Annotated in this window: 91 protein-coding genes, 1 tRNA gene and 1 pseudogene (2 of these 93 only partly in view); 21 read left to right on the forward strand and 72 right to left on the reverse strand. The window is 63.2% G+C overall.

Translation table 11 applies throughout. From position 1 onward, the window contains the following. From AC1AUD_RS05530 to AC1AUD_RS05580, 11 genes are all read right to left on the reverse strand, one after another. Positions 1–29, reverse strand: the beginning of a protein-coding gene (locus AC1AUD_RS05530) for an HAD family hydrolase (RefSeq protein WP_476572871.1). The gene continues 811 nt to the left of window position 1, outside the view; only the first 29 of its 840 coding nucleotides appear in the window; the start codon lies at positions 27–29; its stop codon lies off the left edge, out of view. Positions 30–163: 134 nt separating this feature from the next. Beyond that, the gene (gene secG / locus AC1AUD_RS05535; protein WP_476572873.1) at positions 164–412 is read right to left on the reverse strand and encodes a preprotein translocase subunit SecG; all 249 of its coding nucleotides are present in this window, start codon (positions 410–412) and stop codon (positions 164–166) included. 88 nt (positions 413–500) lie between these two features. Beyond that, complete coding sequence (gene tpiA / locus AC1AUD_RS05540; protein WP_476572875.1) at positions 501–1,307, reverse strand: triose-phosphate isomerase; 807 nt, start codon at positions 1,305–1,307, stop codon at positions 501–503. Positions 1,308–1,394: 87 nt separating this feature from the next. Then, a complete protein-coding gene (locus AC1AUD_RS05545; RefSeq protein ID WP_476572877.1) occupies positions 1,395–2,600 on the reverse strand; it encodes a phosphoglycerate kinase in 1,206 nt (401 codons plus the stop codon). A gap of 136 nt (positions 2,601–2,736) precedes the next feature. Then, positions 2,737–3,684, reverse strand: a complete 948-nt coding sequence (gene whiA, locus AC1AUD_RS05550) for a DNA-binding protein WhiA (protein WP_476572881.1) — start codon at positions 3,682–3,684, stop codon at positions 2,737–2,739. A gap of 157 nt (positions 3,685–3,841) precedes the next feature. Beyond that, positions 3,842–4,765 (reverse strand): RNase adapter RapZ, encoded by a 924-nt coding sequence (gene rapZ / locus AC1AUD_RS05555; RefSeq protein ID WP_476573179.1) that lies wholly within the window; start codon positions 4,763–4,765, stop codon positions 3,842–3,844. Next, positions 4,765–5,784: a shikimate dehydrogenase family protein gene (locus AC1AUD_RS05560; protein WP_476573181.1), complete on the reverse strand. Its 1,020-nt coding sequence runs from the start codon at positions 5,782–5,784 to the stop codon at positions 4,765–4,767. The genes rapZ and AC1AUD_RS05560 overlap by 1 nt, the downstream gene beginning before the upstream one ends. Positions 5,785–5,893: 109 nt before the next feature. Then, positions 5,894–8,419: an excinuclease ABC subunit UvrC gene (gene uvrC, locus AC1AUD_RS05565; RefSeq protein WP_476572883.1), complete on the reverse strand. Its 2,526-nt coding sequence runs from the start codon at positions 8,417–8,419 to the stop codon at positions 5,894–5,896. 146 nt (positions 8,420–8,565) lie between these two features. Then, on the reverse strand, positions 8,566–11,553 hold the full coding sequence (gene uvrA, locus AC1AUD_RS05570; RefSeq protein ID WP_476572885.1) for an excinuclease ABC subunit UvrA: 2,988 nt from the start codon (positions 11,551–11,553) through the stop codon (positions 8,566–8,568). Positions 11,554–11,662: 109 nt separating this feature from the next. Then, entirely contained in the window at positions 11,663–13,330 is a 1,668-nt protein-coding gene (locus AC1AUD_RS05575) for a serine/threonine protein kinase (RefSeq protein WP_476572887.1), read from the reverse strand. 74 nt (positions 13,331–13,404) lie between these two features. Next, positions 13,405–13,854 (reverse strand): helix-turn-helix domain-containing protein, encoded by a 450-nt coding sequence (locus AC1AUD_RS05580; protein ID WP_476572889.1) that lies wholly within the window; start codon positions 13,852–13,854, stop codon positions 13,405–13,407. A 120-nt stretch (positions 13,855–13,974) separates the two neighbouring features. Here AC1AUD_RS05580 and AC1AUD_RS05585 point away from each other — a divergent pair, with 120 nt between their 5' ends. The 4 genes from AC1AUD_RS05585 to AC1AUD_RS05600 all read left to right on the forward strand — a co-directional run bounded on the left by AC1AUD_RS05585 (position 13,975) and on the right by AC1AUD_RS05600 (position 18,309). Beyond that, positions 13,975–14,745, forward strand: coding sequence for a hypothetical protein (locus AC1AUD_RS05585; protein ID WP_476572892.1), 771 nt, complete (start codon positions 13,975–13,977; stop codon positions 14,743–14,745). A 154-nt stretch (positions 14,746–14,899) separates the two neighbouring features. Next, entirely contained in the window at positions 14,900–15,658 is a 759-nt protein-coding gene (locus AC1AUD_RS05590; protein WP_476572894.1) for a DUF4230 domain-containing protein, read from the forward strand. 252 nt (positions 15,659–15,910) lie between these two features. Further along, positions 15,911–17,188 carry a hypothetical protein gene (locus AC1AUD_RS05595; RefSeq protein ID WP_476572897.1) on the forward strand — a complete coding sequence of 426 codons (1,278 nt, stop codon included), beginning with the start codon at positions 15,911–15,913 and terminating at the stop codon, positions 17,186–17,188. Continuing rightward, positions 17,185–18,309 carry a hypothetical protein gene (locus AC1AUD_RS05600; protein WP_476572899.1) on the forward strand — a complete coding sequence of 375 codons (1,125 nt, stop codon included), beginning with the start codon at positions 17,185–17,187 and terminating at the stop codon, positions 18,307–18,309. Before AC1AUD_RS05595 ends, AC1AUD_RS05600 begins: the two co-directional genes overlap by 4 nt. A 93-nt stretch (positions 18,310–18,402) precedes the next feature. Here the strand turns inward: AC1AUD_RS05600 and AC1AUD_RS05605 are convergent, their stop codons facing one another. Continuing rightward, positions 18,403–19,557, reverse strand: a complete 1,155-nt coding sequence (locus tag AC1AUD_RS05605) for a hypothetical protein (RefSeq protein ID WP_476572900.1) — start codon at positions 19,555–19,557, stop codon at positions 18,403–18,405. Positions 19,558–20,093: 536 nt separating this feature from the next. On the opposite strand from AC1AUD_RS05605, the gene AC1AUD_RS05610 reads away from it, so the two are divergent. The 4 genes from AC1AUD_RS05610 (at position 20,094) to AC1AUD_RS05625 (ending at position 23,908) form a co-directional block, all read left to right on the forward strand. Continuing rightward, the gene (locus AC1AUD_RS05610; protein ID WP_476572901.1) at positions 20,094–20,495 is read left to right on the forward strand and encodes a hypothetical protein; all 402 of its coding nucleotides are present in this window, start codon (positions 20,094–20,096) and stop codon (positions 20,493–20,495) included. 51 nt (positions 20,496–20,546) lie between these two features. After that, on the forward strand, positions 20,547–21,152 hold the full coding sequence (locus tag AC1AUD_RS05615; protein WP_476572903.1) for a DUF1294 domain-containing protein: 606 nt from the start codon (positions 20,547–20,549) through the stop codon (positions 21,150–21,152). A 198-nt stretch (positions 21,153–21,350) separates the two neighbouring features. Then, positions 21,351–22,457, forward strand: coding sequence for a hypothetical protein (locus AC1AUD_RS05620; RefSeq protein WP_476572904.1), 1,107 nt, complete (start codon positions 21,351–21,353; stop codon positions 22,455–22,457). Then, a complete protein-coding gene (locus AC1AUD_RS05625) occupies positions 22,454–23,908 on the forward strand; it encodes a hypothetical protein (RefSeq protein ID WP_476572906.1) in 1,455 nt (484 codons plus the stop codon). Before AC1AUD_RS05620 ends, AC1AUD_RS05625 begins: the two co-directional genes overlap by 4 nt. Before the next feature lie 94 nt (positions 23,909–24,002). Here the strand turns inward: AC1AUD_RS05625 and AC1AUD_RS05630 are convergent, their stop codons facing one another. Together AC1AUD_RS05630 and AC1AUD_RS05635 are read right to left on the reverse strand one after the other, a co-directional pair. Next, positions 24,003–24,659 carry a hypothetical protein gene (locus AC1AUD_RS05630; RefSeq protein WP_476572908.1) on the reverse strand — a complete coding sequence of 219 codons (657 nt, stop codon included), beginning with the start codon at positions 24,657–24,659 and terminating at the stop codon, positions 24,003–24,005. A gap of 117 nt (positions 24,660–24,776) precedes the next feature. Next, the gene (locus tag AC1AUD_RS05635; RefSeq protein WP_476572910.1) at positions 24,777–25,337 is read right to left on the reverse strand and encodes a hypothetical protein; all 561 of its coding nucleotides are present in this window, start codon (positions 25,335–25,337) and stop codon (positions 24,777–24,779) included. Positions 25,338–25,527: 190 nt separating this feature from the next. Between AC1AUD_RS05635 and AC1AUD_RS05640 the strand changes: the two genes are divergently transcribed. The 3 genes from AC1AUD_RS05640 (at position 25,528) to AC1AUD_RS05650 (ending at position 28,959) form a co-directional block, all read left to right on the forward strand. Further along, positions 25,528–26,700 carry a HipA domain-containing protein gene (locus AC1AUD_RS05640; RefSeq protein ID WP_476572912.1) on the forward strand — a complete coding sequence of 391 codons (1,173 nt, stop codon included), beginning with the start codon at positions 25,528–25,530 and terminating at the stop codon, positions 26,698–26,700. A 61-nt stretch (positions 26,701–26,761) separates the two neighbouring features. Then, positions 26,762–27,427, forward strand: coding sequence for a response regulator transcription factor (locus tag AC1AUD_RS05645; RefSeq protein WP_476572914.1), 666 nt, complete (start codon positions 26,762–26,764; stop codon positions 27,425–27,427). Next, the gene (locus AC1AUD_RS05650; protein WP_476572916.1) at positions 27,424–28,959 is read left to right on the forward strand and encodes a sensor histidine kinase; all 1,536 of its coding nucleotides are present in this window, start codon (positions 27,424–27,426) and stop codon (positions 28,957–28,959) included. Before AC1AUD_RS05645 ends, AC1AUD_RS05650 begins: the two co-directional genes overlap by 4 nt. 3 nt (positions 28,960–28,962) lie before the next feature. Here the strand turns inward: AC1AUD_RS05650 and AC1AUD_RS05655 are convergent, their stop codons facing one another. The 6 genes from AC1AUD_RS05655 to AC1AUD_RS05680 form a co-directional block, all read right to left on the reverse strand. Further along, entirely contained in the window at positions 28,963–29,775 is an 813-nt protein-coding gene (locus tag AC1AUD_RS05655) for a hypothetical protein (RefSeq protein ID WP_476572918.1), read from the reverse strand. A 123-nt stretch (positions 29,776–29,898) separates the two neighbouring features. After that, on the reverse strand, positions 29,899–31,095 hold the full coding sequence (locus tag AC1AUD_RS05660) for an ABC transporter permease (RefSeq protein ID WP_476572920.1): 1,197 nt from the start codon (positions 31,093–31,095) through the stop codon (positions 29,899–29,901). Then, positions 31,092–31,898, reverse strand: coding sequence for an ABC transporter ATP-binding protein (locus tag AC1AUD_RS05665; protein ID WP_476572922.1), 807 nt, complete (start codon positions 31,896–31,898; stop codon positions 31,092–31,094). The genes AC1AUD_RS05660 and AC1AUD_RS05665 overlap by 4 nt, the downstream gene beginning before the upstream one ends. Continuing rightward, entirely contained in the window at positions 31,895–33,001 is a 1,107-nt protein-coding gene (locus AC1AUD_RS05670) for a peptidoglycan-binding protein (RefSeq protein WP_476572924.1), read from the reverse strand. Before AC1AUD_RS05670 ends, AC1AUD_RS05665 begins: the two co-directional genes overlap by 4 nt. A 118-nt stretch (positions 33,002–33,119) precedes the next feature. Then, positions 33,120–33,944: a hypothetical protein gene (locus AC1AUD_RS05675; protein ID WP_476572926.1), complete on the reverse strand. Its 825-nt coding sequence runs from the start codon at positions 33,942–33,944 to the stop codon at positions 33,120–33,122. Positions 33,945–34,372: 428 nt separating this feature from the next. Next, positions 34,373–35,974: an ABC-F family ATP-binding cassette domain-containing protein gene (locus AC1AUD_RS05680; protein ID WP_476572928.1), complete on the reverse strand. Its 1,602-nt coding sequence runs from the start codon at positions 35,972–35,974 to the stop codon at positions 34,373–34,375. Positions 35,975–35,995: 21 nt separating this feature from the next. Here AC1AUD_RS05680 and AC1AUD_RS05685 point away from each other — a divergent pair, with 21 nt between their 5' ends. Beyond that, positions 35,996–37,060, forward strand: coding sequence for a hypothetical protein (locus tag AC1AUD_RS05685; protein ID WP_476572930.1), 1,065 nt, complete (start codon positions 35,996–35,998; stop codon positions 37,058–37,060). A gap of 330 nt (positions 37,061–37,390) precedes the next feature. Here AC1AUD_RS05685 and AC1AUD_RS05690 read toward each other — a convergent pair whose 3' ends face one another. Continuing rightward, positions 37,391–38,137: a carboxymuconolactone decarboxylase family protein gene (locus AC1AUD_RS05690; RefSeq protein ID WP_476572932.1), complete on the reverse strand. Its 747-nt coding sequence runs from the start codon at positions 38,135–38,137 to the stop codon at positions 37,391–37,393. 224 nt (positions 38,138–38,361) lie between these two features. Next, a complete protein-coding gene (locus AC1AUD_RS05695) occupies positions 38,362–39,417 on the reverse strand; it encodes a zinc-binding dehydrogenase (RefSeq protein WP_476572934.1) in 1,056 nt (351 codons plus the stop codon). Between the two features lie 218 nt (positions 39,418–39,635). Here AC1AUD_RS05695 and AC1AUD_RS05700 point away from each other — a divergent pair, with 218 nt between their 5' ends. From AC1AUD_RS05700 to AC1AUD_RS05710, 3 genes are all read left to right on the forward strand, one after another. Continuing rightward, the gene (locus AC1AUD_RS05700) at positions 39,636–41,507 is read left to right on the forward strand and encodes a bifunctional ADP-dependent NAD(P)H-hydrate dehydratase/NAD(P)H-hydrate epimerase (RefSeq protein WP_476572936.1); all 1,872 of its coding nucleotides are present in this window, start codon (positions 39,636–39,638) and stop codon (positions 41,505–41,507) included. Between the two features lie 45 nt (positions 41,508–41,552). After that, a complete protein-coding gene (locus tag AC1AUD_RS05705; RefSeq protein WP_476572938.1) occupies positions 41,553–42,179 on the forward strand; it encodes an HAD family hydrolase in 627 nt (208 codons plus the stop codon). Between the two features lie 92 nt (positions 42,180–42,271). Beyond that, a complete protein-coding gene (locus AC1AUD_RS05710; RefSeq protein WP_476572940.1) occupies positions 42,272–43,195 on the forward strand; it encodes a LysR family transcriptional regulator in 924 nt (307 codons plus the stop codon). Positions 43,196–43,380: 185 nt separating this feature from the next. Here the strand turns inward: AC1AUD_RS05710 and pyrE are convergent, their stop codons facing one another. From pyrE to pyrB, 7 genes are all read right to left on the reverse strand, one after another. After that, entirely contained in the window at positions 43,381–44,079 is a 699-nt protein-coding gene (gene pyrE, locus AC1AUD_RS05715; protein ID WP_476572942.1) for an orotate phosphoribosyltransferase, read from the reverse strand. 28 nt (positions 44,080–44,107) lie between these two features. Next, positions 44,108–45,055 carry a dihydroorotate dehydrogenase gene (locus tag AC1AUD_RS05720; protein WP_476572944.1) on the reverse strand — a complete coding sequence of 316 codons (948 nt, stop codon included), beginning with the start codon at positions 45,053–45,055 and terminating at the stop codon, positions 44,108–44,110. Position 45,056: 1 nt separating this feature from the next. Next, entirely contained in the window at positions 45,057–45,866 is an 810-nt protein-coding gene (locus tag AC1AUD_RS05725; protein ID WP_476572946.1) for a dihydroorotate dehydrogenase electron transfer subunit, read from the reverse strand. Positions 45,867–45,898: 32 nt separating this feature from the next. Further along, positions 45,899–46,885, reverse strand: a complete 987-nt coding sequence (pyrF, locus tag AC1AUD_RS05730) for an orotidine-5'-phosphate decarboxylase (protein WP_476572948.1) — start codon at positions 46,883–46,885, stop codon at positions 45,899–45,901. A gap of 63 nt (positions 46,886–46,948) precedes the next feature. Beyond that, positions 46,949–48,427 carry a dihydroorotase gene (locus AC1AUD_RS05735; protein ID WP_476572950.1) on the reverse strand — a complete coding sequence of 493 codons (1,479 nt, stop codon included), beginning with the start codon at positions 48,425–48,427 and terminating at the stop codon, positions 46,949–46,951. Next, the gene (locus AC1AUD_RS05740; protein ID WP_476572952.1) at positions 48,424–48,843 is read right to left on the reverse strand and encodes an aspartate carbamoyltransferase regulatory subunit; all 420 of its coding nucleotides are present in this window, start codon (positions 48,841–48,843) and stop codon (positions 48,424–48,426) included. Before AC1AUD_RS05740 ends, AC1AUD_RS05735 begins: the two co-directional genes overlap by 4 nt. Positions 48,844–48,846: 3 nt before the next feature. Next, positions 48,847–49,884: an aspartate carbamoyltransferase gene (gene pyrB, locus AC1AUD_RS05745; RefSeq protein ID WP_476572954.1), complete on the reverse strand. Its 1,038-nt coding sequence runs from the start codon at positions 49,882–49,884 to the stop codon at positions 48,847–48,849. Positions 49,885–50,038: 154 nt separating this feature from the next. Here pyrB and AC1AUD_RS05750 point away from each other — a divergent pair, with 154 nt between their 5' ends. Further along, positions 50,039–52,246 carry a cation:proton antiporter gene (locus AC1AUD_RS05750; RefSeq protein WP_476572956.1) on the forward strand — a complete coding sequence of 736 codons (2,208 nt, stop codon included), beginning with the start codon at positions 50,039–50,041 and terminating at the stop codon, positions 52,244–52,246. A 296-nt stretch (positions 52,247–52,542) separates the two neighbouring features. Here the strand turns inward: AC1AUD_RS05750 and AC1AUD_RS05755 are convergent, their stop codons facing one another. From AC1AUD_RS05755 to AC1AUD_RS05860, 22 genes and pseudogenes are all read right to left on the reverse strand, one after another. Beyond that, positions 52,543–55,695, reverse strand: a complete 3,153-nt coding sequence (locus AC1AUD_RS05755) for a bifunctional [glutamine synthetase] adenylyltransferase/[glutamine synthetase]-adenylyl-L-tyrosine phosphorylase (RefSeq protein WP_476573183.1) — start codon at positions 55,693–55,695, stop codon at positions 52,543–52,545. 104 nt (positions 55,696–55,799) lie between these two features. Further along, complete coding sequence (metF, locus tag AC1AUD_RS05760; protein WP_476572958.1) at positions 55,800–56,642, reverse strand: methylenetetrahydrofolate reductase [NAD(P)H]; 843 nt, start codon at positions 56,640–56,642, stop codon at positions 55,800–55,802. Between the two features lie 183 nt (positions 56,643–56,825). Next, positions 56,826–59,129, reverse strand: a complete 2,304-nt coding sequence (gene metE, locus AC1AUD_RS05765) for a 5-methyltetrahydropteroyltriglutamate--homocysteine S-methyltransferase (RefSeq protein WP_476572960.1) — start codon at positions 59,127–59,129, stop codon at positions 56,826–56,828. Between the two features lie 126 nt (positions 59,130–59,255). Beyond that, the gene (locus tag AC1AUD_RS05770; protein WP_476572961.1) at positions 59,256–59,813 is read right to left on the reverse strand and encodes a SixA phosphatase family protein; all 558 of its coding nucleotides are present in this window, start codon (positions 59,811–59,813) and stop codon (positions 59,256–59,258) included. A gap of 135 nt (positions 59,814–59,948) precedes the next feature. Beyond that, positions 59,949–61,016, reverse strand: coding sequence for a tRNA (adenine-N1)-methyltransferase (locus AC1AUD_RS05775; protein WP_476572963.1), 1,068 nt, complete (start codon positions 61,014–61,016; stop codon positions 59,949–59,951). 242 nt (positions 61,017–61,258) lie between these two features. Further along, positions 61,259–63,196, reverse strand: coding sequence for an ABC transporter ATP-binding protein (locus AC1AUD_RS05780; protein ID WP_476572965.1), 1,938 nt, complete (start codon positions 63,194–63,196; stop codon positions 61,259–61,261). Next, positions 63,196–64,926, reverse strand: coding sequence for an ABC transporter ATP-binding protein (locus AC1AUD_RS05785; RefSeq protein ID WP_476572967.1), 1,731 nt, complete (start codon positions 64,924–64,926; stop codon positions 63,196–63,198). Before AC1AUD_RS05785 ends, AC1AUD_RS05780 begins: the two co-directional genes overlap by 1 nt. A gap of 74 nt (positions 64,927–65,000) precedes the next feature. Next, entirely contained in the window at positions 65,001–65,729 is a 729-nt protein-coding gene (locus tag AC1AUD_RS05790) for a TetR/AcrR family transcriptional regulator (RefSeq protein ID WP_476572969.1), read from the reverse strand. Between the two features lie 313 nt (positions 65,730–66,042). Next, complete coding sequence (locus AC1AUD_RS05795; RefSeq protein WP_476572971.1) at positions 66,043–66,891, reverse strand: ABC transporter ATP-binding protein; 849 nt, start codon at positions 66,889–66,891, stop codon at positions 66,043–66,045. Positions 66,892–66,982: 91 nt separating this feature from the next. Beyond that, on the reverse strand, positions 66,983–68,230 hold the full coding sequence (gene glgA, locus AC1AUD_RS05800; RefSeq protein WP_476572973.1) for a glycogen synthase: 1,248 nt from the start codon (positions 68,228–68,230) through the stop codon (positions 66,983–66,985). A 127-nt stretch (positions 68,231–68,357) separates the two neighbouring features. Continuing rightward, a complete protein-coding gene (locus tag AC1AUD_RS05805; protein ID WP_476572975.1) occupies positions 68,358–68,834 on the reverse strand; it encodes a tripartite tricarboxylate transporter TctB family protein in 477 nt (158 codons plus the stop codon). A 105-nt stretch (positions 68,835–68,939) separates the two neighbouring features. Next, entirely contained in the window at positions 68,940–70,475 is a 1,536-nt protein-coding gene (locus AC1AUD_RS05810) for a glutamate synthase subunit beta (RefSeq protein ID WP_476572977.1), read from the reverse strand. Position 70,476: 1 nt separating this feature from the next. Beyond that, complete coding sequence (gene gltB, locus AC1AUD_RS05815; RefSeq protein ID WP_476572979.1) at positions 70,477–75,057, reverse strand: glutamate synthase large subunit; 4,581 nt, start codon at positions 75,055–75,057, stop codon at positions 70,477–70,479. A gap of 155 nt (positions 75,058–75,212) precedes the next feature. Then, positions 75,213–76,520, reverse strand: a complete 1,308-nt coding sequence (hemW, locus tag AC1AUD_RS05820) for a radical SAM family heme chaperone HemW (protein ID WP_476572981.1) — start codon at positions 76,518–76,520, stop codon at positions 75,213–75,215. A gap of 310 nt (positions 76,521–76,830) precedes the next feature. Beyond that, entirely contained in the window at positions 76,831–78,780 is a 1,950-nt protein-coding gene (gene lepA, locus AC1AUD_RS05825) for a translation elongation factor 4 (RefSeq protein WP_476572983.1), read from the reverse strand. Between the two features lie 99 nt (positions 78,781–78,879). Continuing rightward, entirely contained in the window at positions 78,880–79,140 is a 261-nt protein-coding gene (rpsT, locus tag AC1AUD_RS05830; RefSeq protein WP_476572985.1) for a 30S ribosomal protein S20, read from the reverse strand. A gap of 114 nt (positions 79,141–79,254) precedes the next feature. Beyond that, positions 79,255–80,041, reverse strand: a pseudogene (locus AC1AUD_RS05835) (trimeric intracellular cation channel family protein). A 292-nt stretch (positions 80,042–80,333) separates the two neighbouring features. Further along, positions 80,334–81,461, reverse strand: coding sequence for a branched-chain amino acid aminotransferase (locus tag AC1AUD_RS05840; protein ID WP_476572987.1), 1,128 nt, complete (start codon positions 81,459–81,461; stop codon positions 80,334–80,336). Between the two features lie 215 nt (positions 81,462–81,676). Next, positions 81,677–82,297 carry a 50S ribosomal protein L25/general stress protein Ctc gene (locus AC1AUD_RS05845; protein WP_476572989.1) on the reverse strand — a complete coding sequence of 207 codons (621 nt, stop codon included), beginning with the start codon at positions 82,295–82,297 and terminating at the stop codon, positions 81,677–81,679. 377 nt (positions 82,298–82,674) lie between these two features. After that, positions 82,675–84,120: an NAD(P)(+) transhydrogenase (Re/Si-specific) subunit beta gene (locus AC1AUD_RS05850; protein WP_476572991.1), complete on the reverse strand. Its 1,446-nt coding sequence runs from the start codon at positions 84,118–84,120 to the stop codon at positions 82,675–82,677. Beyond that, the gene (locus tag AC1AUD_RS05855) at positions 84,120–84,425 is read right to left on the reverse strand and encodes an NAD(P) transhydrogenase subunit alpha part 2 (RefSeq protein WP_476572993.1); all 306 of its coding nucleotides are present in this window, start codon (positions 84,423–84,425) and stop codon (positions 84,120–84,122) included. The genes AC1AUD_RS05850 and AC1AUD_RS05855 overlap by 1 nt, the downstream gene beginning before the upstream one ends. After that, a complete protein-coding gene (locus AC1AUD_RS05860) occupies positions 84,425–85,567 on the reverse strand; it encodes an NAD(P) transhydrogenase subunit alpha (RefSeq protein ID WP_476572995.1) in 1,143 nt (380 codons plus the stop codon). The genes AC1AUD_RS05855 and AC1AUD_RS05860 overlap by 1 nt, the downstream gene beginning before the upstream one ends. Positions 85,568–85,773: 206 nt before the next feature. Between AC1AUD_RS05860 and AC1AUD_RS05865 the strand changes: the two genes are divergently transcribed. Beyond that, the gene (locus AC1AUD_RS05865; protein ID WP_476572997.1) at positions 85,774–87,798 is read left to right on the forward strand and encodes an AMP-dependent synthetase/ligase; all 2,025 of its coding nucleotides are present in this window, start codon (positions 85,774–85,776) and stop codon (positions 87,796–87,798) included. Between the two features lie 107 nt (positions 87,799–87,905). Here AC1AUD_RS05865 and era read toward each other — a convergent pair whose 3' ends face one another. From era to AC1AUD_RS05895, 6 genes are all read right to left on the reverse strand, one after another. Further along, the gene (gene era / locus AC1AUD_RS05870) at positions 87,906–88,904 is read right to left on the reverse strand and encodes a GTPase Era (protein WP_476572999.1); all 999 of its coding nucleotides are present in this window, start codon (positions 88,902–88,904) and stop codon (positions 87,906–87,908) included. Next, entirely contained in the window at positions 88,901–90,310 is a 1,410-nt protein-coding gene (locus AC1AUD_RS05875; protein WP_476573001.1) for a hemolysin family protein, read from the reverse strand. The genes era and AC1AUD_RS05875 overlap by 4 nt, the downstream gene beginning before the upstream one ends. 70 nt (positions 90,311–90,380) lie before the next feature. Beyond that, on the reverse strand, positions 90,381–90,926 hold the full coding sequence (ybeY, locus tag AC1AUD_RS05880; protein WP_476573002.1) for an rRNA maturation RNase YbeY: 546 nt from the start codon (positions 90,924–90,926) through the stop codon (positions 90,381–90,383). Next, a complete protein-coding gene (locus AC1AUD_RS05885) occupies positions 90,923–91,996 on the reverse strand; it encodes a PhoH family protein (RefSeq protein WP_476573003.1) in 1,074 nt (357 codons plus the stop codon). The genes ybeY and AC1AUD_RS05885 overlap by 4 nt, the downstream gene beginning before the upstream one ends. Positions 91,997–92,042: 46 nt before the next feature. Then, positions 92,043–92,381, reverse strand: a complete 339-nt coding sequence (locus tag AC1AUD_RS05890; protein WP_476573006.1) for a histidine triad nucleotide-binding protein — start codon at positions 92,379–92,381, stop codon at positions 92,043–92,045. A 70-nt stretch (positions 92,382–92,451) separates the two neighbouring features. Beyond that, a complete protein-coding gene (locus AC1AUD_RS05895; RefSeq protein ID WP_476573008.1) occupies positions 92,452–93,249 on the reverse strand; it encodes a 16S rRNA (uracil(1498)-N(3))-methyltransferase in 798 nt (265 codons plus the stop codon). Between the two features lie 128 nt (positions 93,250–93,377). Between AC1AUD_RS05895 and AC1AUD_RS05900 the strand changes: the two genes are divergently transcribed. The 3 genes from AC1AUD_RS05900 to glgC all read left to right on the forward strand — a co-directional run bounded on the left by AC1AUD_RS05900 (position 93,378) and on the right by glgC (position 95,802). Beyond that, positions 93,378–93,465, forward strand: a tRNA-Leu gene (locus AC1AUD_RS05900). A gap of 62 nt (positions 93,466–93,527) precedes the next feature. Continuing rightward, entirely contained in the window at positions 93,528–94,412 is an 885-nt protein-coding gene (locus AC1AUD_RS05905) for a TrmH family RNA methyltransferase (RefSeq protein ID WP_476573010.1), read from the forward strand. Positions 94,413–94,554: 142 nt separating this feature from the next. Continuing rightward, a complete protein-coding gene (gene glgC / locus AC1AUD_RS05910; protein WP_476573012.1) occupies positions 94,555–95,802 on the forward strand; it encodes a glucose-1-phosphate adenylyltransferase in 1,248 nt (415 codons plus the stop codon). A 153-nt stretch (positions 95,803–95,955) separates the two neighbouring features. On the opposite strand, the gene AC1AUD_RS05915 is transcribed toward glgC, so the two are convergent. From AC1AUD_RS05915 to hisC, 13 genes are all read right to left on the reverse strand, one after another. Continuing rightward, positions 95,956–96,549 carry a metal-sulfur cluster assembly factor gene (locus AC1AUD_RS05915; RefSeq protein WP_476573014.1) on the reverse strand — a complete coding sequence of 198 codons (594 nt, stop codon included), beginning with the start codon at positions 96,547–96,549 and terminating at the stop codon, positions 95,956–95,958. A 168-nt stretch (positions 96,550–96,717) separates the two neighbouring features. Continuing rightward, positions 96,718–97,269 (reverse strand): Fe-S cluster assembly sulfur transfer protein SufU, encoded by a 552-nt coding sequence (gene sufU, locus AC1AUD_RS05920; RefSeq protein WP_476573185.1) that lies wholly within the window; start codon positions 97,267–97,269, stop codon positions 96,718–96,720. 182 nt (positions 97,270–97,451) lie between these two features. Then, the gene (locus AC1AUD_RS05925) at positions 97,452–98,723 is read right to left on the reverse strand and encodes a cysteine desulfurase (RefSeq protein ID WP_476573016.1); all 1,272 of its coding nucleotides are present in this window, start codon (positions 98,721–98,723) and stop codon (positions 97,452–97,454) included. A 312-nt stretch (positions 98,724–99,035) separates the two neighbouring features. Then, positions 99,036–99,815 (reverse strand): Fe-S cluster assembly ATPase SufC, encoded by a 780-nt coding sequence (gene sufC / locus AC1AUD_RS05930; protein WP_476573018.1) that lies wholly within the window; start codon positions 99,813–99,815, stop codon positions 99,036–99,038. Between the two features lie 30 nt (positions 99,816–99,845). Then, positions 99,846–101,066, reverse strand: a complete 1,221-nt coding sequence (gene sufD, locus AC1AUD_RS05935) for a Fe-S cluster assembly protein SufD (RefSeq protein ID WP_476573020.1) — start codon at positions 101,064–101,066, stop codon at positions 99,846–99,848. A 1-nt stretch (position 101,067) separates the two neighbouring features. Further along, positions 101,068–102,567 (reverse strand): Fe-S cluster assembly protein SufB, encoded by a 1,500-nt coding sequence (sufB, locus tag AC1AUD_RS05940; protein ID WP_476573022.1) that lies wholly within the window; start codon positions 102,565–102,567, stop codon positions 101,068–101,070. Positions 102,568–102,744: 177 nt separating this feature from the next. Further along, the gene (locus AC1AUD_RS05945; RefSeq protein ID WP_476573024.1) at positions 102,745–104,487 is read right to left on the reverse strand and encodes a L,D-transpeptidase family protein; all 1,743 of its coding nucleotides are present in this window, start codon (positions 104,485–104,487) and stop codon (positions 102,745–102,747) included. Positions 104,488–104,701: 214 nt separating this feature from the next. Further along, positions 104,702–106,363 (reverse strand): CTP synthase, encoded by a 1,662-nt coding sequence (locus AC1AUD_RS05950; RefSeq protein ID WP_476573026.1) that lies wholly within the window; start codon positions 106,361–106,363, stop codon positions 104,702–104,704. Positions 106,364–106,439: 76 nt separating this feature from the next. Then, positions 106,440–108,026 carry an ABC transporter permease/substrate-binding protein gene (locus AC1AUD_RS05955; protein WP_476573028.1) on the reverse strand — a complete coding sequence of 529 codons (1,587 nt, stop codon included), beginning with the start codon at positions 108,024–108,026 and terminating at the stop codon, positions 106,440–106,442. Continuing rightward, positions 108,023–108,835, reverse strand: a complete 813-nt coding sequence (locus tag AC1AUD_RS05960) for an ATP-binding cassette domain-containing protein (protein ID WP_476573030.1) — start codon at positions 108,833–108,835, stop codon at positions 108,023–108,025. The genes AC1AUD_RS05955 and AC1AUD_RS05960 overlap by 4 nt, the downstream gene beginning before the upstream one ends. A 29-nt stretch (positions 108,836–108,864) precedes the next feature. Continuing rightward, on the reverse strand, positions 108,865–109,878 hold the full coding sequence (locus AC1AUD_RS05965) for an NAD(P)-dependent oxidoreductase (protein ID WP_476573032.1): 1,014 nt from the start codon (positions 109,876–109,878) through the stop codon (positions 108,865–108,867). Positions 109,879–109,964: 86 nt separating this feature from the next. Then, entirely contained in the window at positions 109,965–111,242 is a 1,278-nt protein-coding gene (locus AC1AUD_RS05970; RefSeq protein ID WP_476573034.1) for an MFS transporter, read from the reverse strand. A gap of 16 nt (positions 111,243–111,258) precedes the next feature. After that, the gene (gene hisC, locus AC1AUD_RS05975) at positions 111,259–112,371 is read right to left on the reverse strand and encodes a histidinol-phosphate transaminase (RefSeq protein ID WP_476573036.1); all 1,113 of its coding nucleotides are present in this window, start codon (positions 112,369–112,371) and stop codon (positions 111,259–111,261) included. A gap of 216 nt (positions 112,372–112,587) precedes the next feature. On the opposite strand from hisC, the gene AC1AUD_RS05980 reads away from it, so the two are divergent. Next, positions 112,588–113,553, forward strand: coding sequence for a hypothetical protein (locus AC1AUD_RS05980; RefSeq protein ID WP_476573038.1), 966 nt, complete (start codon positions 112,588–112,590; stop codon positions 113,551–113,553). 198 nt (positions 113,554–113,751) lie between these two features. On the opposite strand, the gene AC1AUD_RS05985 is transcribed toward AC1AUD_RS05980, so the two are convergent. After that, positions 113,752–114,207, reverse strand: a complete 456-nt coding sequence (locus AC1AUD_RS05985) for a type II 3-dehydroquinate dehydratase (protein ID WP_476573040.1) — start codon at positions 114,205–114,207, stop codon at positions 113,752–113,754. Between the two features lie 11 nt (positions 114,208–114,218). Beyond that, positions 114,219–115,343 carry the 3' portion of a bifunctional shikimate kinase/3-dehydroquinate synthase gene (locus tag AC1AUD_RS05990; RefSeq protein WP_476573042.1) on the reverse strand. It continues 480 nt past the right edge of the window, so 1,125 of the gene's 1,605 nt are visible here — the last part of the coding sequence; its start codon lies beyond the right edge, outside the window — the gene reads right to left on this strand; it ends in the stop codon at positions 114,219–114,221.

Below are 115,343 nucleotides of genomic sequence, written 5' to 3' on the forward strand. Positions count from 1 at the left end.
ACGATGAGTCCGGGCTTGGAATCGGTCATGGCGTTCCTTCCGCGTTGTGCCGGGAAACCGTCCGGCGAACGGCGATCCCCGGACGGCACGGGCCTATGAGAAGACCCATGGACCTTGATGCCAAGGCCATGGGTCCTTTTCAAAAGTATGCGAGTTTGCTTCGTCAGATGAGATCGAACTTGGTCATCAGGCCAAGGCCGATGATGATCGCGACCCAGACGAGGGCGATGATGACGGTCCAGCGGTTCAGGTTCTTCTCGGCGACGCCGGAGGTGCCGGCGTTTTGGGTGAGGCCACCGCCGAACATGTCGGACAGGCCGCCGCCCTTGCCCTTGTGCATGAGGATGAGCAGGGTGAGCAGGCAGCTGAGGATGATGACGATGATCTCCAGCGCGATCTTGAGAGCGGTCACGGATTTACCTCCACGATTCTTGACACTGCGTTTCAGCATAGCGCAAGGCCAAGAAGAGACAGGCATTTCGCCCCGGTGTGGCGTGATTTCAGCGACGGGTGGCCACGGCCTTGAGCGTGAGTCGGCAGATGCGGGCCATTTCCTCGACGTCGAGCGCGGCGCCGCCGATCAGGAAGCCGTCGACGTCGCTTTCGCCGATGAGCTCGGCGGCGTTCTTCGAGGTGACCGAGCCGCCGTAGAGGATGCGCACGGCCTGCGAGACCTTGTCGCCGAAGCCGGCCCTCAGATCCTCGCGTATGGCCTTGGCCGCGTCCTGCGCCGTGTCCGGGGTGGCGACCATGCCGGTGCCGATGGCCCAGACGGGTTCGTATGCGATGATGAGGCGGGCCGCCTGCTCCTCGTTGAGGTCGCGGGTCACGTCATGCACCTGGCCGACGGCGTAGTCGAGCTCGATGCCCTGGCGGCGCTCCTCGAAGCTTTCGCCGACGCACAGGATCGGCTGCATGTCGGCGGCGAGCACGGCACGCACTTGGTCGACGATGTTGGCATCGTCCTCGGGATGGTATTTGCGGCGTTCGGAATGTCCGACGATGACATAGCTGCAGCCCAGGTGGGCGAGCATATCGGCGGAGATGTCGCCGGTGAACGCGCCCTGGTTGGTCACGGAGACGGTCTGGGCGCCGTATCGGATCTTGAGCCCGTCGGCCTCGACCAGCACCTCGACGCTGCGCAGCGAGGTGAAGGAGGGGAAGAGCGCGACTTCGCAGGCGCGGTGATCGAAATGCGCGTCGCGCAGCAGCCATGCGAGCTTCTGCACGAAATACGTCGCCTCGAGATGGTCGAGGTTCATCTTCCAATTGCCCGCCACCAGCGGGATGCGTTTCGTCGCCGCCATGCCGTTCCTCCTTCGTCTTCCTCTTCGCCGCCAAGACAGCAGGGCTCCCCTCGCGTTGAGGGGAGCCCTGTCACATCATGCCTGCGCTCAGTCGAGCACCTTCAGGCCCGGCAGTTCCTTGCCCTCGAGGAACTCGAGGGAGGCGCCGCCGCCGGTGGAGATGTGCGAGAAACCATCCTCCGGGAAGCCGAGGTTGCGCACCGCGGAGGCGGAGTCGCCGCCACCGACGATGGTGAAGGCGCCGGCCTTGGTGGCATCCACGAGGCCCTGGGCCACGGCGCGGGTGCCGTCCGCGAACTCGGCGATCTCGAAGACGCCCATCGGGCCGTTCCAGACGACCGTCTTGGAGTCGACGATCTTGTCATGGAAGAGCTTCTGGGAGTCGGGGCCGATGTCGAGGCCCATCTTGTCGGCCGGGATGGTGTCGGCGGAGACGACCTCGGGGTTGACCGGGGTGTCGCCGGCCGGGAAGCCGGCGTTCACGACGATGTCGGTGGGCAGCACGAGCTCCACGCCGTTCTTCTCGGCGGTGGCGATGTAGCCCTTGACCTTCTCCAGCTGGTCCTCCTCGAGCAGGGAGGTGCCGACCTCGAGGCCCTTGGCCTTGAGGAAGGTGAAGACCATGCCGCCGCCGATGACGAGGCGGTTGGCCTTGTCGAGCAGGTTCTCGATGACGCCGAGCTTGTCGGAGACCTTGGAGCCGCCGAGCACGACGGTGAGCGGACGCTCCGGGTTCACGGTGGCGCGGGAGAGGGCGGTGACCTCCTTCTCGACGAGCTTGCCGGCGGCGGCCGGCAGATCGGCGGCCACGTCGTAGTTGGAGCCCTGGGCGCGGTGGACCACGCCGAAGCCGTCGGAGACGAACGCCTCGCCGAGGGCGGCGATCTTCTTGGCGTAGGCGGAACGCTCGGCGGCGTCCTTGCTGGTCTCCTCGGGGTTGAAGCGCACGTTCTCGAGCAGCACCACGTCGCCGTCGTTCATCGCGGCGACCTTGGCCTGCGCGTCCTCGCCGTAGGTGTCGGCGGCCAGCGGCACGTCCACGCCCAGCAGTTCGGCCAGGCGGGCGGCCACGGGGGCCAGGGACAGCTCCGGGACGACCTTGCCCTTCGGGCGGCCGAGGTGGGCCATGAGGATGACCTTGGCGCCCTCTTCGCGCAGCGCCGTGATGGTCGGCAGGGCGGCCTTGATGCGGCCGTCGTCAGTGATCGTCGTGCCATCCAGCGGCACGTTGAAGTCGGCGCGGACCAGCACGCGCTTGCCCTTGAGATCTCCCAGATCCTTGAGTGTCTTCATGAATATCCTTTCATAGCCGCTTGCGCGGGAAAGTGGCGTGATTATGCCATGTCACAGCTTACAACACGACCCTGCCGTTGCGGTGGCAGGGTCGTGTTGTGTTGCGCTTGCAGCGTGACTTCGTTCGCTTCCGGGGTCACGCCTCCTTGGCGCGGCTTTTCTCGGTCTTGTCGGCGAGCTGGAGCAGCCGGCGGATGCGCCCGGCGATGGCGTCCTTGGTGATCGGCGGATCGGCCAGACGGCCCAGCTCCTCGAGGCTGGCGTCGCCGTGTTCGAGGCGCAGCTGGCCCGCGGCCTTGAGGTTGTCGGGGATGTCGTCTCCGAGGATCTCGAAGGCGTGGCGCACCTTGTCGCTGGCCTCGGCCGCCGCCTTGGCGGAACGGCGCATGTTCGCGTCGTCGAAGTTGGCCAGGCGGTTCGCCTTGCCCCGCGCCTCGCCGTCGGAGCGCTTGCCGGTCCATTCACGGGCGGACTGCGGCGCGCCGATCAGGTTGAGCATGCGTTCGATGGAGTCGGGATCCTTGAGCGTAACGCGTTCGGAGCTGCGCAGCTGGCGCGGCTTGGCGCTGATGCCGAGGCGACGGGCCGCGCCCACCAGGGCAAGGGCCGCCTCGTTGCACGGGCAGGTGATCTCCAGATAGCTGGCCTTGCCCGGGTCAGACAGTCCGCCGTGCGCAAGGAAGGCGCCGCGCCACGCGGCCTTGATCTGGGCGATGTTGCCGGAGACGATGTTGGCGGGAAGCCCCCTCACGAGCTGCTTGCGACGGTCGAGCAGACCGGTCTGCATCGCGAGGGCCGCTCCCCCGCGCTCCACTTGGACGACATAGCGTTGCACGACGCCGTTGGGGGTCTGGCGGGCGACCTGCGTCAATGTCGCCTCATGGCCGTAGAGGTCCCGGATGGCGTTGCGCAGCCATTGCGCGGCGTCGGGGGAATCGAACTGGGCCTGCGCCACGATCTGGCGCTGCACGAGCCTCAGACCTCCGCCGAAGCGGATCATGGCCGTGACCTGCGCTTTCTGCGCGGCAGGCAGCTCGTCATCTATCGCGGCAAGTTCGCTTTTGACGTCATCCAGAAGAGCCAAGAGCCAACCTCCTCATGTCCCGTTCTTCCTCAAAATATACCGGTCGGCAAGGGCGGAGCCCGTAGACACCGGCTATCTGTGATACCGAACAAGTTGGACAACAAGCGGGCGAAAATCCACCTTTCGGACGGATATGCCCGCCATATGGGATGGTTGCCTACTTGCGCTGTTCGCGCGCGGAGACCGTCACGGACAGTCCTCTGGCGCGCAGGCGGGTGGCCAGCGCCTCGGACATCGCCACCGAGCGGTGCTGTCCGCCGGTGCAGCCGATCGCCACGGTCACGAAGTGCTTGTCCTCCTGCGCATAGCCGTTGATCGCGGTCATCAGCGCGGTCTCATAGGCGTCGAGGAACCGCGTGGCCCCGTCGCTGGAGAGCACGTAGTCGCTCACCGGTTTGTCGAGGCCCGTCAGGTCCCTGAGGCTGGGCACCCAGAAGGGGTTGGGCAGGAAACGCACGTCCGCCACGAAGTCGGCGTCGGTGGGGGCGCCGTATTTGAAGCCGAAGCTGAAGATATGCACGGCGACGGTCGAGGGGCCGGAGCCGAGCATCGCCTCGTAGAGCTTGGTCGACAGCTGGTGGATGTTGAGATGCGAGGTGTCGACCACCATGTCGGCCCGCTCCTTGAGGTTCGCGAGCAGATCGCGTTCCTCGCGGATGCCGTCGATGAGGCTGTTGCCCCGCTGCAGCGGATGCGGGCGGCGCACGGATTCGTATCGCTTGATGAGCACCGGATCAGAGGCGTCGAGGAAGAGGATGCGGGTTTTGACGCCGAGATCGTCGAGATGCCCGAGCACGGCCGACAGATCGTCGAAATAGGCGCGGGAACGCACGTCGATGACGGCCGCGAGCTGATGCACGCCGCCGTCCGCGCCGGCGTTGGTCATCATATCGACCAGCGGCACCAGCAACTTGGGCGGGAGGTTGTCGACCACATACCAGCCCATGTCCTCGAGCGCATCCGCGGCGTGGGAACGGCCTGCGCCGGACATGCCGGTGATGAGCATGACCTCGAAGCCGTCGGCCGGCGCGGGCCTGTCTGATGCGGGATCGGCGTCGGGAGCGAATTGCTGGCGTCGCATCACAGTGCCTCCTCCAATGCTTGTCGCATGGCTATCTCGAGTTTGTCGTCGTCGGTGGTGACGTCCTGCAGCCGCTGGTCGGCGTCGGAGGGAGGCATGCCGTCCCATTCGCCGGTCATCAGCAGGACCTGCACCAAGGCTTGGTAGAGCAGCATCTCCTCGCCGCCGATGGCGCTGCCGCCGCGCTGCCGCCATGCCTGCATGAGCTTGGTGGGACGCGGATCGTAGACGACATCGAGGAGCAGACCCGTCAGAGGCGCGTCTTGGTTCTGATGCGCGTTTGCGATGAGATCGGCCGTCGCGTCTGCCGCATGGCCGGGGATGGTGCTGATGACATACGAGGCCTCGGCGGCCGCGGCAAGCAGGGCCGCTTGGTCGTTGAGGTCGATTTCGCGGTAGGGCGTGGGAGCGGATATGAACCGCTCGGCCACCGGCTTGAGGCTGGTGTTCCGCCCGGGATGGCGGGCTGCGACGATGACATGCCCCACGTCGTGCATCATGGTCGTTGCGGCCATGGCGGAGGCCGCGGTGTTGCCGTTGCCGATCACCAAGGCCGTGCGTTCGCGCTTTGCGTTGGTGCCGTCGACGACGTTCCTTTCGCGTTTGGCATGTTCGAAGGCAAGTTGGATGCCGATGACATCGGTGTTGAACAGTCGCAGCCTGGCGCGGTGACCGTCTGCGGTGGTCAGCATCGGAGCGTCGCTGGAATCGCCGCTGACGTTGTCGTCATTGTCGATCCAGTCGAAGACGACGGTGTTGGCCACCTCGAGCTCCTTCGCCCACAGATTGCGGGGGGTACCGTATGGCTGAATCGTCCGCTTGAGCGGCATGGTCAGGCTCAGGCCGGCCCAAGTGGGGTCAAGCCCTTTGAGAAAGGCATCGAGTCCGTCCTCGCCCACTTCGTGCCGTCCGTAGGTCCATCCGGTCAGGTCAAGCGCACGATACGCCGCGTTGTGCAGCACTGGCGACAGCGAGTGCGCGATGGGCTGTCCGAGAACCGCGCACCGGTGTTCGTTCACCACCATATCCCCTCCTTGGATCCGCTATCCCCTACTCTACCGCCTACCCTCCTAACGAAATGCCATCCGGAAGGTCGTCGGTCATGGAGGGGCGTCTCGTCCTGCTTTCCTAACGCCATGCCGTTTCCACCTTAGAATCCCTCTGCTCTTGCGCGGAGCCTCCCTGGTGAAGAGCATCAAAGAGCGCCTGCGCCTTGGCATGGCCGATGCCCTTGACCTTTTCGAAGTCCGCGACGCTCGCCGAGCGCATGGCCTTGACCGAGCTGAAGGCCTTGAGCAAGTTCTTCTGGTGTGTTTCGCCGATGCCAGGGATATCGTCGAGCGCGCTCCTCAGCGCGCCCTTGCGGCGCGACTGCCGGTGATAGGTGATGGCGAAGCGGTGGGATTCGTCGCGCACCCGCTGGAGCAGATACATGCCCTCGGATTGGCGTTTGAGGATGATCGGATAGTCGTCGTCGGGCAGCCACACCTCCTCGAGCCGCTTGGCCAGGCCGCATACGGCCACATCGTCCACGCCGCAATCGGCGAGGGCCTTCGCTGCGGCCTCGGCCTGCGGCTTGCCGCCGTCGACCACCACCAGATTCGGCTTATACGCAAAATGCCGCCGATTCGTGTTCTGCTGCACCACCGCACTGTTGACATCCGGCGCCGCGCCCACACCATCCCGAGCGGAGCCCGGCACTTCATGCCCGTCATCCTGAGCGGACCGCAGCGCCCCGTTACTGTCATCCTGACCGGAGTACAGCGCTGCGCTTTTGTCATCCTGAACGGAGGGGCGCAGCCCCGCAGTCGAAGGATCTCCCTGCGCACCGAGATGCTTCGCGTCGCTCAGCATGACACTTGTCGCGCGCTTTTCGGACTCCATGTCCTCGCCGGAGTCGCCGGCGATGTTGCCATGGCGGAATCGGCGCGTCAGGGTCTCGTAGAGCGCGCTCAGATCGTCGAGCGCGCCTTTGCCGTCCGTGCCGCGTATGGCGAAGCGGCGGTATTCGGACTTCTTGGCGATCGCATCCTCGAACACCACCATGGACGCCACCTGATAGGCTCCTCCGACGGTGTTCGAGATGTCATAGCATTCGATGCGCAACGGCGCCTCGCTAAGCCCCAGCGCGTCGGTCACATCGTTCATCGCCTGCGTGCGCGCGCCCATGTCGGAGATGCGGCTCATCTTGGAGCGTTGTAATGCCTGCGCGGCGTTCTCGTTGGCCCGGTCCATGAGTTGGCGCTTGTCGCCGCGGCTGGGCACGCGGATCGACACCGCTCCCCCGCGAAGTCCGGTGAGCCAGCCTTCGAGTTCCTCCCGACGCGACGGTTCGATCGGTACGATGACCTCGCGCGGCACGGGGGCGACGGGCGCCAGCAGGTCGGCGCGGCCGGTCATCTCTTTGCGGCTGTTGCGCTCGCGGGTCGCCTGGGCTCGGGCGAGGGCGTCCGTGGCCGTCATGGACTGCGTGGAACCTATCGCATCGCGGGCCGTTTCGATCAGCGCGCTGGATCGCTCCGTTGCCTGACCTGGTCCGTCGGTCTCTTCGACGGCGATTCCGGCGGCGGCATCCGCATATACCCGCACCAGCAGATCGGCCATGAGATCGGCGTCATCGATGTCCTCGACGCGCTCCACGCTCCAATTGCGCTCTCCGCGGATGGAACCGGCACGCACATGGAAGGCATGCACCGAGGCTTCGAGTTCGTCGGTGTCGAACCCGAACACATCGGCATCCACCTGGTCGTCGAAGACGACGGCGTTCTGTTCGACGACGGTGGAGAGCATCTGGATCTCGTCGCGCAGCCGCGCCGCCCTCTCGAACTCGAGGTCGGCGCTGGCGGCCTTCATGTCACGGGTGAGTTGGGCGATATAGGACTTGCCGAGTCGCCCGGTCATCACGCCGACAAGTCGCTCGACCATGCGCCGGTGCTCCCTTGGGGTGATTCTTCCCACGCAGGGGGCGGAGCATTTGCCGATCGAGGCGAACAGACAGGGGCGTCCGGTCAGCTCTGCCTTGCGATAGACGCCGGACGAACATGTGCGCACCGGGAAGGTGCGCAGCAGTTTGTCGAGTCCGTGCCGCAAGTCCCAGACCTTGGCATAGGGGCCGAAATACCGGGTGTCGCGGCGCTTGCGGCTTCGAGTCACCCAGACACGTGGCACTTCCTCGCCGACGGACACCGCGAGATAGGGATAGGTTTTGTCGTCGCGGAACTGCACGTTGAACCGGGGATCGAATTCCTTGATCCACGTGTACTCAAGCGTCAAGGATTCGAGTTCCGTGCCTACGACGGTCCATTCGAGGCTGCGGGCCGTGAGCACCATCGTCTGCGTGCGCGGGTGCAGGAGATACAACGGCTGGAAGTAGTTGGTCAGACGGTTCCGAAGGTTCTTCGCCTTGCCGACGTAGATGACGCGCCCCTCGCCATCGCGCCATTTGTATACGCCCGGCTTGGCGGGAATATCGGAAGTTTTGGGGCGGAACAAGTCGCGGGTGTCGCCCAGCAGCGGCGCGCCGTTTTTGTTTACCTTGGCCTGTGCGTTCGTGTCTGCCGCTGCATGTTCAGACGTTGACGAGGAGGTTGATGTGGACGTCATCAATGATTCGGCGGTTTTGCGCCATACATCGGGGCTGTGGCGTTCTAGCATTGGTCCTCCTTTCGCTGGGGTTCCTTGGCTTCCTGAGTGGGCGGTGGGGAGATCCTTCGACTCGCTGCGCTCGCTCAGGATGACTATAAAACCTGCGCTCGTTCAGGATGACAAAAGGCGTCTCGCTCAGCGTTGACGTCGCTGGCTTAGAGCATGTCTTTGAGGAATTTGCCGGTCCAGCTTGCTTCGCACTGGGCGACTTGCTCGGGGGTGCCTTCGGTGACGATGGTGCCGCCGCCATCACCTCCTTCGGGGCCTAGGTCGATGATCCAGTCGGCCGTCTTGATCACATCGAGGTTATGTTCGATGACGATGACAGTGTTGCCTTTGTCGACGAGGCTTTGCAGCACGTTGAGCAGTTTGCGCACATCCTCGAAATGCAAGCCGGTAGTCGGCTCGTCGAGGATGTAGACCGTCTTGCCGTCGGAGCGTTTCTGCAATTCCGTGGCGAGCTTGACACGCTGTGACTCGCCGCCGGACAGCGTCGGCGCGGGCTGGCCGAGGCGGATGTATCCCAGACCAACATCGACAAGTGTGTCGAGGTACCGTGCGATCGACGGATAGGCCTTGAAGAACTGCGCCGCCTCCTCGATGGGCATGTCAAGGATGTCGGAGACGGTTTTGCCGTTGTATTTGACCTCAAGCGTCTCGCGGTTGTATCGCTTGCCGTGGCAGGTCTCGCATTCGACGTAGACATCGGGCAGGAAATTCATCTCGATCTTCAGCGTGCCGTCGCCGTGGCAGGCCTCGCAGCGCCCGCCCTTGACGTTGAAGGAGAAGCGCCCGGGGCCGTAGCCGCGCACCTGCGCCTCCGGGGTCTTGGCGAAGAGCTGTCGGATCTTGTCCCACACGCCCGTGTAGGTGGCGGGATTCGAACGCGGGGTGCGGCCGATCGGGTTCTGGTCGACGTGGATGACCTTCTTCAGCTGGTCGACGCCCTCGACCCGGCGATGCTTGCCGGGCACGATGCGTGCGCCATTGAGCTTGTCCGCGAGCACCGGGTAGAGGATCGAGTTGACCAGCGTGGACTTGCCGGAGCCCGAGACGCCGGTGACCACGGTCATCACGCCCAGGGGGAATGCCACGTCGATGTCCTTGAGGTTGTGCTCCCGCGCGCCGACGACCTTGAGCTGCTTGGTTTTGCGCACTTTGCGCCGCTGCTCCGGCACGACGATCTGCCGACGCCCGGCAAGGTAATCGCCGGTGACGGAACGCTCCGCCTCGATCAGATGCTTGGCCGGCCCGGAATAGATGACCTCGCCGCCATGCTCGCCGGCGCCCGGCCCGATGTCCACCAGCCAATCGGCCTCGCGGATCGTCTCCTCGTCATGTTCGACGACGATCAGCGTGTTGCCCAGATCGCGCAGGTGATGCAAAGTTTCGATGAGTCTCTCGTTGTCGCGCTGGTGCAGGCCGATGGAAGGCTCGTCAAGCACATACATCACGCCGACCAGCCCGGAGCCAATCTGCGTGGCCAGTCTGATGCGCTGCGCCTCGCCGCCTGACAGCGTCGCCGCCGCGCGCGACAGCGTCAGATAGTCCAATCCCACATCGTTGAGGAAACCAAGACGCGCCTTGATTTCCTTGAGCACCTCGCCGGCGATCTGGGCGGCCGCTCCCTCCAGCTTCAATCCGTTGACCCATTCGAGTTCTCGCACGACGGGCATGTCGCACACGTCGAAGATCGACAGCCCGTCGACCGTGACGGACAGCACCTCGGGCTTCAATCTGCGTCCCTGGCACTCCTGACAGGGAACCTCGCGCATATAGGACTCGTAATACTGCCTCATCGCCTCGGAGTCGGTCTCCTCGTGCTTGCGCATCAGCGTGCGCACCACGCCCTCGAAACCGGTGGAGTATTCACGCAGACGCCCCCATCGGTTTCGGTAGGAGACATTGACCTTGAAGTCACGGCCGTAGAGGATGGCCTGGCGCACATCTTCCGGCAGGTCCTTCCATGGCGTGCTCATGGAGAAGCCCATCTCGTCTGCCAGTCCCTCGAGCACATGCCCGTAGTACTGTGAGGTCGTCTTGGTGTTCGACCATGGCTCGATGACGCCCTCGGCCAGCGATTTGTCGGGATCGGCGATGACAAGCTCCGGGTCGATCTCAAGCTTGAATCCAAGACCTGTGCACACGGGGCACGCGCCATAAGGAGCGTTGAAGGAGAAGGTGCGCGGCTCGATTTCATCGAGTTCGAGCGTGTGACCGTTCGGGCAGCTGCGATGTTCGGAGAACGGGCGTCGGCGGTCGGGCGAGCTCTCCTCCTCGTCCACGAAATCGGCGACGACGGTGCCGTTCGCCAGACGCAGCGCCGTCTCGACCGAATCGGTCAGGCGCTGGCGGATGCCGTCCTTGACGACAAGACGGTCGATGACGACCTCGATGGTGTGCTTCTTCTGCTTGGCGAGCGTGATGTCGTCGGAGAGCTGATGCATCTCGCCGTCGATCAGAGCGCGCGCATAACCATCGGAACGTAGCACCTCGAGCATATCCACGAACTCGCCCTTGCGACCCTTGACCACAGGGGCAAGGATCTGGAAACGCGTGCGCTCCGGATAGGCCATCAGCGCGTCGACGATCTGCTGCGGAGTCTGCGAGGAAACCGGTTCGCCGCATTCCGGGCAATGCGGCACGCCAGTGCGGGCGAAGAGCAGACGCAGATAGTCATACACCTCGGTGATGGTGCCCACGGTTGAACGCGGGTTGCGGTTCGTGGTCTTCTGATCGATCGAGACCGCGGGCGACAATCCCTCGATGAAGTCCACGTCCGGCTTGTCCATCTGCCCGAGGAATTGGCGGGCGTATGCCGACAACGATTCGACATAGCGCCGCTGCCCTTCGGCGAACAGCGTGTCGAAGGCCAATGACGATTTGCCCGAGCCGGACAGGCCGGTGAACACCACCATCCGGTTGCGTGGAATCGCCAGGTCCACGTTCTTGAGATTGTGCTCGCGAGCGCCCTGGATCGTCACCTTGAGATCGGCCGGGATATGCGAGATGTCGGCGACGAGCCCACCGTCGGCGGTGCGCTTGAGCGGCGCCTTCGCGATCTCGCGCGAAAGAAACGAGTCGCTGGTCATCACCCGCTCGACCACGACCTCGCCGTTCCTGTCCGCCGCACGCCGTGCCATCGCAACCTCCGCTCATCCATATCCGCGTATCCGAATGGGTCCACCTTAGGATACCGTATCCGACGCGAAGAGTCGAACAACTGTTCGACTGCGTGTCGCGGGGCGCGGACTATAGCCAAGCCATTGCGTAGGCTTCGTATGTTTCGTATTCGGGAATATCAGACATTATGTTGATCGAGAAGGGTACGGACTGCCCATCCCGGGGCATGTCCACAAAACCCATCTCGCCGTATACGATGCGACCTTTGCCGTCTCTCAGGACAATCGAGACCTTCACCTGGCTGGCTCCGCCGAACACCTTTGGATCGCCAGCCGTCTCGCCTGTGATTTCTCCGGTGAACGTCGTGTCGCCGAAGTCGTTGGTGTTGATGGATAGATTCTTCGTTTGGAAGGAATACGCTCCTGTGGATTGCACCATGTCAGCGTCGTCCGGTTCGGAAAGACGGAACTCCACATCATCGGGCGCGGTGCCGTTGCCGGCCAGACCCGCGTCATAGATCGTCTGTCCAGGGAAGGCGACCGACAGCACCGTGTCGTAGGTGAACACCACCGAGCCATCCTTGGCGCGGCCCACAATCGTCACCTTCGGGAAATTCACTTGATGCGTTTCGCTGGTGTTTTTCAGCCCGAGGGCATATTGAACGTAGCCGTCTTCCGCGGACCATCCGGATTCGACGAGTTCCAACGGGCCGGCCGTGTCGACGGCATTGTTCCCCGTCTTCGGGGCCGACGTGCCGCCACCGTTGTCCGTTCCGGGCGTTTTGTCTTCGCTGCGGGGCGACGCGGAGCGTGACGAGCCTGCGTCGCTTCCGGCTCCCTGCGTGTTATGGAACGTCCCTTTGACGGCGGCGAAGCCCCAGATCAGTCCTGCGATAAGCACGAGCGACAGCACGGCGGCGGCCACTGCGATGATGGCCTTGCGCTTGCGGGAAACCGCGCCGCCGGAAGTGCGCCTCGTCCTCATATGGGGCGCATTTCCGCGGCCAGCGTCACTTGGTTGTTCCGGAGGCAACCCGCCTTGCCTCCACGCCGCGAGCTCGCATCCCAGCCTGTTCGCCGAGGACTGGCGCGCGCTCGGCTCGAACGCACAGGCGCGGGCGATGATGTCGCGCAGAACCGGCGGCACGACGCGCGCGTCGGCGATCGCGCGTTCATACGCCGTCTCGTCCGGATACAGGCCGGCGAGCATGAAGCCGAGGAGACGCCCGATCGAATACACGTCGGAGCGCGCGTCGGTCTGTGCGAATCCGAATTGCTCTGGAGAGGCGAAGCCCCAGGTGCCCAGCGCGGTGGTGTCGCGCGAGGCCGCGTCGTCCCTCATGCGGGCGATGCCGAAGTCGATCAGATGTGCGCCGTCTGCGGCGAGGATGACGTTCTTCGGAGTGATATCGCGGTGCACGACGCCATGGGCATGCAGTTCGCTGACGGCGTCGCACAGCTGCATGGCGATGGCGACGGCCGCGTCCGGGCCCATGCGTCCTTGCGTCTCGACCCGTTGCGCCAGCGTGGCGCCTTCGACGTAATCGAATACGACGACGAAGCGGTCGGGCAGCTCGTATGACGCCACGACATGCGGCAGCCGTGGGTTGCGGCACTCCCCCAATGCCGCCCATACGTCGCGGCGGACGAGCCCCAGCGGGATCTTCTTGCGTACGAATGGGCCCGCGCCGTCGAGGCTGACGAGTTCGGTGACGCCGTATGCTCCGCGCGCGAGTGTGCGCTCGACATGATAGGCGTCGTCAAGACCCATGGCGTGCATGGTCTGCGTTTCGTTCACCGGTGCTCCTTGTTGCCCCTGCGGCCGCGGCATGAGTCGCGGGCTTCCCGTGCGCGCGGGCATACGCCGCGTCGTCAGGCCTCGTCGAGTAGGGGCCTTTCGCCGAACCGGATCAGTTCGTTGTCCACGGCGACGCGGTCGTAGCCGTTGTTCACGCACCATATGATAATCACGTCGCGGCGCTGCTTGCTCCACAGCTCCGCCACGCCGGCGAGCCGCAGCAGGCGCTGGGTCTCGATCAAGTCGCAGTTGAGCCCCAGCGACAGTGCGATCGCATGGTCGCGCCCGGGCTTGCTTTTGCCGGAGAAGATGTCGTAGACATAGGTCGCGTTCATGCCAGCGGAGCGCGCGACGGCGTTGCGGTTGAGTCCGCGCTTGGCCCTGAGTTCATGGAGGTATTCGGGCAGATCGCGCTCGATGACGTTGTCTTCCTTGAGATATTCGTCGAGATTATTGCGTTCCAGCAATCGTTTCAGCAGATCCGACGTCAAACGCTCCGTACTGCGTTCCTTCTCTTCAGCCATAGGGGTCAGATTATCGCCGCCCATGCCCGCCAAGGTTCAGTTGCCGACTGAAGTCTTAGTTTTCGAAGGCACCGAGAATTATCGTGACGCATTTCCGCACACGTATAGAAGGACAATGAGATGAAGACGACGAGAAAGGTCATGGCGGCGTTCCTGGCCGCCGCAACCGCGCTGACGCTGGCCGCCTGCGGCGGTGCGACATCCACCGGTAACGCATCTGATTCTGTCACTGCGAAAAGCAGTCCTAAAACCGCTGCACCGCAGACGGACCGTAAAATCCTGACTCTTGACGAATTGCAGGCAACCGTAGATAAGGAGGCGACGGACGGCGTTGCTTCCATCAAAGCGGAATATGACGCGCTGATGCCGAAGATCAGCGACTATGCGGCATATACGGCCAATGTGGGTGAAGTTGACGCTTTCTACGGCAAGGTTCTGCAGCAGGTCGACGAGCTTGGAGTGACGATGCGTGAACGCGCCGTAGATTATGCCGCCACGGTGCTGTCCTCCGGTAAGTCCGCCTCCGAACAATACGATGACATCGATGAGATGTACGACCGCATCTATGAGGACGCCGGCGACACCATCTATGATGGGGTTTACGACGGCATTCTTCAGGACGCCTATTCCGGAATCTACGATGGCGTCGTGCAATCTGGGTATGACATCGTCGCATATCAGGAATGGTCCGATGCCAGCTCTCAGGCGTACAAGCGCTGGTCCGACACCAGTTCTGACGTCTACAAGTCCATATCCGACTTCCGCTCCGATGTCTACGGTTTCTATTCCGACATCAAGGGCGAGATTTTCGCGAAGGACACCGAGCGGGCGCAGGAGAAGATGGAGCGCTTCCAAAAGAAGATTGATGCGATCAAGGCCGAGCAGAAATAGACATTAATCCGGTATCTGCTTGCTGCCATGTAGGCCGGTCTCCATGATGAGGCCGGCCTATTTGCCTCCTACCGGAATGTAATCAGATATACATATTGCTAATTTGCGTACATAATCACATCGCCATACACTTGCATGTTGCAATAAGCAGTCCGTGAGCGTGAGAAGAAAGAACTATGCCGACAGATTCCGGCTGTCCGTGACCATCGGACTGTCCGTGGCCTTCTCTGTCCTAGCTGGGTCCGTACTCATGCTTCTTGCTTCTGGAAGGGAAGAAAGATCGATGAGAAGGACCGAGAGCGGCAAAGGTAACCAGTGGACAAAGCCGCGGATGATCATCATTTACTTGGTGTCGGCCATTCTGATTGTGGTGGGAACATTTGGCGGCATGACTGTGGGCAAGTGGATCGAACAACGTAGACAAGCAACCGTGGACACGGAGTACGTCAAGGCGTTGATTACAAAGTCGAGTGAATTAACTGCCGCGAAATTCAATTACACCGGAATGACGGAATACGAAGACTCCGGCATCGCGGTGCTCAGCAAGTCGAACTTCATCATGGTGTACAAAGCCACCGCCAGAGCAGGCATTGATGTGCAGAAGGTCAAAGTGAAGGTGGACGACGCAAAGAAGACTGTTCTCCTGACAATTCCGAGGGCTGAGATACAAGACGTCAAAGTCGACACCTCTTCCATCCAGTATTTCGACGAGGGCTTTGCCCTCGCCAACACCAATCAGAAAGAGGACAGCAACGAAGCTATAAACATGGCCGAGAAAGATGCCAGAGAGGAAATCAAGACCTCCGGCGTACTAGAAATGGCCGATACACAATCCGAAGCATTGATCAAAGGCATTCTGCAGGGTGCCGTCCCCTCTGATTACGAGTTCAAGGTCACCAAGTCCGCGGAATAACTAGCAATGCAATGCATAGCTTGTGCTGTCCCAAGCTCAGTGTGTACCTGAACCAAGAGAAGTGAGCATTCTTCTGCCTGAAAGAAGCATGGATCGGACCCGTTGTGACGGGCCCGACCTTGTTTTTTTTTTAATTTGCAATAGCCTGTTGGAATGGTCCGTTGGCATCGGTTTAAACATGCATATGCTTGTATTCTGGACATTTCCGAATGCCCTATGGCGTAGTCACCACAGAAAGAAAAACGGGGAGAGATGAAGAGAAAGCGCATAGGCAAACTCCTGAGCGGCCTACTGGCAGCGGCTTTACTGGTTGGATTACCCGCTCCTGCAATGGCTTCCGAGGACAGCTCCTATACCTTGGGCGAGCAGTCGTTAGTCAATGCCGGCAAAGACGGCTATTCGGCGGAGAAACCTTTGGATAAGGATGATCCGCATTGGGGCTGGTCGCTAGGAAAGTTCTATGTGAAAGGCTATACGCGGCAGACAACAGTCAAGGGGAAGCCTTTGTTCCTGAAGAATGCCGGAGACAAAGTTGGCCTATGGTTCTCCCTGACACAAGATATCGATCGTCTCAATGGGAACGATAAGCTTTCCATCGCCTCCGATAGCGATGGTTGGGACAAGACCTTGGGAATTCCCCAACAGAACTTTGGACGAGGCATGCTTATCGTTAAGCAGACCGACTATCAAAACGATTCAAAGACGAACACATACGTGGATTTCCTTGCCGCCGGCAAATCAAAGACCGCTGACACCAAGGTGCAGTTGTTTGAGGAAGGCGATTACGAAGTCGCGCTGGACTACGCAGTCAAAAAGAACAATGTGAGTCTTCTTGGATGGAAGCCCTTCTCCTCCACCTCCTACTACAGGGTCTCCTTCGCTTTCTCCATCAGAAACGGCAACAGCATGGTGTTTCCCAAGGACGTCAAAACAGGAAGCGAACTCACCAATACTGCATTCACGGAAAATGGGTTCTCCATTGATTTGGCCGAGTCTCATTATCTAGATGTCAATGTCCGGAAATCTGTTCTCAACAAAGGCGCCGATGGTCTCGTCGAGGACACACGGTTCAACCGGCCTGCTGCCGATGGACAGACATATACCGAGGAAGGCGTGTACACCATAACCGTCACCAACCGCTATACGGATGAACAAACCACCAAGATCATCTACGTGGGAACGGATGATGTGCTCAAAGCCTACGCGACCACAGGTATGACGATTAAAGCCATCAAAAAACAGATTTCCGAGGGAGCCACGGTGAGCAAAGATGGTTCCCTCCTCCAGCCAGGAGAGAGTCAGACGACGAACGCTGAATCGAGCGCAAAAGATTCTGTAGACGCCCCAGACTCTTGGTTCTCCCGCGGCATTCGGTATCTTATCGTTGCCTCAATTATTCTGGTCATTTTCCTGATTATTGCTTTTGCCTCAATCCACCGTCATCGCAAGCGCAGCAAGATGATGAAACTCCTCGCAAAGAGCGAGGAAAGGCCTCAACTTGAAACCGGGATTGCGGAGGAACAAGAATGAAGAAGCTTAGGTTACTTGCGTTTTCATTAAGCTGTATTTTGGCTCTCTCCGGATGCGGATCGACATCCGCTTCCTCCGCGAACTCTTCGGAGAAAGTCGAGACTTCATCGCAAGCAAAGCAGCTGCCCGAGTTCTCCGGTCTGGATGATTCGAATCTTTTGCTGTATGTCGAGGATTCCGTGGGCGCGAAGCTTGACCAGAACATGGTGGCAAAGGGCTATCAGATTGAATCGGTGAATGCCTCATACGTTTCCAAAGAATATCTCGAAGAGTTGTCCTACAACTCCCAAGAGAATATGTACTTTGGATACGCTCTGTCGGACATTGACGCTCAATTCCAAGGCGAACGATATGTGTTCACATTGGGTGACAACGGGGAAACAACCGTCAAAGCATACGAGGCCTATGACGATACGTTCGAGAAAATCACCAAGAACCTTGCCGTCGGAACAGGAGTGATGCTTCTTACAGTGACGGCATCGGCCCTTGCCGGAGGCACTGCGACCAGCGTGGTCCTTGCGGTATCTGCCAAAAGCGCTGCAACCGCCGCGCTTTCATCAGGTGCATTGGCGGGGTTGTCATCAGGACTTATTGAATACATCGGGAACGGAGACGCCAAGAAGTCCTTGAAAACAGCTGCCGCATCCGGAGCTGAGGCATTCAAGTGGGGCGCATTCGGTGGCGCGATCGCCGGTGGCATATCCAAGGCTCTCACCTTCCCGCGGGCAAAGCCCGATGTCCCGACATGGCGGCAATCCGAGCAAATCGCGCAGTGGAAGTACGGCGGTAAGGAACAGGCGACCTTCTTAAAAGGTAAAGAGGTGCCATTTGGAACAGAAGGGGGCACGCGCCCAGATGTCATCCGAACTGTAAAGGGACATCTTGAAGCGATTGAAGTCAAAAACTATGACCTCGAAACCGACTTCGATGGTCTTCGTTGGATACTATCCAAAGAAATCAGCGATAGAGTGAAAAACCTTCCTAAAGGGTCAACTCAACGGGTAATGCTGGATGTTAGAGGGCGAGGCTACAGCAAGAAATTCTTAAACTCAAGGATTAATATCTTGAAGGACGATCTCAAAGAGATCTATCCCGACATCCCCATTGAGCTTATACGATGAATTAGGACAAGCCTCTAACAAGCTGATTTTTAGAGGGGGGTGTGAGTGATTGTAGATGCGCCAACAATCTACAATCACTCACACCCCTCCCGTTTAAGGCTCCATGATGTCAAATCCCTGTTGAGTAGATGCTAGGTCGAGAACAATCCGATCTGATTCATCAAGGATCGGCAAAGCCTCTGGCTCCGAATGAAGTGCACGTGCTAGACGGAAGAAGCGTGTACGCATCTCCTGTGTCTTTTTGCCAGAGATTTCCACGGGGAGCTTCGTCAGGCCAACCGGCATCACACTTATTTCATCAACTACGCTCATAAGCTGTTCCTGAGCAGAAGCGAACATTTTTAGTTCTTGGTGCAGTGCAGCTTCGACATGTGAGAGAGATTGTCCTTCATTGTCTTGTTCTGCGGCAATTTTTTCGAGGACGACGGTTCGTGCACGAAGAGCAAGTGTTCGATAGATCTGAGTTGATTGAATCTCGAATTCGCTTAGAGGATCATTGCCTTGTCCGACAAGTTCGTTCAAAAGTTCCGCGCCATTTACATGTGTCGACTGGCTATACCGGTCGACTGCATGGCTCCACTGATTGAGCTTCTCAATGCTTTGGTTGGCAAGTATGGCCAACTCCCCAAATGCGTGGGAAGCCGCGGAGATATTCGGTATGTGCGCTTGGTCAAGCAAATAGCCCAAGACTGTTTGTATCTGTTGTTCGGCAGTATTTACTACTGCACGATCTTTTAGCTCTAGGTGTTCGCGGACAGCAGCCACTCCGCTGCTTATAGCATCAAGTTTCTTCTGCATCTGTTGCTGCGCCAACATATCCGCGGCCATCGCCAATGCGATGGTAGCGATCATTGGTCCGGCTGCGATTGTGGCGCCAGTTGCAGGAATCAGTCGAACATGCCCGGAAACCCGTGTGGAACCAGCCGCACGCGTCATACCTCGGAATCCGCCTCCAACTGCTGGAACAAGATCCTTGGCAGTCGCGCCCGCCGGCAAGATTACACGGCACATATCTTCACCGGGTACCATCCCCATTTGTTGCGTGACTTGGCTCATGGCCTTGGCAAAGAGTCCAGGAGTTTGCGCAGCGATTCTTGTTGTAGTTCCTCCCGCTGGTGCTTGATCGCGCTTAATTAACAGACCTTCATGATTCAGCAGCATCCGAAGCATGGTTTCCGTGTCAGGTGTAGCATCGATTGCTTTCAACGGAACAAAGACAGCATCCTCAGTCTTCTGATCGTTATTCATGGTTCCCTCTGCGGATTGAGTAGATTACGCTAAAATTATATTCCAGCAGCTCCCAAATATGCTGAATCCGGGATGTCTGGAGTAGCATCAAGAGATAAGTTTGAAATTCCCTTTGAGGCCTTGTTCTACAAGGGCTCGGATGATTTCAAAAGTGGTTATCTGAGCGGTTATGAGGATCTCCTCGTCCTAGATGCGGCAGTACGACGAAGAAGAACAGCAAGCCTCTGCAGGCGGGACGCGTTGACGGTGCGGAAGCTAGTTGAGGCCTCTCCTCGACCAGATCGTACGATTTGTCGGACAGTTGATTTGGAGGTGCTTAGAGGCTGTCGTGAAGTCATTGCAAAATGCTCGAGAAGAAACGAGTTGCCTGAGAGAACAGACGGAAAATCAGAGGACAAATCGTTTCAAAAAGTTTCTCTTGACACTACCGAAGAGACATACCTTCCGAAAGCTGGGGAAAATCACAAATGATTGGGGATTCAAGAACAAGACCCATTTGGTTCGCCATAATAGCGATATACGTTCCGATGACGGTTATGGCATTTGCCTTCCCGTACAGTATGCCGACGGGTGTATTCGTTGTGCTGGTGGCGCCGATACTGATGGTCGTCACCTCAGCCGCATGGATGTGGCGTGTTGATAATCTCTATGTTGCTCCTACTCCGCTTCTCGCGGGATTGATTGTCCAACTGATATCGGCACTGTGGATGCAGGTGGCGATATACGCGCCCTGCGGTTCCCTGCCGGAAAGCGCACAGCCGAATTGCATCGCGATGCCAGGGAACTGGGGCATCATGTTCGCACGTATCGATGCCTACGGGATGAATGCCCTTTTCGCTACCGCCCTAGCCGGTGCCTGCGCTGGCTATTTCCTCGGCGCAGTGGCCCGGCAGATGCATTACAATGCGCACACCATGTACGGCACCCACTGCAATTAAGTCTTTTTTATGAAATCGTCTTAGCTGTCACATTCCGACGAAAGAACGACCGTGAATCCTCTCATCATCTACCTCATCGCCATCAACCTCATCACATTCGTCCTCTTCACCATCGATTTCTTCATCATGGCGAAGAACGACTACAACTCTGATACCGGGCTTATGGACGGCAGGCTGCTGTCGCTTTTCGCAGTCGCAGGTGGTGGCGTGGGCATGCTCATCGCGCTCTTCGTCTGGACCAAATGTCGAATCAACAAGCACAACGTGGCCTGGTGGTTCACATCCATACTCTGCATCATCATCTGGGCGCTCATCTGCGCATGGCGGTGGAGACTGGTGCAATTGGATTTCGGACTGCTGCTCGGGCAATTTGACATGCTCAAGCTGAAAGTACTCGGTATCTACCTAGCGATTATAAATATCGTGACTTTTATCATTTTCTGCTACGACAAGACGATGGCGGAGCATGGCCGCCGACGCATTCGGGAGTTCGTCCTGATCGGCATATCGCTCCTAGGCGGATCTTTGGGAGGGATTCTCGCCATACGCCTGAGACGACATAAAATCAACGACTGGTATTTCGTATGGGGACTGCCCTTCTTCATCTTCGTCCATATCGCGCTGCTTGTTTATGCGCACGCAGCGGGATCCATCTAGCTTGAGACTTCTTGACATATTCGGCATGAAGGCCAGCACGGCAAGTCACGTCATACATCTTCGCTTTGAAGCGCATGATGATCTATCCTCATTGGGCAACGTTTCAACGAGATTCCCGGGCCACTCAGGTTCCGACTAAGCAATATGGTTCTTGACGAGAAACACCTTTATAGTAAAACCTGTAAGAAAGGTTGAAATATGGGGTTCAATATCGATATCGGCGCAATAGCGAACACGGCCGCAAAAGCGGCTGAACAGGCAGCCAAAGGTGTTGGCGACGTGGCAGGCAAAACCGTTCAAGAAGTTGGTCGATTCGCCAACAATGTGGGAGAAGTCGCTTCCCACGCTGCTTCGGATGCTGGCTCTGCCATCATGCATACGGCTGGAGATGTTGGTAATGCAGTACAGAAAACCGCTTCGGACGTCGGAGTTTTTGTGGCCCAGAACAATCCTTGGGCACAGAAGGAAGAAATCGACGAATACGATCAAGCGATCATTGATTACAACAATGCATACAGCAAAATGAACGATGCCGGATTGACGCTGTATCGCCAGCGCGAGCGCTCTGGCGACTTGCTTGACAATGTCGAGTTCATCATCAACAGCATCGCTAACAAGCCCAAATCGTTCGACGTCGAACTTGGGGACATTGCGTCCGAGCGAAAGAAGTTCAAGCAATCCGAGGAATTCGCCATGGAGCAGCTGCAGGCTGCGCGCACCTCCGCCATGAGTGCGGGTGCTGGGGCGGCTGCTGGCATTGCCGTGGCAAGCATGATGCCGACTGCGGCGATGTGGGCGGCCACGACGTTCGGCACTGCATCAACGGGAGCCGCGATTGCGACGCTATCAGGAGCTGCTGCAAACAGCGCGGCCATTGCATGGTTGGGAGGCGGCGCGCTTGCTGCTGGTGGCGGCGGTATGGCTGCCGGCAATGCCCTGCTCGCTATGGCTGGGCCGATTGGCTGGGGCATCGCCGGAGCGACATTGCTGACATCCATCGTGCTGTTCACGAAGAAGAAGATCGATCTTCAGAACGAAAAGCATCAGCAGCTTCTTGCTTTGAAGCGCAATACGGAACAAGCGCGCGAAAATGGATCACTCATTTCTGCGTTGCTTGAACAATCCGAGGAACTTCGATGCCATTTGACCGAATCTTATCGTGCGTCCATTGATCTTTACGGCGCGGATTACGTTCAACTACCTGAAGAACGTCGACTGGAGCTGGGAGCGTTGGTGAACAACGCGAAATCGTTGGCTGCGTTGATGAATAAATCAATCGGCCATGAGGAGAACTCTGAGCAATGATTTCAGATGACGGTGTCAAAAAGACCCCGGAGATTCTTGCCTCTGCATGGGTTGAGTACCTTAATCAATTGCGAATCAGCGCGTTGCTGGATTCGTTGCACGCGCAGGATGTGAATCTTGATAGTGCGCTGCACTCATTGGATGAGGCTATGCGCACAATCAACGTTGAAATCATCCAGCGTAACCGCGGCGGCGAAAAAGGCATGCATGGATTCATCGCTGAGGTGGCCGAAGTAGGTATTGAGAATGCCAAGAACCTGGTGCAAGGCAAGGAAGGCGCGGCGCAATGGGTCAACGATAATGGTGTGGATGATCTGCGGCGCGGTGCACTTCATATCCAACAGAAGTTCGTTAACTCAGGCGGGCATTACTCGCTGACGGCTGTGCTCGACCACCTCGATAAGTATCCTGATTTCCTCGAGAAAAACGGCGTCTACCAAATACCCAAGGATCATTATGAGATGGTCAGGGCGCTTCTTGCTTTAAGTCCTGAGGATGCGGGAAAGCTTGCAAAGAGCAATGGGCAACCTACGTATGGGGACTGGAAACTCGTTCATTCGGTGTTCGACGATAAAAACATCACTATCGATGATCTCGAACCCGCGAACATCACGTACGGACAGGCACAGAGGAATGCCATCGATAAAACCATGCAGGATGAGCGTCGGCGTATCGAGGATACGGATAAGCGCCGCCGTGCTGCAATGCGTGACCAGGCAAAACCCTCCATGCGGGAAGGAATGAAGGCCACCGGCGTTGCGGCCATAATGGAGGGCGGAACCGAAACGGTTCTGGCAATTCGTTCCAAGACCAGAGATGGGCGCGAGCTTAGCGACTTCAATGCGAACGATTGGATGGAGATCGCACAATCCGGCGGTCTGGGCATGGTTAAAGGCGGTGTTCGTGGCGCAGGCGTGTATTTGCTCTCCAACATGGCGAAAACTCCTGCGGCGACGGCAAGCGCTATGGTCACTGCTGCATTCGGCATCGCAGAACAGGCCAATCTTCTGCGCAACGGAGAGATATCCGAGATCGACTTCTACGAGAATTCGACGTCGCTAAGCCTTGATGTGGCGGTGAGCACATTGTCTTCGACCTTGGGACAGACGATCATCCCGGTTCCAGTATTGGGCGCGTTGATTGGGAATGCCGCCGGTACGTTCATGTGGAAAGTGGCGAAGGATAGTCTGAATAAGTATGAGCAGGATTTGATTGCACGCTACGCCGCAGAACGTAAGAAACTTGATGCAAAGCTCTCGCAGAAGTATCAGATATATGTGGAAAATCTGAATGCTTCACTATCGGTGTACTACGGTTTGTTGGACGTGGCCTTTGATCCCGACGTGGAGAAGGCGTTCACAGGGTCAATTGAACTTGCCCGTTCTGTGGGAGTTGCCGAGCATGAGATTTTGAAGTCTTCCGCTGAAATTGATTCGTACTTTCTGGAGTGATATTTCAATTATTCGGCTATTGAAATTCTCGCCTTCAGCAAATTCGGGTGGCTTGATCCTTATGGTCACAAGCCACCCATCACGGGGAATCGATTCACCCAATCTGCTGAATGATGACATCGCCGGCATTGCCCGAGCGCTGCCAAATGGCTCGGTAGCCGTCCCAGCCGGCGGACTGCCATTGGCCGTCGGTGTCTTGGCCGAGCTGGCTCAGGACATCCGCGGGCATGCCGAGCGCCTGCGCGGGGCAGTTCACCACCGTCGGCGTTCCCGACTGCCATAGGGTGTCGGATGCGGCACGGATGTAGTCGTAGTCCTTGCCGATGACGTAGGTCGTTCCGGTGATGGCCTGCTGCGGGGAGCACTGCTTCCACACGCCGCCCATGCCGTCGTCTGGCACGAGCGCGTAGGTGTCACTGCGTCCGTCGCTGCCGACTACCAAGCCGTCCACGATGGCTTGCAAATCATCCGCCGGCGACTGCTGGCTTTGATTCTGCGTGGCCTGCTCGCTTCCCGAGTCCGCTGTGCCGCTGCTTTGATTCTGCGTCGTCTGGGTACTATCAGTGCCTTTGTCCTCGGCTTTCTTGTCTGTTTTCTTCGCGTCGTCCGCATCCTTGCGCTTCGTTGTGCTGCTCGTCGTCTGCTTCGTGTCATCCGCCTTCTGCGCGTCCGGTTGTCCGACGCAGGACGCAAGCGGAATAAGCATCATGACGGTGAGTGCGATTGCGGACACTCTCACTGCCTTGTCCATGGTCGTCTCCAATTCATATGGTCGACGGCGGCCTCGTTGCCTCCGCTTATTCTCATTATCGACCATAGAGAACAATTTCCCTGCGCAACGGCACTGTTTCTGCCCCGAAATTTCTTATCACGCGCCGCGTCGTTGCACGGTTTCCCCATGTTGCTCGGCTTCGGCGAGTTCTTTGCGCACGCGTCGTTTGTCCAACGCAAACCAGATGCCGCCGCTCATCGTCACCAGCACCGCCGCAAACAGCAGATGATGGCCGATCCCCCATGCGTATGTGTCGGAGGGCACGATGCCGCGGTCGGAGAAGTCGTATTCCTGCAGACGGTGCGCCATGCATAGAAGCACGCTGAGCACGGCCACGGGTATCGCTTTCCTAAACGCGGCGAACAGCAGGGCCACCATCGCGATCGCGGCGATGGCACCCGTCAGTCCGACGGTCAGATATGCCTGCGCAGTCGGGACCTCGTTGCCTGCATGCGCCAGATAGATACGCGCGAAACCCACCATGGAGGGATGCGCGGCGTCGTCTCCGAGCAACTGTGAGAGCGCGGCGCCTTGGTCGGCGTCCTTGGCGCTCGCATATGGCAGAAACAGGGATACGAGGGTCATCACCGGCCCCACGAACGTCAGAACCCACGGTGTTTTCATCGTTTGATATTGCAGATCCATGATGTTGCGCATATGCATCCCTTTCCATGTGCCGTCGTTGTGCAATCGCTGGATGAATATTGTCGCGCAGACAACCCCAAGCTGGTTCAGTTGCCGGCTGAAATAACGTCTGCCAACATGGGACCATCACAGACGATATGACCGTAGATTCCGTTCCATTTGCTTGACTAGAATCGTGAAGGAGCGCTCAGGGAGGTCCCGCATGGAAATGAACCGGATGCTGATGTGCCGGGAACGCCCGGTGATGGAGTTCCGGTATTTCCCCACCGGCGGCTATGCGCTGATGGCCGGCGAGATATTCGACCGGGAGCGGGTGCCGTTCGGCATGTGGGTGGACGGCCATCCGGAACCGACCGGCGAATCGATCACCCGATGGTGGAGGTCTCGTGGCGTGCCGATGACCCGCGACGGCATCCGCACGGCGCTGGCCGGCATGGGCATTCCGCTTGCCTCGGACCTGTTGGACCGCAGCCTGGGACTGAGCCTGTCGGACCAGTATTGGGCCAGACCGCTGGACCGCGATGACGTGCAGTGGGCCGACCTCAATTTCTTCCATAACGATTTCGACGAGCAACTTGGCCGGGCGTTGTTCTACGGCAATTCCTCGCGGGTTGCGGATGTGAACACGCCCGACGTCACCAGCGCCGGCGATCTGCCCAAGCGATGGGTGATCACACCGGACGGGACGCGCGAGCTCATCAAGGCGGGCCGTTCCGGACAGGAACCAGATAATGAGGTCATTGCCTCGCGCGTGGCCGACCTCCTGGGCATGGCGCATGTCGAATACCGCGTCGGCCATGCGCAGGGCAAACGCGTGTGCATCTGCCCCGACATGGTGACCGACCGCGAGGAACTGATACCCGGCGGCCAGCTCATGCCGCTGTTCCGCAAGGCTTCGGACGAGGAGCGCAAGGCGGCGTGGATTGACGCCTGCGAGCGCGCGGGGGCGGACCGGGATGCCATCGTCGGTGCGACCGACGACTTTCTGCTGCTGGATTACCTATTGCGCAACACAGACCGCCATTACAACAACTTCGGCCTGATCCGCGACGTGGAGACGTTGGCGGTCTCCCCCGCACCCATCTTCGATACCGGCGAGAGCCTGTTCAACGGCATGGATCTGGAGATGATGGACAACGACGATTATCCGGCCAAGCCGTTCTGGCTGGACGACGCCGGGGAGAAGCCGAACGCCCGCTGGCAGTTGTCGCTGATCGAGGACTGGGACCGTTGGGATCTGACCGTTCTGGACGCGGTGCCGGACATCGTGCGCGACCAGTTGTCGACCAACAGCCGTCTTCCCGAACGCATCGTCGGCCGCGTGGCGGAACTGGTGTGCCAGCGGGCGGATGAGGTGCGGCGCATGCTTCGTTGAACGGTTGACGGGCGTATTCCACTTCACCTTGGCTTCACCTTGGGCGGGCAGAATGGGTGGCATGAGATTGCTCATCGTGGAGGACGAGGCCGGCATGCGCGACGCGTTGGACGACGCGCTGAGGCATGAGGGATACGCGACGTTGACCGCTTCGAACGGCATGGAGGCGCTGGCCACGCTTGCCCACCAGTCCGTGGACATCGTGCTGCTCGACCGCGATCTGCCGGTGCTGTCCGGCGACGCGGTGATGCGCACGATCGCGGCCAACCGCATGCCGGTGCGTGTGCTGATGCTCACCGCCGCCGGTCAGGTCGAGGATATGGTCTCCGGGCTTGATCTGGGCGCCGACGACTATCTGGCCAAGCCCTTCGCATGGCCGGTGCTGATGGCGCGATTGCGCGCGCTTGCCCGCCGTGGCGAGGTCGGGGAACGGCCGACGATGCTCCGGCGCGGCGGCCTGTTGGTCGATACGTCGCGTCGTCTCGCCTATCGGGACGATGGTCGCGAGCCGCTGCGTCTCACGCCGAAGGAATACGGGGTGCTGGCCGCGCTGATGCGCGCCGACGGCGGCTTCGTGACCTTGGAGGCGCTTTACCGCGACGTGTGGCCGGATGGCGGCGGCGACCCCGGCGAGGTCATCAAGGCGGCCGTGTATTCGCTGCGCCGCAAGATCGGCGACAGGGAGGCCATCATATCGGTGCGAGGGGAAGGATATCGGTTGCGATGAGTGGAAACACGGGGAATGGGAGCGAGCTGCATGCGAACGCAGGCACGGATAGGGGCGCATCCGACGATATGCGCGGACGACGCGGATCGCGTGGATTGCGTGGCGTCTGTTCGAGGATGATGACGCGCCTGTGGCCGCGCACCTTCGCCACGAAACTCACCATCGTCATCCTGCTGCTGCTCGCCGTGCTCGCCGCCGGCGCGGTCGCCCTGCAGCAGGTGATATCGACGAAACTGTTCGAAGCGAGCCTGACCATCGAGAACGACGGCGCGACCGTGGCCCAGGGGTGGTGGAACTCTCCCGAAGACAGCGGATCGATGATGTTCTCGACCAACGATATGGCCGACGGCAGCAGCACTCTCCGCGACATCGGCGGCATGTACACGCTCACCACGCCCGATGGAATAACGGTATGGACCACGAGCGCCGCAGTAGGCGCGATGCGTGTGGGCATGGTGGCGTCGTTCCTGCTGTTCGGACTGCTGGGCGCCGTATGCGTGTGGCTCGTATGCCGGCGCATGTCGCGTCGTCTCGTCTCCGTGAGCGCGCAGGCCGACGCCTTGGACGCGGAATCGCTTGCCGACGCGCATATCGACGTGGGTTCCGCGTCTCGGCATCCCGACGAAGTGGATCGGCTCGCCGCCTCGCTCAACGATCTGCTCGTGCGCATCGATGCCGCATACGCGGCGCAACGACGCTTCGTCTCCAATGCCTCGCATGAGCTGCGCACGCCCATCGCGATGATCGAAACCAATCTCGACGCGCCGCTGGCCCAGGGGCGTTTCCCCGAGGACGTGACGCCTTCGGTCGAACGCGCGCTCGCCGCCAACCACAGGGCGGCCGCGCTGGTGGACGCGCTGCTTCAGCTCTCGCGCATCGAATCCGGCGCCTATGGGAGCGCGACAGCCGGCAAGGGAGCGTTGCATCAAACCGTGGGCGCAAGGACGATGGATGACCCGGATCAATCCGATGTGAGGCCATTTGCTACGCCAGAGCGAACCGATGTGCGCGGATGCGTGGACGCCGCGCTCGCCGACGATGCGTTGCGTGAGGAAATCACGCGACGCGGATTGTCGGTGGATGTCATGGGACTGAGGTCATGCTTCGTATGCGGCGGACGGACCTTGCTGGATCTGGCCGTGGGCAATCTCGCGCGCAACGCGGTGCTGCATAACGTCGCCGGCGGACGCGTCGTCATATCGATCGTCCCCGTTCCGACGGCCGGCCTCATCGATGGGAACACCGACGAAGCCTACGCCAACGCGGCACGGCGGAACTCTCGGGAAACGGAGAACAGGACGGATGGAGCCGCGTTGATCGTCACCAACACCACCGACGAACGCTTCGACGGCAATATGGACGATCTGACGCAGCCATTCCATCGCGGGGCACAATCCCGCCTCGCAGGCACCAATGGCGTCGGACTCGGCCTGTCGATCGCCAAGGCCGCATGCGAAGCGCTCGGAGCTGATCTGCGGCTCAGTCAGACGCCGGAGGGCATGTTCGAGGCATGCATCATATTCGCGCAATAGCGATTACCGCCCATTGCTCGCCGCTTGGCGGGCTTCTTCGAGCAACTCGCCGACGCTATAGGGGAAATCGCCGTTGAAACTCGTGTACACGGGCGTGCCTTCGACAGGACACTCCGTCAGCAATCGTTTGATTTCCTCGCGAGGCACGTCGGGCGTGAACACAATGCTTAAGGGTTGCTCGGCGGTCGGATCGGCCACCCATGTGAATCCCAATTCCCTCGCATGGCGCGCATAATCCAACACGGCCTGCTTGTCCTCGGCGCTCGCATCCTTCTGCTCATCCGCGGGATTGATGCCGGGCGACTGAGAGAAGTCGGGATTCTCGCGTTCGCAGGCCGCGTATTCATCCTGCTTGTCGTCATAGGGAGATCCGGCAAGTCCGCTGGCGTCGTTGACCTGCACATAGTCGAAACTGGTGCCGTCGGCATATCCCTCGCTACCGAACACCGCCACGTTCGGATATAGCTCGGGGTCGGCGACCATGCTCATCACGGGTTCCCCGTCCGGCCCATCGACCAATTCTTCTTGGGCGGGATTGCCGGCCGCATCCACCCAACGCAGCCCCACGTTGTCACCACCGACGACCCGGGCATCGATGCCCTTGGACACCAGACAGGCGACGAAGCGTTTGGCCACCGGATCCTCCTCCGGACCTCCGGAATACTTCGTTTGCGACGACGTATCACTCGTCTGCGTCGCGTCGTCTCCGCCTTTCCCCGTGGCTCCGCTCGTCGAGCAGGCGGTCATCGTTGTCGCCATCGCACTCACCGCCAGCAAGGCGACGGCATCGCGTGTCAGTTTCGATATCGTGGTCATGGTTCGTCCCTCCTTCGTCGGCCGCGACGATGCGGCCGGCCTATGGTTCCATTTCACGCCGCGCATGGTGGGGTGGGGTGAAGGATCGTTTCACTTCCATCTCACCCGGCCGTTTCTCATCCGCTACTCGCCACGCAGGGCTTCGACGGGAGTCATCCGGGCGGCGCGGGATGCCGGGTAAAGTCCTGCGAGCACGCCGACGAGCATGGCCGCGCCGCAAGCCAGGGGCAGCGAAGACCAGGCCAGCGCCGGTGGCTGCTTCTGCCAGAGAGCCGCGGCCATGGCGCCGCCCATGCCCAGCAACGCGCCCACCACCGCACCCAATGCCGACAGCAGCGCCGCCTCGGAAACGAACTGGATGCGCACCGCTCCCGGCGTCGCACCCAATGCGCGTCGCAGGCCAATCTCGCCGCGTCGCTCCATCACCGTGACCACCATCATGTTGGCAATCGACATGCCGCCGATGAACAGGGCGATCACGCCGATCAACGCGCCCAGCGTCGTCATCGAATCATCCGTCGCCGCCCTCGCCTTGGACAGGTCGGCGGCCGCATCCACGGTGAGCAGGCCACCGCCCGGATTGGCCGCATGCGACAGAAGGCGGCGGATTCTCTGCACGTCGCCCGGTGCGGTGCGCACGTAGAGCACGCTGATGTCGCCCACATGCTCGTCCGAAGCGTAGTGTTGCTTCGCCCATGCGCCGCCGATCAGCGCGGTGGTGTCGAAGGACGGGGCCTGCGGGGTGGGCTCCAGGATGCCGATGACGCCGTACCACGTGTTGTCGATGAGCACGCGGTCGCCGGGCGAGGTCACCGCGAGACGGTAGGCGGCCTCGGAACCAAGCACCGTCACCGGCAGATCCTCGTTCGCCGATGTGATGCCTCGCCCTTGTGCGATATGCGTGCCAAGAGCCGTGAGTGCGCCGGGCTCCATCACCGTCACGCCGATGCCGTTGCCATTCGATGCGGGAATGAACTCGTTCTTGGTGACGATGGCCGGATTGGACAGCGCGTGGAACACGCCGACGTTTTCCACTTCGGACTGACGACGCAGCGTGTCCGGTGCGTATTCGGGGATGGTGATTTTCCCGCTTGCACCGTCCGCGGGAGTCACGACGGAGAGGTTGGCGCCGAGTCTGTCGAGTCGGGCGAGCAGCGCGGCCTGGTTGGAGGCGGCCACACCGGACAGCGCGACGTATGCCGCCACACCCAACGCGATGCCCAACGCCGATAACAACGTGCGTGAGACGCGTCCCGACACCCCGAGCCAAGCGTTATGCGCAAGGTCGAGGATACGGGTGGAAAGGGGACGGCGGCTCATGATGCGTTCCTTGTCTCCGATCCGACGGGAGCGACGGAATGTGATGAAACAGCATCCACGCCGAAGCCAAAGGATTTGACGGAGCCAATCGCATCCAACGAATCGGCGTATCTCTCATTGACCTGACCATCTTGGATATGCAGGATGCGGTCGAAACGCGCGGCGACGGACGGGTCATGGGTGACGACGACCAGCGCAGCGCCCGTCGTCCCAGTGACATCGAGCAGCAGATCCACGATCGCGTGTCCGGTGCCGGTGTCGAGCGCGCCCGTGGGCTCGTCGGCGAAGATCACATCCGGTTCCTTGACCAGCGCGCGTGCGATGGCGACGCGCTGCTGCTCGCCGCCCGACAATTGCGGCGGCCTGTGCCCCATTCGCTCCGCCAGACCGACCCGCTCCAATGCGTCGGCTGCGCGGTCGCGCCGTTCACGCCGCGGCACACGCGTGTATTGCAGCGCCATCGTCACATTCTCCAAAGCGCTGACGGTATCGATCAAGTGGAACTGCTGGAAGACGAAGCCGATGGCATCCGCCCGCAATGCGGAGCGGCGCCGCTCCCCCATTGTCGTCACGGATGCGCCGTCGTATCGCAGTTCGCCAGCTGTGGGCATGGACAGGGTGCCGAGAATCGACAGCAACGTGGACTTGCCGGAGCCGGAGGGGCCGACGATGGCGACGCGCTCGCCACTGCGTATGCCAAGCGTCGTGGGATGCAGGATTTCCAGCGGAAACGCGCCCCTGCGGGGAAATGATTTCGTGGCTTCGTCGAGTTCGATTAGACAATGCGATGGCGCTCGGCTCATGAGACCACCACCTTGTCTCCAACCTTGAGACCCGGGGCCTTGGTGAGCTGGATGCGCGCGTTGGCGACGCGGCCGACTTCGACCCCGATGCGTTCTAGTTGCTTGCCGCGCACGACTTCGACGGCATAGTCGTTATTGGCGGAGGCGATAAGCGCGGTCACCGGCACGATAAGCGTTTCCGTCATGTCCGGTGCGGCCGATGGCACGCTGATGCGCACCGAGGTGGCACCGTATGAAGAGACCTGCGTTTGGTCGGGGAAGTCGATGCGAATCGAAGGTTGCGTGGTCTGTCCCTGACTGCCCACGGGCTGCCCGCCTTGGTCGACGGCCGATATCGTCGTGTCAACGGTTGTGTTGTCGGGCAGAATCACACTCGCTTTGTCACCGGGTTTGAACTGGCTCGCCTGTGCGGCGGTGACGGTGGCCGTGGCATGCAGCATGGTGCCGGTGTAAGTGGCCGGGCTGACGTTGGTGTCGCCGAGCTTGGCCGTGATCTGTGTGATGCGCACGGGAGCCTGGGCGGCGAGCGCCACCTGCGAGGGTTGGAACACGCCATCGATGGCTTGGCCGGTCAGACCGCGCCCGGCCTGCCAACGTCGGATGGCATCGGTGGTGTACCAGTCGAAGTGGTCGTCGGGCAAGCCGAAGAACCATCCCAATTCGGCAAGGTTCTCCTCGAGCTGCATGATGTCAGGGCTATCTTCAACGCCCTGCTGGAGCGTGCGCCAAAACGGGCGCGACCCATGGAACAAGGGCACGGCGCGGCCATCCATCTCATAAGCCTGTTCGCCGGTGTTGACGACCGTGCCGACCGCCGGCAGCTGGGTGATGACGCCGGAGGCCGCGGGCAACGCCGCCGCCGCGTCGTATCCAAGACTGCCGCCGAGCATGGTCTCGGCGTTGAGCGTGCCCCGCGTCACCTCGGCGGTTTTGAGGGTGCTGATGTCCACGGTGTCGGAGGCGTCGGTTGCGTCGTTGAAGTGCGTCCATGGACGCCATATGACGCATGCCGTCGCCAATGCCACGACAAGAGCGATTGTCGTCAGGACGGCTGCCATGGTCCTGCCGCGACGCCGCGTCGTTTCCTTGTTTCTCTGCCTCATGACCGCATCCCCTTTCCGCGGCTGTTCGCACGATTGATGTTCAGTCCCCATGGATTGCGTGTAAGCCGCACACGCTCTTCTGGAAGCGCCTGCAGTGCCCGCCGCATATCCGCCCAGGTTACTGCCGTTGCGTCGTTCCCTGAGCCCGCTCGGCCTGCGCTTCGGCGTTGAGCTCGTTGATGTCGTAGGGGTAGTCGCCGTTCCATGCGATCGTTACCGGCGTGTCATCGGTCGGACAATCGACGAGGAAACGCTTGACCTCCTCACGCGGCACGTCGGTCGGGATGACGATGCTCAGCGGCGAGTCCGCCGACGGATCGGCCACCCATGCGAATCCCTTGACCCGCGCTTCTTTCGCAAAGGCAAGCACCGCCTTACGGTCCTCTTCGCTCGCCTTGGATTGATCGGGAACGGATTGTGGCGGCGCCTGCGTGAACGCTGGGTATTTCGCCTCGCAGACGGCGTAATCCTGCTGCTTGTCCGCGTAAGGCGAGTCGGCGAGTTCGGAGGAACTCTGCGCAAGAACGTAGGGAAAATATTCTCCGGTGATGACATCGCCATCGATGCCGCTCAACATGATGTGCGGATACATCGTGAGGTCGCCGCTCCAATCGCGGTTCACCGTGCCGTCTGGATCGGTGGAGACGACGGGCTGGACAGCCTGGCCGTTCCAGTCGATCTCCAAGAGGGCGACCTGATCATGTTTCTCGCCCTCGACGCGGGCATCAAAGCCCTTCGACACCAGACAGGCGACGAACTGCTTGGCCAGTGTGGCGGTCGGACTCTGTTGCGTCGATGAATCGGCGGATGCTTCCTGTTTCGGACCACCCGTCGTATTCGCACTGTCTTGCTGTTCTCCGGCGTTCGTCATCGAACATCCCGCCGATGCCAAGACCAATGTCAGCACCGCGGCTGCGAATACATCACGGAACCATGCACGCATAAACTCCCCCTTGCGTCATTCGCCGCATCGCGGCGGGATGCCTCCATCCCACCGCATCGGCGGTTGCGCAGGGTAAACGTGCGCTTCACTCTCGCTTCACCAAAAGAACAATGTGGCGAACGCTCCGCTTATTCTTCGGCGACGAAGTTGCTGGAGAATAAACGCGTGCGGTGTCAAGGCGTACCGAAGGAAGGCGTACAAAAGTACGTCGACTGAGGAACAACGAAGACAACGCTCCGCTGATTCTTCGGCAACGAAGTTGCCGTGGAATAGATGTGTGCGGCCGCGAGGCGCGGCGGATGAAGGCGTACAAAGGTACGTCGATTCCGCCGTAACGCGGGAAAACGGATGGCTCCGCCGGCACGAACGTCCACTGGACGTTCTCTGCGGCCGGCTCGCGCGGCGACCTGCCAAGCGGGTCGCCGCATCTATTCCTCGGCAACCAGCTCCAGGTAGGAGTCGTTCCATAGATCCTCGTCGCCGTCGGGCATGAGGAGCACGCGCTCGGGGTTCAATGCCTCGACGGCGCCCTCATCGTGGGTGACGAGCACGATCGCGCCCTCGTATTTGGCGATGGCCTTCAGAATCTCGTCGCGCGAGGCCGGATCGAGGTTGTTGGTGGGCTCGTCGAGCAGCAGCACGTTCGCGCGCGACGTGACCAGCGTGGCCAGGGCCAGACGGGTCTTCTCGCCGCCGGAGAGCACGCGCGTGGGCTTCATCGCATCGTCGCCGGAGAAAAGGAACGAACCGAGGATCGAGCGGGCCTGCGTGTCGTTCAATTCCGGAGCGACATGCGTGAGGTTCTCAAGCACCGTGGCGTCGAGGTCGAGCGTGTCGTGCTCCTGGGCGAAGTAGCCGATCTTGCAGCCGTGCCCGTAGTCGACCGAACCGGTGTCCGGATCCTCCAGATGGGCGAGCAGGCGCAGCGTCGTGGTCTTGCCGGCGCCGTTGTATCCCAGGATCACCACGCGCGAACCCTTGTCGATCGCAAGGTTGACACCGGCGAACACGATGTTCGAACCATAGGCCTTCGAGATGTCCTTGGCCATGATCGGCGTGCGGCCGCAGGGCGCGGGCTCCGGGAAGCGGATGTCGGCGACCTTCTCGGCCTTCTGCGCCTCGCTGGTCTCGGAAAGCAGTCGCTCCGCGCGGCGCATCATGTTCTGCGCGGCGACGGCCTTCGTGGCCTTGGCGTGCAGGCGGATGCCCTGCTTCATCAGGCGCTCGGCCTTCTTCTCGGCGACCTCGCGCTCGCGGCGGCGGCGCTCCTCGTCGACGACTCGCTGATGCAGGTAGGCCTTCCAGCCAAGCGAATACATGTCGATCTGGCCGAGTTGGGCGTCGAGATGCCAGACCTTGTTGACGACCTCGTCGAGCAGCTCCGTGGAGTGAGAGATAACGAGGAAGCCGCCCTCGTATTTCTTGAGGTAGCCGCGAAGCCATTCGATCGAGTCGGCGTCCAAGTGGTTCGTCGGCTCGTCGAGGATCAGCGTGTCCGCGTCGGAGAAGAGGATGCGCGCCAGCTCGATGCGACGGCGCTGGCCGCCGGAAAGCGTGCCGAGCTGCTGCTCCATGACCTCCTGCGGAAGCCCCAGCGAGGAGGCCATGGCCGTCGCCTCGGATTGGGCCGCATAGCCGCCGGCCTTCTCGAAGTCCTGCATGGCCTTGTCATAGCGGTTCATCGCCTTGGTCATCACATCCGGATCCGGGTCGGTCATCTCCTTCTCGGCCTTGCGGATGCGGCTGATGATCTGCGCGATGTCGCGGGCGCTCATCATGCGGTCGAGCGCGGTCTGCTCCGGATCGGCGGCATGCGTGTCCTGCGGCAGATAGCCGAGCTTGCCGGAGACACGCACCTTGCCCGAGGTAGGCAGCATGTCACCGGTGATGACACGGGTCAGCGTGGTCTTGCCGGCGCCATTGCGGCCGACCAAACCGATCTTGTCGCCCTTGGAGACATGAAAGTCGGTCGGATTGAGCAGCGTGCGCGCGCCGATCTGAATCTCCAATCCCTGCGCCTCGATGGCCATACCTTCAAATCCTTTGCCTACGTGACCACGTTCGCCGGCCGCCGGTTCTCGGTCAAGAGCGGCGGCAGACGCGAAAAACCAAAGGAACACTATAGCAAAGGCGAGCGCCACCTCGAACGAGGCGCCAATCGCTCGGCCGCGCAAGCAGTTATCCACAAAGGTCCGATGGGCTTGCGTCCGGCAACCCGACCCCTCTACCGTGGCAATAATCAATGGGCCGGGCAAGGAGGACGGAATATGGAACAGCACGGATACCTGGGTTTCTTCACCTTGGACGAAGCGCGCGAACGAGCGGCATCCATGCATGAACGTTGCCGCGAAGCTGGGATGCGCACGCGCAACACACTGAGCTTCAGCCACGGCACGCGTCTTGAGCTCGGCGGAATAACGGCTCGTCTCAACTACAACCATCGCTATGACGAGAACATGCTTCACGCCACGGTTGACAGTAAAGGCCGACTCACGCAGCTGGCCGGAGTCAAACACCACTATTGCGCTAGCACCATGGAACGGACCATGCTCGACGATCTTATCGGCGTAGTCAGCGTTGAGCATGCTCTGTGCCAGATCGCCCAATATGTCGATGACGAGAGCATGGTGGTGGCGCTTGACTGGGCCACATGCCGTAACAAAGCGCTTCGGCTGAGTTCCAAGGAACGTCTGCTCGCATATGCCGACGAGCTAGGGAGGTTCCAAGGTTGTGCTCGTTTTCGCCGGGCGCTGGAACTATGCAGAGAAAACACCGACTCGCCGCAAGAGACTCTACTGCGTTTGGAATCCCAGCGCAGAGGTCTACCGGAGCTCGCAGTCAACCTGCCGATCGCGCTGCCTCTAAGCGGCCGGGTAGTTCACGTCGACATGGCCTACCCGGAGGACCATGTCATCCTCGAATACGACGGCCGCTACCACTACGACATGAGCCGCTGGGAAGCAGACATCGAAAAGCGCAACAACCTCGACTACGCGGGCTGGCGGACGTTCCCCGCCACACGTCTGACATTCGCCACCAAACGAAATCTCGACGAGTACTTCACCATCGTCGGATCAGCCATTGCCGAATATCGCAATAACGGTCGTTTCCTATGACTCGAGGTCAAACAGTTGGCGGATTGGGCGAACAGTTGGCGGCCTATCCTAGGTATGACGCCTCGAAACCATTGATTTTTGACAGTGGTTTCGCGATAAGGCCGCCAACTGTTCGCCCAATCCGCCAACTGTTCATGTGGGAGCCGTTTTCGCATTGGCGCTTGGCTCCCGAGGGGCCATGCTTAATCCGTTGATTGTCTCACAGAGCTCGTTACTCACGCCGTATGGGTGCAATACACATGTAATACAGGGCGGTCCATGATGTCTGCGGCGCGTGATGCTCGGCGTAAAGCCGTCAATGGCACACCGGTTCCTCGCGTTTTCGAATAATCAGGCCGCGGCCTTGTCGATGCAGTTGAGCGCGTTGAGCGTGCGCGGATAGCCGATGTAGGGCATGGCCTGGGAGATGACGGCGATGAGGAATGTCTTGTCATTGCCCACATGCATGTTCGCCTTGGCGTGGCTGGTCAGCTGTGGCTCGCAGCCGCCCTGCGCCGCGATGTAGCACAGCGTGACCATCTCGCGCTCGCGGCCGTTGAGCCCCTTGCGCGTGTAATAGTCGCCGAAGCAGTTGCCGACGAGCCACCGGTGGATATGCCGGGTCTCCTCCGGGCCGGCGTCGGCGAAGCCGCGCATGTGCTCGCCGATCAGCTCGATCTGCTTGCGCTCGCCCTCCGCCATGCGCGTGTCGGCGGTGACGGTCGCCTGCGGCTCGAGCGGCAGAGCGACGTCACGGTCGGCCAGCACCTCGTTGGTTGCCTTGAGGAAAGGCAGCACACGCCCGAAGCCCAGATAGGCCGTGGCCTGGTAGACGATTTCCTTGGCCTCGACCGGTGTGATGCCCGCGTCAAGCGCGGCCGGCAGCATCGTGCGGTAGGCATCGATGCCCTGGCAGCCGATCAGGGTCGCGAGCACGACCATCGAGCGGATGCGCTCGTCCATGTCCGGATGATTCGCGGCGGGCTCATGCACGACCTCGTCGTAGGCGAAGCGCGAGAAAAGCTCGACGAATTCGGGGTCGGTCTCGCCCAGGGGACGGGCGGGATCGGAGAACAGGGAGCGAAGACTGACGGACATGAATGATCTCGTTTCTGGAAATTGAGGAATATGAGGATTGAGGAGCGGACGGGAGGGAATCATTGTGCGGAGGGCCGGCGGATCGGTCTTAGACACATAGACACGGTCCGCCCAGCTTGGTGCATGCTGAACCACGACGCACGGCTGCTCCGGTTCATGCCACCCGCGCGTCGGGCGCATGACATGAACCGAAGTGAGCGCGGATTCACGTCGGCGAGCCGGCGTCAGGCCACGTCGCTTATGCGCAGCAGGGACTTGATCGTGCGGCGCTGGTCCATCGCATCGTATGCGGCCTGGATGTCGTCAAGCGTGAACTCGCTGGTGAACACGCGACCGGGGTGGATCTCGCCGGCCAGCACACGGTCGAGCAGATGGTCGACCGCCGTGTCGTAATGACGCACGGGAGCCGGGCCGCCGCGCAGGCCGACATTGCGATAGAACAGGCCGGGGATGTCGGCCTCGACGCCGTGGGGCAAGCCGACGCGTCCGACGATGGCGCCGGCGCGCGCCACCTTCATGGCCGTGTCATTGGACTGGGCCGAGCCGACGCATTCGAGCACCGCGTCCGCGCCATAGCCGCCGGTCATATCGAGCACGCGGGCGACCGCCTCGTCGCCGCGCTCGGCCACGATGTCGGTGGCGCCGAACTCGCTGGCCAAGGCGGCCCGGTCCTCATGCCGGCTCATCGCGATGATGCGTTCGGCGCCGCGCAGCTTCGCGCTCAGCACGCCGCACAGGCCGACCGCGCCGTCGCCGAACACGACGGCCGTGTCGCCGGGCTTGACTTCGGCGGAGGCCGCGGCATGGTATCCGGTCGGCATCACATCGGACAGGGCCAGCAGATCGGCGAGCATCTCGTCGGAGAACGACGCGGCGTCGCCGGACACGACGACCAATGTGCCGTCGGCCTCGGGCACGCGCAGGTATTCGGCCTGGCAGCCCATGCCTTCCGCGGAGCCGAAGTAGCCGCCGTGGGGGCAGCTGGATTCGAAGCCGGCCTTGCACACCGGGCACACGCCGCAGGAATATGGGAAGGGCACGACGACGAAATCGCCGGGCTTGGCGCCCGTCACCGATGCGCCGGTCTCTTCGACGACGCCGATGGCCTCATGGCCGGTCTGCGTGTCCGCGTCGCGCCCGTCGCGGAAGAACCACAGATCGGAGCCGCACACGCATGCGCGCACGACGCGGACGATCGCATCGCCGGCTTCCTCGATTTCGGGGCGGGGACGTTCCTCGCAGGCCATGGTCTTGATGTCCTTATAGATCGCGGCTTTCATTCCGATCCTTTCATAGGTGCCGTCTTGCTACTGGTAACGCTAGAAAGTCCGCCGGCGCAAGTCAAATGCGCATGCCGTCGGCGTATCCATACGCCGCAGGCATGAAGATGCGCGAGGTAGTCGCGCATGGACATGAGCCGCGCCGCGTTCACGCTCGACGCAACGGCCTTGCCGCGGGTAGAGTGAAGGAAACGTCAGCCATCCGGAAAGGGGTTGCCATGCACGCCGAGCGCACGGGGGAACGTCGGGATCTACTGCTGCATGCCGCGTGGAGGGCGGCGGATGTCAGGGCGATGGAACGTCCGTTGCTGCAACGCGGCGTGCCGTTGATGCGCATGGCCGCCGAAGCTGCGGCGCATGTCGCCGCGCAGATGCTGGACGACGAGGGGATCGATCTCGACGAGGCCTCGGTGGTGCTGCTCGCCGGCGGCGGGGACAATGGCGGCGACGGACTGTATGCGGCCGCCGCTTTGGCGGAGGAAGGCGCGCGCGTGACCTGCGTGGCCGTCGGCCGCACGCTGCATGCCGAGGCCTTCGCGGCGTTCGTTCGCACAGGCGGCAAGGTGCTGGTGCTTGACCCGGCGGGTGATATCCCCGGCTGCCCGTCCGGCTTCTCCGCGGGCGAGGCGGGCAAGCGACTGGGGGCCGCGGTCGAGCTGGCCCGTTCCGCCGATCTGCTGATCGACGCGATGACCGGCATCGGGCTTGACGGCGCGCTGCGCGGTCTGCCAGGCACGGTCGCGTCCCTGCTCGGACTGCGCCCCGACGAGGACGGGCATATGGCTCTTCCCGATGCGCCGGCTCTGCCGGATCGCGAACCGGCCGGCGGACTGCCGTTGGTGATGGCGATCGACACGCCCTCCGGCATCGGCGTCGACGACGGCACGCTGCCCGGCCCGGTGATCCCGGCCGATGTGACCGTGACCTTTGGCGCGATGAAACCGTGCGCGATGCTGCCGCCGGCCACCTTCGCGTGCGGGCGCCTGGTGCTGGTGGACTTCGATTTCGATCTGACCGCCGCCGCTCCCGCCGCGCTCGCCGTCGACGACGCGACCGCCGCGGACGTGGTGCGGCTGCCCCATGCGGACGATTCCAAGTATTCGCGCGGCGTGGTCGGATTGATCACCGGTTCGGCGCGCTATCCCGGGGCGGCTGTGCTCACCGTCACGGCCGCGGCGCGTTCGAATGCCGGCATGGTGCGTTATCTCGGCCCCGAACGCGCGCAGGACATGGTGCTCGCCGCCTTGCCCGAGGCGGTTATGGGCAAGGGGCATGTGCAGGCATGGGTGGTCGGCTCCGGCGTGCCCGATGCGGCGGGCGACCCCGAGGAGCGGGATGCGCAGCGTGCGACCATCGCCCGTCTGCTGGCCCATTATTCGTTGGACGATGCCGACGAGCTGGACGAAGACCCCTACGATATGCCGCCGATCGTCGTGGACGCCGGCGCGCTCGACCTGCTGCCGGATCATGTGCCGCCGCAGGTGGTGCTTACGCCGCATGCCGGGGAGCTGGCGCGTCTGGTCGAGCGCATCGGCGTCGAGACGGCCGGTTCCGCCGCGCATGCCTCGCATGACGCGCCGGTCCGATCCGAATCGGTCGCAGCGGATGACGTTCTCGACGAGCCGCTGCGATACGCGCGGTTCGCGGCCGACGCCACTGGCGCGACGGTGCTGCTCAAAGGCGCCGCCACCCTGATTGTCACGCCCAATGACGCCGCCCAACCCGCAGGCGATGACGATGATGCTCGTCCGGCGCCGGCTCCTGTGCTGGTGTGCGGCAAGGCTCCGGCATGGCTGGCCACGGCTGGCGCGGGCGATGTGCTGGCCGGCGCGCTCGGTGCGCTGCTGGCCCAGAACGCCGACGACATGGATGAATTCGAGTCCTCGGCCATCGCACGCATCGCCGCTTCCGGCGCGCTGCTGCATGGCTCAGCCGCCGCGTTGGCCTCCCAATCCGACCAGCGGGGATGGGATGCGCCGCGTCTTTTCGGGCAGCCCGTCCAGCGGCGGATCCCCTCGTCGGGACATCCCATCGTCGCCTCCGATGTGATCCGCGCGATTCCCGAGGCGATCGCCGACCTCATATCCTGATATCCTCGGCATCGACGCAAACACACCCAAACCCAAGGGGGAACCATGGCCGACGGCTCCATCAGCGACGTGATCTTCGACTTCTGCGGGGTGCTGCTCGACTGGCAGACGCGCGCCTGCCTCGAAGGCCACTTCGACCCCGCGCTGGTGGACCGGATCTGCGCCGACGACGACCCCTGCGGCTTCTTCCGTTACGAGGACCGGATGGACGCCGGCGAGGATCTCAAGGACATCCTGCCCGACATCCGACGCGAGCAGGGCGAGGAGCTGGCGGGAATCTTCGAATATTACATCGCGCATTACGACGACGCGTTGCCCCGCGTCATGCCGGGCATGGACGCGCTGGTGCGCGACCTCAGGTCGGCCGGCTACGGCGTGTGGGGACTGACCAACTGGTCGCATGAGACCATCCGCCTCGCCTTCGAGAAGTTCCCGCTGCTCGGCGAGCTGAACGACACCGTCGTTTCCGGAATCGAGAAGATGCACAAACCGAATGCGGACATCTTCGAGCTGGCGCTCACCCGCTTCGGGCTCAAGCCCGGAAGCTGCGTCTTCATCGACGACACGGCGAAGAACGTCGCGGGCGCCGAGGCCGTCGGTATCCATGGCATCCATTTCCAGGACTCGGCGCAGGTGCGTGCGGACCTGACGGCGCTCGGTATCGTCTGCTGACGGCATGGTACCTTCCCGATACATGCTCCTACGAACCGCATCGTGGATATAACCCGACATTGCGTAACTGCCCGAGAGTATAAACGGGTCTTATGACCCTGCTCCAACTCAAATACATCGTCAAAATCGTCGAATGCGGCTCGATGAACGAGGCCTCGCGCGAGCTCTATGTCTCGCAGCCGGCCCTGAGCTCCTCGGTCAAGGAGCTCGAGAAGGAGCTCGGCATCGAGATCTTCACCCGCTCCTCGCAAGGCATCGCCCTGACCGTGGACGGCGCGGAATTCCTCACCTACGCCCGGCAGGTGCTCGACCAGGCCTCGCTGCTCGAGGAGCGATACAAGAACGCCAAGCCGCGCAAGCAGCTATGCACCGTTTCCACGCAGCACTATATGTTCGCGGTCGAGGCCTTCGTGGAGATGATCAACTCGATCCGTTCCGATGAATACGAGTTCACGATCCGCGAGACCCGCACGCGCGACATCATCAACTCGGTCGCCAATATGCGCTCGGATGTGGGCATCCTCTACCTGTCGGATTTCAACAAGGATGTGATCGGCAAGCTGTTGCGCGAGAAGCACCTCGAGTTCCATCCGCTGTTCCGAGCGCCGCTGCATGTCTTCATCTCCCGCGACAACCCGCTGGCCATGAAGAAGGTCGTCACGATGAAGGATCTGAGGCCCTTCCCGTTCATCCAATACGAGCAGGGCGAGAGCGGCAGTTTCTACTTCGCCGAGGAGGCGGTCTGGCCCGACTACTCCCCCAAGCAGATCAACGTGACCGACCGCGCCACGATCCTGAACTTCATCATCGGGCTCAACGGCTACACGGTGTGCACCGGCATCGACAACGGCGACCTCAACAACGAGAAGATCGTCACTGTGCCGCTTGACTCAGACGAGACGATGCTCGTCGGCTGGATCTCCAACGAGCGGGCCAAGCTTTCCTCGGCGGCCGAGAACTATCTCGAGAAGCTGCGAGCCGTGCTCGTCAAGCACGGCTACGAGCTGATCGAATAACGGCCGAACGAAGCGCACATCGTAAAGAATTGTGTACTTGGACCAAGTTTTGTGTATCTCCTTTCCGAGCTATGCCCTAAGATTCCCATGTTCTCGGCGGAGTCTTTCACTCTGAGGTACACAAAACTTAGGCCAAGTACACAATTCTTCGAAAGGACGGATGCCGCTCGCCTCGTCGTGATGGCTCAGGCGCCGTATTGGGCCAGATAAGCGTCGGCGGCAGAGGCGATGGCGTCGGTGACGTAGGGAGTGCCGTCGGCGGTTTCGATGGTGCGACCGGCGGCAAAGATCTCGCACACATTCGCGATGGCGAACACCGGGAATCCGAACTCGGCTTCGACGGCCTTCACCGCGGAAAGGTCGGAGTCCTTGGTCTTCTCCATGCGGTCGACCGACAGCACCAGTCCCACGACCTCGACGTTCGCCTCGGCCTTGAGCTTGGGGATGACCTCGCGCACGGCGGTGCCGGCGGTCATCACATCGTCGACGAGCAGCACTTTCATGCCGTCCCTCAACTGCGTGCCGACCATCATGCCGCCGTCGCCGTGATCCTTCTTCTCCTTGCGGTCGAAGGTGTAGCCGATGCGCGTGCCGGCCGCGTTGAGCGCGATCGCCGTGGAAACGGCCAGCGGGATGCCTTTGTACGCCGGGCCGAACACGGTGTCGATGTCCGCGGGCAGGTTGCCGGCCTCGATCTCGGCGGCGATCTTCTCGGCATAGAACGCGCCGAGCGTGGCGATCTTCGTGCCGTCGTCGAAGGCGCCCGCATTGATGAAATACGGGGACTTGCGACCGGATTTGAGGGTGAAGTCGCCGAACTTCAGGGCTTGGGATTCCAGCAGGAAGCGGGTGAAGCGGATATCGAGCGGGGCTGCGTCGGTCATGGGTTTCCTTTCGTTGGGTGGGGGGGCTTCAGCGCCAGGTCTGGCCGGCGGCGAGCTTGGCGGCGAGTTCGGGGCGATCGTCGAGAAGGTCATCGAGTTCGCGGGCGACGCGCAGGGGCGCCACGGGGTCGAACAGCGCGGCAGCGCCGACCTCGACGGCATTCGCGCCGGCGTAAAGGTATTCAAGGGCCTTCTCGCCCGAGTCGATGCCACCGATGCCGATGATCGGGATATCGGGCAGCGCGCCTCGCACCTGCCACACGCGGGCCAGGCCGATCGGCAGCACGGCGGGGCCGGAGACGCCGCCGGTGACGTTGGCGATGACCGGCTTGCCGGTGCGGATGTCGATGCGCATGCCGACCATCGTGTTGATGAGGCTCAGGCAATCCGCGCCCCCCTCGACGGCGGCGCGCGCCGGCACGGTGATGTCGGTGACATTGGGCGTGAGCTTGACGATCATCGGCTTGTCGGTCATCGGGCGCAGCTTGTCCATCAGCCGCGACAGCGCCACCGGGTCTGCGCCGATGGACATGCCGCCGGCCTTGAGGTTGGGGCAGCTCACGTTGATCTCAAGCATGTCGGCCGGCGAATCGGCGAGTTTGGCGACGACCTCGATGAAGTCCTCGTCGCAATGCCCTGCCACATTGGATATGACGGTGGCGCCGGCGGCCTTGAGCTTGGGCAGGTCGTCGACTAGATAATGGTCGACGCCCGGATTCTGCAAGCCGACGGCATTGATATTCGAGGCCGGTCCCTCCGCGGTGCGCGGGCTGGGATTGCCTTCCCACGGCACCGGCGAGACGCCCTTCGTGGACACGGCGCCAAGCTGGGAAACGTCATAGAACCAGCGGACGGCGGCATATTGGAAGGTGCCGGAGGCGGTGCCGACCGGGTTCTTCCACGACACGCCGGCGACGATGGTCGGGTGCTTCCATTCGTGGGCTTCGTAAAGGTTCATCGAGTTCTTGTCACTCATATCACTGCCATCCCAACTGTTCGCGCGTGAACACCGGTCCGTCGGAGCAAACCTTGAGCCGGCCTTCGACCGTGTCGATCGTGCAGAGCACGCAGGTGCCGTAGCCGCAGCCCATGCGCTGCTCCATGCTCAGCTGGCAGGGGATGTCGCGCGCGGCCGCCCACGAGGCGACGGCCTTCATCATCGGCAGCGGCCCGCAGGCGATGATCACCGGATCAAGCCCATCCCGGACGAGTCCGCCCTCGGCCTCCAATTGGTCGAGCAGGGTCACGACATTGCCGTGCTCGTTGTCGATGCTCATCGTGCGATCGGCGAAATTCGAGACATACTGGTCGGCGAAACGCTCGTTGCGATAGCCGAACAGTGCGGTGCAACGGGATTCCAGACCGGCCTGGAGCGTCTGCGCGGTGTAGATCAGCGGAGGCACGCCGAGTCCGCCGGCGACCAGCAGGTAATGCGCCTTGCGCTTGATGTCGAAGCCGCGGCCGAGGGGCCCGAGCAGATCGATGCTCTCCCCCGGCTTCATGTCGGCGAATTCGGCGGTGCCCTTGCCGACAATCGCGTACATGACGCTGACTTCGTCGCCATGCACCTCGCCGACGCCGAGGGGGCGCGGCATGGGCTTCATCGGGTCATGCGGAAACAGGTCGACGAACTGCGAGGGCTTGGCGTGCTTGGCGACATAGGGGTCGCGGAAGGTCATGCGCATCACGCCCGGCGCGATGCGCTCGTTGGCGATGATTTCGGCCGGATGCCGCGGCGGGAAGAATCCGGCTTGGCTGGCCTGTTGAACGATGTCGTCCGTTGCCATGGTTCTCCTTTTGATGTAGAGCGCGGCTTGGTTTACAGCACGGCCCTCAGATTATCGCGCATGGCCAACGCGGCCGCGCGCGCCGTGTCGGCGACCAGTTTGAGCGCGTCATCGGCGCTCATATCGGCGCTGTAGCGTTCGTCCTTGCGCCAGGCGCCGATGATGCCGCGCGAGGAGTTGACGATCGCGCCGGAGCCGTCGGCATCGAACATGCCGCGCACGTCGGCGGCGGTGCCGCCCTGCGCGCCATAGCCGGGCACGAGGAAGAAGGTGTGCGGCATGCGCGCGCGCAGCGCCTTCCCCTCCTCGGGATGCGTGGCGCCGACGACCGCGCCGACGCGCGAATAGCCATCCTTGCCGATGCTGCCGGAGCCCCAGCCCTCGACCAGATCGGCGACGTGCTCGTAGACCTTCTTGCCATTGGCAAGGTCGAGCATCTGCAGTTCGCTGCTCGATGGATTCGAGGTGCGCACGAGGACGAAAAGGTCCTTGTCGCTCCGTTCGGCCGCGTCGACGAAGGGCGTGATGCCGTCGGTGCCGAGATAGGGGTTGACGGTGACGGCGTCGATGTTCCACGGGTCATATGCCGCGGTGGAATCCGTCTTAGCCGAGGAACCGACGTTGGCATCGACGCCGGAAAGCATATGCGCGTAGGCGGCCGCGGTCGAGCCGATGTCGCCGCGCTTGACGTCGGCGAGCACGTAGAGCCCCTGCTGCCTGGCATATTCGCAGGTCATCGCGTAGACGTCGATGCCGGCCGGTCCCAGCGCCTCGTACATGGCGATCTGCGGTTTGACGGCGGGCACGATGTCGGCCACCGCGTCGATGATCGTGCGGTTGAATTCGAAATAGGCGACGGCCAGCTGGGCGGCGGGAATCTCCGCCGGGTCCTCCACGCTGTCGCGCACCTCCTCGGCGAAGGATGCGACGACCTGCGGCGGTACCAGGGCCTCGGTCGGGTCGAGTCCGACGACGCTGGGGTTCTGGGTCGCGTTGATGGCGGCGATGAGTCGATCCATGGTTGCTCCTTGTCGTTTGCCGGGGCGTCGTTCCAGCGTGCCCCGTTGGCGTCGATGTGACGGTCAGATGCGGGTGAAGGTCAGTCGGCCGTCGAGGATCGTGGCCAAGGGGCGACCGGTGACCTGCCATCCGCCGAAGGGCGTGTTGCGGGCCGCCGAATGGAAGCGCTCCGGGTCCACGGTCCATTGGGCCGCCGTGTCAAGCACGACGAGGTCGATGCCCTTCGCGTCGTCGCCGTCGATCCGGTCCAGATCAAGCAGACGATTCACGCCGGTCGGATGGCCGGTGGCATCCGCGGCATCGTCGCCAGTGGGCGCCGGCTCGGCATACGCCTCGACCAACGCGGCGACGTCGGTGGGCTCGTGGCCCATGAGGCGTGCCGGGGCGAGGGACATGAGCTCGATCAGGCGTTCGTCGCTGATATGCCCGCCGTCGACAAGCACCTTGTGACACACGCCGTAAGCGCATTCCAGGCCGATGATGCCGTTGGGCGCCTCGAGGAAGCCCAGTTCCTTCTCGGCCAGCGTGTGGGGCGCGTGATCGGTGGCCAGCAGGTCCACGGTGCCGTCGGCGATGGCCTCGACGGTGGCGCGGCGGTCGGCCTCGCTGCGCAGGGGCGGGTTCATCTTGGCCAGCGTGCCGTATTCAAGCAGCGCCTCGTCGCACAGCGCCAGATAGTGCGGAGCGGTTTCGCAGGTGATCGGCAGTCCCTCGGCCTTGGCACGGCGGATCGCGTCGAAGGAGATCGCGGTCGAGACATGCTGGAAGTGCACATGCACGCCTGTGCGGCGCGCGGCCTCGATGTCACGCTCGACGATCTTCAGTTCCGTGTCCTCGGGGATGCCGGGCACGCCGAGTTTGCGCGAGACCGGGCCGTCGTTGACGGCACCGGTGTCATGGTGCTCGCAATGCTCGATGAGGTAGAGTCCGGCTTCCTTCACATTCGCCAGCACCTGGTCGAGGATTGCCTCGGGCACGGCCGCGCCGTCGTCGGAGACCGCGGTGACCGGATGCACGAGCTGGGCGTCATCCTTGGCCGTATCGTCCAAGCCGGGGATATGGCGTCGCCACTTGGCGACGTCGCTGGCCTCGTGCCCCGCGCGGTCCTTGGAGGCGCACACGCACAGGTCGTATTTAACCGGCAGGCTCACGCCGTGCACGGCCTCGTAATGCTGCAGATAATCGATGACATCGTCACATCCCGCCTCCAGCACCTCGCGCGCACCGGTGGCGTCAGGGTCAGTCACAGGCTCGCCGTCCATGGCCGGCAGCGTGTTCGGCATGACCAGCACATGCGTGTATCCGCCCGATGCCGCGGCCGCGCAGCCGGAGACCATCGACTCCTTGTAGGTCTGGCCCGGGTCGCGGTAGTGAACATGCGGGTCCTCGAAACCGGGGGCGAGGGTGAGCCCGGTGGCGTCGATGGAACCGTCGGCGCCGCGGGCGTAAGCTCCTTCCTCACTCAGAATGACGGCATCGTCGGGAACCTTGAGGTCGATGATTTCGTCAGTGTTCCAGACGCGGATGTTGCGCAGAATCACAGCCGCGCCTCCTCATCGCAGTAATCGCAACGGTATTCCTGGCGCTCGGTGTGGGCGAGGTGGAACATCTGCTTGATGCCGCGCTCGGTGGTGGTCACGCAGCGCGGGTTGCGGCATTTGATGACGTCGACGATATGCTCGGGCAACCGGGGGCGGCGCTTCTCGACGATCGTGCCGTCACGCACGATGCCGACGGTGGCGGTGCGGGCGACCAGCCCCAGCACGTCGAGGTTCACGTCGACCGCGTCCTCGATCTTGATGATGTCCTTCGATCCCAGGGTCGGGCTCGTCGCGTTCATGATGAGCGCGAGTTTGGTCTTCGCCGGGTCGATATGCAGGTATTCGAGCACCTTGAGCGCGGTGCCGGCCGGCACATGGTCGATGATGATGCCGTTGCGGACGGAAGTGACCTCCATGCCTCACGCCTCCTTGATTGCGTTGTCGTTCGTGCCGGACTCGTATCCGGGCAGCGGATCGCCGAGCACGGCGCTGATCAGCGACATGCGCATCAGCATGCCGCGCTTGGTCTGCTCGAAATACGCGGCGCGCGGATCGTCGTCGACCTCGACGGCGATCTCGTTGACGCGCGGCAGCGGGTGGAGCACGGCCATATCCGGCTTGGCGGCGGCCAGCTTCGCCTCGTCGAGGATGTAGGTGTCGCGCAGGCGCAGGTAGTCGTCCTCGTTGAAGAAGCGTTCCTTCTGCACTCGCGTCATATAGAGCACGTCGAGCTCGCCGATCACCGAAGCCAGATCACGTACCTCGCGGTACGAGCACGAGGGCGTCGCCTTGATGCGGTCGATCACATACTGCGGCGTCTTGAGCTCGTCGGGGCTGATGAGCACGAATTCGACGTCGCCGAAGCGGCACAGCGTCTCGATCAGCGAGTGCACGGTGCGTCCGAAGGTCAGATCGCCGCACAGGCCGACGGTCAGATGGGTGATGCGTCCGAAACGCGCTTGGATGGTCGACAGATCGGCCAGCGTCTGCGTGGGGTGCATATGCCCGCCGTCGCCGGCGTTGATCACCGGGATCGAGGCGGCGTGTGAGGCGACGAGCGCCGCGCCCTCCTTGGGATGACGCATCGCCACGACGTCGACGTAATTCGACACGACCTTCAGGGTGTCGGCGATGGACTCGCCCTTGGTGGCCGAGCTCAGTTGCGCGCCCGCGAAGCCGATGACCTTGCCGCCGAGGCGCAGCATGGCCGTCTCGAAGCTCAGCCTCGTGCGGGTGGAGGGTTCGTAGAATAGCGTCGCCAGCACGCGTCCGTCGCATGCGTGGGCGACCTCACGTCGATGGGAATCGATGTAATCCGCACGACGCAGCAGTTCTCGAATCTGTCCGGTCGTCAGGTCGTCAAGTGTGACGACGCTGCGCCCGACGAAGGAGGCATTGGAGACGGTGCCGTCGTTGGCGAGGATGTTCTCTTCAGCAGACAAGGGCTCACCTTTCATGGGGTTCAGGTGGCCACCGTGAGTGACCTAATCAAATATACGAAGCTCAGCCGACACCGACACGACGCGCGTCTTCACATATCGGTGATGGGGAATGGATACCATATTGCATTGGTTTTCGTCCCATATTCCGGAATAGAGAGAAGGCAACGGCATGGATGTCCTTGTGCTCGCATTATTGGTGTTGATCGCGGTGCTCGTGTCATCCGTTCTGAGCCAGTTCCTGCCCAAGATCTCGACGCCACTGGTGCAGATCGCGCTCGGCGTGGTCTGGTATTTCACGCCGTTCCTGCCGAATATCCAGCTCAACCCCGAGCTGTTCATGACCTTGTTCATCGCGCCTCTGTTCTATATGGAGTCGCGCAATATGAACCGCGCCGTGCTGGCGCGCGACGTGAAGCTGTCGATGTCGCTGGCCGTGGGACTGGTCATGGTCTCGATGTTCCTCTCCGGCTTCGCTCTGCACGCGTTGTGGCCCGCGGTGACGCTGGTCATCGCCTTCGCCGTGGGCGCTGTGCTCTCGCCCACCGACGCGGTGTCGGTCGCCCAGCTCGGCGAGCAGGTGGATCTGACCGAGCGCCAGCGTTCGATCCTGCAATCCGAAAGCCTGCTCAACGACCCGGTGTCCATCGTCGGCTTCCAGACGGCTCTGCTGGCCGTCGCCTCGGGCGAGTTCTCCCCCGTCGATTTCACGGGCGGCGTGCTGTTCAACTTCGTGATGGGATCGCTGATCGGCGCGCTGATCGGCTGGCTGTTCGACAAGCTCGTCTTCCTGATGCGCAGGCATGGGCTCGAGAACACGACCACGCGCATCATGATGGAGATCTTCCTGCCGTTCGGCGCCTACGTGGTCGCCGAGCATTTCGAGGTCTCCGGCCTGCTTGCCGTCGTCGCGGCGGGCCTGGTCATCACGTTCCCGAACAAGGGCGTGGGCGGCGACATCGCTCGCACCAACCTCGTGTCGAACTCGGTGTGGGAATTCCTTGACTTCACGCTCAACGGCTCCGTGTTCGTGCTGCTGGGCATCGAGCTGCCGATCGCGATGATGGACAGCTACAACCATCATCAGGTGTCGATCTGGCTGTTGGTGGGCGCGGTCGCGATGCTCACGGCGCTGATGATGCTGCTGCGCTTCATCTGGTGCTGGCTGATGCTCAAATACACCCGCGACGAGAAGACCCACGAGCGTCGTCAGATGACGCGCCAGCGGTGGCATTCGGTGTGGGTGATGACCTTCGGTGGGCCGAAGGGCGCGATTTCGCTGGCCATGGCGCTGACGATCCCCTATTCGATCGACGAGGCGTCGGGACTGCCGATCCGTTCCTCGCTGCTGTTCATCGTCTCCGGCTTCATCATCATCTCCCTGTTGATGACCAATATCGCGCTGCCGCTGCTTTCCCCCAAATCGGAGGCGTCGACCGGCGCCGAGTTCGCGGCGCGTAATGTGGAGATGCTGCGGCGCACGATTACGAAGATCTCCGAACTGGACAATCCGGCGAACCATGCCGCCGTGGGTGCCGTGCTCCATTCCTATAACGATCGCATCGAGCGCCAGCGTCGTGCGGTGCCGGAAAACGAGTTGCGCGAACGCCATGAGCTGCGCTTGCTCACACTTGACTGGGAGCGCGAGTGGCTGATTCGGCATCTTCAGGAACTTGAGGATCGGCAGTCGTCCGGAGAGGGCTTGACGGCAGCCGCCAATGCAATCACTGGAGTCAGGACCAGCGTCAAAACGTCAGCTACGGATGGCGGCGCCGTCTCCTCGCCGAGCGCGAAGAACACGAAGGAATGGCCAATCGCAGGTCTTGGCCGGGGCATGTCCGACGCCGATTCCCTGCAAGGGCAGATCGATGCGACGAAGGCGATACTCGAACATGTGGAAGGCGCGTTGGACAAGCTCGACGCCGAGGAAAGCCGTGGGCATGGCCTGCGGTTCCGCTGGGCCAGCATCCGCCGCCGTTTCATGCCGACGGTGCGCCGCGCTTGGTCGGGCATCGCGCATCGCACTCCCCTGCTTGAGTCGAATCGTTCGGATGCGATGCGCCGCGTGCAGGTGCCGCTCTACACGGAGATGATCGCACGACTCAACAAGGAGATGCAGCGCGACGAGTTCAACGCGGAGACCGTTTCCGGGCTGATGGTCGAATACCGCGCCGCGCTGCGCATGATGCGCGCCAAGGTGGGTGTGCTGCTCACGCCGCGCGACCACACGAACCAAAGCGTGCAGGAGGTGCGCATGGAGGCGCTGCGCATCGAGCTCGCCACCGTGCGCGAGATGTTCGACGCCCACGAGATCACCAAGGACGACGCCCGCATCATGCGCTCCAACGTCTACGTCATCCAGGCTGACGCGGTCATGTAAAGGAAGCCCGGTGGGCTTCCGAATGACCGCGTGCCGAGAGACGGCAGTCTCGAGGCCAGATTGAGGCTGCCGAAGGCAGTCCATAATTGCAGGACCGCGGTCATGTGACCGGCCGCAATTCCTACGGAATTGCACAAGCCGGTCACGCGAGGAGGAAGACAGCCCAGTGGGCTGTCTGACGACGGAGCTCTCCTTGTGACAGAACGTGAGCACAATTGTTGCGTTCTGTTATAAGGAGAGCTCCGCCGGCACGGAAGCCCACTGGGCTTCCTCTTCGGCCGGCTCGCGCGCCCGGCTTATGCGATTCCTTCGGAATCGCGGCCGGTCGCATAAAACACCCGCTCCACGACCTCGCGGCACCGCCGCATGGCCGAAAGCAATTCGTTCTCGACATACTGCCCGCGATGCGCCTCGTGCCCGAGGTAGACGCCGACGCCGCCGAGCGAATAGATGTCGTCGGGGATGATGTCGGCCTGGTTCACGCGCCCGTTCCACAGGTAGTTGCCGTTGCGCGCGGCGGTACACAGCGTCCACGCCTGGCGCAGGGTCTCGGCATCGGAGGTGTCGATCAGCGACAACGCCTCAAGCTTCCCCAACGCATCCAGCGTGGAGTTGACGCGCAGCTCCGGATACGCGCCCGCATGCTCGAGCTGCAGCAGCTGCACGGTCCATTCCACATCGCTCAAGCCGCCTTTGCCGAGTTTCAAATGCCGGTCACGGCGCACGCCGCGCGGCAGCCGCTCGGCCTCCATACGCGCCTTGAGACGGCGTATCTCCCCCAGCTCCGTTTCGGTGAGCGGCGAAAGCGGATATCGCAACGGATCGGCGATCTCGCCGAGGAAATCGCCAGCCAGCGTGGCGTCACCCGCCGCATAGCGAGCGCGCAGCAGCGCCTGATGCTCCCATGTCGAGCACCACGAGGCGTAATATTCCCGGCAGGATTCGAGGGAACGCACCAACGGGCCGTTCTTGCCCTCGGGGCGCAGGTCGAGATCGAGTTCGATCTTCGGTTCGAGACTGGTCGGGCCGTGCAATATCGCGCGCATATCGTCGATGCAGGCCTTGGCGAAGCGCCCGGCCGCCGCGTCATCGGCGCCATCTGTGGGCCGATAGATGAGGATCACATCGGCGTCGGAGCTGAAGTTGACCTCACGCCCGCCATATCGTCCCATGCCGATGACGGCGATGTCGGCGGGCGGCGTCGCCAGTCCCGCCTCGTCGAGGCGATGGCGCATGGCCCACGACAATGACGCGTCGATGATTGCGTCGTAGACATCGGTCATGGCCGCGAGGGATCCGGCGTCGTCCATGACGCCGCTCATCCAGGCCAGGCCGATGCGTTCGATCTCATGGCGTCGCAACGCGCGCATCGAGGTGGCAAAGTCATTGATCGATCCCGCGGCGCGATCCAAGGTCGCGCGGCACTGAACGTCGAGGCTGTCGCGGCCGCGGGCCTGCAACTGTTCGTCGTCGCCGAGCCAGGTCACGGATTCGGCCGATTTGGCCAAGGCATCCGACAGGAAGCGCGAGTTGGACAGCACATGGCACAGACGCTGCGCGGCCGAGGGCGAGTCCCTGAGGAATCCAAGGTAGTTGCTGTGCGAGCCGAACTGCTCCTCGAGACGCCGCCATCCCAGCAGACCCATGTCGGGGTTCTGGCCTTCGCCGAGCCATTGGAGCACGGCGGGCAGGATGATGCGATTGATCTTGGCGGCGCGCGACACTCCGTCGGTCAGCGCCTCGACATGGCGCATGGCCGCGTCGGTGTCTTCGAAGCCGATCGAGGCGAAGCGTTCGTGCATGGCCTGCGGGCTCAGGGCGATCTGGTCGGTGTCAAGTCCCGCGGCGATCGGCAGCATGGGCCTGTAATAGATGTCGAGATGCAGATGGCGCACCTCGCGGCGTGTGGCGTCGTATCGATCCACCAGCTCCTCGGGATGCAGTCCGAAGGCGCGGGCGAGACGCCGCAGCTCGGTGTTGCGACTCAGTTCGTCCACATCCATCTCGCGCTTGCGGTCGAGTCCTCCCAGCGACGCGACGGGGCCCAGATCGGGGAACAGATGCGTGCGCTTCAATCCCCACATCTGCTGGCGGTGCTCGAGCACGCGTTCGAAACGATAATCCTCGGCCAGACGCGCGGCCTGCGGGCGCGAGACATAGCCGCCGTCGGAGAGGCGTTGCAGAGATTCGAGCGTGGAGCGTGTGCGCAGTGTCTCGTCGGCGCGTCCGTGGACAAGCTGCAGCATCTGCACGGTGAACTCGACGTCGCGCAGGCCGCCCTTGCCGAGCTTGATCTCGCGGTCCTTCAAGGGGGCGGCGATGAGGTCCTCGACGCGTCGGCGCATGCGCTGGCAGTCGTTGACGAAATTCTCGCGGCCGGCCGCCGACCAGACGAAGGGACGCGTCATCTCCATGTAGGCCTGTCCGAGGGCAGGGTCGCCTGCGACTGGGCGGGCCTTGAGCAACGCCTGGAACTCCCAGCTCTCGGCCCACTGCTCGTAATAGCCCTTGTGCGAATCGAGGCGTCGCACCAGGGGACCGTCCTTGCCCTCGGGCCGCAGTCCCCCGTCGATCTGCCAGAGCGCGGGTTCGGCGCAGCCCATGATGACGGACTGGCACACGCGCTGCAGCATCGTTCCCATCTTGGTGCCGATGCGTGTGAGCGTGGCGCCGTCAATCGTTGCATCCTCCGGGTCATCATCGCCGCTTGCCGCAGGCTCGACGACATAGATGAGGTCGACGTCGGAGACGTAGTTCAGTTCCTGCGCGCCGAGTTTTCCCATGCCGATGACGGCGAAACGCACCCGCTCGGAGCCCTCGACCTCATGCCGCGCGATGGCCAGCGCGCCTTCGAGGGCCGCGTCGGCCAGGTCGGACAGCGCGAGGCTGATGGTGGGCTGCAGTGCGCAGGGATCGTCGGCGAGGGCGTCCTGCGCCATGATGGCGGCAAGTTGGCGCCGATAGGTGCCTCGCAGCGCGGTGGTGGCCTCCGCCAAGTCCTTGGTGGCGGTCGGGGCGGTCGTATCGAGGGGGTTCGCGCCGACCGCGCGCAGCACATGGGCGCGGCGCTGGTCATGATCATAGCGGTGGCTATTGCAATGGTCGACGGCCGCGGCCTCGACGAGCTCGGGGCGGAACCGCATCAGCTTGCCGAGCGCGTCGGACACGCCGAGCACGCTGATCAGGCGCCGCAACGCCGCCTCGTCGGGCAGCACCTGGGTCAGGTCCCGGCCCTGCGTGGTGAGCGTGCGCACGATGTCGACCACATTGACCAACGCGATATCGGGATCGTCGGCACGCCCCAAGGCATCCAGCAGAAGCCGCAGGCGTTCGTCGGGCACATCCTCGTCCGCCAACGTGGCGAATTGCGCGCGTGCCGCGTCAAGATCCTGCAATCCGGCGCGAATCAGGTCCATGGAGGTCGGTGCGAAGCGCTGCGAAGGTCCCATGGACAACAATCTACTCCTTGGCCGTATCGCCCGCCGACAGCATCGCCCGCGTGTCCGATATCGAGGACACGCGGGCGATATAGCGCAAAAGCAGCGCGGCCGGTTCAGCCGAAGAGCTCGCCGACGTTACGCCAGATATGGCGCGTGACGGCGGGATGGTTCATCGTGTACAGATGCACTCCGTCGACGCCGTTCGCCACAAGATCGGCCACTTGCTGGGAGGCGTAGATGACGCCGGCCTGCCTGAGGCTCGCGGCGTCGTCTCCCCAGCGTTCGAGCATCCGCTCGACGGACCCGGGCACGCGCGCCTCGCATTGGGCGCTCATGCGACGCACCGATTTGGCGTTGGTCACCGGCATGATGCCCGCCTCGATCGGCACCTCGATGCCGGCGGCGCGCGCCTTGTCGAGGAAACGCAGGAAATCGGCGTCGTCATAGAACAGCTGCGAGATCAGATGGGTGACGCCCGCGTCGACCTTGCGCTTCAGATTGTCGATGTCCTCGTCGAGCGTGGCGGCCTGCGGGTGCTTCTCCGGATAGCAGGCGCCGTAGAGCTTGAGGGACGGGTGGGAATCGCGGATATAGGCGGCGAGGTCGCTGGCGTGATGGAAGACGCCCGCGGGCTCCTGCCCCTCGACCGTGTCGCCGCGCAGGGCGAGCACGCCTTCGACGCCGGCCGCCTCGAACATGGCGAGGGCCTCGTCGACGGCGTCCTTGTCAAGGTATTGCGCCGTCAGATGCGCGACGGCGGGAATGCCGTATTCTGCGCGGATCGTGTGCGCGATGCGCGCGGTGGCGGTGCGGTCCTTGAGCTTGCCGGTGCCGTAGGTGACGGAGATGAACGCGGGGCTCAGGCCCTGCAGGCCGTCGAGTGTGTCATAGATGGTGCCCACCGGCGCATTGCGCCGCGGCGGAAACACCTCCAACGAAAACAAAGGAGTCATCATAACGCTTTCAATAAATCCTCCCTCTGACGAGGGAGGATTAGGGGATGCCATTCTGCTGTCTCGAGCCCATTTGTCATCCTGAGCGGAGCGCAGCGGAGTCGAAGGATCTCGCGGAATTGTCCTCGAGATCCTTCGACTCCGGCCTGCGGCCTCCGCTCAGGATGACGCAGGCCGTGCCATCCGTCACTTGGCGAGGCGGGCGCGGACGGCCTTGGCGGCGGCGACCATATGCTCGAGGCTCGGCCAGGTTTCGGCGTCGCCACGGGTCTTCAGACCGCAGTCGGGGTTGATCCACACCTTGTTCAGGTCCATCTTCTTCAAAATCTCGTCGATGCGCGCCTCGATCTCGGCCTCGGAGGGGATGCGCGGCGAGTGGATGTCATAGACGCCCGGGCCGGCCTCGGTCTCGAAGTTCGCGTCGTGGATGGCGTCGAGCACCACGAGGTCGCCACGGGACGCCTCGAAGGAGATGACGTCGGCGTCCATCGCATCGATGTCGCGGATGATGTCGTTGAACTCCGAATAGCACATATGCGTGTGGATCTGCGTGGTCGGGGCGACGGCGGAGTGCACCAGACGGAAGGCCGGGATGGCCCAGTCGAGGTACTTCTTGTGCCAGTCGGTCTTGCGCAGCGGCAGCTTCTCGCGCAGGGCGGCCTCGTCGATCTGGATGACCTTGATGCCGGCGGCCTCGAGGTCGAGCACCTCGTCGCGGATGGCGAGGGCGAGCTGCTGGGTCTGCTCCTCGTGGGTGATGTCCTCGCGCGGCCAGGACCAGTTGAGGATCGTGACCGGGCCGGTGAGCATGCCCTTCATGATATGGCTGGTGCGGCTCTGCGCGTAGGAGGACCACTTGACGGTGATCGGGTTGGCGCGGGAGACGTCGCCCCAGACGATCGGAGGCTTGACGCAGCGGGTGCCGTAGGACTGCACCCACGCGTTCTTGGTGAACAGGAAGCCGTTGAGGTTCTGGCCGAAGTATTCGACCATGTCGTTGCGCTCGAATTCGCCATGCACGAGCACATCGAGGCCGATCTCCTCCTGGTGCTTGATGCAGGCGTCGATCTGGGCGGCAATGAACTGGTCGTATTCGGCCTGGCTGATCTCACCCTTGCGCAGGCGGGCGCGCTCGGCGCGGATCTCACGGGTCTGGGGGAAGGAGCCGATCGTGGTGGTCGGCAGCTCGGGCAGGCCGAGGGCTTCGCGCTGCTGGCGCTGGCGCTCGGCGCGGGCCGGCTGGCGCACGAAATCGGCATCCGACAGCGCCGCAAGACGCTCGTGCACGGCCGGGTCGGCGGCCACACGGGTGCCGTCGAACAGCGTCTGGTTGGCCTTGAGCGCGTCGGAGGCTTTGCGATCCTCGTCGGAGGCGTCGGCCAAAACAGCCAGATCGGACAGTTCGCCGAGCTTTTCGACGGCGAAGGCGAAGTGCTTGAGGTCGTCGGCCGGGATGCCGGTCTCGCCCTCGGTGCTGAACGGGACATGAAGCAGCGAGGAGGCGGTGGAGACGGCCACTGCGCTGGTCTTGGTCTTGAGCGCGTCGACCAGGCCGAGGCTGACGGCATAGTTGTTGCGCCAGATGTTGCGGCCGTTGACGACGCCGGCGAAGATCGTGGTGCCGGAGGCCACGCCGAACCTGTCGACGGCGGCGAGGTTCTCCTCGCGTCCTTCGTTGAGGTCGAGGCCGATGCCGTCGAAGCCGAGCAGATTCACGGTCTCGTAGACGTCGGCGATGTGGCCGAAGTAGGTGTTGAGCAGCACCTTGACGCCGGCCTTGGCGGGCAGGATCTTGGTGTAGAGCGTCTTGAACAGCTCGACGTCGCCGGGCTGCTTGTCGAGCACGAGATACGGCTCGTCGATCTGCACCCACTGGGCGCCGAGCTCGTTGAACTTGGCGAGCACCTCGGCATAGACGGCGGCGACGGCGTTGACCAATCCCTTGTCGAACTCGAGTTCCTCGGACTGCGGGTCGCGGGTGAGCTTGAGGAAGGTGTAGGGGCCGATGAGCACGGGCTTGGTGATGATGCCGAGCGCCTTGGCCTCGTTGAACTCGTCGAAGGGCTTGGTGGAGTTGAGCTTGATCTCCTCGCTGGACTCCAGCTCGGGCACCAGATAGTGATAGTTGGTGGTGAACCACTTCTTCATCGGCAGGGCGGTCACATCGCCCTTGTCGCCCTGATATCCGCGAGCCATCGAGAACAGCGTGTCCTCCGGCTCGGCGAAGGCAAGGCGTTCGTAGCGCTTCGGGATCACGTTGAGCATGATCGCGGTGTCGAGCATCTGATCGTAATAGCTGAAATCATTGCTCGGAATCAGGTCGATGCCCGCAGCCTGCTGCAGCTTCCAGTGCTTCGCACGCAGCTCCTTCGCCGTGGCGCGCACCTCGTCGAGGCTCGCGTTGCCCTTCCAGTAGGCCTCGATGATCTTCTTCAGTTCGCGGTTCTGTCCGATGCGCGGAAACCCGGACACGGAAGTGAGAGCAGGCATTAGTCCTCCAAATGATGACGGGATGACGTTCTTTGACCACGACAGCCTATCAAAACGAAGCCAAATCGCCCTTATCAATCACCTGGGCATGTCGTCATAATTCGAATTTATACCCCCGCGTTTGGTTCAGTCGAAATCCTTGACGTTCACCACGGCGAGCAGATCACCATCATGGGTCGACCAGTCCTTGAACGGCTTGTTGGATCCGAAGACGACGACGGCCGCGGTGGACAGGCCGAGGTTGAGCAGATCCAGCATGGCGGGGTCGGATCGATCGGAGGCGAGCCATTGGCTGGCGATGGAGACGGTCGGCTCATGGCCGAGGACCATCATCACGTGCGTTTTGCCCTTGGCATGCGCCAGTTCGTCGAAGACGGATTGCACGCCGCCCTCGTAGAGGCTCTGATGATAGTCGACGTTGGGCTTGTCTCCGAAGGTTTTGAGCAGGCGCGCGCAGGTCTGCTGGGCGCGTTCTGCGCCGGAGCAGGCGATGAGATCGGGCACCAGTTTCATGGATTTGAGCCCTTTGGCGACGATCTTGGCTTGCTTGACGCCTTTGTCGGTGAGTTCGCGCATACGGTCGCCGCCGGCGGCGAAGGGCTCGGCCTTCGCATGGCGCATCACCAGCAGGATGTGCTCGTATTCCTTGGCCTGCTTCGCGACCTTGTCCAGGTTCACGCCCATATGCCCTCCATATGTCCGTATATCCGTGGGGACCGGCTCGCCGCCGGCGGTTTCCGCCTGCTCCGGACTGGCCCGGAACACCATATGCGATTATATGGCCGTCCCCGGAGCGGGCGCGACGGCGCCTCGGTCCGTTCAGTTCGCCGCGTTTCCTTCGAGCTGGGCGACCTGCCGGTCGAGGTCTCGCAGCACCTTGCGCAGCTTGCGGTCGGAGATATCGCGCAGCTCCAGATTCTCAAGCGCGGCGGCGCGTTCCTCGGCGCTCAGATCATCCACATCGGTGACGGTGTCCTTGGTGGCCCTGTCGCGCTTCTTCAATGCTTCGAATCCGTCGGCCATCGCGCGCGAGACCACGAGGAATCCCGTGTGCCCAATCATCTGATGGTCCGGGCGCACCGCGAGCCCCTGCGCCTTCCAACTGCGTTCAAGCGTCTCCTGGATCTCTGGCTCGGTCCACTGCCCGCTGTCGCGCAGCGCCTCGACCAGACGGCTCATCTGCGTGGTGGTCGTGATGTAGCACACAAGCACGCCACCGGGCGCGATGACGCGATGTGCCTGTTCGAGGCGGTTCCACGGGTCGAGCATATCGAGCATGATGCGGTCATACTGATTGGCCTCGAGGCGGGCGGCGACCGTGTCGAAATCACCGACCTCAAGACGCCACCATGCGGGGCGTCGGCCGTAGTAGACGGTCGCGTTGGCCTCGGCGACGCGGGCGAAATCGGGGCGTAGCTCGATGGTGGTCAACTCGCCCTCCTGCCCCACGGCGTCGAGCAGATTGAGGCTCATCGCGCCGGAGCCGGCGCCGGATTCGAGCACGCGGTGGCCGCGGCGGATGTCGCCCAGTTGGATGACCTGCGCGATGTCCTTGGGATACATGATCTGCGCGCCGCGGGGCATGGAGAGCACGTAGTCGGCGAGGCGCGGGCGCATGACCGCGTATTGCCAGCCGCCGATGGCGCGGACCGCCTTCCATGGCTTGGCGGCGTCGCGTTCGGGGTGCGCCTGGTTGACCTGCGCCTCACGTTTGGCGGTGACGGTGGTCACGACGGTGCCCTCGGTCTGGCCAATCACCTCATCGTGCAGGATGAGGCCGTGTTCGGTCTGCGTGGAGCCGCCCGGCACCAGTTGGTCGGTGATCCTCTTGCCCCTCCGGTCGGAGAACTGAACCTTCTCCCCCGCCGTCAATGGTCCGCGCCGCATATGGTTCCTCCCACATTCGCTTTCGCTCCGCTCGTAGTGCTTTCGCTATCGTTTATTATGCCAGTCATGCCGCGCAGTGCGACAAATCGCGCATAGTGCTACATGACGTAGTGCGACAACCGCCGTTTTCCAACGATTCTGATTGTCACACCGCGCGGGATTCGTCGCACTACGCGAAGTTTGCCGCACTACGCGGGGTTTGTGCGCAAGCGCTCCCGGAGGGGCGCGTGGATCAGGGATCGTCAGTCCTCGGCGGGCACGCCGCCGGCGAACTGGGCGTTGTAGAGGTCGGCGTAGGCGCCGCCTCGGGCAAGCAGCTCGTCATGCGTGCCCTGCTCGACGATCGAGCCGTGGTTGACCACGAGGATGAGGTCGGCGTCGCGGATCGTCGAGAGGCGGTGCGCGATGACGAAGCTCGTGCGTCCACGGCGCAGCTGGTTCATCGCCTGCTGCACCAGCACCTCGGTGCGGGTATCGACAGACGAGGTCGCCTCGTCGAGGATCAGGATATCCGGATCCGAAAGGAACGCGCGGCAGATCGTCATCAGCTGGCGCTCACCCTGCGAAAGCTCGGAGCTTTCGTCGGAGAGCACCGTGTCGTATCCCTCGGGCAGGCGACGCACGAATTCGTCGACATGCGTGGCGCGGGCTCCCTCGAGCATCCGCTCCTCGCTGATCGACTGCCCTTCGCGCACGCCATAGACGAGGTTGTCTCGTATCGTGCCGTCGAACAGCCAGGTGTCCTGCAGCACCATGCCGAAGTGGCCGCGCAGATCGTGGCGGGACATGTCGCGCGTCGACACGCCATCGATGGTGATCGAACCGCCGTCGATCTCATAGAAGCGCATCAGCAGGTTGACCAGCGTGGTCTTGCCGGCGCCGGTCGGGCCGACGATCGCGACGGTCTGCCCGGGCTTGGCGGTCAGCGACAGGTCCTCGATCAGCGGCTTGTCCGGCTGATAGCTGAAGCGCACATGGTCGAACTTCACCAAGCCCTGCATATCCTTCACATCGCGGGTATCGGCGCCGTCCGGCTCCTCCTCGTTCTCGTCAAGGAATTCGAAGATGCGCTCGGCGGAGGCAAGCGAGCTCTGCAGGATCGTGGCCATCGAACTCAGCTGGCCCAACGGCTGGGACAGCTGGCGCGAATACTGGGTGAAGGCCTGTAGGTCACCGAGGCTCATCGTGCCGGCGAGCACCTTGAGGCCGCCGACCACCACGATGATCACGAAATTGAGGTTCGAGAAGAACATCGTGACCGGCTGGTTGAGACCGGCGAGGAACTGCGCGTTGAACGCGGAGTGGTAGAGCTCCCCGTTGCGCTTCTCGAACTCCTCCTTGGCCGCGGACTCCTGCCCGTAGGCGCGCACGACCATATGCCCGGTGAACATCTCCTCGACATGGCTGTTCACGGCACCGGTGGCGGTCCACTGGCGGAAGAAGAACGGCTGCGATTTGCGGATGATCAGATATGCGGTGAGCAACATCACAGGGATCACGATCAGCGAAACCAGCGTGAGGAACGGGGAGATCGTGAGCATCATCACGATCACGCCGACGATGGTGAACACGGCGAACACGAATTCGCCGAGCACCTGCTGCAGGGTCTGGCCGATGTTGTCGACGTCGTTGGTGGTGCGGCTCATCACCTCGCCGCGCGGCACGCGGTCGAAGTAATTCAGAGGCAGGCGGTCGATCTTCTCCTCGATCTGCTTGCGCATGCGGTAGACGGCGTTCGTGACCAACCGGGTCATCGTCCAGCCCTGCAGCCAGCGCAGCAGCACCGTGCACAGGAACACGCAGGCGGTGATGCCAAGGATCATCGCGACGCGGCCGAAGTCGACGCCGGAGCCGGGATGGATGTCCATCGACTGCACCATGTCGACCATGGAGCCCATGCCGTTGGCCTTCATCATCTCGATGGCCTGCGCCTTGCTCATGCCGGCCGGCAGCATCTTGGAGATGACGCCTTCGAACAGCACGTTGGTGGCCTGGCCCATGATCTTGGGGCCGAGCACCATCGTCGTGGTGGCCAGCGCGGCGGCGAGCAGCACGAGCGCGCAGCGCAGCTTGTCGGCCAGAATATACCTGACGAGTCGCATCAGCGTGTGGCGACGCGGCTTCTTGGTCATCGGGGTCATCGGCGCATTGGCGGCGCCGGATTTCATATTCCTGGGCATCAGTCCACCTCCTCGTTCTTGAGCTGGGAATCGGCGATCTGCCGATAGGTCGGGCAATCGCGCATCAGTTCGGCATGCGTTCCCTTGCCGACGACGCGCCCCTTGTCGAGGACGAGGATCTGGTCGGCATCCATGACGGTGGAGATGCGCTGGGCCACGATGATGACGGCCGATTGACGTGTGATCGGCTTCAGCGCGTCACGCAGCTTGCGGTCGGTGGCAAAGTCCAGCGCGGAGAAGGAGTCGTCGAAGGTGAAGATCTGCGGGCGACGCATGATGGCGCGCGCGATGCACAGACGCTGACGTTGGCCACCGGAGAAGTTCGTGCCGCCTTGGGCGACGGTCGCATTGAGCCCGTCCGGATTCTCACGGATGAAGCCATCGGATTGCGCGATCTCAAGCGCCTTCCACATCGCCGTCTCGTCCGCATCGGCATCGCCGAAGCGCAGGTTGGAGGCGACGGTGCCGGAGAACAGCAGCGCCTTCTGCGGCACGGTGCCGAATATCGCGGCGAGCTGATGCGGATCGTATTCGCGCACGTCGTGCCCGTCGACCAGCACGCGCCCCTCGGTCACGTCGAACATGCGTTGGGCGAGTCGGATGATCGTGGACTTGCCCGAGCCGGTCGCGCCGATGATGGCGGTGGTCTGGCCGGGGCGCACGGTGAAGTTCACGTCGTCGAGCACCGGATCGTCGGCGCCCGGATAGCGGAAGCCCACATGCTCGAAGGTGATCTCGCCCTTCGGATCGGCGGGGATGTACGGCGAGGCGGGCGCGGCGATCGACGCGGTGGTATCGCGCACTTCGTTGATACGACGCGCGGAGACCATGGCGCGCGGCAGCATGACAGACATCATCGCGGCCATCATCAACGAGGTCAGGATCATCATCAGATACTGGATGAAGGCCTGCAGCGAGCCGATCTCCATGCCGCCGGCGTCGATGCGCTTGCCGCCGAACCACATGATGGCGATGTTCGACAGATTGATGACGAACATCATCAGCGGCATCATCAGGCTCATGAGCCGGCCCACGGACAGCATCGTGGCGTAGAGGCGGTCATTGCCGCCCCTGAAGCGCTCAGCCTCGGTCTTCTCACGGGTGAAGGCGCGAATGACGCGCACGCCGGTGATCTGCTCGCGCACAATCTTGTTGAGCGCGTCGAGGCGCTTCTGCAGCTGGCTGAACAGCGGACCCATGCGCCCCATCAGCAGCGCTCCGATGATCGCGATCACCGGCAGAATCACCACCAGCGAACCGGTCAGCGGCACATCTTGCTTCAGGGCGAGCACGATGCCGCCCAGGAACATGATCGGCGCCTGCAGGATGATCATGAAGCCCTGGAAGAACATCATCTGCACCTGCTGCGCGTCGTTGGTGGCGCGGGTGATGAGCGAGCCCGCGGAGAAGCGCTCGACCTCGGCCAGCGAGAAGCCCTCGACGGCGTTGAAATAGTCGCGGCGCAGCTCATAGCCGATGCGCATGGCCAGCCGGGCGGCGAAATAGGTCGCGACGATGGCCGCGACGACCTGCATCAGCGAGAAGCCGAGCATGATGGCGCCGTAGCGGTAGATCTCGTCCTTGCTGCCCGAGGCGACGCCTTTGTTGATGATGTCGGCGTTGAGATTCGGCAGATACAGGCTCAGACAGGCCTGGACGATCTGGAAGACAACCAAGGCGGCGAGTTGCGCCTTGTATGGCTTCAGGTATTCCTTCATGATGCGGAACATCGAAGTGCCATGCTCCTTTCGGTGTGGTGAGGGGATATGGATAACAGATGGGAATATGCGATGCCGCGGCGGCGCTATGCGCGCGGTTCCGCGGATGTCGAGGTGCCTCCGTCCGCGGAAGTGGGATTGGCGTCGACGAGACCGTGGACCACCAAATCGGCGGCCATGGCCGGCGTGATGCCGAAGTCATGGAATTGGCGTGCCATGGCCAGCGAGGTCGCGGTGCTTTGGATGAAGGCGACCGCCTGGTCGACGCCCACGCGCAGCTGCCCGGCATGCGGAGCGAGGATCGCCGCGCAGCTGTCGGCGAAATCCTTCAGCGTGCCGATATAGAGGTCCTTGATGCGGCGCACCTCGCCATGGCTTGCCTCGCGCAGGGAATGTGCCTTGGAGGCCTCCGCCCCGCGCAGGAAACGGTGCAGGATGGACATCAGGCGCGTCCAGTCGACGATGCGCTCGGTGACGACCTCGATATAGCGCTCGAGCTGCGCCTCAAGGTCCTTGCCGTCGACTCGGACGAGGTCGCGTTTCCAGGAATCGTCGCGCGCCACCTGTTCGAGCCGGTGCGCGAAGGCGGCGACGAGCAGCTCCTCCTTCGAGCCGAAGACGCGGAACAGCGTGCCCTCGGCCACGCCGGCGAGCTGAGCCAGTTCCTTGGTGGTCAGGTCCATCTCCCGTTCGACGACCTCGGCGCCCACGGCGTCGAGTATCGCCTCGCGCCTCCGTTCGCTGGGCATGGCCGAGGCACGCTGGCGGCGCGGCTTATCCCCCGAAGCGCTGTCGGCAGATGATTCGGTATTCACGGAACGCCACTATACCACGAATGAGTGAGCACTCACTCATTCACTGTGGGCATATTGTATCCCCGATACACGTGTCAACATGCACTTCCCCCATGCTCGGCTACGTACGTTTTCACGCACTCCGACGAAGCATATGCGCAAAAACGTACGCTTAGCCGCCCTCAGCATACGAAAATGCGCAGGGATGCCATATGCCTGCGCATAAACGTACGGATGCAACGGTTCAGCGTACGTTTATGCGCAGCCGTTCCGTGGGACTGCTCATAAACGTACGCCAAGCAGCGTGTCCCGCGGCGAAGTCAATCCCCCGCTGCTACCGCGCGAAGGCGGCCCAGCGGCCGTGGTCGTGGGTGACGGTCAGGTCGAGGCCGAATATCGAGCCGAGCCGTTCCTCGGTGAAGCCGTGCTCGAGGTCGCCGGCGTAGATGATCGTACCGGGGGCGGGATCGTTCCCCGCCACATTGTCGGCGTAGGCGTCGGCCTCGGAGCCGGTGATGCGCCCCATGATCGCCACATGATCGAAGCCGGCGGGGATCTCCTCGAGACGATGGGTGACGAGGATGACGGTGCGGTCGGGGTCCTCTCGCCCCATGTCGGCCAGCGCGCGCAGCACGAGTTCGCGGCCGCCGAGGTCAAGCCCGGTGGTCGGTTCGTCGAGGATCAGCAGCTCCGGCTCGGCCATCAGCGCGCGGCAGATGAGCACGCGCGTACGCTCCCCCTCGGACAGCTTGAACATCTGCTTGCCTTCGAGGTAACTGATGCCGAAGCGGGCCATGAGGCTGCGGGCGCGGGCGTATTCCTCATCGGTGTAGGTGTCGCGCCAGCGCCCGGTGACCGCCTTGGTGGCTGTCACCACCGCGTCGATCGGATCCTCGTCGCCCGGGAAGGCGCGGGCCAGCTCGGCCGAGGACAGGCCGATGCGATTGCGATAGGAGAACACATCGACCTTGCCGAGCCGGTTGCCGATGATATCCACGGTGCCCTCGGAGGGATGGCCGCGCGTGGCCATCATCGCCACCAGCGAGGATTTGCCGATGCCATTGGGGCCGAACAGCACCCATTTCTCGCCGCGTTTGACGTCGAGGTCTACCTTGGTCAGGATCACACGGCGGCGCCGGCGGAACTCCACGCCGCGAAGTGTCAGTGCGGATTCGGTGGTCATATTGCCTCCATATGCAACAGGGTCTTCCGCCGGCGTCGGCCAGCGGAAGACCGGTCAATGGTTCACGCCGTCACGGCATGGTCCGGATGGATCACTTGCGCTCGTCGAGCACGGACTGGTAGACGGCGACGGTCTTGTCGGCGATCGACTCCCAGCTGAACTTGTCGCGGGCGCGCTCGTATCCGGCCTGTCCCATCGCCTTGGCGCGCTCCGGGTCGGCCATGACGCGATTGATCGCGTCGGCCATATCATGCACGAACTTGTCGGGATTGGTCGGCGTGCCGGTGCCGTCATGCAGCTGGTCGATCGGAACCAGATATCCGGTCTCGCCGTCGACGACGACCTCGGGGATGCCACCGGTCGCGGAGGCGACGACGGGCAGGCCGCAGGCCATGGCCTCGAGGTTCACGATGCCCAGCGGCTCGTAGATCGACGGGCAGATGAACGCATCGCAGCCATGCTCCAGCGCGTTGAGCTCCGGCTTGGGCAGCATCTCCTCGATCCAGATGATGTTGCCGCGCTCCTTGTCGAGCTCGGCGAAGGCGGTCTTGACCTCCTCCATGATCTCCGGGGTATCGGGCGCGCCGGCGCACAGCACCACCTGGATGTCCGGATCGACGAAATGCAGCGCCTGGAGCAGATACGGCAGGCCCTTCTGGCGGGTGATGCGGCCGACGAACAGCAGCGTCGGCTTCGAGCGGTCGATATGGTAGCGGTCGAACACGCCCCACGCCGGATCGTCGTCGGCGGGGGTGGCGAACTGGCTCATCGTGATGCCGTTGTGCACGACGACGACCTTCTCCGGGTCGACGTTCGGATAGGCGGCGAGGATATCCTTGCGCATGCCGGCGGAGACGGCGATGATGCGGTCGGCGTGCTCGTAGGCCTCGCGCTCGGCCCAGGAGCTCAGGTTGTAGCCGCCGCCAAGCTGCTCCTTCTTCCACGGGCGGAAGGGTTCGAGCGAATGCGCGGTGATGACCAGCGGCGTATCGTGCAGCATCTTAGCCATGTATCCGGCCAGGCAGGCGTACCACGTATGCACGTGGATCACGTCGGCATCGACGTCATCGGCGATCTGCAGGTCCACGCCGAAGGTCTTGATCGCGCCATTCGCATTAGCCAGCTCGGCCGGGGTGTCATAGCCCTTGAGCGTCAGGGAACCCTTGGCCTCGGCCGCGTTCGGAATGGCCGGAGCGTCCTCGGGCACGCGCGGGCCATCGAAGGCGCGCACGGTCACGTCCACGCGTTCGGCGAGCACCTTGGAGAGCTCCTCGGCATGCACTCCGGCGCCGCCGTAGACCTTGGGCGGATATTCGCGGGTCAGCAGATCGACTTTCATAGACACCTCTTCGTTGTAGTGAATACATGCCCTACTTTAGGGCATGAAATGCGAAACGCCCGCATCGACGCGTGGGTCGGATGCGGGCATAGCGTTTCGTTTGGCGGTGGTTGCGTTCTGTTATAAGTCAGACCGCCGTTCCATTAGCGTCCAAGTTCGGATTATGCCGGTAGTTACCGGCGGTGAAGAACAGCGATACGACGCCGACGACGAAGACGGCGGCGACGGTGATGACCAGCCACATCGGGTGCGAGGGCAGCCACATGATGACCAGGAAGGCCACGGCGGCGAGCACGATGAGGATCCAGCTCAGCGCACGGAACCACTGGCGCACGGAGTGCGGAGCACGCAGCACCTTCGGGTTGCGGTAGTTCGGATTGGCCTCGAACTGCGATTCGACCTCGACATCCGCCTCGGTGCGAGCGCTCGGCTTCCACGGGCCGTCGCCGGTGTCGGTGCCGTCCTGCAGGCGGATGGACTTCTGCTGCAGCGACCATTCGTCGACCATGCCGCCGCGTCCACGGCCACGGGTCTGGTCGTATTGGGAGGGGATGCCTTTCTTCGCGCGCTTCGCTTCGGCGCGCCGTTCGGCTCGATTGGCCATGTTTCTCCTTTGCAGACGAAAAACGGTACTGCGGTTACTGTACCGCAATACCGTCCTTTTTCGTGTCTTTCGACCGTTGCCTTGGCGGTTATCCCAGCCTAGGCCTCAGCGAGGCAGCGACATCGGCCGCGCGGAGGCGGCGATGGGCTTGGGCAGCTCGGTGGCACCGGTCAGATATTCGTCGACGGCCGCCGCGCAGGAGCGTCCCTCGGCGATGGCCCAGACGACCAAGCTCTGGCCTCGGCCCGCGTCGCCGGCGACGAAGACGCCGTCCTGCGAGGTGGCGAAGTGATCGTCGCGCTTGACATTGCCGCGCTGATCCAGTTCCACGGGCATCTGGTCGAGCAGCGTAGTGGTGTCCGGATGCAGGAAGCCGACGGAGATGAGCACCAGATCGGCCGGCAGGATGCGCTCGGTGCCGGGCTGACGGGTGAAGGGGCCGTTCTCGCCGGGGGCGACGTCGACGACCTTCAGGCCGGTGACATGACCGTGCTCGTCGGCGAGGAAGCCTTCGGTGGCGGTGCCGTTGGCGACCGTGACCTTGGCGCGATCCCCGTCCGGCACGCCCTCGAAGTTCACCGAATCGGTGTTGTAGAGGTAGGTGCCGCCCTCCTCCATCGAGGAGGTCTTCTGGTAGAGACGCGCGAAGGTCGGCCACGGCTGGTTGTCGGGGCGCTCGGTGGGTTCCTTGGGCATGATCTGCAGCACGGTCACGTCCTTGGCACCCTGACGGATCGAGGTGCCGAGGCAGTCGGAGCCGGTGTCGCCGCCGCCGATGACGATGACATGCTTGTCCTTGGCGGTGATGTCGTGCTCGAGCGGAGCGCCGTAGATGCGACGGGTCGCATCGGGCAGGAAGTCCAGCGCGAAATGGATGCCGTCAAGCTGACGACCGGGCAGGTTCATATCGCGAGGCACACGCGAGCCGATGGCCACGACCACCGCATCATACCGGGTGCGCAACTCGTCCCAGGTGATGTCGCGTCCGATCTCGACGCCGGTGCGGAAACGGGTGCCCTCGGCCTCCATCTGCTTGACGTGCTCGTCGATCAGGCGCTTGTCGAGCTTGAAATTCGGGATGCCGTAGCGCATGAGGCCGCCGATCGCATCGTCCTTCTCATAGACGACGACGGTGTGTCCGGCGCGCGTCAGCTGCTGGGCGCAGGCCAGGCCAGCGGGGCCCGAGCCGACGACGGCGACGGTCTGGTCGGTCAGGCGCTGCGGCGGCAGCGGACGGACGAAGCCGAGTTCCCTCGCCTGGTCGATGATGGTCTGCTCGTCGAGCTTGATCATCGTGGGCGGCTGGTGGATGCCAAGCACGCAGGCCTTCTCGCACAGGGCCGGGCAGATGCGTCCAGTCACCTCGGGGAAGTTGTTGGTCATCGACAGCCTGTTGTAGGCGTCCTCCCACTTGCCCTGGCGCACGAGGTCGTTGAACTCGGGGATAAGGTTGCCCAGCGGGCAGCCAGTCATGCAGAACGGGGTGCCGCAATCCATGCATCGCGCGGCCTGCTCCTGGGTCCACGGCTGCAGTCCGGACTCGGCATGCACGTCGAGCCAGTCCTTGATGCGCTCGACGACGGGGCGCTCGGCCAGTTCGCGGCGGGTGCGAACCTTCAGGAATCCTCTCGGGTCACCCATGTCAGCGCGCTCCTTCCATCACTTGTTCGTAGGTCCGTTCCCAGACCCCGGGTTCATTGAAATCGATATGGTTGGCCTCGGCCTCCTCCATCGCGCGGGTCATGGCGACGAACTGGCGGGGCACGATATGGGTGAATCGTTTGACGGCGGCGGGCCAATCGGCCAAGAGCTCGGCGGCGAAGGCAGAGCCCGTCTCCTCGGCATGGCGCTTGACCAAGTCATGCACACGCTTCTCGTCCTCGCCGTCAATCGATTCGAAGATCAGCGATCCGCTGGTCACGGCGGAGGGGTTGACCCGCGCCATGTCAAGGTCGAGCACATAGGCGTTGCCGCCGGAGAAGCCGGCGCCGAAGTTGCGCCCGGTGGGGCCGAGCACGACGACCGTGCCGCCGGTCATGTATTCGCAGCCGTGGTCGCCCACGCCCTCGACGACGAAGCTCGCGCCGCCGTTGCGCACGGCAAAGCGCTCCCCCGCGCGTCCGGCGACGAACATCTCGCCGGAGGTCGCGCCGAAGCCGGTGACGTTACCCGCGATGACGTTGTCGTGGCGGTCGAAGCGCACGCCGTCCTCCGGGCGGACGACCATGCGGCCGCCGGACAGGCCCTTGCCCGCGTAGTCGTTGACTTCGCCGTAGACGCGGATCGTTTCGCCCTTCGGAATGAACGCGCCGATGGACTGGCCGCCCGCGCCATGGAAGGTCATGTCGATCGTGTCGTCGGGCAGACCCTTGGCGCCGTATCGGCGTGTGATTTCGTAGCCGAGCATCGTGCCAAGCGTGCGGTTGACGTTGCGGATCGGCATCTCGATGCGCACGGGCTCCTGATGTTCGAGAGCGGACTGAGCCAGTTCGATGAGCTGGTTGTCGAGCGCCTTCTCGAGCTCATGGTTCTGCGACTCGGTGCAGTGCAGCACGGTGCCGGGCACCGGGCCGGCCTGCATGAGCACATTCGTCAGGTCGATGCCGTCGGCCTTCCACCGCTTGATCGCTTCGTTCTGGTCGAGGCATTCGACGTGGCCGACCGCCTCCTCGAGCGTGCGGAAGCCCAGCTGGGCGAGGATCTCGCGCACCTCCTCGGCGATGAACATGAAGAAGTTGACGACATGCTCGGGTTTGCCGCGGAACCGGGCCCTGAGCTCCGGGTCCTGCGTGGCGATGCCCTGCGGGCACGTGTTCTTCTGGCAGGCGCGCATCATGACGCAGCCCTCGACGATCAGCGCGGCGGTGGCGAAGCCGAATTCCTCGGCGCCAAGCAGCGCGGCGATCACCACATCGCGGCCGGTCTTGAGCTCGCCGTCGCACTGCACGACGATGCGGGAGCGCAGGCCGTTGAGGATCAGCGTCTGCTGGGTCTCCGACAGGCCGATCTCCCACGGGGTGCCGGCGTGCTTGATCGCGTTCATCGGGGCCGCGCCGGTGCCGCCGTCGTAGCCGGAGATCAGCACCACGTCGGCATGGCACTTCGCCACGCCGGCCGCGATGGTGCCGACGCCGAACTCGGAGACGAGCTTGACGTGGATGCGGGCCTTGGGGTTGGCCATCTTCGCATCGTTGATGAGCTGCTTCAGATCCTCGATCGAATAGATGTCGTGATGCGGCGGCGGCGAGATGAGCTCGACGCCGGGCGTGGCATGACGGACCTTGGCGATCCACGGCGGCACCTTCGCACCGGGCAGATGGCCGCCTTCGCCGGGCTTGGCGCCCTGGGCGAGCTTGATCTGCAGGTCGGTGGCATGCACCAGATAGTCGGAGGTGACGCCGAAGCGGGCCGAGGCGATCTGCTTGATGCGCGAATAGCGCAGCGGGTCCTCGATGCGGTCGTCGGATTCGCCGCCCTCGCCAGAGTTCGAACGCGCGCCGATCGAGTTCATCGCCTTGGCGAGCGTCTCGTGCGCCTCCTGCGAGATGGAGCCATAGGACATGGCGCCGGTGGAGAAGCGTTTGACGATTTCGCTGGCAGGCTCGACCTCGGAGATGTCGATCGGCTTGCGCTTGTCGTTGAACTTCATGAGGCCGCGCAGGGTCATCAGGCGGTTGGAGGTGTCGTTGATATGGGCGGAGTACTTCTTGAACATGCCATAGTCGCCACGCTGGGTCGACTGCTGCAGCAGGAAGATCGCCTCCGGATCGTTGAGATGGTCCTCGCCGGTGCGACGCCACTTGTATTGGCCGCCGGTCTCCAGCTTGCGGTGCGGGCTGGCCGTCCACTGGTTCGGATAGGCGACGCGGTGGCGGATGGCCACTTCCTCGGCGATATCGTCGAGTCCGGCGCCGCCGACGCGCGAGGTGGTGCCGGTGAAGTATTCGTCGATGAGTTCGCTCTTGAGTCCCACGGCTTCGAACAGCTGCGCGCCGCGATAGCTCATGATCGTGGAGACGCCCATCTTGGCCATGATCTTGAGCACGCCGGTCGACAGCGCCTTGGTGAGGTTGGCGACGGCGGTCTGCTCGTCGACCTTGAGATATCCGGTGCGCGCCAGATTCTCCACCGATTCGAAGGCCAGATACGGGTTCACGCAGGCCGCGCCATAGGCGATCAGCAGGGCGACATGGTGGACCTCGCGCACGTCGCCGGCCTCGACGGCCATCGAGACCTGCGTGCGCGTGTGCTGGCGCAGCAGATGATGCTGCACGGCGGAGGTGAGCAGCAGCGACGGGATCGGCGCCCATGTGTGGTCGGATTCGCGGTCGGAGAGCACGATGAAGTTGCAGCCCTCGGCGATGGCCTGGTCGACCTCGGCGAAGATCTGGTCGAGGCGGGTCTTGAGCGCCTCGCCGCCGCCGGCCACCTGATAGAGGCCCTTGACGATGAAGGGCTTGTAGTAGCCGCCGAGCACCGGGGCGCGGTCGAGGCGCTTGAGCTTGGCCATCTCGTCGGAGTTGACGACCGGCAGCGGGATGAGGATCTTCTTGGCATGCAGCTCATCATCGGCGAGCAGGTTCGGCTCGGGGCCGATGGCCGATTCGAGGCAGGTGACGATCTCCTCACGCTCCCAGTCCAGCGGCGGGTTGGTGACCTGCGCGAACTTCTGCGTGAAGTAGTCGAAGAGCATGCGGCTGTGCTTGGAGAGGGCCGGCAGCGGCGCATCGTTGCCCATCGAGCCGATCGGCTCCTTGCCGGTGTTCGCCATCGGCTCCAGCAGCATCTTGAGCTCTTCCTCGGTGTATCCGAAGGCGCGCTGGCGACGGGCGACGGACTCCTTGGAATGGCTCACATGCTCGCGTTCGGGCAGGTCCTTGAGCTCGACGGCATTGCCCTCGATCCACTGACGGTAGGGATGCTGGGATGCCAGAACGCGCTTGATCTCCTCGTCGGGCACGATGCGTCCCTCGGCGGTGTCGACGAGGAACATCCTGCCGGGCTCAAGGCGACCCTTCGCCTTGATGTCCTCTGCCTTGGTCTCGGGCAGCACGCCGGCCTCGGAGGCCAGCACGACGTAGCCGTCGTTGGTCACCTGCCAGCGGCCGGGACGGAAGCCGTTGCGGTCGAGCAGAGCGCCGACCTGGGTGCCGTCGGTGAAGACGATGTCGGCCGGGCCGTCCCACGGCTCGATGAGCGTGTTGTTGTACTCATAGAACGCACGCACATCCGGGTCGAGCTCGGGATTCTTCTCCCATGCGGGCGGCAGCATCATGCTGATCGCATGCGGCATCGAGCGTCCGGACAGATGCAGCAGTTCCAGACATTCGTCGAAGGTGCCGGAATCCGAATAACCGGGCGTGGCGATCGGCAGCAGCGGCTTGAACTCGCCGAGCAGCTGGGAGGAGAGCCGGCCTTCACGCGCGGACAGCCAGTTGCGGTTGCCTTGGATCGTGTTGATTTCGCCGTTATGCGCAAGCAGACGGAACGGCTGCGCCAGCGGCCAGCTCGGGAAGGTATTGGTCGAGAAGCGGGAGTGGACGATGGCGATCGTCGCCTTCATCCGCGGGTCCTTGAGGTCCGGGAAGAAGCCGGTCAGCTGCATCGTCGTGAGCATGCCCTTGTAGGTGATCGTGCGGGCCGACAGCGAGGCGAAATACACGCCGACCTCATGTTCGACGCGCTTGCGCACGCGGAAGGTGCGGCGGTCGAGTTCGATGCCGGCGAGCTTGCCCTCCGGATCGGCGAGCACCAGCGTCTTGAACGCGGGCATGGAGGCGAGGGCCTGCAGACCCAGGCCGTCGGGATTGGTCGGCACGACGCGCCATGCGAGGACTTCGAGTCCTTCCTCGCCCGCGATGCGCGCGATGGCCTGCTCCTGCTGCCCGGAGGTCGTCAGATCGCGGTCGAGGAAGGCGATGCCCGCCGCATAATGGCCGGCCTCGGGCAGTTCCACGCCGAGCGCATGCATCGACTCGCGCATGAATTCGTCGGGCATGCTCATCAGGATGCCCGCGCCATCGCCGGTGTTCTCCTCGGCGCCCACGGCGCCACGGTGGTTGAGATTGACCAACACCTCGATGGCGTCCTCGACGATCTTGCGTTCGGGGCGCTTGTTGAGGGTGGTGACCATGCCCACGCCGCAGGCGTCGTGTTCGGCCCCGGGATCGTATAGGCCTTGGGAATCATGGATCGTCAGATCAAGCGGGGCGTGGAAAGTCACCGAAACCACCTTCGTGATGTTTTTGGGCAGGGTCTTGACGACCTTGCGGTTCTTTGGTAATGCCCGGACAGAATACCGCCGCCATGTGTCGGTGAGATTTCGGCGTCCATATACCGAATATGACGAAAAGTCAATACCTGTTTTCGGATTGGATCCTATAGATCCAGCAGATCGAAGAACCGTTCGATCAGCATGTCATTGAGCAGACGGCCTTGCCGCGTGGCGACGATGCGACGGATGGCGCCGTCGTCGCCCTCGATGCAGTCGACCAATCCCTCTGACTCCATACGGCGCAGCTCCCCGCGATCGATGCCGGTGCCGGCCGCTTCCTCGAGTCGTGGGATATCCAGTCCGTCGCGGATGCGCAGGGCGAGCATCACGTGCTCCTCCAGATCCTCGTTGCGCGTGACGGTTTCGCTGCCGGCCCACGGCACCTCGCCGGCCGATATCCTGAGCCCCCAGAGCTTCGGATGCGGAATGTCCCAGGCACGCAGCCCGCTCTTGTCACTCTGAGTCATCTCTTTGTCATTCTGAGACACTTTTTTGTCATTCTGAGGCGAAGCCGAAGAATCCCCTCCACTGAGATCCTTCGACTCGGCTGTCGCCTCGCTCAGGATGACAGATGCATTGTAATGACTATGCGCGCCGGGGCCGATGCCGGCCCAGTCCACATTGCGCCAATAGCCGAGGTTGTGACGGGACTCATAGCCCGGGCGCGCCCAGTTGCTCACCTCATACCATTGCAGCCCGGCCGCCGACAAAAGCTCGTCGGCGATCTCATATTTGGCGGCCTCATCGTCGTCATCCGGCCTGGGCAACGTTCCGTCGGCGATCCGACGCCCCATTTTCGTCGTCGGTTCGACGGTCAGCGCATAGGCGGAGACATGGTTGATTCCCAGGTCAATGGCCGCGAGCACCGAGGCGCGCCAGTCGTCGAGGCTCTCCCCCGGCGCGCCGTAGATCAGGTCGACGCTGGTGCGAAGCCCCGCTGCTTCCGCGGCGCGGACTCCGGCCTCGACGTTGGCGGGCGTATGCGTGCGGTCAAGGGTTCTGAGCACATGCGGCACGGCCGATTGCATGCCGAAGGAGATGCGCGTGAACCCGCCGTCGGAGAGTTCCTTGATATAGGCCGCGTCCACGGTGTCGGGATTGGCCTCGGTGGTGATCTCGGCGTCCGGCGCGATGCCCCAGAGCTCGCGCATCGCGGCCAGCATGCGGTTGAGGTCGGCCGCCGGCAGAATCGTGGGCGTGCCGCCTCCGAAGAACACGGTCGAGGCGGGCGGTTCCTCGATGCCATGCGCAAGTTGCCAATCGCGTGTCAGCCGCATCTCGGCGATCGCCATATCGGCGTAGCTGGCGCGTGAGACTCCCCCGCCCAGATTCCGCCCGGTGAAGGTCACGAAATCACAGTAGCCGCAGCGTCGCAAGCAGAACGGCACGTGCGCATAAATTTCGTAGGTCATTGGTCGCTTTCTACAACGCTGCCGTCGCGGCACGGCCGCTCCCCTCGCCTACGGACAGTCCACAGGACTGTCCGTTTCACGGCTCGGCATCGCAGGCAGAACGGCACATGCACATATGTCTCGTAGGTCAACACGCACCCCCTGCGATGCCATCGCGATTGAACAGTTGGCGGATTGGATGAACAGTTGGCTGCTTGGTCATCGAATCAATGATGGAACGACAGTGTTTTTCTGAGGCATTTTCCATGGAGACAACCAACTGTTCGCCCAATCCGCCAACTGTTCAATCGTCACACTGTCTGACGGCTCATCAGCCCTCGGTTTTCTGCGCGGCGCGGATCTTGTCCTTGGTGTCGCGGTCCTGGTTCTTGTCGTCGCCGGTGGACAGGGCCGCGATAAACGCCTCCTGCGGCACCTCGACGTGGCCGAGCATCTTCATGCGCTTCTTGCCGGCCTTCTGCTTCTCCAACAGCTTGCGCTTACGTGTGATATCGCCGCCGTAGCACTTGGCGAGCACGTCCTTGCGAAGGGCGCGGATGTTCTCGCGCGCGATGATGCGCGAACCGATCGCGGCCTGGATCGGAATCTCGAACTGCTGGCGAGGGATGAGCTCGCGCAGCTTCTTGGTCATCATCACGCCATACGAATACGCCTTGTCACGGTGGACGATCGCGGAGAAAGCGTCGACCTTCTCGCCCTGGATCAGGATATCGACCTTGACCAGATCGGCGGCTTGCTCGCCGTCCTCGTGATAGTCGAGCGAGGCGTAGCCCTTGGTGCGCGACTTGAGCTGGTCGAAGAAGTCGAAGACGATCTCGGCCAGCGGAATGCGGTAGTGCATCTCCACACGGTCGGTGGAGATGTATTCCATCGTGCCCATGATGCCGCGGTTCTCCTGGCACAGGTCCATCACCGCGCCGATGAACTCCTTCGGCGTGATGATGTCGGCGGCGACCATCGGCTCGACGATGCGCTTGACCTTGCCCTCGGGGAATTCGCTCGGGTTGGTCACATGGTGCTCGGTGCCGTCCTCGCTGGTCACCTCGTAGGTGACGTTCGGCGCGGTGGAGATCAGGTCGAGGCCGAATTCGCGCGACAGCCGCTCGGAGACAATCTCCATATGCAGCAGCCCCAGGAAACCACAGCGGAAGCCGAAGCCCAGCGCCACCGAGGTCTCGGGCGTGTAGATCAGCGCCGCGTCGTTGAGCTTCAATTTGTCGAGCGCGTCGCGCAGTTCGGGGAACTGCGCGTTGTCGATCGGGAACAGGCCGGAATAGACCATCGGCTTGGGATCGCGGTATCCGGACAGCGCCTCGGTGGCCGGTTTGGCGGCGGAGGTGATGGTGTCGCCGACCTTGGACTGGCTCACGTCCTTCGCGCCGGTGATGACATAGCCGACCTCGCCGGCGCCAAGGGCCTTGGTGGGGGTCATATCGGGGCTGATGACGCCGATCTCGATCGGATCGTGGGTCATGCCGATGCCCATCATGTGCAGTTTCTCGCGGGAGCGCAGCTCGCCGTCGACCATGCGGATGTAGGTGACGATGCCGCGGTAGGAGTCGTACACCGAGTCGAAGATCAACGCTCGCGCCGGCGTCTCGGGCTCGCCCGTGGGCGCGGGCACGTCCATGACGATGGTGTCGAGCAGGTCGGCGACGCCTTCGCCGGTTTTGCCGGAGACACGCAGCACGTCGGAGACATCGCAGCCGATCAGGCCGGCGATCTCCTCGGCATGCTTGTCCGGTTCGGCCGACGGCAGGTCGATCTTGTTGAGCACGGGGATGATGGCCAGGTCATGATCCATGGCCATATACAGGTTTGACAGCGTCTGGGCTTCGATGCCCTGCGTCGCGTCGACGAGCAGCACCGCTCCTTCGCATGCGGCCAGCGCGCGCGAGACCTCGTAGGTGAAGTCGACGTGGCCCGGGGTGTCGATCATGCCAAGCGTGTATTCGGTGCCGTCCACGGTCCACGGCACGCGCACGGCCTGCGATTTGATCGTGATGCCGCGTTCCTGCTCGATATCCATGCGGTCGAGGAAACGGTCGCGCATCTCGCGCTCGGGCACGATGCCGGACAACTGGAGGATGCGGTCGGCGACCGTGGACTTGCCGTGGTCGATATGCGCGATGATGCAGAAGTTGCGGATCAGCGACTGGTCGGTGGAACCAGGCTGGTTGTGCTGCTTGAGCTCAGCCACTGAATATGCCTCCTGAAGGAAGAAAACAAACTCACCCCATAGTACAAGAAAGCCCGCCATCCCGTCCGATTCCGGGGATGCGGCGTCGGGATATGCCGGATATGCCAAGAGGCCCGCGGTTCTTCACCACGGGCCTCTTTCGAAGAGTATCGCTTCGACTCAGAGCGCGTTGATCGCGACGGCGAGGCCGGACTTGCGGTTCGCGGCCTGGTTCTTGTGGATGACGCCCTTGCCAGCAGCCTTGTCGAGCTTCTGGGCGGCGACCTTGTAGGCGGCCTCGGCGGCGGCCTTGTCACCGGCGGCGATGGCCTCGCGGGTGGCGCGAATCGCGGTCTTCAGGCCGGACTTGACGGCCACGTTGCGCTTGTGCGCCTTCTCGTTGGTGATGACGCGCTTCTTCTGCGACTTGATGTTAGCCAATGTAACTCCAAACGACGTGTGCTATAAGGACATACAAAACTGAGATGATAGCATGCGGTGCGGTCAAACGAAAGGCAACACGCCATGGGGCCGCACCCGGGACATTCCCGCGGATCACGCCGCGCCCGTGGGCGCTCCGTCATCCGCGCCCAGACCTTTGCCGTCGGAGCCCGATTCCCGTTCCGCGGCGCGGCGCGGGCGGATGTCCGGCCGGCGCAGATAGCGCGCCTCGCCGGGCAGATAGACGTTGTGGCGTCGCATCGCCCCCCGGCACCATCCAGTTGAATCGCACCGACAGCAGACGCATCGCAACGACCAGCACGACGATAGCGACGTCGAATGCGATCTCCCCCTGCACGTCGAGATAGCCATGTTGGACGGCCTTGCAGACGAAGACAGTGAGCACGCTGCCAACGGCGGCGGGCACGAAATACCAATGCTTGTCGCGGATGATCATCGGCACCTCGTTGATGAGCATATCGCGGATCAGGCCGCCGCCGATCGCGGTGAACATGCCAAGGAACGCGGCAGGCATGCCCGATTGGCCGAAGATCATGCCCTTGGACGTGCCGACGACCGCGAACAACGCCATGGCCAATGCGTCAAGCGTGAGCATCGACCATTTGAGCCGGTCCACCTCCGGGTGGATGAACGCGACGGCCACGCCGGAGGCCAGCGCGGTGAGGACGAAACCGCGGTCGGAGATACCGATCGGCGTCACGTCGAGGATCATGTCGCGGATGAGTCCCCCGCCCATGGCCGTCAGCCACGAGGTGATGAGGATGGCGGTGATGTCATATCCCTTGCGCACCGCCGTCAGTCCGCCGACCATGCCGCAGCAGAAGATGGCCACATATTCGATGCCCAGGATGAAGGCATTGGTCTCCAGCGCGACTTCCACAGACGGCCTCCTCTCTTTGGTCCGTCGTCACTTTAGCGGACGGACGGGAACGAGGAGGGGTTTAGCCAATATAGAGCGAGGGCGAAGGTCTATCTGGACCTTCGCCCTCATTCGACTCGTGCTCTGTTATAAGGATGGCTCCGGCGGCACGGAAGCCCACAGGGCTTCCTCTACGGCCGCCTCGCGGCGCGTCGATATGTCAACGGATTGCTCCGGCGGGAGGACAGTCCACCGGACTGTCCTCTAATCCGCCTCGCGTGGCCTGATGAATGCAATTCCAAAGGAATTGCGATCAGGCCACGCGCCACATCCAATTGTGCGGGTCTTCGATTTCGCCGAGCTGGATGCCGAGGAGCTCGTTGCGAAGGTCCACGGTGAGCTTGCCCGACTCGCCGTCGGCGACGGTGACGTCGAACTCCTCGGACTTGAAGCGTCCGATCGGGGTGATGATGGCGGCGGTGCCGCAGGCGAACACCTCGGTGACCTCGCCGGACTTGATGTCCTCGAGCAGCTGCTTGAGCGGGATCATCGTCTCGACGACGTCGATGCCGCGGTCCTGCATGAGCTGGATCAGCGAGCGACGGGTCACGCCCGGCAGGATGTTGCCGGTCAGCGACGGGGTCTCGACATGGCCGTCCTTGTGGACGATCATCATGTTCATGCCGCCGAGCTCCTCGAGATAGGTCTTGGTGGCCGCGTCGACGAAGCAGACCTGCTGGCAGCCGTTGTCGATGCCCTTGTATTCGCCCAGCAGCGAGGCGGCGTAGTTGCCGCCGCACTTGGCGAAGCCGGTGCCGCCGGGGCCGGTGCGGAACCACTTGTCCTCGACCCAGATGCTCACGGGCTTGACGCCGCCCGGGAAATACGGGCCGGAAGGCGAGGCGATCACGCAGTAGTCGACCTCCTGCGGGGCGCGCACGCCGAGGAACGGCTCGGAGGCGAACATGAACGGACGCATGTAGAGCGTGTATTCACGGCGGGACGGCACCCAGTTCACATCGCGGCGCACCAGAGCGGCCACGGAGCCGATGAAATCGTCGATCGGCAGCTCGGGCAGGTAGAGGCGCTTGGCGGAGTTCTGGAAGCGTTCGGCGTTCGCGTCCGGGCGGAACAGCCAAGTGGAGCCGTCGGCGTGGCGATAGGCCTTGAGGCCCTCGAACACTTCCTGCGCGTAATGCAGCACGGAGGCGCCCGGGTCGAGCTTGAGCGGCGCATAGGGCTCGATGCGGCGGTCGGACCAGCCTTCGCCCTTGGTCCAGCTCATATGGGCCATGTTGTCGGAGAACAGCTGGCCGAAGGCCGGCTTGTCGATGAGCTCGGCGCGCTTGGCGTCGGAGGCGGGGTTGTCATTGGGCAGAACGGTGAAGGGCTCGACGAGCTTGTCGAGCGATGCCTGGTCGTGATGCGTGTTTTCAGTCATTGCTGTTTCTTCTTGCATTCGTCGGCCGCCTGCGCGGCCGCTCCATTGGGATATGCCCGTGCTTGTGGCCGGGCCTGTTGCCTACTCTCTCACAGCCTGCGCGCCGCGGGTCGCGCGGCGTTCGCATCGTGAAAGATATCGGATATGGCAGGGCCCACGCCCCTTGTGGAGGGAACGCGGGCCTTCAAGCCATGGAAAGTGTTTTTCCGAAAAGGTCACTCGGCGGCCGGAGCCTCGGCGTCGGCCGGAGCGGCATCGGCGGCCGGAGCGGCCGCGGCGGAGGCCTCGGTGGCGTCCTCGGGCACCTCGACGGTGACGACCGGCTCCTCGAGATCGGTCATGTCGAGCTCGACGCCCTCGGGCAGCACGACGTCCTTGAGCAGGACCTTGGTGCCGTCGGTCATGCCGTCGACGTTCACGACGATCTTCTCGGGCAGGTTGGTGACATCGGCGCGCACCTTGAGCTCCTGCATGTCGACGAAGGCCACGGCCACGCCCTTCGGGGTGCCCTCGGCGAACACCGGCACCTCGACGTCGATCTTCTCGCCGGCCTTGACCTCGTAGAAGTCGACGTGCTCGACGATGCGCTTGAGCGGGTTGCGCTGCACATCCTTGACGACGGCCATCTTGGACTCGCCGCCGAAGTTCAGCGTGAACAGGGCGTTGGTGTGACGCAGGGCGTTGGTGGTCTCCTTCAGCGGCAGCTTGACGAAGGCAGGCTCCTCGCCGCCGGCATAGATGGTGGCGGGAACGAGCTTGGCGACGCGCATGCGGCGGGCAGCGCCCTTGCCGAACTCGTCGCGGACTTCGCCCTCGAGGGTGATGGTGTTGGCCATGATATGACTCCTTATATTTCGTTTCGTTCCGTCCGGGCGCCACGACGCGCCATACGGACCCGCAAGGAGTCGCATACGTCGAGTCGATCACGGAAGTCAACGCTTCCCTCGCCAAGACAACAGTTGTTTATTATACAAACACCTTGGACCAGTCGCACTGTCATCCTGAGCGAGGCTCTTCCTTATATTGTCATCCTGAGCGGAGCGCGAAGCGCGTAGTCGAAGAATCCCACACGGACATTCCCAGAGATCCTTCGACTCGCTACGCTCACTCAGGATGACAGAAAGTAACAGGTCATAACAAAGAGCCGGCGTCCTCTCCGGTCAACAGACAGGAGAGGACGCCGGCTCTTATCGACAGGTGAGCAGCCGTTCGCTTAGGCAATGAGCTCCTTCACGGCGGCGATCACGGCCTGCAGACCGGCCTTGGCATCGCCGAAGAGCATCTGGGTGTTGTCCTTGAAGTAGAGCTCGTTCTCGATGCCGGCGTAGCCCTTGCCGCGGCCGCGCTTCATGACGACGACGTTCTGGGCCATGTCGACGTCGAGGATCGGCATGCCGGAGACCGGGGTGCCGGGGCGACGGGCGGCCGGGTTGGTCACGTCGTTGGCGCCGACGACGAGCGCGACGCCCGCGGTCGGGAACTGCGGGTTGATGTCGTCGAGGTCGACGAGCTCCTCGTAGGGCACGTTGGCCTCGGCGAGCAGCACGTTCATATGGCCGGGCATACGGCCGGCGACCGGGTGGATCGCGTAGGCGACTTCGACGCCATGGCCCTTGAGCAGTTCGCCGAGGTCGGCGAGCTCGCGCTGGGCCTGCGCCTGGGCCAGGCCGAAGCCGGGCACGAAGATGACCTTGTCCGCGTAGACGAGCTGCACGGCCACGTCGTCGGCGGTGGTCTCCTTCATCGTGCCCTCGGGGCCCTCGGCGTCGCCGGCCGCGGACGAACCGCCGCCGAAGCCGCCGGCCAGCACGGAGAGCAGCGGGCGGTTCATGGCCTTGCTCATCGCGATGGACAGGGTCACGCCGGCCGCGCCGACGAGGGCGCCGGCCACGATCAGGGCGATGTTGTTGATCGCCAGGCCGCTCATGGCCACGGCGGTGCCGGTGCATGCGTTGAGCACGGAGATGACGACGGGCATGTCGGCGCCGCCGATCGGGATGACGAACACAAGGCCATAGCACAGGGCGAACACGGTGGTCAGCACGCTCCACAGCAGCGCGTTGGACGGCTGCACGCACAGCATCACGAAGGAGGCGAGCGAGAGCACGGCGAAGACGACGTTCCACACGCCCTTGGCGGGCAGGGAGAGATTGCGCATCCACTTGAGGCCCTGCAGCTTGCCGGCGGCGACCAGCGAACCGGAGAAGGTGACCGAGCCGATGAGCACGCCGAGGCCGGCGGTGATGAGCACCACGAGGCCGGGGGTGTCCTCGGAGTTGAGGATGTCGTTCAGAGCGACGAGCGCGGCCGCGCCGCCGCCGACCGTGTTGAACACGGAGACCAGCTGCGGCATATCGGTCATCTTGACCTTCTTGGCGCTCCACACGCCCACGACCGCGCCGATGACGATGCCCGCGATAAGCAGGATCACGGCGGTCGAATGCGCGAAGCCATTGGAGGCCTCGCCGACGAAGAGCACGATGAAGGCCATGACGCAGGCCATGACCATGCCGGCCGCGGAGATCAGGTTGCCCCGGCGCGCGGTCTTCGGCGAATTCATGAGATGCAGGCCGATGACGAACATCACGGCGGCCAGCAGGTAGACAAACCATTCGATGACGCCCAGCGGCGTCGACAGCGTCTGTTCGAGGCTGGACATCACTTGGCCTCCTTGTCGTTCTTCTTGCTCTTGTCGGACTTGAACATCTCAAGCATGCGGTCGGTGACCACATAGCCGCCGACGACGTTCATCGTGCCCAGCACGGCGGCCAGGAAGATGAACACCCAGGCCAAGGGGCTCGTGGCGTGGGCGGCGACGATGACGACGCCGACGATGACGATGCCGTGGATGGAGTTCGCGCCCGACATCAGCGGCGTGTGCAGGGTCGCGGGGACCTTGCCGATGACCTCGACGCCGATGAGCAGCGCGAGGACGAACAGGGTGATGGCAACGACGATATCCATTACTTCTCCTCCTTCGCGGCGCCGGCGCGACCGGCGACGATCAGCGCATCGTCGAGTTCGTCGCCGGCGACGATGGACAGCTTGCCGTCGCGCACGAAGTGCACGAGCACATCGGCCACGTTGCGGGCGAGCAGGTTCGAAGCGGTGGTGGCCACGCCGGAGGCCAGATACGGCGCGCCGATGATGGTCGCGCCGCCTTCGGTGACATGGGTGCCGACGGCGGAGCCCTCGACATTGCCGCCGAGTTCGCTGGCCGCGCAGTCGACGACGACGGCGCCGCGCTTGAGACCGTTCACGCCGGCGGCGGTGAGCAGCATCGGGGGCTTGCGGCCGGGGACCTTGGCGGTGGTGATGACGATGTCGAAGCCGGCAGCCTTCTCATCGACCGCGGCCTGCTGGGCGGCCTGCTCCTCGGGAGTGAGGGCGCGCGCATAGCCGCCTTCGCCCTGGCCCTTCGAGAAATCGAGGCCCAGATCGAGGAACTTGGCGCCAAGGGATTCGACCTCGCCCTTGGAGGCGGGGCGCACGTCATAGGCGGTGACGACCGCGCCAAGGCGCTTCAGGGTGCCGATGGCCTGCAGGCCGGCGATGCCGGCGCCGAGCACCAGCGCCTTGGCCGGGCGGATCGTGCCGGCGGCGGTGGTCATCATCGGCAGGAACGAGCCATACGCATCGGCCGCGACGATGGCGGCCTTGTATCCCATCACGGAGTTCTGGGAGGTCATCTCATCCATCGACTGCGCGCTGGAGAGCTGGCGCGGCAGCTTCTCGATGGCCACGCCCACCATGCCGGCGGACTCAAGCGAGGCGACGTAATCGGCGTCGGTGAACGAGCCGAGCATGCCGATGATCCACGTGCCGGCCTTGGCCTTGGCGATGACATCGGCCGACGGACGATCGACGAAGCCGAGCGCGTCGGCGCCGGCGATCACCTCGTCGCGGCTTGCCACACGGGCGCCGACCGCCTCGTAATCCTTGTCCGTGTATTGCGCCGCGGCGCCAGCGCCGCTTTCGATCAGGCAGGAGACGCCGCTCTTGCCCAGCCTGGTGACGATATCGGGCGTCAACGCAACGCGCGACTCGACGTCGCTCGTCTCATTGAGAATGCCGAAGGTCACCGAGGTCTCAGGGGTTTCAGCCATGAGAGCCCTTTCTTCCCACGCGCCGCAAGGGGCGCGCGTAACGTCGGTGTGTACGGTGCCATAGTGTAACCCACGCCATGGCGCGGCGGCGACCCATTCTCATTCCCCGATATCCGCAACCTACGCTTTCGTAAGGTGACGTGTCGTCTCCAACCGACTAAGGTGAGGCGTAACACAGCATTCGAGAGAAGGGCAAGGAGCACCTCGTGTCCGTCATTTCCAGCCTTAAGCACCACACCGCCGATCTGACCAGGAAGGCCCTGCGTCTCGGCACCGATTTCATGCACCCGGTCAGCGACGACCAGGGCACCCCGGACTACAACGAGGCGACCGCACGACCCGGAGACACGACGCTGCCGCACACCGACGAGTGGGGCCCCGGATTCCCGACCTTCACCCGCATCGACGAGGCGACCGGCCTGATGATGACCTCGACGCAGGGCAATCCCCCGCTGGACGAGGGCATGTCGATCTACGACATCTACGCGGACCGCGCCCGCCGCATGGGCGACGAACCGCTCTACACCTACAAGGTCGACGGCCAGTGGACGACCAAAACGGCCAACGAATTCCTCGCCGACGTGCGTGCCGTCGCCAAGGGCCTGATGCATTACGGGCTCAGGAAGGGCGATGCGGTGGCCTTCATGTGCCGCACCTCCTATGAGTGGGATCTGACCGACGCGGCGATCATGGCGTGCGGCGGCGTGCTCGCGACGATCTACGACACCGATTCGGCCGAGCAGATCCGCAACATCGTCAACAACTCCGACGCGCGGCTGCTCATCGTCGAGACCAAGGAGATGCGGGCCAAGGCGGACGGCGCCGAACGCGAATGCCCCTCGCTCGAGCACACCGTGTGCATCGAAACGGGCGGTCTGGACGAGCTGCGGGCATATGGCGAGGGCGTGCTCGACGAGGAACTCGACGAGCGCATCGCATCGGTCAAGAAAACCGATCTGTGCTCGATCGTCTATACCTCCGGCTCCACCGCGGCCCCCAAGGGCGTCGAGATGACGCATGAGCACTATTGCACCACGGCCCTGAACCTGCCGCCCTACATGCCCAAGCTGCTCAACGAGAAGGACCACACGGTGCTGTTGTTCCTGCCGCAGGCCCACTCCTTCGCGCGCGCAATCAACTACATCGTCGTCGCCTCCAATCTGCGCATCTACATCGCACAGGGCATCTCCACGCTGATCGATGACCTCAAGGAGGCGCGTCCGAGTGTGATGATCGTCGTGCCCCGCGTGCTCGAGAAGGTCTATAACGCGGCCTCGCAGAAGGCCGGGCATGGCGCCAAGGGCATGGTCTTCGCCTCGGCCGTCGTCGCCGCGCAGAAATACATGGCCGAGGTCGGCGAGAACGGACACGCGGGCGCGTTGACGCGCGCGCGGCGCACGGCCTTCGACCCGCTGGTCTACTCGGCGCTTCGCGAGGTGCTCGGCGGGCGCGCGCAGTGGATCGTCGCCGGCGGCGCGCCGCTCGACCCGGAGCTGCTGGCCTTCTTCCGCGGCGCGAACGTGCCGGTCTACGAGGGCTATGGTCTGACGGAGACGACCGCCCCATGCGCCTTCAATCCGCTTGGCGTGCCCTATCGTCCCGGCTCGGTGGGCATCGCCTTCCCCGGTTTCTCGCTGCGCATCGCCGAGGACGGCGAGATCCAGGTCAAGGGCACGGCCGTCTTCCCCCGATACCACAAGAACGACGAGGCCACCGAGTCGTCCTTCACAGCCGACGGCTGGTATGCCACCGGCGATCTCGGGCGCATCGACAACGACGGCTTCCTCTATATCACCGGCCGCAAGAAGGACCTCATCATCACTGCCGGCGGCAAGAACGTGGCGCCCGGGCCGATCGAAGAGGTCATCAAGCGCTGCGAGTTCGTCTCCCAGGCGCTGGTGCTGGGCGACAAGCGCCCGTTCATCTCCGCGCTGATCACGCTCGACGAGGAGGCGCTGCGCCTCTGGCTGACGGCCAAGGGCCTCGACCCCGACATGTCGATGGAGGAGGCCGCCTCCAACGCGGCGGTGCGCGCCGAGGTGCAGAAGTGGGTCGACCAGGCCAACGAGGGCGTCTCCCGCGCCGAATCGGTGCGCAAGTTCATCATCCTGCCCGAGGAATTCACGCAGGAGAACGGGCTCATGACCGCCTCGATGAAGGTCATCCGCCCCAAGGTCATCCAGCGCTACGCCACCCTCCTCAACACCCAGATGTACACCAAGCGCAAGTGAGGCCTTCCGCCGCTTGAAGCCGATACGGGGTGCGGACGCCGACGCGTCCGCACCCCGATTTCATGTAACTGTCGCCGGAAGGTGCGGCGGCACAATCCTAGACAGCTTCAGAAGCCAAGCTTCTGAAGCTGCTTAGGATCGGACTGCCAGCCTTTGGCGACCTTGACGTGCAGGTCGAGACGGGCCTTGCGCCCGACGATGCGGTTGACCGGGGTGCGGAGCTTCTTCTTGACGGCGGTGAGGTTCGCGGCGCCGCGGCCGATGATGATCGGCTTCTGAGAATCGCGTTCGACGTAGATCGACACGCGCACGTCGGCCTTGCCGTCATATGATTCCCCGGTCTCGTTGTCCTCGGGATAGTCGATCGAATCGACGACGACGGCCAGCGAATGCGGCAACTCGTCGTCCAGCTGCTCCAGGAAGGCACCGCGCACCAGTTCGGCGATCGTCTCCTCGGGCCGCTCCTCGCTGATCTGCTCGGCCGGATACATCTGCGGGCCCTCGGGCGTGTGGTCGATGAGCACGGCGCGCACCTCGGCGAGGTTGTCGTGCTTCAGCGCCGAGACGGGCACGATGTCGGCGAAGTCGGCGAATTCATTGACCTCGATGAGCTTGGCGATGAGCTGTTCGCGCGACAGCTCGTCGATTTTAGTGACGATGGCGATCAGCGGGATCTTCCAGCGCCAGGTCCCGTCCTCGCGCTTGGTCGCGAAGTCGGAGCGCAGGCGCGACAGTATCCTGCGGTCGCCGGGGCCGATCTCCTGATCGCCGGGCAGCAGGAAGGCGACGACGTCCACCTCGGACAGGGACTCCTCGACGATGTCGTTGAGCCGCTGGCCCAGCAGCGTGCGCGGCCGGTGGATGCCGGGGGTGTCGACGAGCACGAGCTGCGCGTCCTCGCTGGTCAGGATTCCTCGGATGGCCTTGCGGGTGGTTTCGGGCCGCGAGGAGGCGATGGCGATCTGCGAGCCGATCAGCGCGTTGATCAACGTCGATTTGCCGACGTTGGGCCGTCCGACGACGGCCACGAAGCCGGAGCGATACACCGCATGCGCCTGCACCGCCTCGTCGCGCCCGGCCGTTTCCTGATCACGTTGTCCGCTCATATCGTTCCTCCGCGTTCGTCTTCCTCTCCGCGCGCCTCGGGGGCGGCGGTATCCCTGCCATCTTCTCCATCGCCCTCGACGTGGGCCGGTTCGGCGACGATCGTGGACACCTTCTTGCGACGGCCGGCCGAGTCGATGGCCGTGAGCCTGATGCCACGTGCCACGGCGCTCGAGCCGACGATCGGCACGCGCCCGAGCAGCTTGGTCAGCAATCCGTAGACCGTGTCGACGTCATCCTCGTCGATGTCGACTTCGAAGAGCTCCTCGAGGTCCGCGATGGGCGTGCGCGCCGGCATGCGCCACTTGCGCTCCCCCACGCGCTCGGGTTCGACGCGCTGCGTGCGGTCGTGTTCGTCCTCGAGTTCGCCGACGATCTGCTCGATGGCGTCCTCGATCGTGACCAGTCCCGCGATGCCGCCGTATTCGTCGACGACCACGGCGACATGCTGCCGGGAGCGCTGCATCTGGTGGAACAGATCGTCAACGGGCTTGGATTCGGGCACCAGCATCGGCTCACGCACGATGGAATCGACGTGGCGCGAGCCGGCGGCCGGGTTGAAGGCGATGGCCCGCACCGCGTCCTTGAGATAGGCGACGCCGACCAGATCGTCCACGTCGTCGCCGATGACGGGCACGCGCGAGAATCCGGAGCGCGAGCACAGCCGCAGCATCTCCTCGAGGCTGGCCCCACGCTCGACGCAGATCATATCGGTGCGGGGCACCATGACCTCGCGTGTCAGCGTCTCCGACAATGTGAGCACATTGCGCATCATCTCGGAGACCTCGGGATCGAAGCCGTTGGTCTCGACCAGACGGTCGATCATGGCACGCCCCTGCTCGAGCTGGATCTTCTCCAGTTCCTCGTCGTCGGACAGGCTGGCAAGCTTGAGCTTGGTCTTGTCCGAGCCGACGCGTGCGAAGGGCGTGAGCATGCATGCCATAGAGACGGCGCGGGCATGGCGCAGCATGATCTCGGCCGGGTCGGCGGCACCGGCATTGCGCGGCCGCACGAGCACGGAGACGACGCCCACGATCAGAGCCACGCCGAGGCCGACGGCCAGCTCGACCCACAGCGGCGTGCCGTAGAGCGAGGTCAGGCATCCGACGAGCACGCCGACGAGCACATTTGAGGCGATGCGGAGGAACGCGCATCCCCCGGCGGTGGCATATCGGTCGGCGATGAGCCGCTGCACCACATGGATGCGCTCGATGCGCTTCATACGCGTCAGATGGCCGGTCTCCTGGTCGGTCTGAGCCTCGAGGACCAGGTTGTTGAGATTGGATCGCGTGACCCGTGAGACCGCGCCCTCGGCCGCCGCCATGGTCAGCGAAAGCCATACGAACAGCGCGGCCACAAGGACCAGCGCCGCGGTCAGTGCGATGAGTGTGGTACTGGAATACTCCATGCGGGATGTGGTGCTCCTTGGATCAGCGCCGATGGGGGTCGGGCGAGGGATAGCGGGGATATGCGGGGCGTCAGTGGGACAGACGCCGGCCGCCGCCGTGGATGGCATCGTATTCGGCCAGCGCGTCGGGGGTTCCGGACGGCAGCACGGCCGGTGCCATGGAGCCGGCCCGCACGGCGATGAAGGTGAGCAGCAGCTGGCGCTGCAGGCCGAACATCTGACGCTCCTGCTCGGCGGTGGCATGGTCATATCCCAGCAGATGCAGGATGCCGTGGACCGTCAGCAGCAGCATCTCCTCGAGCGCGCTGTGACCGGCCGAGGCCGCCTGCTGTGCGGCGACCCACGGGCAGATCACGATGTCGCCGAGCACGCCTTCGCTCACGCGTCCGTCGTCGCCGGGGCGCAGCTCGTCCATCGGGAAGCTCATCACATCGGTGGGTCCCTCGAGGTTCATCCACCGCTCGTGCAGTTCGGCGATCGGATCGGGGTCGACGAACATGATCGCCAGATCGGACTGGGTGCTGACCCTCATCTGGTCCATCACCCACACCCCGAGGTCGGAAAAGACCTTCGGGTCGATGCTCCAGGGGGTCTCGTTGGTCACTTCCACGCTCATGCCATCCGCTCCTTGCCCGCGGCGGCGGACAGGGCCGCGTGCCGCTCGTATGCCTCGACGATGCGCCCGACGAGTGCGTGTCGCACCACGTCCGAAGCGCCCAGGCGCGCGAAGGCGATGCCCTCGATGCCACCCAAAATCGTCTCGATGGTCTTGAGTCCCGAGCGCGGCACGGTCAGATCGACCTGGGTGACGTCGCCGGTGATGACCATCGTCGTGTTGAAGCCCAGACGCGTCAGGAACATCTTCATCTGCTGTTCGGTGGTGTTCTGCGCCTCGTCGAGGATCACGAAGGCGTCGTTCAGGGTGCGGCCGCGCATATAGGCCAGCGGCGCCACTTCGATGGATCCCTCGTCCATATGCCGCTTGAGTTGGTCGGCGCCCAGCATGTCGGACAACGCGTCGTAGAGCGGGCGCAGATACGGGTCGACCTTCTCGTTCAGGGTTCCGGGCAGGAAACCGAGGTTCTCCCCTGCCTCGACGGCCGGACGCGTCAGGATGATGCGCCGCACCCGCCCGTCCTCGAAGGCGCGCACGGCCTTGGCGACGGCCAGATAGGTCTTGCCGGTGCCGGACGGGCCGATGGCGAAGGTGATGGTGTTCGATTCGATCGCGTTGACATAGGCGCTCTGCCCCGCGGTCTTGGCGCGCACGGGCTGTCCGCCGGCGAAGGCGATGACGCCTGGGACGGACGCGCGCCGACGTTCGCCCTCGCGGGAGCGCGACGACTCGGCGCGGCGCAGCATTTCGGTGGACCGTCCATGCCCCGGGTGCGCGGCGCGCACGTCGTTCGACAGCACCTGCTGGTCGAGCATGCGACGCACGGTGTCGGCGTCCATCGGCGCAGTGTGCGCGGCCTCGACGATCGCGTTGAGCATGTCCTCGGCCTGCGCCGCCTGCGCCTCGGTCTGCTTCGAGGAGGAGATCACGGCGATGCGGTTGCCGCGCACGATGATCGTCAGCTCGGGGAAGGCACGCTCGACCTCGCGCAGCACTTCGTCGACGGGGCCGAGCACGGCCACCGGATCGAGCCGGGTGGGGATGGTGATGGTTCGTGTTGTGGTTGCCACGGATTCCTTTGTCGTATCAGTCGGGAAAAGTCGGGATTATTCGAAACTATTCGTCGAGCTTCTCGCCGGTCAGCACATGCGCGTGCACATGGAACACCGTCTGCCCCGCGTCGAGCCCGGTGTTGAAGACCAGACGGAAGTGCCCGTGATAGGCCTCGTCGGCGATGGACTGCGCCACTTCGACGATATGCGCGAGCTCGGCCGGATCCTGTGCGGCCAGCTCGGACACATTCGCATGGTGTTGCTTGGGCACGATGAGCACATGCACCTTCGCCTTGGGCGCGATGTCCTTGAAAGCATAGGTCGTCTCGTCCTCATACACCTTCTCGCTGGGGATCTGCCCGGCGATGATCTTGCAGAACAGGCAGTCGTCAGACTCGCTCATATCCGTTCCTTTCGCTTGGGATTTCGCTTCCCCCATGCTATTGCGCCGCCGCGACGCGTGGAGGCGCGTCTCACTCGTATCGGCCGAGGGCGCGCGACAGCAGCGCCAGCGCCACCGGACCGGCCGTCGAGGCGCGGAGGATATTGGTGCCCAGCACGCAGACATGGGCGCCCGCCTTGGCGAAGGCGGCGGCCTCCTCGTCGGATATGCCGCCCTCGGGGCCGACGACGACGCTGACGGTGCGCTCCTTGCCGTCCTTGAGGCAGCGGTCGGCCAATTCGGCCACCTTGGCCTCCACTCCGGACCAGGTGTCGGTGGCGTCCTGATGGAGCACGACCACCATGTCGCCATGCACATTGGCCCGCAGGCACATCGCGGTCACGTCCTTGTCGCTGGCGCAGTCGGCCAGCTCGGGCATCCACGAACGGCGTGCCTGCTCGGTGGCGGATTCGAGCACGGAACGCCATTTGCGGTCGGTGCGCCCGGCCTTGAACTTGGCGATGGAACGCGCCGCCTGCCACGGCACCACCGAGTCGACGCCGATCTGCGTGGCCATGTCGATGGCCTGCTCGTCGTGTCCGGTCTTGGCCAGCGCCTGCACCAGCTCAAGACGCGTGGTGGGCCTTGCGTCGCGCCTGAATTCACGCACCAACGCCACGCCCTGCTCGCCGTCCTCGAGCTCCGCCAGGATGCGCAGGCCACGCCCGTCGGAGAGCTGCATGGCGTCGCCCGGCTTCAGGCGCATGGCCTGCACGGCATGGCGACGCACATCGGCCGGCAGGGTGATGCGCCAGCCGGTGTTGAGTCCGTCGGTGTTCACGGGCACGTCGTCATGGTCGGGGTCGAGGAGGAAAAGCGCGTCGGTCATAAGGGACTATGGTATCGACGCGGCTGACGATAACGGCATTATTCCGCCCGCGACACGCCCAAAGATGGGTCGAATTGCATTGGTGTGATTTGGTGCTATAGTTTCCTTCTGTTGTCACAACGACACCTGCCCGGGTGGCGGAATGGTAGACGCGCTAGCTTGAGGTGCTAGTGCCTATTTTTAACGGGCGTACGGGTTCAAGTCCCGTCTCGGGCACAGATAGGCGGAGTCCATATGGATTCCGCCTTTTTCATATCCTCCTTCGGAAAGGACGACGCATGCGTCTGATCAGGATCGATTCCATCGACGACGAGCGGGTCGCGCCCTATGTGAACCTGACCGAGATGCAGCTGCGCAATCGTCTTGAGCCGGCCAAGGGCCTGTTCATCGCGGAAAGTCCCAAGGTCATCGACCGGGCCGTCGCCGCCGGACGCGAGCCGATCTCCCTGCTCGTCGAGGAGGCATGGATCGAGGGCATGGCCTCCACCTTCGCGGCCATCGAGGAACGCTGGGGCGCCGACGTGCCCGTCTACATCGCCTCGGGCGAGCAGCTCAAGGGCCTGACCGGGTACCGTCTGCACCGCGGCGCCTTGGCGGCCATGCGGCGCTGGCCCCTGCCCTCCGTGGCCGAGGTCGTCGCCGGCGCGCGTCGCGTGGCCGTGATGGAGGATATCGTCGACCACACCAATGTGGGCGCGCTCATGCGCTCGGCCGCCGCCCTCGGCGTCGACGCGGTGCTCGTCACCCCCTCCTGCGGCGACCCCCTCTACCGGCGCGCCGCCCGCGTGTCGATGGGCACCGTCTTCCAGGTGCCCTGGACCCGCATCACCGGCCGCAACCCCGACGGCACCGAGAACAAGCGCTACTGGCCCTTCGAGGGGCTTGAGGAACTGCGGTCCCTCGGGTTCACGACGGCGGCGATGGCGCTAGAGGACGATTCGATATCGATGGACGAACTCGCGCGCCGCCTGAGGCTGCCGGCCGGCGCCCCCGGGCACATCGACAAGCTCGCCCTGATCTTCGGCACCGAGGGGGACGGCCTGTCCCGACACACCATCGCGCGCGCCGACCTGACCGTCCGGATCCCGATGCTGCACGGCGTCGACAGCCTCAATGTGGCCGCCTCGAGCGCCGTCGCCTTCTATGCGACACAGCCGCGCTGAAAGACGACGCAATCCCGACGCGCGCGCGGATATGGCTTGCGTCGCGGAAAAAATGTGCAATTATGGACATTGACCGCGGGCGATGTTGCTCCGGTGTGAAGTGCGGCGCCGCAAGGCGCTTCTGATAGAGAGGAATATGGCGATGGCCAAGAACAAGCAGAAGATACTGTCCATCGTTCTGGCAGGCGGCGAGGGGACGCGCCTCATGCCGCTGACCCGTGACCGCGCGAAGCCGGCCGTGCCCTTCGGAGGCGCGTTCCGATTGATCGACTTCCCGCTGTCGAATCTGGTCAATTCGGATTACCGGCACATCATCGTGCTGACGCAGTACAAGTCCCATTCGCTGGACCGCCATATCTCGCAGATGTGGCGTTTCTCCTCGCTGCTGGGCAACTACGTCTCCCCCGTGCCGGCGCAGCAGCGCCTCGGCAAGCACTGGTACCTCGGCTCGGCCGACGCGATCTACCAGACGATCAACATCATCGAGGACGTCGAGCCCGACATCGTCGTGATCGTGGGCGCGGACCACGTCTACCGCATGGACTTCGGCCAGATGGTGCAGCAGCACATCGAATCGGGCGCCGAGTTCACGGTGGCCGGCATCCGCCAGCCGATCGCCCAGTCGAACCAGTTCGGCGTGATCGACGTCGATCCGAACCACCCGAACCAGATCAAGACCTTCCTCGAGAAGCCCGACACCTGCGCGGGCCTGCCGGACGATCCGAATTCCTTCCTCGCCTCGATGGGCAATTACGTCGCCAATACCGACGCGCTGTTCGATGCGCTGTCCAAGGACGAGAAGGCCGCCGACACCAAGCATGACATGGGCGGCGACATCGCCCCCTACTTCGCTGCGCGCGGCGAGGCCGGCGTCTACGACTTCAACACGAACGTCATCCCCGGCTCCAATGACACCGACCACGCCTACTGGCGCGACGTCGGCACGCTGAAGCAGTTCTACGATGCGCATATGGATCTGATCGCCTATGTGCCGGAGTTCAACCTCTACAACCAGGCCTGGCCGATCTACACGAACACCGGCACGTTGCCGCCGGCCAAGTTCGTGCACGCCGGCCGTGACCGCCTCGGCCACGCCACCGACTCGATCGTCTCCCCCGGCGTGATCGTCTCCGGCGGCGAGGTGCATCATTCGGTGCTCTCCCCCAACGTCCACATCCACTCGTGGGCGCAGGTCGTCGATTCGATCCTCTTCGACGGCGTGACCATCAACCGCCGCGCCCGCGTCTACAAGGCCATCCTCGACAAGAACGTGGTGCTCACCGAGAACTCGACGGTCGGCATCGACACCGAGCATGATCTGGCCCGCGGCTTCACGGTGACCCCCGACGGCATCACCGTCGTGCCCAAGGGCACCGTCGTCGACGACTGACGATGATGGGTGCGGCCACCGCACCCATCATCGTCATCCTGAGCGGAGCGTACAACGCGAAGTCGAAGGATCCGCAACATAGAAGGCCGTCCCACACGGGACGGCCTTCGCATTGGTATGTATGCCGCATATTGCAGACGGCACGAGCTGACATCAGTAAGCCGGGAAATTGTCGAAGTTGAAGCCGAGGGCGGCCAGCTGCTCGCGCCCTTCGGGCGTGATGCGCTCCATCGTCCAGCGCGGGTTCCAGGTCCAGTCGATGCGGAACTCCTCTACCAATCCGGCCAGCGTGGAGGCGCATTCGTCCTCGATCAGATCGGTCAGCGGGCAGGCGGGGGTCGTCAACGTCATCGTGATGATGGCACGGCCTTTGTCGTCGATCTCGATGCCATAGACAAGGCCCAGATCGATGACATCGATGCCGAGCTCCGGGTCGATGACCTGATGCAGCGCCTCGCGCACATCGGATGCCGTGGCGCGGCCGATGTCGTCGACGAACTTCAGCGGGATATCCGCCTCGGCGTCTTTTTCGCAACCGCAGGCGTCATGCCGTCCACCGCATCCGCAGGAGTCGGTGTGGGCATTGTCGTCGGCATTGGCCTTGGCCGCAATCGGCTGGCCTTCCGAGAAGCCCCTGGCCAGGTTCGGATTGGCCATCACGCGGCGCGCGGCCTCCTCGTCGTGCAGCACGCCGTTGACCGCATCGAACACCGATGCGGAGGGTTCGGGCACCAGATTGTCGTTCATCGTTCCTCCGGGATATCGCCGTGATCTTCAAATGTCGTCGCAGGCCCCGTCAATGGGCATGCTTTTCTCTACGCAACTCTACGCCAAGCCAAGCGCGCTGTGAAGGGCGTGGAGACAATTCATCTGCCGGCCCAACGCAACGCCCGGGCATCGCCATACTCCGCGCGTTCACGCGCCCTTGGCGGCAAGCGCCTTGGCGGTGGCGTCCTTCAGGCCTTCCCAAGCCAATAGCGCGCATTTGATGCGCATCGGATACTTGGAGACGCCTTGGAAGACGATGGCGTCGTCGAGTCGCTCGACGGTTTCCTCGTCGTCGAGTCCCTTGCCACGCGATTCCATCAGCGCATGGAAATCGGCGGCCAAGGCCATCGCCTCGTCGACGGTTTTGCCCGCCACCAGATCGACCATGACGGACAGGCTGGCCTGTGATATCGAGCATCCCTGGCCGTCCCAGACCACGCGTTCGAGTGTGCGCGGCTCGCCGTCGGAGACCTCGACGTGGATGGTCGCCTCGTCGCCGCAGGTCGGGTTGAACTGGTGGGATTCGCCAGGGGTGCAATAGGCGTGGGTCGCCTGCACCACGGATTCGCCCGCCGACGAGGATTCGTCGGTCAGATCCTGTGCGAAATGCTCCTTGCCATGCGGGTTTTTGGCCGCCTCCAGGATGACCTCCTGGTACATCTGTTCCAACGCATCCCCGCTCATGCCGTAATCACTCATACCCATAGTTTCTCCAATATAACCACTCTTTTGTCATCCTGAGCGGAGCCCGCAGGGCGAAGTCGAAGGATCTCATGCCAACCGGAGATCCTTCGACTCGCTTCGCTCGCTCAGGATGACGGGGGACGTCCCATTGCTCTGGAATGACAGGGAAAAGACCCGCCATCCAAAACGACAGGAAATTACGCGCCGAAGAAGGAACGCACGCCGCGCATGGCCTCGACCAAGGCCTGTGCATCCTCGACGGTGTTGTAGACGCCGGTCGAGGCGCGGTTCGAGGCATAGAGGCCGAAGTGACGGTGCACGGGCTGGGCGCAGTGGTGGCCGACGCGGATGGCGATGCCCGCGGCGTCGATGAACTGGCCAACGTCATGCGGATGCACGCCCTTGACGTCGAAGGCGACCGTGCCGATGCGCCGTTCGTTGTCACGGGGCCCGAGGATGCGCACGCCCTCGATCTCACCGAGCTTGAGCAGCTCGGCCGCGATGGTGCGTTCATGCGCCTCAACCCGCTCCATGCCGATCGACATCAGCCAGTCGGCGGCGACTCCCGCGGCCACGACCTGCGCGACCGGTTGCGTGCCTGCTTCGAAGCGCGCCGGCGGCGCCATATACTGCGCCGGCTTGTCCATCCAGGCCAGCTCGACCATCGAGCCGCCGAATTGCGCCGGAGGCAGGGCCTCCAGCAGCTCGCGCTTCCCATAGAGGAAGCCGACGCCGGTCGGCCCATACATTTTATGCGCGGAAAACGCCGCGAAATCCACATCAAGCGCATGGAAATCGACCTTGAGATGCGGTACGGACTGGCAGGCGTCCAGCACGAACAGGGCACCGACCTCGTGCGCACGGCGCACCAGCGGGGCGATGTCGGTGATCGCACCGGTCACATTGCCCACATGCGTGACCGCGACGACCTTGGTGCGCTCGTCGATGACCTGATCCACATCATCGACGCGAATACGTCCCTCGTCGTCCAGATCAAGCCAGCGCAGGGTCGCGCCGGTGCGGGCCGCAAGCTCTTGGAACGGCAGCAGCACCGAATGATGCTCCGCCTTGGAGACGACGATATTGTCCCCTGGCTCCAGCGCGAAGCGTTTCGCCGCCTCTCCCCCGCGCCCAAGGCTCGCATTGCCGAACGCCGTGGCCAGCAGGTTGAGTCCAGCCGTGGCGCCGCCGGTGACGACAAGCTCTTCGCCGCCCTCCGCCGATTCCGCGCCGACCAGCTTGGCCACCTTGGCGCGCGCCTCCTCGAAGGCGACGGTGGCGCGGGCCGCCAGCTCATGCGCCCCGCGATGCACGCCCGCATTGATCGTGCGATAGTATTCGCTCTCCGCATCGATCACGCACTGCGGCTTCTGCGAGGTCGCCGCCGAATCCAGATACACCAGCGGCCTGCCATGCACCCGCTGGTCCAGAATCGGAAACTGCGCCCGTATCGCTTCAAAATCCGTCATATTCCCTACCTCGCGATGCGCTGTAAATCTTGCTTATTCCCGTGGTTCCGTGGTGTTCCCGATATGCTGTTCCCGACACACTCCAGGCCGTTCGGCCAAGCCTACGGTCGTGAACAGCATATCGGGAACACCACTCGCTTTCGTAGACGCACCAACGAAAGTATGTCCGCCAACGTTTCCAGTGGGGTCCCGGGATGTTCTGTTCGAGACCGTAAAGACTTGGCCAGAGCGGCCCGGAGCGTGTCCCGAAGAGAACATCCCGGGACCCCACGGAGCCACGCTGGAACGCAACCTTAGAGCGAAAAAGAAAACTCAGGCCAACGCCGACTCGGAGTCGGACCCTTCGGGCAGATACTCGTCGTAGCCGCGCTCCTCGAGCTCGTCCGCCAGCTCCGGGCCGCCGGTCTTGACGAAGTGACCATCAGCGAAGACATGCACGATGTCCGGCTTGATGTACTTGAGGATGCGCGTGTAGTGCGTGACCATGAGGATGCCGAAATCGTTGGCCTCCTTGGCGCGGTTGACGCCTTCGGAGACGATGCGCAGCGCGTCGACGTCAAGGCCGGAGTCGGTTTCGTCGAGGATGGCGAACTTGGGGCGCAGCAGTTCGAGCTGCAGCACCTCGGCGCGCTTCTTCTCGCCGCCGGAGAAGCCCTCGTTGACCGAGCGGGTGGCGAACTTCGGATCCATCTTGAGTCGCTTCATGGCGGCGGACAGGTCCTTGGTCCACTGGCGGATGGCGGGCGCCTCGCCGTCGATTTCGGTTTTGGCGGTGCGCAGGAAGTTGGTCATCGACACGCCCGGCACCTCGACCGGATATTGCATGGCGAGGAACAGGCCGGCCTTGGCGCGCTCGTCGGGGGTCATCTTGAGCACGTCCTCGCCGTCGAGCAGCACCTGGCCGGAGTCGACGACATACTTGGGGTGGCCGGCCAGCGTGTAGGCCAGCGTGGACTTGCCGGAGCCGTTGGGGCCCATGATGGCATGGGTTTCGCCGGAGTTGACGGTCAGGCTCGCGCCCTTGAGGATCTGCTTGGAGCCCTCCTTGGTGTCGACGTGGGCGTAGAGGTCCTTGATTTCGAGGGTTGACATTGATGTTCTCCTATATCACAAAGCTTGCGGTTACTTGTCTTCGAGGACACTGGCCATGGCGGCGCTTTCGCCGCGCGCAAGCCTGCGGTCGATGACGGTCATGAGATGCTCGGAGATGGCCGGGATGCCGATCTCCTCGACGAGTTCGCCGAAGAAGCCGCGCACGACGAGTTTGCGCGCCTCGGCCTCGGGGATGCCGCGGGACTGCAGGTAGAACAGCTCCTCGTCATCGAAGCGGCCGACCGAGGAGGCATGGCCCGCGCCGATGATATTGCCGTTCTCGATCTCGAGGTTCGGTTCGGAGTCGGCGATCGCGCCCGGGGTGAGCACGAGGTTGCGGTTGAGCTCGTAGGAGTCGGTGCCGGGGGCGGTCGGCTCGATCAGCGCGTTGCCCACCCACGTGGAGTGCGCGTCCTTGCCGTCGAGCGCGCCCTTGTAGACGACGCGGCTCTTGCATTCGGGATGGTTGTGCACGACCATCGTGCGATGCTCGATGTGTTCGCCCGGGTCGACGAAGTAGATGCCGAGCATATTGAGGTCGCCCTGTTCGCCGCCGAAGTCCTGGTCCATGCGGATGCGCACCACATCGCCGCCAAGCGTGACGACGGAGTGGCGCAGCGAAGCGCCGGCGCCGATATGGAGACGATGGTTGCCGACATGCTTGGAGCTCTTCTCCCATTCCTGGATGAAGGTGGCGGAGACATGCGAATCGGCGCCGGTGGCGATCTCCACGCCCTCGGCCAGTCGCGCGGCGCCATCGTGTTCGACGACGATATCGGCGTGGCATTTGTCGGCCGCCTTGATGACCAGATGGAGCGCGTCGAGCGCGTCGCCGGCGCCATGCACGCGCACGCGTACCGGGGTCGGGATTTCGCCGGACAGCTCGATGACGGTGGCCTTACCGGCGGCCTGCCATTCGACGGCCGCGGCGCGGTCCGAGGGCTTGCCGACCAGCGCGGCGCCCTCGTCCAACGCCGTCTCGCGCACCACGACGGCATCCGCGGGCAGCGGGGATCCGTCGATCATATCGACGTCGACCGTCGTCGTACCGGACGGCTCGAACACGTCGAAGAACTCGGCGATGCGCTCGACCGGCGTGTATCGCCAATCGTCGACCTTGCGCGCCGGCATGGCGAAATCGGCCGGCTCGAAGGAGCGTGGCTCCTTGTCGGCGCTGGACGGCATCGCCGCGGGCACCGCATAGGGGTCCTTCGGGTCTGCGACGGGGATGTTGATTTCCTGTTGTGCCATATCAGCCCACCGATCCTTCCATCTGCAGTTCGACCAAACGGTTCAATTCAAGCGCGTATTCCATCGGCAGCTCGCGGCTGATCGGCTCGACGAAGCCGCGCACGATCATGCCCATCGCCTCGTCCTCGTTGAGGCCGCGGCTCATCAGATAGAAGAGCTGGTCCTCGGAGACCTTGGAGACGGTGGCCTCGTGGGCCATCGACACGTCGTCCTCGCGCACATCGACATGCGGATAGGTGTCGGAGCGTGAATAATCGTCGACGAGCAGCGCGTCGCACACGGTCGAGTTGGAGGAGCCCTCCGCGCCATCGACGATCTTGACCAGACCGCGGTAGGCGGAGCGCCCGCCGCCGCGCGAGATCGACTTGGCGACGATCGTGGAGCTGGTGTGCGGGGCCAGATGGATCATCTTGGCGCCCGTGTCCTGATACTGGCCCTTGCCGGCGAAGCCGAGGGACATGGTCTCCGCCTTCGCATACGGCTCGGCCAAAATGCAGGCGGGATATTTCATCGTCGCCTTGGAGCCGATGTTGCCGTCGACCCATTCCATCGTGCCGTGTTCCTTGACCAAGGAGCGCTGGGTGACGAGGTTGTAGACGTTGTTCGACCAGTTCTGGACGGTCGTGTAGCGCACGCGCGCGCCCTTCTCGACGATGATCTCGACGTTGGCGGCGTGCAGCGAGTCGGTCGAATAGATCGGCGCCGTGCAGCCCTCGACGTAATGGACATACGAGCCCTCGTCGGCGATGATCAGCGTGCGTTCGAACTGGCCCATATTCGGCGTGTTGATGCGGAAGTAGGCCTGCAACGGGATGTCGACATGGACGCCCTTGGGCACGTACACGAAGGATCCGCCGGACCAGGCCGCCGTGTTGAGCGCGGCGAATTTGTTGTCGTCGGCGGGGATGACGGTGGCGAAGTACTTCTTGACCAGTTCCGGATATTCGCGCACGGCGGTGTCGGTGTCGACGAAGATGACGCCCTGCTTCTTCAGGTCGTCCTGAATCGAATTGTAGATGACCTCGGATTCATACTGTGCGGCGACGCCGGCCACAAGGCGCTTCTTCTCGGCCTCGGGGATGCCGAGGCGGTCGTAGGTGGTGCGGATGTCGTCGGGCAGTTCCTCCCAGCTGGCGGCCTGCTTGTCGATCGGCTTGACGTAGTACTTGAAGTCGTCCGCGTTGAAGCCGCTCAGGTCGACGCCCCAGTCGGGCATCGGCTTCTCCACGAAGGCGCGGTAGCCGGCGAGTCGGTATTCGAGCATCCAATCCGGCTCGCCCTTGTCGGCGCTGATCTCGCGCACGACCTCCTCGCTGATGCCTTTCCTCGCGGCCTCGCCGGCGGCGTCGGAATCATGCCAGCCGTAGTTGTAGTCGCCGAACTGCGAGATGATCTCGTCGTCCTGCCTGATCTTGTCCTCGTTCACGCGCCCGCGGTCGGCCACATACTGGCTCATCTCCACGTCGGCCGCGGCGTTGGGCTGTTGGGTTTCGCTCACCATCCTGCCTTCCGTTGCTGTGCTTTCCTGTCTGGACAGCCTAACGCACAAGCATAGGCGATGGCCGCGGCCGGGCCACATGCCGGAGCGCGTGTCAGCGTGAGCTTGGACACAAAAATCCCCGCCGTGCGCGGATGGGGCGCGCGGCGGGGATAAGTTATGTGCGTCGGCCGAATACGCTCAGAGCTGGATGTGGACGCTGGTGCCGTTGGGCGCCCAGTCGTAGAAGCTCTGCGCGACATCCCATCCAAGGCCGATGCAGCCATGGGAGATGCGCGGGCGCTGGGCGGCGACCGACGAGTTGTTCATCTGCGTGGTGATGCGATGGATTGCCACGCCGTCGGAGGTGATGTAGTTGGCGAAGCCGATGTTGGGCACCTCCCATTTCTCGATGGTGCCGTCGGAGCGCGCCACCTCGCCGCGCATGGTCTCGTTGTAGACCTTGCGGAAGATCGTGAAGTCGCCGGTGGGCGTGCAGAAGTCGTCCACGCACCTGCCGCTGCCGTCGGCGGCGTTGCCTTGGCCGATGCCGACCTGATAGGTGGCGATCGCCTTGTCGTTCTCGACCATGGTCAGGGTCTGGTCGCTGAGGTCGATGATGACGTGCTTCTTGGTTTTCTTCTCCTCCATCGGGTTGACGGAGCCCTGCACCTCGACGCTGGGCGAGCCGTCGGAAAGGGCCTTGGCCGCGTCGGCGCCGAGGTTGGCGTCTCCACCGTCGGCGATGGTGATGCCGTCGTGGCCCTCGGATTTGGTCTCGATGACGTCGCCGTTGTTGTTGACCACGACGTCGCCGTCCACGCGGTCGGCCTTGAAGGTGTTCTTGATGTTTGCCTCGTAGTACTGCTGCAGTTTGGCCGCGTCGAAGACGACATAGCCGTTGCGCCCCTGGCCGTCCTTGAGCGGCGCTTTGTCGTTGGCGTCGATGCTCATCGCCGAGGCGAGGGCCTTCGCGTCGAGGCTGGCGATCGTGTGGTCGCCGATCTTGATCTCAAGCGGCTTTTGGGCCAGGCCGTCAAGCGTGGCCTTGGCCTGGTTCGCCACGTCATCGGTGACCTTGGGATCGATGGGCTCGAGGCTCACGGTCACGGTCTTGGGCTGGGCCGATCCCAGCGATTTGACGGCGTCGACGGCCTCGCGCACGACCTCGGTCGCATCGGCGCCCTGGCCCTGTTGGCCCGGGGTGACGTCGAAGCCGTTGCCGTCGGCGTTGAGCGCGACGGTGGCGTCGACCGGCTTGGTCTCCTCGATGCCGAGGCGCTCGTTGAGCGCGCTGGTGTCGGCGGCCTTCTCATTGACCAGTTCGGGAGAGACATCCTCGTGGACCCAGAACATGAGCTGCTCCCACCAAGCGCCGCCGCGCTTGGCCTCGACGGCCTGGTTGGCGATGGCGTCGGCGTCCACGTCGAGACCCAGGTCGGACAGACCGATCTTGGCCTGCTTGCCCTCGTATCTCACGGGCACGGTGGAGTCATTGACCTGCGTCGTGATGTCGGAGGCGATGGCATCGGCGCTTTTGCCGGCCACGGACGTGCCCCACAGGCTGGTGCCGGGCAGGGCATGGCGCGGCATCGGGCCGCCGCCTTGGAAGAACCAGACGGTGCCGCCGGCGGCCGCGCCAAGCAGCAGCACGACGACGAGCACGATCCACGGCCAGACGCGACGGCGACGCTTGGACGCGGTCAGCGCATCGCCGGGGTCGATCTCCTCGTCGGCGAATCCGGCCACCGGGTTGAGCACCTGCGTGGCGGCATCCGTCCCCGCGGCGGGGAACGCGGTCTGTTCCATCGGAACGGTTCCCTGGGGTGCCGCGGCCGGGGGGAACGCGCCGACCGAAGGCGCCGCCATCCGATCATGCGCTCCGCCCATGGGATCCAGAGACCCCTGCGGCGTATCCCCTGTGTTGAGATTCTGTTCGCTCATATTCGTTCTCGTTCCGTCTTCCTCATCCATTCCTCGTCCGCGGCGCGCCCATCCCGCCCTTTTCGGAAGGCGGTCCGACGCACCCGGCCGATATGCCCATTATTATGCCATCGCGGCTATGAACACCGTGGTATTCATAGCCGCGAATCGACATGCCATAGGCTCAATGTGAATTAAATCACATCATAGTATTTCCGAATATCCCGGCACTGTCTCAGCGCTCTTCCTGATGGTCGAGCGCCGCCTTGACGAGCCCGGCGAACAGCGGATGGGGCTTGGTCGGGCGGGACTTGAACTCGGGATGCGCCTGCGTGGAGACGTAGAACGGGTGGACCTCGCGCGGCAGCTCGACGAACTCGGTGAGGCTGCCGTCAGGGCTCTGGCCGGAGATCTTCAGGCCCGCCTCGCGCAGGTGGTCCTTGTAGGCGACGTTCACCTCGTAACGGTGGCGATGGCGCTCGGTGACATGCGTGGTGCCGTAGAGCTCGGCGACCAGCGAGTCCTCCTCGAGCTCGGCCGGGTAGGAGCCGAGGCGCATCGTGTGGCCCATATCGCCCTTGCCGGCGACGATCTCCTTCTGCTCCTCCATCGTGGCGATGACCGGATTGGCGCAATCCGGCTCGAATTCGGTGGAGTTGGCGTCCTCGATGCCGAGGACGTGACGGGCGTATTCGATGACCATCGACTGCAGGCCGAGGCACAGGCCGAGCGCGGGCAGACCATGCTCGCGGGCGAACCGCAGCGCGCCGATCTTGCCGTCGATGCCGCGGATGCCGAAGCCGCCGGGCACGACGATGCCGTCGACGTTGTCGAGGCTTGCGGCCGCGCCTTCCTCGGTCTCGCACTTGTCGGCCGCGACCCACTTGACGTTCACCTTCGCCCAGTTGGCGAAGCCGCCGGCCTTGATGGCCTCGGTGACGGACAGATAGGCGTCGGGCAGGTCGATGTACTTGCCGACGATCGCGATGTTGACCTCGTGCTTGGGGTGGTGCACGCGCTCAAGCAGATCGGCCCATTCGTCCCAATCGACGTCATGGAAGGGCAGGCCCAGCTCGCGCACCACATAGGCGTCGAGGCCCTCGTTGAACAGGATCTTCGGCACGTCGTAGATGCTCGGCGCGTCCACGCAGTTGACGACGCCCTCGGCGTCCACATCGCACATCAGGGAGATCTTGTCCTTGATGGACTGGTTCAGGGGGCGGTCGGAACGCAGCACCAGCGCGTCGGGGCTGATGCCCAGCTGGCGCAGCATCATCACGGAATGCTGGGTGGGCTTGGTCTTGAGCTCGTGCGCGGCGGAGATATAGGGCACGAGGGAGACGTGCACGAACATGCAGTTCTCCGCGCCGAGGTCCCGGCGCACCTCGCGCGCGGCCTCGAGGAACGGCTGGGATTCGATGTCGCCGACGGTGCCGCCGATCTCGGTGATGATCACATCCACGTCGTCGGAGGCCTGGGCGCGCATGCGCGACTTGATCTCGTTGGTGATGTGAGGGATGACCTGCACGCACTGGCCGAGGTATTCGCCGGCGCGCTCCTTGCGCAGCACCTCCTGGTAGATCTGACCGGTGGTGACGTTCGCCTTCTGGGAAAGGAACACGTCGAGGAAGCGCTCGTAGTGGCCGATGTCGAGATCGGTTTCCGCGCCGTCCTCGGTGACGTAGACCTCACCGTGCTGGAACGGGTTCATCGTGCCCGGGTCGACGTTGATATAGGGATCGAGCTTCTGCTGCAGCACATGGATGCCACGGGAACGCAGGAGACGACCGAGGGAGGAGGCCGTGAGGCCCTTGCCGAGGGATGAGACCACGCCTCCGGTCACGAAAATGTGCTTGGTCACGTGTTCTTGGGAATTGCCATGTTGTCTTCTCGCCATGGAATTTCAGCCTATCATCCGCGCCCGACGCGCTCCGCCCCGGCGTGTTCGGCGGAGGCATATAACGTCGCCGCGTTCAGGCCCATCCTTTCTCACGCAGAAAGGACAACGCCACATCCTGTGGAGTCTTCCCATCGAGATCCACCTGACGGTTCATCGCACGCATCCATGCCGGCGTGATGGCTCCTTCAAGCCGCGCAAGCAAGGCACGCAGCCTCGGATGGGCGGACAGCGCGTCACGACGCGCGAGAGACACCGCCTGGTATGCGGGAAAGAAGCCGATGTCATCCTTGAGCGTCACCATATCCTCCTTGGCCAGCATGGCGTCGGTCTCATAGGCGTCGGTAACGTCGGTGCGGCCGGAGACGACGGCCTGATACCGCACATTGCCTTCGAGTCCATCGACGGAGGCGAAGCGCACGCCCAATGCGGACCGCATCTTGGGCAGCAGGTCGGGCCGCTGCATGAAGGCGGTGGTGCAACCCAACCGCAGCTCGCCCGAGCGCGCCACGAGCTGCGACAGAGTCGTGGTTCCCATGCTCTCCGACTTCTCACGCGTCATGGCGAGCACATAGGTGTTCGAGAACCCCAAGGGGGCCGACACACTGGCGTCATGCTCGTCGCGCATGCCGTCGCGGACCTGTCGATAGACGCTATCCGTGTCGGACGACGCCTCGATGCCGAGCACATTGGGGGCAAGCACGCCGGTGTAGTCGGTGAACATATCGATTTCACCTGAATCGAAGGCCTGCATGGTGACCATCGTGCCATCGAGGTTGAAGCGCTCGTCCACCTCAAGATCCGTGTTGCGTTGGATGAGTTGGCTGACGATGTTGCCGAGGATCAGCGATTCGGTGAAGTTCTCCGCCCCGACCACGACGCGGTCGTGGTCATCGGCATGCAGCATCGACGGCAATGTCGCGGCCAGCGGAGCGATCAGCAGCGCGAAGGCGCACAACGACGCGAAGGCGATCCGCATCACGCGACGCATCCGGGTGCTTCGAGCGATGCGTTCGGTGGGGCCAAGACCCTCCGGCGTGAGCGCGCGTTCGACCAAGCCAAGCGCGAAATCCATGGCCAATGCCAGCAGACAGGCCGGGATGGCGCCGAGCAGCACAAGATCCACGTCATTCGCATTGAGGCCGAGGTTGATCATCCAACCAAGGCCGCCCGCGCCGGCGAAGGCCCCGATGGTGACCGTGCCGACCGCGGTGACCGCCGATATGCGCACGCCGGCCATGATCGTGGGCACCGCCAATGGCAGCTTGACCTGTGCCATGATGCGTCCTGGCGACAAGCCGATGCCCCGCGCCGATTCCACGATCACCGGATCGATGCCGGTCAATCCGATATAGGTGTTCTTGAGGATAGGCAGCAGCGCATAGACAAGCACCATGCCCACCGCCGCGGGCTTGCCGATGCCGATCAACGGCACGAACAACGCAAGCAGGCCGAGGCTGGGGATGGATTGGGTGACGTTGGCCACGCCGATGACCACGGCCGCCCAGCGTCTCGAAGCGGTGATGGCGATGCCCAGCGGCACGCCGATGACCAGGGACAGCAGCACAGCCGCCGAGGTCATCTGCATATGTTCGAGGAACAGTCCCCCCAGCTCCACCCGACGCTGGAGGAACACATTCCATAGTCCTTCCACGCCATTCATGCCGCATCGCTCCCTTGGACAAGTGCATCGCTGATACTGCGCGCCCGTCCGATGAAGCGGACGACGAAGTCGGAGACCGGATGGGCCAGGATATGCGAAGGCGCGTCGAACTGGACCACTTTCCCATGCTGGATCACGCATATGCGGTCGGCGAGCCTGACCGCCTCGTCCATGTCATGGGTGACGAAGACGAAGGTCTTGCCGGACTCGCGGTGCAGCTCAAGCAGCTGATCCTGCAGATCCTGTCTGGTCAGGGGGTCAAGCGCCGAGAACGGCTCATCCATCAGGATCACCCCCGGGTCCATCGCGAAGGCGCGGGCGACGCCCACGCGCTGCTGCTGTCCGCCGGAGAGCTGGCATGGATAGGCGTCGGCCAGCGTGCGGTCGAGGTCCACCATATCCATCAGCCGCTCGACCTTGGCGGCGGCCTCGGCCTTGTCCACGCCGGCGTTGCGCATCATGATGTCGATGTTGCGACGAACCGTCAGATGCGGGAACAATCCCCCTCCCTGGATCACATATCCCATCCGCGAGCGCAGGTCCGCGCCGGGGATGCGGGCTATGTCGCGCCCGTCCATGAAGACATGTCCCTCATCCGGCTCGGCGAGCCGGTTGAGCAGTCTCAGCAGCGTCGTCTTGCCGCCTCCCGAGGGGCCGATCAGCACGACGAACTCCCCCTGTCTGATGTCCAGGGAGATGTCGTCGAGCACGACGCGTCCGCCGAAGGACTTGGACACATCGCGCACCGCTATCTTGACCGGGGACACGGCGGCCGCGTCTACGCTGGAATCGGCAGCCAACACGGCCATATTGTTCTCCTTCGTGTCTGGAACGCCGCTCAGAGAGCGTTGCCGGTCACGTCCACATGGTTGACCATGCGGAACACATCCTTCTGCTCGCCGCGCAGGATATGGACCAGGTTCTCCGAGGCGATGCGCTGGCATTCGTACAGCGCCTTGTCCGAGTAGAACGCGCTGTGCGGGGTGAGGATCACGTTCTCGCGCCCGACGAAGGGGCAGGTCAGCGTGCCCTCGTTCGATTCGTCGGTCAGCACGTCGAGGCCGGCGCCGTACACCTTGCCGGAGTCAAGCGCTTCGACGAGGGCGGTCTCGTCGATGAGCTGGCCACGGGACACATTGACGATGACGGGCCTGCGCTCCATCATCGAGAATGCCTTTGCATCGAGGATATGCTCGCTTTCGGGGGTGAGCAGCATGTTGAGCGTGATGATGTCCGCACGACGGAAGAGCTCTTCCTTGGGGACCAGTTCCACCCCCACCTCGGCGGCGGCCTGCGCGGGGCAATAGGGGTCGTAGGCGATGACCGTCAGTCCGAAGCCCTGGGCGCGGCGGGCCACGGCCTTGCCGATCTTGCCGAGGCCCATGATGCCGATCGTGGAGTCGGCGAGCCGTTTCATGCCCGAGGTGGAGTTCCAGTCGTAGCGATGCTTGGTCTCGATCTCACGGTCATAGTGCTTGAGGCTCTTGGACACGGCGAGCGCGAGGGCCATGGTGTGGTCGGCCACCTCCTGCGTGCAGTACTCCCCGATCACCGCCACCGCGGTCCCCTGCCGTTCGGCCGCGGCGGCGTCCACGAAGTTGTAGCCGGTGGCCTCGATGGAGATGCCCTTGAGGGAGGGGTTGCTGGCGATCACGTCGGCCGGGAACTCCAGATAGGAGGTGAGCACGCCATCCGCATCGGCGATGGCGCGTTTGAACGCCTCCATGTCCCCGTCGTGCTCGTAGACGCTGATCTCGACGTCGTCGCCGAGTCCCTTGCGGAAAATGCTCCGTTCGATGTCGAGATCCCGGTTGAGGGGCTCCTTGTAATCGCAGATTGCGATCTTGGTCATGATGTTCCTTTCGATATTCGTCGTTATTCCATGCGCGCCCCGCGCGCCCGCCATCCAAGCGGGTGGTGCGGGGACTTAGCGCGGGGCTATGCGATGGCGGCCTTGGCCCGGGCCTGGGGTTGGATCGCCCCGGCATGCACATGGCTGCGGTAGAGCAGCAGGCTGAGCGCCACGGTGATCAGGCAGAAGGAGGCGAGGAACCAGAAGATGCGGGTGTATCCGGCGTTGCCTCCCGCATCAACCAGACCGCCGAAGAACGGCTGGAGGACCACGTCGGGAAGGTACCCGACGATCGAGGCGATGCCGATGGCGGTGCCCGCCATCCTCACCGGTATGTCGATCTCATGCAGGGCGGAGAACATCACGCCATACAGACACATGGCGAACAGACCCGGGATCAGGGTGAGCACCGCGACGAGCCAGCCGTTGGCACCGGGGCCCACGAGGATCACCGCGAGGATGGAGACACCGAGTACCACGCCGCCGATGACGAACCATTTCAGGGTGGACTTGCACAGCTTGTCGGCGATGAAGCCGCCCAGCGGCGCCGCCACGAGCATGACCACATACGAGCGCACGATCTGCAGGTATCCCGCGGTGCTCGCATCGAAGCCGATCACATCCGTCAGATACGGGGTGAAGAAGGAATTGCAGCTGTAGACGCCATACACGCAGAAGAACACGATGGAGACCAGCCATAGGGAGGGCTTGCGCAGCACATGCCCCAGATCGGAGAAATGGAACTTCTCGGATTCCGGCGTGGCGGCAATCTGCTCGCGGCTGGGTTCGCGCAGCAGCAGCTGCAGAAGGGCCGCGGAAACGACCATGGCGATAATCATCACCAGCAGCGCCCAGAACATGCCTGCGCGCACATCGCCGCCGAACCCGTCGAAGACCTTGAGAGCGACGGCGTTGGTGACCGCGCCGCCGGTGCCGTTGGCCGCATAGTAGACGCCATACATGAAGCCCTGTTCCTCCTCGGTGCCGATCATGCGCACGGCCTTGAGGATCGCGGACCAGAACACGAAGCCAGAGCCGAAGGCGAACAGCAGCCACACGACCAGCGCGACCGAGTAGTTGAAGGTGAACATGAAGATCAGCGTGACCAAGGCTGTGCCCAGAAGGGACAATATGATGGCCTTCTTCGAGGAGACCTTGTCGGCCAGGATGCCGCCCGGGATGTACAGGAAGATGCACACGAAGGCATACATGGACAGCAGGAAGCCCGACTGGGCGTTGCTGATGTGCATGACGTCGAGCATCGCATCGTAGAAGACGTACTTGATATAGGGCAGGCAGTAGATCGCGCCGGCCGAAAAGCCAAGCACAATCAGCGTCAGATATTTTCGCAGCGTGGGATTCATTCGTGTTCCTCCTGGATCACTCGGCGGACAACTCGTCGAAGACGGCCTTGATCTGCGCGAGGAACTCCTCGTTCTGCTCGGTGGTCCCGATGCTCACGCGCATATGGCGCGGATATCCCCACCCGCCGCACGGACGCACGATCACACCGCGGCGCAGCAGTCGTTCCGCGACCTCGGAGGCCTCGTAGGGCATCTCGAAGAACACGAAGTTCGCATTCGACCGCACCGGCTTGCACCCCATGGTCGAAAGCACGTCGTTCATATGCTCGCGGTCGTTCACAATCAGGCCTTTGCAGCGTTCGCATTCGTCCGCGTCCTTCTCCAGCAGGGCCACGGCCGCGGCAAGGCCGAGACGGTTCGAGTTGAACGGTTCGGAGACGGTGTCATACCAATTGACGAACTCGGGGTCCGCGATGAGATAGCCGATGCGCTGACCGGCCAGCCCATAGTATTTGGAGAACGTACGGATGTCGATGACCTGCTTGCCGCGCCGCACATAATCCACGACATCGGGCAGCGCGTCCTCGTCGGCGAACTCGGCGTAGGCCTCGTCGACCACCAGCCAGCAGTTCTCCGGCAGACGGTCCACGAAGCGGTCGAAATCGGCCTTGGGCACCACCGTGCCGGTCGGATTGTTCGGGTTGCACAGCCAGACGATCTTGGTGCGCTCGTTCATCGCATCGGCGAAGGTGTCCAAGCTGATCGTGTAATCGTCGTCAAGCGGCACCTCGACGACCTTGGCTCCCATGATCTTGGAGATTTCGGGATACAGGCGGTAAGACTGCTGGGGAACGATGACCTCGTCCCCTGCCTCGAGCAACGTCTTGGCCACCGCGTCAAGCACATTGCCCGCGCCATGCCCGAGGCTGACCCAATCGGGGCCCGGCACGTTGAATTTCCTTGCCAGCAGCTCCTTGAGCAGCAGGTAGTCGCGCTCAGGATAGATATTGACCATGTCGAGCTGGTTCCGCATTGCCTCGACGGCATGTGGATAGGGTCCGTACATATTCTCGTTGGACCCCAGTTTGACCACACTGGTCAGACCATAGTCGGCCATGACCTGATCCATGCTCTTCCCTGACACATACTTCTCGCATGCGAAGGCTTCCCTGCGGATTCCGTTGACCATCGTCTCCCTTTCCATAGATGTGCAATATGCAAGCGACGGTGCATTAGTCAAGGCTCCTCGTATGACCTCAAACCGTAATTTATGTTTCGGCCACGCTACGAAGACATATGGTGTTAACAAATCACCGGCACCTTGCGACGCGCCGGAAACACAGCCTCCGTCCACAATGCCCGGAACGACTTGCGCGCATTGCCGGAGCATGCATACGGTCGAAATATGAAGGAGCACAAGGGTGTGGCGGCGGCATTGGCGGAGGCCTGCAAAGAGCGACGCTGCGCGTATGGGACCAGTCCATCCCTACGGCGCGCACTGAACCGACGCGTGGCGGAGGGAACGTTGGTGTCACCGTTGAACAACATCTATATGCCGAAGGAGACGTGGCACGGCCTCGACAGTTGCGAACGTTCACGGCATATCGCGCGCGCCCTGGCATGTCTTCATCCCAATTGGGTGTTCGCCGGATTGACGGCGGCGTGCATGCATGGCTTTGACCACAGTTGGACAGCCCACGATGGAGCCATTCGCATCGCCGACCTGTATCAATCGGGACGAGTCTCCGGCCAGCCGATTGAACGCGTCTATATGCAGGAGATTCCCATCGACCAAGTCGACGGCATAACCGTCACGGACCAAGCGCGGACTGTCATCGACTGCGGACTGTTCCTGCCGTTTGAGCATGCTTTGGGCATCATTGATTCTGCGCTTCGTCAGGGATTGGACACGGCTAGGGTGCTGGAGCAATGCGCACATCTACGTACCAATCATGAAGCAGTGCTCCATCTGATTGAGCATGCTGATGCGCGTAGTGAGAACGGCGGTGAATCGCTAACGCGGGGAACGATTCTTACCTTGGGCTTCGCGCGTCCAGAGCTGCAGGTCGAATTCACCGATCCCAGTGATCCGAGACAGACTTACCGCGTCGATTTCCTGTGGCGGCTTCACGATGGGCGAATCATCGTGCTGGAGTTTGATGGAACGCGCAAGTACGTCGATCCTCAGATGACCGGGGCGAGAACGGTGCGACAGGTGGTCAATGATCAGATCGAACGGGACCGCATACTCAAGGAAGCCGGCGTGACCACGGTGGTTCACTGTTTCCATAATGAAGTGATTGCCCGGCAGCCGTTGTACGACAAGCTCAGGGACGCAGGCGTTCCTTGGGTGGGATGTCCCTTCAACTAACCGTGTCGCTCTGCGTCTCAAACCTCAGAACGACACGCAGGTCTTCTGAAATTTGTGCCACTGAGTCCGTCTCAGCGGCATGTTTTTCAGAACAACACGCTTATGTTCTGAAAAACATGCCGCTTAGCGTTACTCAGTGGCACATCTTTCAGAACAGCGGCGTGTCGTTCGGAAGAAAGTACCACTGAATGAAATCAGTCAGCCGCGCTCGGCGATGAGATGTGCGACGGCGTCGAGGGCGAGCCTGTAGCCGTAGAACCCCATGCCGGTGATAGTGCCGGTGGCGACCGGGGAGATGACGGAGCGCTTGCGGAATTCGTCGCGGGCGGAGGGGTTGGAGATATGGACCTCCATCAGCGGCAGGCCTTCGTCGATGACCATATGCGCGGCGTCGGCGAGGCCATACGAATAGTGGGTGAAGGCGGCGGGGTTCATCACGACGGGCGTCTTCTCGTCGGCGGCGCGGTGCATCCAGCCGATCATCTCGGCCTCGTCGTCGGTTTGGCGCACCTCGACGTCAAGACCCAGTTCGACGCCCCATTCGGTGCACAGCTGGCGCAGGGTCTCGAGGTCCTGACGGCCGTAGACGTCGGGCTGGCGCACACCGAGGCGGCCGAGATTGGGGCCGTTGACAACGATGACTTTGGTGGTCATGGTGGCACTCCTTACTTACGAATGCGGTCGAAGGCTTCGCGCACGGCGTCGGCCGGCGGGTTCTCCAGGTGGACGACGTGGCCGGGGCGGTCGAGCACGACGAAGCGCAGCATGCGCCCGCGGGCCTTCTTGTCCTTGTGCATGAGGGCGAGCACGTCATCGAAGGAGCCGCCGTTCCACGAGGTCGGCAGGCCGAGCGACGAAAGCAACTCGCGGTGATAGTCGACCAGATCGGCGTCGATATAGCCGAGCAGATGCGACAATTCGGCCGCGTAGACCATGCCGACGGCGACCGCGTTGCCATGACGCCACTTGAAATGCTCAAGCTGCTCGATGGCGTGGGCAAGCGTGTGCCCATAGTTGAGGAATTCGCGCAGGCCCTTTTCCTTGAGATCGGAGCTGACATGGTGCGCCTTGACACGCACGGTGCGTTCGATGAGCTCGGCGACGACATCCTCCAGTCCGGAGCCGAGGAAGGTGGCCCCGTCGAAGGCACGCAGCTCGGCGGCATGGGCTTCGAGGATATCGAGGATGCCGGTATCCATGATGAAGCCGGACTTGGCGACCTCGCCCAGGCCTTCGGTGAAGATGTCAGGTGGCAGCGTGGCAAGGGTCTTCATATCGGCGAGCACGCCGGCGGGCGTGTAGAAGGAGCCGACGAGGTTCTTGCCCTGCGGGGTGTTGATGCCGGTTTTGCCACCGGTGGAGGCGTCGACCATGGCCAGCAGCGAGGTGGGGCAGTTGACGTATCGCACGCCGCGCATCCAGGTGGCGGCGATGAAGCCGGCCAGATCGGTGGCTGCTCCCCCGCCGAGTCCGACGATCGCGTCGGAGCGGGTGAATCCTTCATCGCCGAGCCGGTTCCAGATGCGGTTGGCCACGTCGACGGTTTTGCCGGCCTCGGCGTCGGGGATGACGATATCGGAGACTTCGAAGCCACCTTGGCGCAGCAATGCGCGCGCGCGGTCGGAATGCCGCTGCACGGGCTGGGTGTGGATCAGCGCCACCTTGGTCGCCCCCTCGCCCAGCGTCTCGACGAGACGGCCCATCGTGCCTTCGCCGATCATCACATCATAGGCTTCGATGCCGGAACCGGTCACATGCACCTGTCGTTCGGAGGCCATGTCCATCACCTT

It is taken from the genome of Bifidobacterium sp. LH_730, assembly GCF_056355835.1.

Excerpts from the sequence above, each read along its gene's own strand:
- tpiA (WP_476572875.1), bottom strand. The coding sequence starts at position 1,307 with ATGGCGGCGACGAAACGCATCCCGCTGGTGGCGGGCAATTGGAAGATG.
- AC1AUD_RS05545 (WP_476572877.1), bottom strand. The coding sequence starts at position 2,600 with ATGAAGACACTCAAGGATCTGGGAGATCTCAAGGGCAAGCGCGTGCTG.
- rapZ (WP_476573179.1), bottom strand. The coding sequence starts at position 4,765 with ATGCGACGCCAGCAATTCGCTCCCGACGCCGATCCCGCATCAGACAGG.
- uvrC (WP_476572883.1), bottom strand. The coding sequence starts at position 8,419 with ATGCTAGAACGCCACAGCCCCGATGTATGGCGCAAAACCGCCGAATCA.
- uvrA (WP_476572885.1), bottom strand. The coding sequence starts at position 11,553 with ATGGCACGGCGTGCGGCGGACAGGAACGGCGAGGTCGTGGTCGAGCGG.
- AC1AUD_RS05580 (WP_476572889.1), bottom strand. The coding sequence starts at position 13,854 with ATGGCTGAAGAGAAGGAACGCAGTACGGAGCGTTTGACGTCGGATCTG.
- AC1AUD_RS05585 (WP_476572892.1), top strand. The coding sequence starts at position 13,975 with ATGAAGACGACGAGAAAGGTCATGGCGGCGTTCCTGGCCGCCGCAACC.
- AC1AUD_RS05595 (WP_476572897.1), top strand. The coding sequence starts at position 15,911 with ATGAAGAGAAAGCGCATAGGCAAACTCCTGAGCGGCCTACTGGCAGCG.
- AC1AUD_RS05600 (WP_476572899.1), top strand. The coding sequence starts at position 17,185 with ATGAAGAAGCTTAGGTTACTTGCGTTTTCATTAAGCTGTATTTTGGCT.
- AC1AUD_RS05605 (WP_476572900.1), bottom strand. The coding sequence starts at position 19,557 with ATGAATAACGATCAGAAGACTGAGGATGCTGTCTTTGTTCCGTTGAAA.
- AC1AUD_RS05610 (WP_476572901.1), top strand. The coding sequence starts at position 20,094 with ATGGCATTTGCCTTCCCGTACAGTATGCCGACGGGTGTATTCGTTGTG.
- AC1AUD_RS05620 (WP_476572904.1), top strand. The coding sequence starts at position 21,351 with ATGGGGTTCAATATCGATATCGGCGCAATAGCGAACACGGCCGCAAAA.
- AC1AUD_RS05625 (WP_476572906.1), top strand. The coding sequence starts at position 22,454 with ATGATTTCAGATGACGGTGTCAAAAAGACCCCGGAGATTCTTGCCTCT.
- AC1AUD_RS05630 (WP_476572908.1), bottom strand. The coding sequence starts at position 24,659 with ATGGACAAGGCAGTGAGAGTGTCCGCAATCGCACTCACCGTCATGATG.
- AC1AUD_RS05635 (WP_476572910.1), bottom strand. The coding sequence starts at position 25,337 with ATGCGCAACATCATGGATCTGCAATATCAAACGATGAAAACACCGTGG.
- AC1AUD_RS05640 (WP_476572912.1), top strand. The coding sequence starts at position 25,528 with ATGGAAATGAACCGGATGCTGATGTGCCGGGAACGCCCGGTGATGGAG.
- AC1AUD_RS05645 (WP_476572914.1), top strand. The coding sequence starts at position 26,762 with ATGAGATTGCTCATCGTGGAGGACGAGGCCGGCATGCGCGACGCGTTG.
- AC1AUD_RS05650 (WP_476572916.1), top strand. The coding sequence starts at position 27,424 with ATGAGTGGAAACACGGGGAATGGGAGCGAGCTGCATGCGAACGCAGGC.
- AC1AUD_RS05655 (WP_476572918.1), bottom strand. The coding sequence starts at position 29,775 with ATGACCACGATATCGAAACTGACACGCGATGCCGTCGCCTTGCTGGCG.
- AC1AUD_RS05660 (WP_476572920.1), bottom strand. The coding sequence starts at position 31,095 with ATGAGCCGCCGTCCCCTTTCCACCCGTATCCTCGACCTTGCGCATAAC.
- AC1AUD_RS05665 (WP_476572922.1), bottom strand. The coding sequence starts at position 31,898 with ATGAGCCGAGCGCCATCGCATTGTCTAATCGAACTCGACGAAGCCACG.
- AC1AUD_RS05670 (WP_476572924.1), bottom strand. The coding sequence starts at position 33,001 with ATGAGGCAGAGAAACAAGGAAACGACGCGGCGTCGCGGCAGGACCATG.
- AC1AUD_RS05675 (WP_476572926.1), bottom strand. The coding sequence starts at position 33,944 with ATGCGTGCATGGTTCCGTGATGTATTCGCAGCCGCGGTGCTGACATTG.
- AC1AUD_RS05680 (WP_476572928.1), bottom strand. The coding sequence starts at position 35,974 with ATGGCCATCGAGGCGCAGGGATTGGAGATTCAGATCGGCGCGCGCACG.
- AC1AUD_RS05690 (WP_476572932.1), bottom strand. The coding sequence starts at position 38,137 with ATGTCCGTCAGTCTTCGCTCCCTGTTCTCCGATCCCGCCCGTCCCCTG.
- AC1AUD_RS05695 (WP_476572934.1), bottom strand. The coding sequence starts at position 39,417 with ATGAAAGCCGCGATCTATAAGGACATCAAGACCATGGCCTGCGAGGAA.
- AC1AUD_RS05700 (WP_476572936.1), top strand. The coding sequence starts at position 39,636 with ATGCACGCCGAGCGCACGGGGGAACGTCGGGATCTACTGCTGCATGCC.
- AC1AUD_RS05705 (WP_476572938.1), top strand. The coding sequence starts at position 41,553 with ATGGCCGACGGCTCCATCAGCGACGTGATCTTCGACTTCTGCGGGGTG.
- AC1AUD_RS05710 (WP_476572940.1), top strand. The coding sequence starts at position 42,272 with ATGACCCTGCTCCAACTCAAATACATCGTCAAAATCGTCGAATGCGGC.
- pyrE (WP_476572942.1), bottom strand. The coding sequence starts at position 44,079 with ATGACCGACGCAGCCCCGCTCGATATCCGCTTCACCCGCTTCCTGCTG.
- AC1AUD_RS05720 (WP_476572944.1), bottom strand. The coding sequence starts at position 45,055 with ATGAGTGACAAGAACTCGATGAACCTTTACGAAGCCCACGAATGGAAG.
- AC1AUD_RS05725 (WP_476572946.1), bottom strand. The coding sequence starts at position 45,866 with ATGGCAACGGACGACATCGTTCAACAGGCCAGCCAAGCCGGATTCTTC.
- pyrF (WP_476572948.1), bottom strand. The coding sequence starts at position 46,885 with ATGGATCGACTCATCGCCGCCATCAACGCGACCCAGAACCCCAGCGTC.
- AC1AUD_RS05740 (WP_476572952.1), bottom strand. The coding sequence starts at position 48,843 with ATGGAGGTCACTTCCGTCCGCAACGGCATCATCATCGACCATGTGCCG.
- pyrB (WP_476572954.1), bottom strand. The coding sequence starts at position 49,884 with ATGAAAGGTGAGCCCTTGTCTGCTGAAGAGAACATCCTCGCCAACGAC.
- AC1AUD_RS05750 (WP_476572956.1), top strand. The coding sequence starts at position 50,039 with ATGGATGTCCTTGTGCTCGCATTATTGGTGTTGATCGCGGTGCTCGTG.
- AC1AUD_RS05755 (WP_476573183.1), bottom strand. The coding sequence starts at position 55,695 with ATGGGACCTTCGCAGCGCTTCGCACCGACCTCCATGGACCTGATTCGC.
- metF (WP_476572958.1), bottom strand. The coding sequence starts at position 56,642 with ATGATGACTCCTTTGTTTTCGTTGGAGGTGTTTCCGCCGCGGCGCAAT.
- metE (WP_476572960.1), bottom strand. The coding sequence starts at position 59,129 with ATGCCTGCTCTCACTTCCGTGTCCGGGTTTCCGCGCATCGGACAGAAC.
- AC1AUD_RS05770 (WP_476572961.1), bottom strand. The coding sequence starts at position 59,813 with ATGGGCGTGAACCTGGACAAGGTCGCGAAGCAGGCCAAGGAATACGAG.
- AC1AUD_RS05775 (WP_476572963.1), bottom strand. The coding sequence starts at position 61,016 with ATGCGGCGCGGACCATTGACGGCGGGGGAGAAGGTTCAGTTCTCCGAC.
- AC1AUD_RS05780 (WP_476572965.1), bottom strand. The coding sequence starts at position 63,196 with ATGCCCAGGAATATGAAATCCGGCGCCGCCAATGCGCCGATGACCCCG.
- AC1AUD_RS05785 (WP_476572967.1), bottom strand. The coding sequence starts at position 64,926 with ATGTTCCGCATCATGAAGGAATACCTGAAGCCATACAAGGCGCAACTC.
- AC1AUD_RS05795 (WP_476572971.1), bottom strand. The coding sequence starts at position 66,891 with ATGACCACCGAATCCGCACTGACACTTCGCGGCGTGGAGTTCCGCCGG.
- glgA (WP_476572973.1), bottom strand. The coding sequence starts at position 68,230 with ATGAAAGTCGATCTGCTGACCCGCGAATATCCGCCCAAGGTCTACGGC.
- AC1AUD_RS05805 (WP_476572975.1), bottom strand. The coding sequence starts at position 68,834 with ATGGCCAATCGAGCCGAACGGCGCGCCGAAGCGAAGCGCGCGAAGAAA.
- AC1AUD_RS05810 (WP_476572977.1), bottom strand. The coding sequence starts at position 70,475 with ATGGGTGACCCGAGAGGATTCCTGAAGGTTCGCACCCGCCGCGAACTG.
- hemW (WP_476572981.1), bottom strand. The coding sequence starts at position 76,520 with ATGACCTACGAAATTTATGCGCACGTGCCGTTCTGCTTGCGACGCTGC.
- lepA (WP_476572983.1), bottom strand. The coding sequence starts at position 78,780 with ATGGCGGGCTTTCTTGTACTATGGGGTGAGTTTGTTTTCTTCCTTCAG.
- AC1AUD_RS05840 (WP_476572987.1), bottom strand. The coding sequence starts at position 81,461 with ATGACTGAAAACACGCATCACGACCAGGCATCGCTCGACAAGCTCGTC.
- AC1AUD_RS05845 (WP_476572989.1), bottom strand. The coding sequence starts at position 82,297 with ATGGCCAACACCATCACCCTCGAGGGCGAAGTCCGCGACGAGTTCGGC.
- AC1AUD_RS05850 (WP_476572991.1), bottom strand. The coding sequence starts at position 84,120 with ATGTCCAGCCTCGAACAGACGCTGTCGACGCCGCTGGGCGTCATCGAA.
- AC1AUD_RS05855 (WP_476572993.1), bottom strand. The coding sequence starts at position 84,425 with ATGGATATCGTCGTTGCCATCACCCTGTTCGTCCTCGCGCTGCTCATC.
- AC1AUD_RS05860 (WP_476572995.1), bottom strand. The coding sequence starts at position 85,567 with ATGGCTGAAACCCCTGAGACCTCGGTGACCTTCGGCATTCTCAATGAG.
- era (WP_476572999.1), bottom strand. The coding sequence starts at position 88,904 with ATGAGCGGACAACGTGATCAGGAAACGGCCGGGCGCGACGAGGCGGTG.
- AC1AUD_RS05875 (WP_476573001.1), bottom strand. The coding sequence starts at position 90,310 with ATGGAGTATTCCAGTACCACACTCATCGCACTGACCGCGGCGCTGGTC.
- ybeY (WP_476573002.1), bottom strand. The coding sequence starts at position 90,926 with ATGAGCGTGGAAGTGACCAACGAGACCCCCTGGAGCATCGACCCGAAG.
- AC1AUD_RS05890 (WP_476573006.1), bottom strand. The coding sequence starts at position 92,381 with ATGAGCGAGTCTGACGACTGCCTGTTCTGCAAGATCATCGCCGGGCAG.
- AC1AUD_RS05895 (WP_476573008.1), bottom strand. The coding sequence starts at position 93,249 with ATGACCGACGCGCTTTTCCTCCTCGACCCCGACCATGACGACGTGCCC.
- AC1AUD_RS05905 (WP_476573010.1), top strand. The coding sequence starts at position 93,528 with ATGCGTCTGATCAGGATCGATTCCATCGACGACGAGCGGGTCGCGCCC.
- glgC (WP_476573012.1), top strand. The coding sequence starts at position 94,555 with ATGGCCAAGAACAAGCAGAAGATACTGTCCATCGTTCTGGCAGGCGGC.
- AC1AUD_RS05915 (WP_476573014.1), bottom strand. The coding sequence starts at position 96,549 with ATGAACGACAATCTGGTGCCCGAACCCTCCGCATCGGTGTTCGATGCG.
- sufU (WP_476573185.1), bottom strand. The coding sequence starts at position 97,269 with ATGAGTGATTACGGCATGAGCGGGGATGCGTTGGAACAGATGTACCAG.
- AC1AUD_RS05925 (WP_476573016.1), bottom strand. The coding sequence starts at position 98,723 with ATGACGGATTTTGAAGCGATACGGGCGCAGTTTCCGATTCTGGACCAG.
- sufC (WP_476573018.1), bottom strand. The coding sequence starts at position 99,815 with ATGTCAACCCTCGAAATCAAGGACCTCTACGCCCACGTCGACACCAAG.
- sufD (WP_476573020.1), bottom strand. The coding sequence starts at position 101,066 with ATGGCACAACAGGAAATCAACATCCCCGTCGCAGACCCGAAGGACCCC.
- sufB (WP_476573022.1), bottom strand. The coding sequence starts at position 102,567 with ATGGTGAGCGAAACCCAACAGCCCAACGCCGCGGCCGACGTGGAGATG.
- AC1AUD_RS05945 (WP_476573024.1), bottom strand. The coding sequence starts at position 104,487 with ATGAGCGAACAGAATCTCAACACAGGGGATACGCCGCAGGGGTCTCTG.
- AC1AUD_RS05950 (WP_476573026.1), bottom strand. The coding sequence starts at position 106,363 with ATGGCGAGAAGACAACATGGCAATTCCCAAGAACACGTGACCAAGCAC.
- AC1AUD_RS05955 (WP_476573028.1), bottom strand. The coding sequence starts at position 108,026 with ATGAATGGCGTGGAAGGACTATGGAATGTGTTCCTCCAGCGTCGGGTG.
- AC1AUD_RS05960 (WP_476573030.1), bottom strand. The coding sequence starts at position 108,835 with ATGGCCGTGTTGGCTGCCGATTCCAGCGTAGACGCGGCCGCCGTGTCC.
- AC1AUD_RS05965 (WP_476573032.1), bottom strand. The coding sequence starts at position 109,878 with ATGACCAAGATCGCAATCTGCGATTACAAGGAGCCCCTCAACCGGGAT.
- AC1AUD_RS05970 (WP_476573034.1), bottom strand. The coding sequence starts at position 111,242 with ATGAATCCCACGCTGCGAAAATATCTGACGCTGATTGTGCTTGGCTTT.
- hisC (WP_476573036.1), bottom strand. The coding sequence starts at position 112,371 with ATGGTCAACGGAATCCGCAGGGAAGCCTTCGCATGCGAGAAGTATGTG.
- AC1AUD_RS05980 (WP_476573038.1), top strand. The coding sequence starts at position 112,588 with ATGAAGGAGCACAAGGGTGTGGCGGCGGCATTGGCGGAGGCCTGCAAA.
- AC1AUD_RS05985 (WP_476573040.1), bottom strand. The coding sequence starts at position 114,207 with ATGACCACCAAAGTCATCGTTGTCAACGGCCCCAATCTCGGCCGCCTC.